At 59.9% G+C, this 114,214-nt stretch carries 101 protein-coding genes and 1 pseudogene (2 of these 102 only partly in view); 55 read left to right on the top strand and 47 right to left on the bottom strand.

Features of this window, described 5'->3' with window-relative positions; genetic code table 11:
• The 7 genes in view from F8N44_RS02135 to F8N44_RS02105 are tightly spaced (at most 3 nt apart) and all read right to left on the bottom strand, a layout consistent with a single transcriptional unit that may run on beyond the window.
• A protein-coding gene (locus tag F8N44_RS02135) for a glycosyltransferase family 4 protein (RefSeq protein WP_150649121.1) crosses the window boundary here: on the bottom strand, window positions 1-902 show its 5' portion. The gene continues 229 nt to the left of window position 1, outside the view; only the first 902 of its 1,131 coding nucleotides appear in the window; it begins with the start codon at window positions 900-902; its stop codon lies beyond the left edge, outside the window.
• Complete coding sequence (locus tag F8N44_RS02130) at window positions 886-2,253, bottom strand: glycosyltransferase family 4 protein (protein ID WP_150649120.1); 1,368 nt, start codon at window positions 2,251-2,253, stop codon at window positions 886-888. Before F8N44_RS02130 ends, F8N44_RS02135 begins: the two co-directional genes overlap by 17 nt.
• Window positions 2,250-3,503, bottom strand: coding sequence for an ABC transporter ATP-binding protein (locus tag F8N44_RS02125; RefSeq protein WP_150649119.1), 1,254 nt, complete (start codon window positions 3,501-3,503; stop codon window positions 2,250-2,252). Before F8N44_RS02125 ends, F8N44_RS02130 begins: the two co-directional genes overlap by 4 nt.
• Window positions 3,503-4,300: an ABC transporter permease gene (locus tag F8N44_RS02120; RefSeq protein WP_093429564.1), complete on the bottom strand. Its 798-nt coding sequence runs from the start codon at window positions 4,298-4,300 to the stop codon at window positions 3,503-3,505. Before F8N44_RS02120 ends, F8N44_RS02125 begins: the two co-directional genes overlap by 1 nt.
• Window positions 4,301-5,743, bottom strand: a complete 1,443-nt coding sequence (locus F8N44_RS02115) for a mannose-1-phosphate guanylyltransferase/mannose-6-phosphate isomerase (RefSeq protein WP_150649118.1) — start codon at window positions 5,741-5,743, stop codon at window positions 4,301-4,303.
• 3 nt (window positions 5,744-5,746) lie between these two features.
• Complete coding sequence (gene gmd / locus F8N44_RS02110) at window positions 5,747-6,718, bottom strand: GDP-mannose 4,6-dehydratase (protein WP_007954189.1); 972 nt, start codon at window positions 6,716-6,718, stop codon at window positions 5,747-5,749.
• The gene (locus F8N44_RS02105; RefSeq protein WP_150649117.1) at window positions 6,715-7,629 is read right to left on the bottom strand and encodes a GDP-mannose 4,6-dehydratase; all 915 of its coding nucleotides are present in this window, start codon (window positions 7,627-7,629) and stop codon (window positions 6,715-6,717) included. Before F8N44_RS02105 ends, gmd begins: the two co-directional genes overlap by 4 nt.
• Window positions 7,630-8,055: 426 nt before the next feature.
• Here F8N44_RS02105 and F8N44_RS02100 point away from each other — a divergent pair, with 426 nt between their 5' ends.
• The 5 genes from F8N44_RS02100 to F8N44_RS02080 all read left to right on the top strand — a co-directional run bounded on the left by F8N44_RS02100 (window position 8,056) and on the right by F8N44_RS02080 (window position 15,266).
• A complete protein-coding gene (locus F8N44_RS02100; protein WP_224794716.1) occupies window positions 8,056-9,633 on the top strand; it encodes a glycosyltransferase in 1,578 nt (525 codons plus the stop codon).
• Window positions 9,627-10,928 carry a glycosyltransferase gene (locus F8N44_RS02095; protein WP_150649115.1) on the top strand — a complete coding sequence of 434 codons (1,302 nt, stop codon included), beginning with the start codon at window positions 9,627-9,629 and terminating at the stop codon, window positions 10,926-10,928. Before F8N44_RS02100 ends, F8N44_RS02095 begins: the two co-directional genes overlap by 7 nt.
• A gap of 55 nt (window positions 10,929-10,983) precedes the next feature.
• Window positions 10,984-11,808 (top strand): class I SAM-dependent methyltransferase, encoded by an 825-nt coding sequence (locus F8N44_RS02090; protein ID WP_150649114.1) that lies wholly within the window; start codon window positions 10,984-10,986, stop codon window positions 11,806-11,808.
• A 148-nt stretch (window positions 11,809-11,956) separates the two neighbouring features.
• Window positions 11,957-13,141: a DUF3142 domain-containing protein gene (locus F8N44_RS02085; RefSeq protein WP_150649113.1), complete on the top strand. Its 1,185-nt coding sequence runs from the start codon at window positions 11,957-11,959 to the stop codon at window positions 13,139-13,141.
• Window positions 13,128-15,266, top strand: coding sequence for a hypothetical protein (locus F8N44_RS02080; RefSeq protein WP_150649112.1), 2,139 nt, complete (start codon window positions 13,128-13,130; stop codon window positions 15,264-15,266). Before F8N44_RS02085 ends, F8N44_RS02080 begins: the two co-directional genes overlap by 14 nt.
• Here the strand turns inward: F8N44_RS02080 and F8N44_RS02075 are convergent.
• Window positions 15,263-15,892: a LysE family translocator gene (locus F8N44_RS02075; RefSeq protein WP_150649111.1), complete on the bottom strand. Its 630-nt coding sequence runs from the start codon at window positions 15,890-15,892 to the stop codon at window positions 15,263-15,265. The genes F8N44_RS02080 and F8N44_RS02075 overlap by 4 nt on opposite strands.
• Window positions 15,893-16,037: 145 nt before the next feature.
• Here F8N44_RS02075 and F8N44_RS02070 point away from each other — a divergent pair, with 145 nt between their 5' ends.
• Complete coding sequence (locus tag F8N44_RS02070) at window positions 16,038-16,511, top strand: Lrp/AsnC family transcriptional regulator (protein ID WP_007912013.1); 474 nt, start codon at window positions 16,038-16,040, stop codon at window positions 16,509-16,511.
• Between the two features lie 132 nt (window positions 16,512-16,643).
• Here F8N44_RS02070 and lpdA read toward each other — a convergent pair whose 3' ends face one another.
• On the bottom strand, window positions 16,644-18,044 hold the full coding sequence (gene lpdA / locus F8N44_RS02065) for a dihydrolipoyl dehydrogenase (protein ID WP_150649110.1): 1,401 nt from the start codon (window positions 18,042-18,044) through the stop codon (window positions 16,644-16,646).
• Window positions 18,045-18,255: 211 nt separating this feature from the next.
• Here lpdA and hflK (F8N44_RS02060) point away from each other — a divergent pair, with 211 nt between their 5' ends.
• From hflK (F8N44_RS02060) to cfaB, 8 genes are all read left to right on the top strand, one after another.
• Window positions 18,256-20,217, top strand: coding sequence for a protease modulator HflK (gene hflK / locus F8N44_RS02060; protein WP_150649109.1), 1,962 nt, complete (start codon window positions 18,256-18,258; stop codon window positions 20,215-20,217).
• Window positions 20,214-21,254 (top strand): protease modulator HflC, encoded by a 1,041-nt coding sequence (gene hflC, locus F8N44_RS02055; protein WP_150649108.1) that lies wholly within the window; start codon window positions 20,214-20,216, stop codon window positions 21,252-21,254. The genes hflK (F8N44_RS02060) and hflC overlap by 4 nt, the downstream gene beginning before the upstream one ends.
• On the top strand, window positions 21,251-22,300 hold the full coding sequence (gene hflK, locus F8N44_RS02050) for a protease modulator HflK (protein ID WP_150649107.1): 1,050 nt from the start codon (window positions 21,251-21,253) through the stop codon (window positions 22,298-22,300). The genes hflC and hflK (F8N44_RS02050) overlap by 4 nt, the downstream gene beginning before the upstream one ends.
• Entirely contained in the window at window positions 22,297-24,204 is a 1,908-nt protein-coding gene (locus F8N44_RS02045) for a heavy metal translocating P-type ATPase (protein WP_150649106.1), read from the top strand. Before hflK (F8N44_RS02050) ends, F8N44_RS02045 begins: the two co-directional genes overlap by 4 nt.
• Before the next feature lie 150 nt (window positions 24,205-24,354).
• Window positions 24,355-24,567 carry a hypothetical protein gene (locus F8N44_RS02040; RefSeq protein ID WP_150649105.1) on the top strand — a complete coding sequence of 71 codons (213 nt, stop codon included), beginning with the start codon at window positions 24,355-24,357 and terminating at the stop codon, window positions 24,565-24,567.
• A gap of 64 nt (window positions 24,568-24,631) precedes the next feature.
• Window positions 24,632-25,477, top strand: a complete 846-nt coding sequence (locus F8N44_RS02035; RefSeq protein WP_150649104.1) for a DUF692 domain-containing protein — start codon at window positions 24,632-24,634, stop codon at window positions 25,475-25,477.
• A complete protein-coding gene (locus F8N44_RS02030) occupies window positions 25,468-26,256 on the top strand; it encodes a DNA-binding domain-containing protein (RefSeq protein WP_150649103.1) in 789 nt (262 codons plus the stop codon). Before F8N44_RS02035 ends, F8N44_RS02030 begins: the two co-directional genes overlap by 10 nt.
• Before the next feature lie 85 nt (window positions 26,257-26,341).
• On the top strand, window positions 26,342-27,529 hold the full coding sequence (gene cfaB, locus F8N44_RS02025) for a C17 cyclopropane fatty acid synthase CfaB (protein ID WP_150649102.1): 1,188 nt from the start codon (window positions 26,342-26,344) through the stop codon (window positions 27,527-27,529).
• Between the two features lie 28 nt (window positions 27,530-27,557).
• On the opposite strand, the gene cls is transcribed toward cfaB, so the two are convergent.
• Window positions 27,558-28,997: a cardiolipin synthase gene (gene cls, locus F8N44_RS02020; RefSeq protein WP_127930306.1), complete on the bottom strand. Its 1,440-nt coding sequence runs from the start codon at window positions 28,995-28,997 to the stop codon at window positions 27,558-27,560.
• A gap of 131 nt (window positions 28,998-29,128) precedes the next feature.
• Here cls and F8N44_RS02015 point away from each other — a divergent pair, with 131 nt between their 5' ends.
• Window positions 29,129-29,647 carry a DUF3617 domain-containing protein gene (locus tag F8N44_RS02015; protein WP_122596797.1) on the top strand — a complete coding sequence of 173 codons (519 nt, stop codon included), beginning with the start codon at window positions 29,129-29,131 and terminating at the stop codon, window positions 29,645-29,647.
• An 82-nt stretch (window positions 29,648-29,729) separates the two neighbouring features.
• Here the strand turns inward: F8N44_RS02015 and F8N44_RS02010 are convergent, their stop codons facing one another.
• Genes F8N44_RS02010 through folE2 form a run of 6 tightly spaced genes read right to left on the bottom strand, consistent with a single transcriptional unit; the run spans window position 29,730 to window position 34,936 of the window.
• The gene (locus tag F8N44_RS02010) at window positions 29,730-31,061 is read right to left on the bottom strand and encodes a dihydroorotase (RefSeq protein ID WP_150649101.1); all 1,332 of its coding nucleotides are present in this window, start codon (window positions 31,059-31,061) and stop codon (window positions 29,730-29,732) included.
• A 3-nt stretch (window positions 31,062-31,064) separates the two neighbouring features.
• A complete protein-coding gene (locus F8N44_RS02005) occupies window positions 31,065-31,625 on the bottom strand; it encodes a carbonate dehydratase (protein WP_150649100.1) in 561 nt (186 codons plus the stop codon).
• The gene (locus F8N44_RS02000) at window positions 31,622-32,497 is read right to left on the bottom strand and encodes a metal ABC transporter substrate-binding protein (RefSeq protein ID WP_150649099.1); all 876 of its coding nucleotides are present in this window, start codon (window positions 32,495-32,497) and stop codon (window positions 31,622-31,624) included. The genes F8N44_RS02005 and F8N44_RS02000 overlap by 4 nt, the downstream gene beginning before the upstream one ends.
• Window positions 32,498-32,508: 11 nt before the next feature.
• Window positions 32,509-33,375: a metal ABC transporter permease gene (locus F8N44_RS01995; protein WP_150649098.1), complete on the bottom strand. Its 867-nt coding sequence runs from the start codon at window positions 33,373-33,375 to the stop codon at window positions 32,509-32,511.
• On the bottom strand, window positions 33,375-34,043 hold the full coding sequence (locus F8N44_RS01990; protein WP_150649097.1) for a metal ABC transporter ATP-binding protein: 669 nt from the start codon (window positions 34,041-34,043) through the stop codon (window positions 33,375-33,377). The genes F8N44_RS01995 and F8N44_RS01990 overlap by 1 nt, the downstream gene beginning before the upstream one ends.
• Window positions 34,040-34,936, bottom strand: a complete 897-nt coding sequence (folE2, locus tag F8N44_RS01985; protein ID WP_150649096.1) for a GTP cyclohydrolase FolE2 — start codon at window positions 34,934-34,936, stop codon at window positions 34,040-34,042. The genes F8N44_RS01990 and folE2 overlap by 4 nt, the downstream gene beginning before the upstream one ends.
• Window positions 34,937-35,020: 84 nt before the next feature.
• On the opposite strand from folE2, the gene F8N44_RS01980 reads away from it, so the two are divergent.
• Window positions 35,021-36,223, top strand: coding sequence for an N-acetylmuramoyl-L-alanine amidase (locus F8N44_RS01980; protein WP_150649095.1), 1,203 nt, complete (start codon window positions 35,021-35,023; stop codon window positions 36,221-36,223).
• Here F8N44_RS01980 and F8N44_RS01975 read toward each other — a convergent pair.
• On the bottom strand, window positions 36,220-36,597 hold the full coding sequence (locus F8N44_RS01975; protein WP_150649094.1) for a glutamine synthetase: 378 nt from the start codon (window positions 36,595-36,597) through the stop codon (window positions 36,220-36,222). The genes F8N44_RS01980 and F8N44_RS01975 overlap by 4 nt on opposite strands.
• A gap of 222 nt (window positions 36,598-36,819) precedes the next feature.
• Here F8N44_RS01975 and zigA point away from each other — a divergent pair, with 222 nt between their 5' ends.
• Entirely contained in the window at window positions 36,820-38,025 is a 1,206-nt protein-coding gene (gene zigA / locus F8N44_RS01970) for a zinc metallochaperone GTPase ZigA (protein ID WP_150649093.1), read from the top strand.
• Window positions 38,025-38,669, top strand: a complete 645-nt coding sequence (locus F8N44_RS01965) for a DUF1826 domain-containing protein (RefSeq protein WP_150649092.1) — start codon at window positions 38,025-38,027, stop codon at window positions 38,667-38,669. The genes zigA and F8N44_RS01965 overlap by 1 nt, the downstream gene beginning before the upstream one ends.
• Before the next feature lie 14 nt (window positions 38,670-38,683).
• On the opposite strand, the gene F8N44_RS01960 is transcribed toward F8N44_RS01965, so the two are convergent.
• Complete coding sequence (locus F8N44_RS01960; protein WP_150649091.1) at window positions 38,684-39,040, bottom strand: NADH:ubiquinone oxidoreductase; 357 nt, start codon at window positions 39,038-39,040, stop codon at window positions 38,684-38,686.
• A gap of 28 nt (window positions 39,041-39,068) precedes the next feature.
• On the opposite strand from F8N44_RS01960, the gene F8N44_RS01955 reads away from it, so the two are divergent.
• Window positions 39,069-40,034, top strand: coding sequence for a CobW family GTP-binding protein (locus F8N44_RS01955; protein WP_150649090.1), 966 nt, complete (start codon window positions 39,069-39,071; stop codon window positions 40,032-40,034).
• A 6-nt stretch (window positions 40,035-40,040) separates the two neighbouring features.
• Here the strand turns inward: F8N44_RS01955 and F8N44_RS01950 are convergent, their stop codons facing one another.
• Entirely contained in the window at window positions 40,041-40,454 is a 414-nt protein-coding gene (locus tag F8N44_RS01950; protein WP_122593228.1) for a DUF3301 domain-containing protein, read from the bottom strand.
• Window positions 40,455-40,571: 117 nt separating this feature from the next.
• On the opposite strand from F8N44_RS01950, the gene pdxY reads away from it, so the two are divergent.
• Window positions 40,572-41,444 (top strand): pyridoxal kinase PdxY, encoded by an 873-nt coding sequence (gene pdxY, locus F8N44_RS01945; protein ID WP_007912061.1) that lies wholly within the window; start codon window positions 40,572-40,574, stop codon window positions 41,442-41,444.
• Window positions 41,445-41,559: 115 nt separating this feature from the next.
• Here the strand turns inward: pdxY and F8N44_RS01940 are convergent, their stop codons facing one another.
• Window positions 41,560-42,042, bottom strand: coding sequence for an acyl-CoA thioesterase (locus tag F8N44_RS01940; RefSeq protein ID WP_003229693.1), 483 nt, complete (start codon window positions 42,040-42,042; stop codon window positions 41,560-41,562).
• A gap of 278 nt (window positions 42,043-42,320) precedes the next feature.
• On the opposite strand from F8N44_RS01940, the gene F8N44_RS01935 reads away from it, so the two are divergent.
• Entirely contained in the window at window positions 42,321-44,084 is a 1,764-nt protein-coding gene (locus tag F8N44_RS01935; RefSeq protein WP_150649089.1) for a cation:proton antiporter, read from the top strand.
• A gap of 21 nt (window positions 44,085-44,105) precedes the next feature.
• On the opposite strand, the gene F8N44_RS01930 is transcribed toward F8N44_RS01935, so the two are convergent.
• The 4 genes from F8N44_RS01930 to uvrD all read right to left on the bottom strand — a co-directional run bounded on the left by F8N44_RS01930 (window position 44,106) and on the right by uvrD (window position 48,470).
• Window positions 44,106-44,513, bottom strand: a complete 408-nt coding sequence (locus F8N44_RS01930; protein WP_150649088.1) for an SMI1/KNR4 family protein — start codon at window positions 44,511-44,513, stop codon at window positions 44,106-44,108.
• Window positions 44,514-44,651: 138 nt separating this feature from the next.
• Window positions 44,652-45,527 (bottom strand): Tim44 domain-containing protein, encoded by an 876-nt coding sequence (locus tag F8N44_RS01925; RefSeq protein WP_150649087.1) that lies wholly within the window; start codon window positions 45,525-45,527, stop codon window positions 44,652-44,654.
• 177 nt (window positions 45,528-45,704) lie between these two features.
• Window positions 45,705-46,145 (bottom strand): EamA family transporter, encoded by a 441-nt coding sequence (locus tag F8N44_RS01920; protein WP_150649086.1) that lies wholly within the window; start codon window positions 46,143-46,145, stop codon window positions 45,705-45,707.
• A gap of 141 nt (window positions 46,146-46,286) precedes the next feature.
• Window positions 46,287-48,470, bottom strand: coding sequence for a DNA helicase II (gene uvrD / locus F8N44_RS01915; protein WP_150649085.1), 2,184 nt, complete (start codon window positions 48,468-48,470; stop codon window positions 46,287-46,289).
• Between the two features lie 257 nt (window positions 48,471-48,727).
• On the opposite strand from uvrD, the gene F8N44_RS01910 reads away from it, so the two are divergent.
• The 3 genes from F8N44_RS01910 (at window position 48,728) to F8N44_RS01900 (ending at window position 52,957) form a co-directional block, all read left to right on the top strand.
• Window positions 48,728-51,598: a GGDEF domain-containing phosphodiesterase gene (locus F8N44_RS01910; RefSeq protein ID WP_150649084.1), complete on the top strand. Its 2,871-nt coding sequence runs from the start codon at window positions 48,728-48,730 to the stop codon at window positions 51,596-51,598.
• A 127-nt stretch (window positions 51,599-51,725) separates the two neighbouring features.
• Window positions 51,726-52,592 (top strand): transcriptional regulator HexR, encoded by an 867-nt coding sequence (gene hexR / locus F8N44_RS01905; RefSeq protein ID WP_008078846.1) that lies wholly within the window; start codon window positions 51,726-51,728, stop codon window positions 52,590-52,592.
• 161 nt (window positions 52,593-52,753) lie between these two features.
• Window positions 52,754-52,957: a PA3496 family putative envelope integrity protein gene (locus tag F8N44_RS01900; protein ID WP_077575111.1), complete on the top strand. Its 204-nt coding sequence runs from the start codon at window positions 52,754-52,756 to the stop codon at window positions 52,955-52,957.
• On the opposite strand, the gene F8N44_RS01895 is transcribed toward F8N44_RS01900, so the two are convergent.
• On the bottom strand, window positions 52,899-53,861 hold the full coding sequence (locus F8N44_RS01895) for a LysR family transcriptional regulator (protein WP_095119741.1): 963 nt from the start codon (window positions 53,859-53,861) through the stop codon (window positions 52,899-52,901). The two genes, F8N44_RS01900 and F8N44_RS01895, sit on opposite strands and share 59 nt — an antisense overlap.
• Window positions 53,862-54,051: 190 nt before the next feature.
• Between F8N44_RS01895 and F8N44_RS01890 the strand changes: the two genes are divergently transcribed.
• The gene (locus F8N44_RS01890) at window positions 54,052-55,467 is read left to right on the top strand and encodes an acetyl-CoA carboxylase biotin carboxylase subunit (RefSeq protein WP_025112637.1); all 1,416 of its coding nucleotides are present in this window, start codon (window positions 54,052-54,054) and stop codon (window positions 55,465-55,467) included.
• An 11-nt stretch (window positions 55,468-55,478) separates the two neighbouring features.
• Entirely contained in the window at window positions 55,479-57,287 is a 1,809-nt protein-coding gene (gene oadA / locus F8N44_RS01885; RefSeq protein ID WP_150649083.1) for a sodium-extruding oxaloacetate decarboxylase subunit alpha, read from the top strand.
• Between the two features lie 196 nt (window positions 57,288-57,483).
• Here oadA and F8N44_RS01880 read toward each other — a convergent pair whose 3' ends face one another.
• Together F8N44_RS01880 and F8N44_RS01875 are read right to left on the bottom strand one after the other, a co-directional pair.
• The gene (locus F8N44_RS01880) at window positions 57,484-59,697 is read right to left on the bottom strand and encodes an autotransporter domain-containing protein (protein ID WP_150649082.1); all 2,214 of its coding nucleotides are present in this window, start codon (window positions 59,695-59,697) and stop codon (window positions 57,484-57,486) included.
• Window positions 59,698-59,896: 199 nt separating this feature from the next.
• Entirely contained in the window at window positions 59,897-62,854 is a 2,958-nt protein-coding gene (locus F8N44_RS01875) for an autotransporter domain-containing protein (RefSeq protein ID WP_150649081.1), read from the bottom strand.
• Window positions 62,855-63,117: 263 nt separating this feature from the next.
• On the opposite strand from F8N44_RS01875, the gene F8N44_RS01870 reads away from it, so the two are divergent.
• A complete protein-coding gene (locus F8N44_RS01870) occupies window positions 63,118-63,396 on the top strand; it encodes a helix-turn-helix domain-containing protein (protein ID WP_127930287.1) in 279 nt (92 codons plus the stop codon).
• A gap of 32 nt (window positions 63,397-63,428) precedes the next feature.
• Here the strand turns inward: F8N44_RS01870 and F8N44_RS01865 are convergent, their stop codons facing one another.
• Together F8N44_RS01865 and F8N44_RS01860 are read right to left on the bottom strand one after the other, a co-directional pair.
• Window positions 63,429-64,265 (bottom strand): amino acid ABC transporter permease, encoded by an 837-nt coding sequence (locus F8N44_RS01865; protein WP_150649080.1) that lies wholly within the window; start codon window positions 64,263-64,265, stop codon window positions 63,429-63,431.
• The gene (locus F8N44_RS01860; protein ID WP_150649079.1) at window positions 64,262-65,083 is read right to left on the bottom strand and encodes an ABC transporter substrate-binding protein; all 822 of its coding nucleotides are present in this window, start codon (window positions 65,081-65,083) and stop codon (window positions 64,262-64,264) included. The genes F8N44_RS01865 and F8N44_RS01860 overlap by 4 nt, the downstream gene beginning before the upstream one ends.
• Before the next feature lie 113 nt (window positions 65,084-65,196).
• Between F8N44_RS01860 and F8N44_RS01855 the strand changes: the two genes are divergently transcribed.
• Window positions 65,197-66,096, top strand: a complete 900-nt coding sequence (locus tag F8N44_RS01855; protein ID WP_150649078.1) for a homocysteine S-methyltransferase family protein — start codon at window positions 65,197-65,199, stop codon at window positions 66,094-66,096.
• A 100-nt stretch (window positions 66,097-66,196) separates the two neighbouring features.
• Here F8N44_RS01855 and F8N44_RS01850 read toward each other — a convergent pair whose 3' ends face one another.
• The 3 genes from F8N44_RS01850 to F8N44_RS01840 are packed head-to-tail and all read right to left on the bottom strand — an operon-like array spanning window position 66,197 to window position 67,961.
• Entirely contained in the window at window positions 66,197-66,868 is a 672-nt protein-coding gene (locus F8N44_RS01850) for a GNAT family N-acetyltransferase (RefSeq protein ID WP_150649077.1), read from the bottom strand.
• 12 nt (window positions 66,869-66,880) lie between these two features.
• Entirely contained in the window at window positions 66,881-67,327 is a 447-nt protein-coding gene (locus tag F8N44_RS01845) for a GNAT family N-acetyltransferase (protein ID WP_150649076.1), read from the bottom strand.
• Between the two features lie 10 nt (window positions 67,328-67,337).
• Window positions 67,338-67,961, bottom strand: coding sequence for an FMN-binding negative transcriptional regulator (locus F8N44_RS01840; protein WP_150649075.1), 624 nt, complete (start codon window positions 67,959-67,961; stop codon window positions 67,338-67,340).
• 92 nt (window positions 67,962-68,053) lie between these two features.
• Here F8N44_RS01840 and F8N44_RS01835 point away from each other — a divergent pair, with 92 nt between their 5' ends.
• Window positions 68,054-69,607: a PLP-dependent aminotransferase family protein gene (locus F8N44_RS01835; RefSeq protein ID WP_150649074.1), complete on the top strand. Its 1,554-nt coding sequence runs from the start codon at window positions 68,054-68,056 to the stop codon at window positions 69,605-69,607.
• On the opposite strand, the gene F8N44_RS01830 is transcribed toward F8N44_RS01835, so the two are convergent.
• The 6 genes from F8N44_RS01830 to aspA form a co-directional block, all read right to left on the bottom strand.
• A complete protein-coding gene (locus F8N44_RS01830) occupies window positions 69,564-74,168 on the bottom strand; it encodes a dermonecrotic toxin domain-containing protein (RefSeq protein WP_150649073.1) in 4,605 nt (1,534 codons plus the stop codon). The two genes, F8N44_RS01835 and F8N44_RS01830, sit on opposite strands and share 44 nt — an antisense overlap.
• Window positions 74,169-74,321: 153 nt before the next feature.
• Window positions 74,322-75,347 (bottom strand): histone deacetylase family protein, encoded by a 1,026-nt coding sequence (locus tag F8N44_RS01825; RefSeq protein WP_150649072.1) that lies wholly within the window; start codon window positions 75,345-75,347, stop codon window positions 74,322-74,324.
• 127 nt (window positions 75,348-75,474) lie between these two features.
• Window positions 75,475-76,467 carry an AraC family transcriptional regulator gene (locus F8N44_RS01820; protein WP_150649071.1) on the bottom strand — a complete coding sequence of 331 codons (993 nt, stop codon included), beginning with the start codon at window positions 76,465-76,467 and terminating at the stop codon, window positions 75,475-75,477.
• Window positions 76,468-76,715: 248 nt separating this feature from the next.
• Entirely contained in the window at window positions 76,716-77,720 is a 1,005-nt protein-coding gene (locus tag F8N44_RS01815) for an asparaginase (RefSeq protein WP_150649070.1), read from the bottom strand.
• A gap of 171 nt (window positions 77,721-77,891) precedes the next feature.
• Complete coding sequence (locus F8N44_RS01810) at window positions 77,892-79,340, bottom strand: alanine/glycine:cation symporter family protein (RefSeq protein WP_150649069.1); 1,449 nt, start codon at window positions 79,338-79,340, stop codon at window positions 77,892-77,894.
• A gap of 531 nt (window positions 79,341-79,871) precedes the next feature.
• A complete protein-coding gene (gene aspA / locus F8N44_RS01805; protein ID WP_064116482.1) occupies window positions 79,872-81,296 on the bottom strand; it encodes an aspartate ammonia-lyase in 1,425 nt (474 codons plus the stop codon).
• A 180-nt stretch (window positions 81,297-81,476) separates the two neighbouring features.
• Between aspA and F8N44_RS01800 the strand changes: the two genes are divergently transcribed.
• The 5 genes from F8N44_RS01800 (at window position 81,477) to F8N44_RS01775 (ending at window position 85,448) form a co-directional block, all read left to right on the top strand.
• Entirely contained in the window at window positions 81,477-82,385 is a 909-nt protein-coding gene (locus F8N44_RS01800; protein ID WP_064589862.1) for a LysR substrate-binding domain-containing protein, read from the top strand.
• 332 nt (window positions 82,386-82,717) lie between these two features.
• A complete protein-coding gene (gene purE / locus F8N44_RS01795) occupies window positions 82,718-83,209 on the top strand; it encodes a 5-(carboxyamino)imidazole ribonucleotide mutase (protein ID WP_007920220.1) in 492 nt (163 codons plus the stop codon).
• A gap of 10 nt (window positions 83,210-83,219) precedes the next feature.
• Window positions 83,220-84,302 carry a 5-(carboxyamino)imidazole ribonucleotide synthase gene (locus tag F8N44_RS01790; protein ID WP_150649068.1) on the top strand — a complete coding sequence of 361 codons (1,083 nt, stop codon included), beginning with the start codon at window positions 83,220-83,222 and terminating at the stop codon, window positions 84,300-84,302.
• A gap of 270 nt (window positions 84,303-84,572) precedes the next feature.
• Window positions 84,573-84,818: a GlsB/YeaQ/YmgE family stress response membrane protein gene (locus tag F8N44_RS01780; RefSeq protein WP_007920223.1), complete on the top strand. Its 246-nt coding sequence runs from the start codon at window positions 84,573-84,575 to the stop codon at window positions 84,816-84,818.
• A gap of 93 nt (window positions 84,819-84,911) precedes the next feature.
• Window positions 84,912-85,448, top strand: coding sequence for a DUF3299 domain-containing protein (locus F8N44_RS01775; RefSeq protein WP_007920225.1), 537 nt, complete (start codon window positions 84,912-84,914; stop codon window positions 85,446-85,448).
• A gap of 125 nt (window positions 85,449-85,573) precedes the next feature.
• Here F8N44_RS01775 and F8N44_RS01770 read toward each other — a convergent pair whose 3' ends face one another.
• Window positions 85,574-86,473: a D-hexose-6-phosphate mutarotase gene (locus tag F8N44_RS01770; protein ID WP_150649067.1), complete on the bottom strand. Its 900-nt coding sequence runs from the start codon at window positions 86,471-86,473 to the stop codon at window positions 85,574-85,576.
• A 57-nt stretch (window positions 86,474-86,530) separates the two neighbouring features.
• Window positions 86,531-86,935: an acyl-CoA thioesterase gene (locus F8N44_RS01765; protein ID WP_003229628.1), complete on the bottom strand. Its 405-nt coding sequence runs from the start codon at window positions 86,933-86,935 to the stop codon at window positions 86,531-86,533.
• Window positions 86,936-87,311: 376 nt separating this feature from the next.
• Between F8N44_RS01765 and F8N44_RS01760 the strand changes: the two genes are divergently transcribed.
• On the top strand, window positions 87,312-88,610 hold the full coding sequence (locus F8N44_RS01760) for an MFS transporter (protein WP_150649066.1): 1,299 nt from the start codon (window positions 87,312-87,314) through the stop codon (window positions 88,608-88,610).
• 9 nt (window positions 88,611-88,619) lie between these two features.
• On the opposite strand, the gene F8N44_RS01755 is transcribed toward F8N44_RS01760, so the two are convergent.
• Window positions 88,620-89,120 carry a type II toxin-antitoxin system VapC family toxin gene (locus F8N44_RS01755; protein ID WP_150649065.1) on the bottom strand — a complete coding sequence of 167 codons (501 nt, stop codon included), beginning with the start codon at window positions 89,118-89,120 and terminating at the stop codon, window positions 88,620-88,622.
• Window positions 89,117-90,175, bottom strand: coding sequence for a helix-turn-helix domain-containing protein (locus F8N44_RS01750; RefSeq protein WP_150649064.1), 1,059 nt, complete (start codon window positions 90,173-90,175; stop codon window positions 89,117-89,119). Before F8N44_RS01750 ends, F8N44_RS01755 begins: the two co-directional genes overlap by 4 nt.
• Before the next feature lie 188 nt (window positions 90,176-90,363).
• Between F8N44_RS01750 and F8N44_RS01745 the strand changes: the two genes are divergently transcribed.
• The 7 genes from F8N44_RS01745 (at window position 90,364) to F8N44_RS01715 (ending at window position 99,579) form a co-directional block, all read left to right on the top strand.
• The gene (locus F8N44_RS01745) at window positions 90,364-91,362 is read left to right on the top strand and encodes a phosphate ABC transporter substrate-binding protein PstS (protein ID WP_150649063.1); all 999 of its coding nucleotides are present in this window, start codon (window positions 90,364-90,366) and stop codon (window positions 91,360-91,362) included.
• Between the two features lie 422 nt (window positions 91,363-91,784).
• Window positions 91,785-93,818: an ABC transporter permease subunit gene (locus F8N44_RS01740; RefSeq protein WP_180988182.1), complete on the top strand. Its 2,034-nt coding sequence runs from the start codon at window positions 91,785-91,787 to the stop codon at window positions 93,816-93,818.
• 16 nt (window positions 93,819-93,834) lie between these two features.
• Complete coding sequence (gene pstA / locus F8N44_RS01735) at window positions 93,835-95,505, top strand: phosphate ABC transporter permease PstA (protein ID WP_108224949.1); 1,671 nt, start codon at window positions 93,835-93,837, stop codon at window positions 95,503-95,505.
• Window positions 95,506-95,673: 168 nt separating this feature from the next.
• Complete coding sequence (gene pstB, locus F8N44_RS01730; RefSeq protein WP_007920249.1) at window positions 95,674-96,507, top strand: phosphate ABC transporter ATP-binding protein PstB; 834 nt, start codon at window positions 95,674-95,676, stop codon at window positions 96,505-96,507.
• Between the two features lie 71 nt (window positions 96,508-96,578).
• Window positions 96,579-97,340 (top strand): phosphate signaling complex protein PhoU, encoded by a 762-nt coding sequence (gene phoU / locus F8N44_RS01725; protein WP_007954334.1) that lies wholly within the window; start codon window positions 96,579-96,581, stop codon window positions 97,338-97,340.
• Window positions 97,341-97,516: 176 nt separating this feature from the next.
• Entirely contained in the window at window positions 97,517-98,473 is a 957-nt protein-coding gene (locus F8N44_RS01720; RefSeq protein ID WP_150649061.1) for a response regulator, read from the top strand.
• Between the two features lie 209 nt (window positions 98,474-98,682).
• A complete protein-coding gene (locus F8N44_RS01715; RefSeq protein WP_150649060.1) occupies window positions 98,683-99,579 on the top strand; it encodes a peptidoglycan DD-metalloendopeptidase family protein in 897 nt (298 codons plus the stop codon).
• A 116-nt stretch (window positions 99,580-99,695) separates the two neighbouring features.
• On the opposite strand, the gene F8N44_RS01710 is transcribed toward F8N44_RS01715, so the two are convergent.
• The 3 genes from F8N44_RS01710 to phoB all read right to left on the bottom strand — a co-directional run bounded on the left by F8N44_RS01710 (window position 99,696) and on the right by phoB (window position 103,197).
• Window positions 99,696-101,036: a hemolysin family protein gene (locus tag F8N44_RS01710; protein ID WP_007920256.1), complete on the bottom strand. Its 1,341-nt coding sequence runs from the start codon at window positions 101,034-101,036 to the stop codon at window positions 99,696-99,698.
• A 110-nt stretch (window positions 101,037-101,146) separates the two neighbouring features.
• On the bottom strand, window positions 101,147-102,433 hold the full coding sequence (gene phoR, locus F8N44_RS01705; RefSeq protein ID WP_263597090.1) for a phosphate regulon sensor histidine kinase PhoR: 1,287 nt from the start codon (window positions 102,431-102,433) through the stop codon (window positions 101,147-101,149).
• Between the two features lie 74 nt (window positions 102,434-102,507).
• Window positions 102,508-103,197, bottom strand: a complete 690-nt coding sequence (phoB, locus tag F8N44_RS01700; RefSeq protein ID WP_007896474.1) for a phosphate regulon transcriptional regulator PhoB — start codon at window positions 103,195-103,197, stop codon at window positions 102,508-102,510.
• A gap of 151 nt (window positions 103,198-103,348) precedes the next feature.
• Between phoB and F8N44_RS01695 the strand changes: the two genes are divergently transcribed.
• Window positions 103,349-103,732, top strand: coding sequence for a hypothetical protein (locus F8N44_RS01695; protein ID WP_150649058.1), 384 nt, complete (start codon window positions 103,349-103,351; stop codon window positions 103,730-103,732).
• Window positions 103,733-103,846: 114 nt separating this feature from the next.
• Here the strand turns inward: F8N44_RS01695 and ubiA are convergent, their stop codons facing one another.
• A complete protein-coding gene (gene ubiA, locus F8N44_RS01690; protein WP_150649057.1) occupies window positions 103,847-104,737 on the bottom strand; it encodes a 4-hydroxybenzoate octaprenyltransferase in 891 nt (296 codons plus the stop codon).
• Window positions 104,737-105,297, bottom strand: a complete 561-nt coding sequence (locus tag F8N44_RS01685) for a chorismate--pyruvate lyase family protein (RefSeq protein ID WP_150649056.1) — start codon at window positions 105,295-105,297, stop codon at window positions 104,737-104,739. Before F8N44_RS01685 ends, ubiA begins: the two co-directional genes overlap by 1 nt.
• A 200-nt stretch (window positions 105,298-105,497) precedes the next feature.
• On the opposite strand from F8N44_RS01685, the gene F8N44_RS01680 reads away from it, so the two are divergent.
• The 12 genes and pseudogenes from F8N44_RS01680 to tssF all read left to right on the top strand — a co-directional run.
• Window positions 105,498-105,665 (top strand): rubredoxin, encoded by a 168-nt coding sequence (locus tag F8N44_RS01680; RefSeq protein ID WP_003437744.1) that lies wholly within the window; start codon window positions 105,498-105,500, stop codon window positions 105,663-105,665.
• Window positions 105,666-105,685: 20 nt separating this feature from the next.
• A complete protein-coding gene (locus tag F8N44_RS01675) occupies window positions 105,686-106,834 on the top strand; it encodes an NAD(P)/FAD-dependent oxidoreductase (RefSeq protein ID WP_150649055.1) in 1,149 nt (382 codons plus the stop codon).
• Window positions 106,835-107,024: 190 nt separating this feature from the next.
• A complete protein-coding gene (locus F8N44_RS01670) occupies window positions 107,025-107,300 on the top strand; it encodes an HU family DNA-binding protein (protein WP_003213368.1) in 276 nt (91 codons plus the stop codon).
• A 639-nt stretch (window positions 107,301-107,939) separates the two neighbouring features.
• Window positions 107,940-109,502: a type VI secretion system protein TssA gene (tssA, locus tag F8N44_RS01665; protein ID WP_150649054.1), complete on the top strand. Its 1,563-nt coding sequence runs from the start codon at window positions 107,940-107,942 to the stop codon at window positions 109,500-109,502.
• 32 nt (window positions 109,503-109,534) lie between these two features.
• Window positions 109,535-110,038 carry a type VI secretion system contractile sheath small subunit gene (gene tssB, locus F8N44_RS01660; protein ID WP_064365136.1) on the top strand — a complete coding sequence of 168 codons (504 nt, stop codon included), beginning with the start codon at window positions 109,535-109,537 and terminating at the stop codon, window positions 110,036-110,038.
• 25 nt (window positions 110,039-110,063) lie between these two features.
• Window positions 110,064-111,539 carry a type VI secretion system contractile sheath large subunit gene (gene tssC, locus F8N44_RS01655; protein WP_016772499.1) on the top strand — a complete coding sequence of 492 codons (1,476 nt, stop codon included), beginning with the start codon at window positions 110,064-110,066 and terminating at the stop codon, window positions 111,537-111,539.
• Window positions 111,540-111,548: 9 nt separating this feature from the next.
• Window positions 111,549-111,956, top strand: a complete 408-nt coding sequence (tssE, locus tag F8N44_RS01650; RefSeq protein WP_007920274.1) for a type VI secretion system baseplate subunit TssE — start codon at window positions 111,549-111,551, stop codon at window positions 111,954-111,956.
• Window positions 111,957-111,967: 11 nt separating this feature from the next.
• Window positions 111,968-112,243: pseudogene (locus F8N44_RS01645) on the top strand (PAAR domain-containing protein); the annotation flags it as partial.
• A gap of 33 nt (window positions 112,244-112,276) precedes the next feature.
• Window positions 112,277-112,726 (top strand): hypothetical protein, encoded by a 450-nt coding sequence (locus F8N44_RS01640; protein ID WP_224794715.1) that lies wholly within the window; start codon window positions 112,277-112,279, stop codon window positions 112,724-112,726.
• Window positions 112,723-113,139 carry a hypothetical protein gene (locus F8N44_RS01635; RefSeq protein WP_150649053.1) on the top strand — a complete coding sequence of 139 codons (417 nt, stop codon included), beginning with the start codon at window positions 112,723-112,725 and terminating at the stop codon, window positions 113,137-113,139. Before F8N44_RS01640 ends, F8N44_RS01635 begins: the two co-directional genes overlap by 4 nt.
• Window positions 113,132-113,557, top strand: coding sequence for a hypothetical protein (locus F8N44_RS01630; protein ID WP_034152088.1), 426 nt, complete (start codon window positions 113,132-113,134; stop codon window positions 113,555-113,557). Before F8N44_RS01635 ends, F8N44_RS01630 begins: the two co-directional genes overlap by 8 nt.
• Before the next feature lie 27 nt (window positions 113,558-113,584).
• Window positions 113,585-114,214 carry the beginning of a type VI secretion system baseplate subunit TssF gene (tssF, locus tag F8N44_RS01625; protein WP_122596749.1) on the top strand. Its footprint extends 1,158 nt past the window's final position, so 630 of the gene's 1,788 nt are visible here — the first part of the coding sequence; it begins with the start codon at window positions 113,585-113,587; its stop codon lies beyond the right edge, outside the window.

The raw sequence follows: 114,214 nt of genomic DNA, 5'->3' as shown, positions 1-114,214 counted from the left end.
GGTGTGCCACTGGCCATGGCCTCCAGTACTGGCAGGCCAAAACCTTCATACAGCGACGGAAAAATCAGTACGCGGGCACCGGCCAGCAATTGCGCGACCTGTTCATCGGGCAGATAACCGAGCAGGCACACATGCCCGCTGGCCAGTGCCTGACGCAACGGTTCACTGAATTGCTCGCGCTGCCACCCGGCCATGCCGACAATCAGCAATGGAAAGCGCTGGCGCACCGCCTCCGGTAACAGGGCATGGGCGCGCAGGGCCAGGCCAAGGTTCTTGCGCGGCTCCAGCGTGCCGACACAAAGGAAATATTCCCGCGACTCCACCGCATGCGCCTTGAGTACCGCGTCAATGGCGCTGGCCTCGCGCGGATGAAAGCGCTCGGCAACCCCCAGCGGCGCCACCACAAATCGCTCGGCTGGCAGGCCGAAATAATCCTGGGCTTCGTCGGCAATCGCCTGTGAGTCGGTGAGAATCACCTGCGCCTGTTGTACTCCGGCGGCCAGTCGGCGCTCGATCTCCTTGAGCCGTGCCGGTGGCTGGGTCTCAGGGAAATGCAGGTGAGTCAGGTCGTGCAGGGTGATCACCGTCGGGCCATCGAATGCCAGTGGCCACAGGCTCGGTTCGTGATAGAGATCGATACCTTGCGCGCGGCCCTGATCGAAGCGTTTCTGCTCCAGCCAGCGGCGCGCCTGATAGGCACCGGGGATCTGCCGCAGCAGTGGCGTCAATCGCGAATAGCCGGGCATGGCCGCTTCCGGCAGTGCCGAACTCCAGCCCCAGCCGTGGAACAACGTCACGTCCACGTCGGGTTCATTGCGCAAGGCGTTGACCAGTTCGGCGACGTATTGACCGATGCCGGTGCGCGGCGCCTGCAGAATGCGCGCGTTAAGAGCAATGCGCATGCTGACTCGCTGGCGCCGTTGGCGCTCCCAGAACATTGCGCGCACTGCGTTCGACCAGTTGCAGGCTCGCTTCCCGCCAGCCGATCCACTGCCAATCGGCAACATCGCGAGCTGCGGGGAACTGGCCGCTGCGCTGAAATCCGATAATCAACCGGGCGAGGCTTTGCGGATCCTGCAGATCGAAATAGGCCATGAACTCGCCGCCAATTTCGCGGAACACCGCAATATCACTGCCCATCGCCGGCAAGCCACGCTGCATGGCCTCCACCAGCGGCAAGCCAAACCCTTCGACGAACGAAGGGAACACCAACGCACTGGCGTGGGCGTAAGCGTGTTCCAGGCTGGTGTCGCTGAGGTCGTTGAACATGAACAGGCGCCGGTTCAAATCGGGATGATTGCGCACCCGGGCGAGCAGGGCGTCGCATTTCCAGCCGACCCGTCCGGCGATGCACAGCCGCGCGGTTGAGCCCGCGGCCCAGGCGTGCTCGAAGGCATCAAGCAGATAGGCGTGGTTTTTGCGCGGCTCGATGGTGCTGACCATCAGGTAGACGGGCTCAGAGGTGGTGAACAGTTGCTTCAAGCGCGGTTCGACCATTGCCTCGTCGTTGTGCAGATCCAGTTCGGAACCCAAGTGAAAGAAATCGAACCAGCGTTGACTGGTTTGCCCGACACCGATTCGCTGGCGCAATTCTTCTCGCACCTGATCGCGCACCGTGGCGGAAATCGCCATGTAGCCATCCGCCGTGCGGGTGATCCAGTCGAACCACTCGCTGAAAACCTCGACCAGACGCGTGTCGTAAAACTGCGGATGAGTCAGCGGGATCAGGTCGTAGATCACCGCAATCATACCGACGCCGTCACGTTTGAGCCGTTCGACGTGGGCGAAAAGATCCGAGTGCCATGACGAGTCCAGCAACACCAGCTGATCGCCCGGCTGGTGTTGCAGCGGTGAGCAACGTTTGAGCAGTTGCCGGCGATTGATCCGCCGGATCAGGCGGATCGGCAGGCCGAACGCAGCGAAGATCGTCAGTCGGTAGCCGACATATAAAATCCGTCGCGCCAGTTTTGAGTTGAGTTGCGCATCACGTCGCTGATGCCACTGCCAGAAGCGATGAGCGAGGCGCTCCAGTCGTCCGCCGAAGGTTTCAAGCCTGTTGAAAAAAGGCGTATCGAACGGTGCCAGTTGCAACACGCGATAGAGCTCGCCATTGAGTATCACCACCGGCATGCACTCCACACCTGCGGCGCTGGCGGGCAGTTGCTTGATGACGTTGCGCACCACTCGCTGAATACCCGAATTGATGGCCGGGTGTTTGAACACATGGGTGCATTCGACCAGCAAGCGGGTCATGGCGCACGCTCCACGTGCCGGGCCTCGGTGTCGCGAGTGATGGTGGTCTTGGCACCGAGCCATGAGCAGCCGACGAAATCTTCCTGACGGTTGTTGATCACGTGGAATACCAACCCGTAGTCGCGCCATTCGAAATTGCGATCGAGGTGCGAGTCCAGACGCGACAGGCTCAGCGACACGGAATAATTGCCTTTGCCCAAACCCATGATGAACGAGAAGCGGTAGGTGAAACGCTCGCCGGCGTGCAGGTCGGTCAATGCCTTGTCGAGGCGATGGGTGTTGATGCCGTACATCATCTGACCCAGGCGATCCTTGAGGATGAAGCCCAGCACCAACCGTTCGATGTCCTTGCGCACCTCGACCTGAACTTCGAGCACCACCGGTTGGCCGACTTCGGCGGCGTCGATGCTGCGATCGTTTTCGTCGAGCAGGCGCACACCAAGAATCGCCGCTTCGCCCGTGCCTGATATCGTTTGCACTTCGCCGCCGGCGAGCATTTCCTGTCGCACGATCTGACCTTCGCGTTCGGCCATCAGCGCGTTGTAGTAGTCGAGCACCGGTTCCGGTTTACCGTACATGGCCATGCGGCCGTCCTTGAGCAGGATGGCCGAGTCGCAGATCGACTGAATCGCCGAGCGGTCGTGGGACACGATCAGCAGCGTGGTGCCGGATTTGCGGAAGCTGCGGATGCGTTCGAAGCTTTTGTGCTGGAAGTAGGCGTCACCCACCGACAGTGCTTCATCGACAATGAGAATGTCCGGGCGCCGGGCTGTGGCGACGCTGAATGCCAGGCGCATCTGCATGCCGCTGGAATAGGTACGCACCGGATGGTCGATAGCGTCGCCGATCTCGGCGAAATGCTCGATGTCGGGCATCAGTGCTTCGATTTCTTCGAGCTGCATGCCCAGCAATTGACCGGCCATGATTGCGTTCTGGCGCCCGGTGAAATCCGGGTGGAAACCCATGCCCAGCTCCAGCAGCGCGGCCACGCGGCCTTGCAGTTCGATCTTGCCGGTGGTGGGTTGGGTGGTGCCGGTGATCATCTTCAGCAGGGTGCTTTTGCCCGCGCCGTTGGCGCCGACGATGCCTACGGCTTCACCGGGGGCTATTTCGAATTCGACGTCTTGCAGCACCCAGTGCTGGTGGTGGCGGATCGGCGAAAAAGGGATCAGCCACTCGGCCAGTCGGCTCCAGCGGTTGGGATATTGTTTGTAGGCCTTGCTCAGGCCGGTAACGCGAATATGCCCCATCAGAGTTCATCCACCATTTCGCCGACGCGCTGGCGAAACAGCCGCAGACCGATCAGACAAAACAGCACGCCCGTGACGAAGATCGGCAGCAGTGAGCTCCAGACCGGCCACTGTCCGTAGAGAAACAGGTTCTGATAACTGCTGAACAGGTTGGTCAGCGGATTGAGTTGCAACAGGCGCTGCACCCATTCCGGCAGGATCGTGATCGGGTAAACGATCGGCGTCAGCCAGAACCAGAATTGCAGGCAGATGCCGAAGAGCTGGCCGACATCGCGGAAGAACACGTTCAACACGCCGAGCACCATGCCCAACCCGGCGCAGAACATCATTTGCAGGGCGATCAATGGAATCAGCGCCAGCAGCGCCATGCCCGGCCAGCGCCCGGTGATCAGCAGAAAGCCGAGAAACAGACTGATGATGATCGCGAAGTTGATCCCGGCATTGCACAGCACGATGACCGGCAGGCAGATGCGCGGGAAACTGATTTTCTTCAGCAGGTTGGCGTTCTCCAGAAACATGTTCTGGCTGCGCAAGGTAATTTCGGAAAACAGTCCCCACGCCAGCAACCCGGCGCAGAGATAAACACTGTAGGCCATGCTGTCATCCACACCCGGCAATCGGGCGCGCATGATGTGGGAAAAGATCACGGTGTAAACAATGATCATCGACAGCGGATTGAAAATCGGCCACAAGGCGCCGAACAGCGAATTGCGGTATCGCGCTTGAAACTCTCGCTGCACGCTGCCGAGGATGAAACCCCGGTAGCCATGCAACGAGCGGTACAGGGAAAGCAGCATTTAAACCGTCCTGCCGTATTGGTCTTCGAAGCGGACGATGTCGTCCTCTCCCAGGTATTCGCCGCTTTGCACTTCGATGATCACCAGATCGATCACCCCGGGGTTTTCCAGACGATGCTTGTGGCCCGCGGCGATGAAGGTCGATTCGTTCTTGGCCACCAGCGTCGTGCCGGAGCCGTTGTTGGTGACCTTGGCCATGCCTTCGACCACCACCCAGTGCTCATTGCGGTGATGGTGCATTTGCAGCGAGAGCTTGCCACCGGGTTTGACCACGATGCGCTTGATCTTGAAGCGCGGGCCTTCCTCCAGAACGGTGTAGGTGCCCCACGGTCGACTGACGGTACGATGCAGCCGATAGGCTTCGTGGGATTTGTCTTTTAGCTGCTTGGCCACGCGCCGCACGTCCTGCGCACGGTCGGCGTGGGCCACCAGCACCGCGTCGGCGGTGTCGACCACGATCAGGTTATCCACACCCACCGTCGCTATCAGTCGGCCTTCGCTCTGCACGAAGTTGTTGTGGCTGTCGATGAAGATGGCTTCGCCGCTGGCGCGGTTGTTGTCGGCATCGGCCGGGACCAGTGCCGCGACGGCACCCCACGAGCCAATGTCGCTCCAGTCGAATCCGGCGGGAACCACGACGACTTTTTCCGAGCGCTCCATCAGCGCGTAGTCGATCGAGATGTCAGTGATTTCCGCGAACAGTGCCGGCGACAGTTCCTGTTGCAGGCAGCCGGCGGTTTCGATCGGCGCGCTGACGTCCATGCAGGCGCGGGTCTGCTCCAGCAACTCGGGCGCGTGCAAATGCAGTTCAGCAATCAAGGTCGCGGTGGTGAAGCAGAACATCCCCGAATTCCACAGGAAGTTGCCGCTTTCCAGATAATGCGTGGCGGTTTGCAGATCGGGTTTTTCGACGAAGCGCTGCACTTTCGCCGCGCCTTTGGCGTCCAGCGGTGCACCGGTTTCGATGTAACCGAAGCCGGTTTCCGCTGCGGTCGGGATCACGCCGAAGGTCACCAGATAGCCGTCTTTGGCCAGATTGACCGCGTGCTCGACCGCCGTTTTCAGCGCGTCCTGATTGACGATCAAATGGTCGGCGGGCATCACCACCATGATCGCGTCGTCACCGTGCAACGCTTGCAGCGACAACGCCGCTGCAGCGATGGCCGGCGCGGTGTTGCGCCCGGTCGGCTCGAGCAGGAAGTGCCCGCGATGGCGCGACACGTGGGCGGCGCAATAGTGATCCTTGCTCTGGAAGTAGTACTCGCGATTGGTCACCGTGACGATGTCGCCCCAGCCGTCGAGCAAAGCCGCCGCGCGCTGATAGGTCTTGCCGAGCAGCGACTGGCCGTCGGGCAGGGTCATGAACGGCTTGGGATGGCCCTCGCGGGACACCGGCCACAAACGGGTGCCGGCACCGCCGGACAGAATCACGGGGATCAGCATGGCCTACTCCTTGGCGACGCGTTTCATGTCCGCATCCATCATCATGCGGATCAAGGTATCCAGGTCGGTTTTCGGCTTCCAGCCCAGTACGCGCTGAGCCTTGGCCGGATTGCCGAGCAGCACTTCGACTTCGGCCGGGCGGAAGAAGGCCGGGTCGATCTTCACGTAATCGCGGTAGTTGAGGCCGACGTGATCGAAGGCGATGCGGCACATTTCGCGTACCGTGGTGGTGACGCCAGTGGCGACCACGAAATCGTCAGGCTTGTCCTGTTGCAGCATCAGCCACATGGCTTCGACGTAATCGCCGGCAAAACCCCAATCACGCTTGGCGTCAATGTTGCCCAGGGCCAGTTCCTGCTGTTTGCCCTGCTTGATGCGTGCAGCGGCGTCGGTGACTTTGCGGGTCACGAACTCGATGCCGCGCAGTGGCGATTCATGGTTGAAAAGAATGCCGCTGCTGGCGTGCAGGTTGAAGCTTTCGCGGTAGTTGACGGTGATCCAGTGGCCGTACAACTTGGCCACACCGTAAGGGCTGCGTGGGTAGAACGGTGTGTTTTCGTCTTGCTGTTCGGCCTGGATCAGACCGAACATTTCGCTGGTCGAAGCCTGATAGAAGCGGGTGTGCGGGCTGAATTGACGGATCGCTTCGAGCAGATGGGTAACGCCCAGGCCGTCGACGATGCCGGTGGTCACCGGTTGATCCCACGAGGCGGCGACAAAGCTTTGCGCGGCGAGGTTATACACCTCGTCCGGCGCCGACTTGATGACCGCACGCTGCACCGAGCAGGCATCGGCCATGTCGCCATCGAGATAAACAATGTCGGCTTCGACACCCATCTCGCGCAGGCGCCAGCGCGAATCGCTGCTGCGTCGTGCCACCAGGCCATGGACCTTGTAGCCCTTGTCGAGCAACAGTCTGGCCAGATATGCGCCGTCCTGGCCAGTAATCCCTGTGATCAGTGCACTTTTAGTCATTCTTGTTTTACTCGCTTCTCCCAGTCGGACAGGATCGCCCGCAGGGATTGTTGTGTTGTGATTTCAGGCGTCCATCCGGTGGTCCGGGTCAGCTTGGTGTGACTGCCGCAAACGCGGCGCTGGTCGGCGCGGCGCATGCGTGCCGGATCTTGAACCAGTTGCACTGGCACTTCGGCCAGATCGGCCAGTTGTTCAATCAGACTGCGGATGCTCTGCTCGCGCCCTGAGCAGATGTTGTAAACCTGTCCCGGTAGACCGTTCTCCAGCAGCGCGAAATAGGCCGAAATCACATCACCGACATCGAGGAAATCCCGCGTGACGTCGATATCGCCGACTTCCAGTTGCGGGGCTTGCAGGCCCTGTTTGATGCGATTGATCTGGCGGGCGGCACTGGCGATGACGAAACTTTCTTTCTGTCCTGTGCCGATGTGGTTGAACGGCCGCGCAACGAGCACCGGCCAGTCCTCACTCAAACCCCATTGCAGGCTGAGAAACTCGGCCGAGAGTTTGCTCACCGCATACGGATTGCGCGGGCAGGGCGCTTGTTGTTCGGTGATCGGCAGATCGCTTTCGCTGACCTGGCCGTAAACGTCGCCGGAGCTGACGTACAGGAAGGTGCCCTGAAAACCACGGGCCTTGAGAGCCTGCAACAGATTGAGGGTGCCGAGCAGATTGATGTCGAAGGTCCGTGCCGGGTCGCGGAAGGCTTCGGGGACGAACGTCTGGCCGGCCAGATGAATGACCGCGTCAGGCATTTGCGGCCACAGGTCGACAAGGTTGTCTGGAGCCGTCAGGTCGTAGCGTGAAGCTGCAGGCAGCAGTTCCCACGCAGAGTCAGGCGAGGCCAAACGTGACTGAATATGTTGTCCAACGAATCCACTGAGACCCGTGACGAACAGACGCTTTTTCAAACAGCGACCCCTTGGTCTTGGTTTTCGCGGCACTTCCTACAGGCTCTAGAGAAGGGTCTGTCAGACCGGTCGGAAAAACCGCTAAGACGACAGGCGAAAACGTTGTTGTAGTTATTTGCTGCCAATCTGTGCCAATTGCCGAGCAATTTCAACTGGCCATACCGTGACTGGTCAGTTCTCGTCAGCGTAGCGGATTTATTCTCGCCGGGCGGTTCACGAATCCTCGACGGATGTGTTTAGAATGCCCCTCGTCGCCAAATCCCGGGCTTTGATTCGGGAACCGCGACGCAGGGTGAAACCGACCACTAAAACAAGAACGAAGACGCACCCGATGACGAAGGACGAGGGCCGGCCATGCCGACTCGATCCAACGCACGGCCGTCATAGCATGAAGGTGCCGGGATGGCACTTTCATCGTGGGATGCCATGAATTTCATTCTTTACTCGGACGTCAACGACAGTTCCATCAGCCAGAGTCTCGGGCGTCCCGAATACAGCTATTACTTTGTGCTCAAGGCTTATCGCCCGATGCTGGAAAGCCTTGGGCGCGTGCACGTGGTGGCGTCCCCCGCCGATGTCGATACGCTCTATCGACAGCTGCGCGACGCCGGCGAAGACAGCCTGTTCCTGTCGTTCACCCCGCCGCAGAAAACCCCGGTCGACCTGGAATGCCCGACGATGTGCGTGGTGGCCTGGGAGTTCGATTCGATTCCTGATGAGCAGTGGGACAACGACCCGCGCCAGGACTGGACGCAGATGCTTGCCCGTCAGGGTCGCGTTATCACGCTGTCGAGCCACACCGCCCGGGCAATTCGTTGCGCCATGGGTGAAGACTTTCCGGTGTTGGTATTGCCAACACCGCTGTGGGAAAACTTCGCAACGATTCGTCAGCAGACGCTGAGTACACCCGTGAATCCGGGCACTTCGCTGGCGATCAGGGGCTGCATTTTCGACACGCGCACCCTTGGCCTCTCAGCCGATGCGCTGATTCCGGTGCCGATCACGCCTGAAGAAGAGGCCGCGCTGGCCGCCGCAATCGAAGCCGCGCGCCCGCCACCGCTGACCCTCAAACGCCGCTTCGTCATTGCCCGACATTACCTGCGGCTGTGGGCGCTGAATCTCGGGCACGAGCAGATCGAGCCGGTGCCACGGGTGAAATTTCTCTACAACTGGTATTGGGAAGGCATTCGCGACCTGGTGCCGGACACGCTGCACGGCTGGCTCGAACAACGCCTGCCGGCGGTGTGTGGCGCGCTGCCGGTGCCTGTTGTGGAACCCGTGCCACTGGATTTGCCGGACACCACCGCGGTGGTCGAGACCACGGTCGACGGCGTGGTTTACGTCACCGTGTTCAACCCCAAGGATGGCCGCAAGAACTGGCACCAACTGATTACCGCGTTCTGTTGGGCATTTCGTGAAACGTCCGACGCGACGCTGGTGTTGAAAATTACCCAGAACGATCTGGCCTCCTATTACAGCGAGTTGATGACTTTGCTCGCGCAGCTCACGCCGTTCGCTTGTCGAGTGGTGGTGATGCACGGTTACCTCGACGACGCGCAGTACGCCAGGCTCTATCAGGCGGCGAGTTTCTATGTGAATGCCTCGCGCTGCGAAGGGTTGTGCCTGCCGCTGATGGAGTTCATGTCCAGCGGCAAACCGGTGATCGCTCCCGATCACACGGCGATGGAAGATTACATCGATGACGCAGTAGCGTTCGTGGTCAAGTCCAGTGAAGAGCTGACGATCTGGCCGCAGGACACGCGGATCATCTACCGCACGTTGCGTTACCGCCCGGACTGGGGCTCGCTGAAGAGCGCCTACGAAAACAGCTATCGGATGGCCAAGGCCCGGCCACAGGACTATCAGCGGATGTCGGTGGCTGCCATCGAACGCATGCACGATTACTGCGCGTTCGCGCCGGTGCAAAAACGCATGGCGGACTTTCTCGCGCTGACGCCCAATTCTGCCGATGCCACGCCCGTGACGGATAACGCCTCATGCTGATCATCATTCATTCGGAAACCAACCAGCACACGATTGCGCAGAATCTCGGGCGTTCGGAGTACAGCTATTACTTCGTGCTCAAGGAATATCGCCCGGTGCTCGAACGGCTGGGACGGGTGGTGGAAGTGCTCGATCCCCAAACTGAAGTCGATACGCTGTACCGGGAATGCCTGAGCCGTGGCGAGCCCTGTGTGTTTCTGTCGTTCTCGCCGCCGCACCGTACCCCGGTGCACCTGGCGTGCCCGACGTTGCCGGTATTTGCGTGGGAATTCAGCACCATTCCCAACGAGCCGTTTGCCGGTGAACCGCGCAACGACTGGCGCACCGTGCTGGCAGCTTGTGGCGCGGCGATCACCCATTCCAGTTACACGGTCAACGCCGTGCGCGAGGCGATGACCGAGGATTACCCGATCGTCGCGGTACCGGCACCGGTGTGGGATCGCTTTGCGGCACGTGGCGCGCAGTTGCAGGGTAAAAACTCGACTGAACCGCTGTGTCTGACCATTAAAGGCCTGGTGGCGGACAGTCGAACCCTCGATCTGAATGCGTTCGGCCCGGCGCATTTGCGCAGTGGCGAAGGGATTGATTTTGCCGCGCCGATTACCGAGCAGGCGTTGTTGCTTGACGGCGTGGTGTACACCTCAGTGTTCAATCCCGGTGACGGGCGCAAGAACTGGGAAGACATGCTCAGCGCTTTTTGCGTGAGTTTTCGCGACGTCGAAGATGCCACGCTGGTGCTCAAACTGACTCATCACGACGCCGAAGAAGCGCTCGGCGATATCCTGCATCACTTGTACAAAAACCAGTCCTATCGCTGCCGCATCGTGCTGATCTACGGCTACCTCGCCGACCCGGATTACGAGCGGCTGGTACAGGCCACCCGTTACGTGGTCAACACCTCATATGGTGAAGGTCAGTGCTTGCCGCTGATGGAGTTCATGTCCTGCGGCAAACCGGCGGTGGCGCCGCGCACCACGGCGATGATCGATTACCTGAGCGCCGACAACGCCTTCCTGATCGAGTCCACCGATGAACTTACCGCCTGGCCGCACGACCCGCGCCGGGCCTTTCGCACGCTGCGTTACGTGACCAGCTGGGCGTCGTTGTGCGAGGCCTATCAAGCCAGTTACGAGGTGGCGAAAAACCAGCCGGCGCGTTATGCACAGATGTCGGCGCAAGCGGTCAACAGCCTGCAAGGCTTCTGCAGTCAGGCCGTGGCTGAACAGCGTCTGCAGGTGTTCCTCGCGCAGTTGTTCGAGCAACGCCTGGCCGCCATGGAAGTCCGTGAAGCATGAACAGCAAACACCTCGGCACGTCCCGAACCGTCGTCCCATCTTTTGGAGCCACCTCATGCTGAGCCTTTTGAAGAAACTCACGGCGGGCACGCCTGCACCGGTCACCGAGCAGCCAGTCGCAGCTGCCGGGAAGACCGATCCGTACATGCTCGGCCTGCACGATGCGATGCTCAGTGGCTGGTTCAATCAGGCAACCGGCGAGTTGTTCAAAGGCTTCCCGGTGACTGCCGATGACACGCTGCTCGACGTCGGCTGCGGCGATGGCGGCAACGTGCATTTTTGCGGCATGCGCGGAGCGAAGATCATCATTGCCGACATCGACGCAGGCAAAGTCGAAGCGACCCGCCAGCGCCTGAGTGACACGCCAGCACGGGACGTCGAATGCCACGTCACCGACTGCAACCCATTGCCGATCGCCGACGCCACGGCGACGCGCGTGGTTTCCACCGAAGTCATCGAGCATGTTGACGACCCGGCGCAGTTTCTCGCTGAACTGGTACGTGTCGGCAAGCCGGGCGCGCTGTACCTGTTGAGCGTGCCGCACCCAAGTTCCGAAGACCTGCAAAAAGACATCGCCGCCGCCGAGTATTTCCAGAAGCCCAACCACATTCGCATCATCAGCGAAGAGCAATTCAAGGCGATGGTCAGCGAGGCAGGGCTGGAGATCATCAGCCACAGCCAGTACGGATTTTACTGGTCGATGTGGATGCTGCTGTTCTGGGAGGCCAAGGTCGAATTCAGCAACCCGGATCATCCGCTGCTCAATCACTGGGCCGACACCTGGCAAGCCGTGCTCGACTCGCCGCGTGGGGCGCAGATCAAGCAGGCGCTGGATGCCGTTGTCGCGAAGAGCCAGGTAATCATTGCCCGTAAACCCTGAGCACTTTCCTTTGTGGGAGCGAGCCTGCTCGCGAAGAGGCCGTGTCAGTCGACATCGTGGTTGAATGACACAATGCCTTCGCGAGCAGGCTCGCTCCCACAAGGTTTTGTGTAACCTTGCAGCCTTGTGTTGTCTGGGGTTGGAAGGTATGCGGTTTATTGTCGGTGTGTTTTTGGGCGTGTTGCTGTCGGGTTGCGAGCAGCGCGATGCGCCAGCCCTCGACCAACAACTCTACATCTGGCAACGCCAATGGACGCCGGCCCATGAGACGGCGTTGCGTGACAGCCACGATGACTTCTCGACCCTGCGCGTCCTCGCCCTGCAAGCCTTTCCCAATGCCGGATGTAGTCGCGCACGAATCGATGCGCCGTTATTGAAAGCCGATGGCCGCCCGTTGATCGCGGTGATTCGTCTCGACGGCCAGCTCAAGTCGCTGGATCAGGATCAGGTCACCGCGCAGATTCTGCAGGTGCTTGCCGATTGGCAGGCGCAAGGTCTGACGCCGAGCGGTGTCGAGATCGATCACGACGCGGGTAATGCGCGTCTGCCGGCGTACGCGCAATTCCTCCAGCATCTGCGTGCGACATTGCCGAGTTCACTAGCGCTGAGTATCACCGCACTGCCAGCCTGGCTCGACAGCGCAGAATTGCCAACACTCCTGCAAACCGTCGACAGCAGCGTGCTGCAAGTCCACGCCGTCAGCGATCCGCGTCGGGGGTTGTTCGATTCTGATCAGGCGTTGAAGTGGGCCAAGGCTTGGGCGCGGATTACCGACAAACCTTTTTATCTCGCGCTGCCGGCTTACGGTGTCGCGCTGTTGCCGGATGACGGCGGGGCGCCGGTGGTGGAGAGCGAAGTGCAAATAGAGCGGGGCGGTGAGCGCCGCGAGCTGCTCGCCGATCCGCAGCAGCTGAGCCAACTCGGCAAGGCCTTGCGCGAGAGCCCGCCGGCGCATCTGGCCGGGTTGATCTGGTTCCGATTGCCGCTGGCCAATGATCGCCGCGCCTGGAGCCTGACCACCCTGCGCGCGGTCGGCCGTGGCGATCAACTCGTCAGTCGGCTCGGCGTGACGTTCAGCGAACACAACGGTCTCTACGACATCAAACTCGACAACCCGGGCAATCTCGACAGTGCCTGGCCGGCGCAAATCACGCTGAAGGCGCAAAGCTGTGAAGGTGCCGATGCGCTCGCCGGTTACTCGTTGCAACAGAGCCCGGATCTGCTTACCTTCACCCGCCTGCGCGACGGTCGCTTGCCGGCGGGTGGACAACGCGTCATCGGTTGGGCGCGTTGCGCAAATATTGATCAAGGAGGTTCGCATGTTGACCCGTAACTGGCCCCGCCATCTGCTCTGCCTGAGCCTCAGCCTGCCGCTGGGTTCGGCGCTGGCTTGCGGGCCAGACTTTCCAATGCGCCTGCTCGACAATCGCGGACAGACCCTGGCGGATCTGCCTGAGGGCAACTTCAATTTCGAACTCAGCCGCCTCGGCAAATCCATCGCCGGGCTGAAGAACGTCACCGCGGCGACGCACAATCCCAACGATATGTACGGCGAGGAAAATGCGGCGGCCGAGGCTCGGGAAAAGGCTGAACAGGCCGGACTGAGCGTTGAGCAGCACGCGTTGATCAAACAACTGCGCGGCCTGACCGATGCGCGTCAGGTCGAGGTGCAGGGCGCCAGCCTGCCGGCGGAAATCCGTTTGTACGTGGCCGGTGCGGTGGCGTTTGCCACCGGCGAGCATCAACTCGCCGTCGAGTATTTCAACAAGCTGCTGGTGTTGCCGGCGGAGCAGCGTCCGTTGCGCAGTACGTGGGCGGCGTATTCTCTCGGGCGTACATTGTTCGCCATGAGCAGTGAGGCCGGGGATTCAGTCGTGGCGCTGGAACGATCGCGTGATGCGTTCCGGCAGGCCCGGCAACTGAGCATCGACGGTTTCAGCGATCCGCTGGAACTGGGTGTCGCCAGTCTTGGCGAAGAGGCGCGTGTTGTGCGCGCCGCCGGCGACTGGAACGGCGCCATCGAATTGTATGAAGCGCAGAACCTGCACGGTTCCGCCGTGGGTTACACCTCGCTCAAGCAATTGATGAATGAACTGGCGGAGTTGCCCGAGGCCGAACTGGCCGAGCTGCTGCAACACAAAGCCGTGCAGCAATTGGTCACGGCATCGCTGGTCAGCCGCCAAGGCTGGTCGTTTGGCGATGAGCCGCCGAACGAGAAGAAACTGGTCAAGCTGCTGCAAAACAGCACCCGTGGCAGTCTGGAAAACGCCGATCGTCTGGCGGCGATGAGTTATCAACAAGGCGATTACGCCGGCGCCAAGGCTTTCCTCGAGAACGCCGGTGACGGCGGGCTGGCGTGGTGGCTGCGGGCGAAACTGGCGGTGCGTGACGGTGATAAAAATGCCGCCGCCGCAGCCTATTCGAAAGCCGCACAGGCTTTCCCGCAGAAAGAAGACTGGGGTTATCGCCGCACGCCGGACTGGGCTTACGAGAGCCTGCAGCCGAAGTGCCGGGTCGAGGGCGAAAGCGCGATTCTCGCCTTGCAGCGCGGCGAGTATCTGCAAGCGTTCGTGCAGTTGTACCGCAGCAACAGCACCTATTGGTTCGACGCTGCGACCGTGGCCGAACGCGTGCTGACGCTCGAAGAGCTGAAAAAATATGTCGACGACAACGTCCCGGCACCGCCGGCGTTGACCCAGCAAGAGCGCGACAACTACGTGCCGCTGCCGGTTGCCGCCAGCCTGCGTAATCTGCTCGGTCGGCGCTTGCTGCGTGAAGGGCATTACGCAGACGCGGTCGCATACTTTGATAATCCCGATCTGCAAAACAAGGCCCGACTCTACGGCGAGCAACGACTGAAGGCCGATGCCGCGTGGTGGCCGACCAAACGCGCCAGTGCCTTGTACAACGCCGCGTGGACGGCGCGTGAATGGGGCATGGATATTCTCGGTTACGAGATGGCACCGGACTACGCCACGTTCGGTGGCAACTACAGCCTGGAAAGCGTTGAGCTGAAAGTCGGCCCGCTGGTCAGCGAAGCCGAAGTGCAGCGTCAGGCGGCTAGCGAAGCGAAACCGGATCAGCGCTATCACTACCGTTTTGTCGCCACCGAGCTGGCCGGGCGTGCTGCTGACAACCTGCCGCACACCAGTCAGGCGTTTGCCGCTGTGCTGTGCAACGCCGCTGGCTGGAACAGCAGCCTGGAAGATCAGAGCGCGCTGTATCAGCGTTATATCAAGGAAGGCCCGTTCGTCCCATGGGCGGTGGATTTCGGCAATCAGTGCCCGTACCCGGATTTCGAAAACGCCGACAAGCGTTACGTCACTCAGGTGACCGATGCCGTGCGTTCATCACTGCGACCGTATAAGTGGCCGGTGCAGATCGGCGCGGTTGTGCTGGTCAGCGCTGTGGCGTTGCTGTTGATCAGCCGTCGTCAGCGCAAGGCACGCAAAGGCTAAGCCTGCTGGACAAAAGTCAGGCGCACGGCGAAACCGATCAACAGGCTGCCGAACAGCCATTGTTGTACGCGTTGGGCCGTTGGACTGTGTTGCAGCCAACGGCCCAGCGCGGCGCCGGTGAGGGCGTAGGCGCTGTCGAACAATAGACCGATGCCCACCAGCAACATGCCGAGGACGGCGAACTGGCTCAGCACCGGAGCACCGTCAGTGATGATGAACTGCGGTAACAGCACTGAGCAGAACAGCAATGCTTTCGGGTTGAGCAGATTGGTCAGCAAACCGCGACGGATTGCTTCGCGCCATTGCCCGTGGGTGTTGGTCACCTCGCCAGTCGTCAGGTTCGGCAGCAGTGTGCTGCGCAGGCATTGAATGCCGATCCACAACAGATACGCTGCGCCGGCCAGGCGCACCACGTCGAACGTCCACGGCGCCGCTTTGAACAGTGCCGCCAGCCCCAGCGCGGCCAATGCCACGTGACAGCCACGGGCAATCCCCAGACCGATGGCCGTGGCCAGTGCCGCCCCGCGACCCTGCCGTGCGCCGGTTTGCAGGAGCAGGATCATGTCCGGCCCGGGCAATAGATAAACCACCGCCAATGCCAGGAAAAACAGCCAGAGATTCGCCACGTTGCACCCCCTTCGTTGTCGATTCGGTGACCGACAGTCTAGGGCTGAGGGGCAGGGCAGGTGCTTGCGAAGTCAGCTTCAAAAACCTTCTTGATTGGCATAATCTGCTGGTTTTCCATCGCGTGACTATCGGGATCTGCCAAACATGAAACTCGACGCCTTCGATCGCAAGATTCTCGCGGCCCTGCAACGTAACGGGCGCCTGAGCAATGTCGAGCTGGCGGATGAAATCGGCCTGTCGGCCTCACCGTGTCTGCGGCGGGTGCGGATGCTGGAGGAGGCCGGGGTGATTCGCGGTTATCAGGCCAATCTCGATCGCGATGAAGTCGGATTGGGGCTGACGGTGTTTGTCGGGGTCAAGGTCGAGCGCCACAACGATGAACAGGCCGAGGCGTTTTACCGCGCGGTGACGGCGTTGCCGGAAGTGATTTCTGCGTTTCTGGTGTCGGGGGAATCGGACTTTTTGCTGCAAGTGGTGGTGCCGGATTTGCGTGCATATGACCGCTTTCTCAGTGGTTGTCTGTTGAAGTTGCCGGGTGTGAGCGACATTCGCAGCAACTTTGCGATTCATACGGTGAAGACGCCGGGGGCGTTGCCGCTGGGGCATCTTCCGGCTTGAGACCGGACCGCCCCCATTCGCGAGCAGGCTCGCTCCCACATTCGACCGCAGTCCTTCAGAAGGAACACGGTCAACGGTGGGAGCGAGCCTGCTCGCGAAAACGGTATTTCAGCCACCATAGATTTCAGACTCCTACATCTGCGTCGCCATCCCCTCGACATTCATCGCCGCCTGGCGCAACGCCTCGGAACGGGTCGGGTGCGGATGGCAAGTCAGGGCTATGTCCTCAGCCGAAGCACTGAACTCCATCGCCACACAAAACTCGCCAATCATTTCACTCACACTCGGGCCGACCAAGTGCACGCCAAGGACTTCATCGGTGCGCTCATCAGCGAGGACTTTGGCAAAACCCTCGGTCTCATGGTTGATTTTCGCCCGGCTATTGGCGGTGAACGGAAACTTGCCGACCTTGTAGGCGCGCCCTTCAGCCTTCAGTTGCTCTTCGGTCTTGCCGACGCTGGCCAGCTCCGGTCGGGTGTAGATCACGTTGGGGATCAGGTCGTAATTGACTTCGCCGGCCTTGCCGTGGATCTGCTCGACGCAGGCCATCGCCTCGTCTTCAGCCTTGTGCGCCAGCATCGGGCCTGAGGTCACGTCGCCGATCACCCAAATGCCAGCGGCTTCGGTGCGATGCTGTTTGTTGGCAAGCATGCCGCGCTTGTCGGTGCTCAGGCCGACGTTTTCCAGACCCAGGCCTTGGGTGTACGGACGACGACCGATCGCCACCAGCACGTAATCGGCTTCGAGCAGTTCAGCGCTGCCACCCGCCGCAGGCTCGACGCTAAGCTGTACACCGGTGGCGGACGACGTGGCGCTGGTGACTTTCGAGCTCAACTTGAAGGCGAGGCCCTGTTTGCCCAGCGAGCGTTGCAGGGTTTTGCCGGCCTCGCCATCGACGCCGGGGCAAATGCGATCGAGGTATTCGACCACGGTGACCTGCGCACCCAGCCGTCGCCACACCGAGCCCAATTCCAGACCAATGACGCCGGCACCGATCACCACCAGATGCTTGGGCACTTCACTCAGCGACAGCGCGCCCGTCGAGTCGAGGATGCGTTTGTTATCGATTTCGACGCCTGGCAGGGGAGTGGGCTCGGAACCGGTGGCGATGATGATGTCCTTGGCGGTCAGTTCGATTTTTTTGCCCTGATCGCCAGTCACCGTGACCTTGCCGGGACCGTCGATGTGGCCCCAGCCTTTGATCCAGTCGACCTTGTTTTTGCGAAACAGAAATTCGATGCCTTTGGTCAGGCCAGCCACGCTTTCGTCTTTCTGTTTCATCATTTGCGCGAGGTTCAGCGTCGGTTTGACCTCGATGCCAAGGTTGGCGAATTCCGCACCCATCGCCGCGTCATACAGCTCCGAGGCATGCAACAGGGCTTTGGAGGGCATGCAACCGACGTTCAGACAGGTGCCGCCGAGGGTCGCGCGACCTTCCACGCAAGCGGCCTTGAGGCCCAGTTGGCCGGCGCGGATCGCCGCGTTATAACCACCGGGGCCGCCGCCCAGAATCACTACGTCATAGTTGCTCATGCGCTTGCTCCTGATTGATGGATGCGGATCGCTAAAAGTAGTTCCGGATAAAAATTACGAACGTAATATGTGCGTTCCGAGCCTTTTCGGTCAAGGCTTCAGGCAAGCGACAGGTTGGGCATCTTTGAATAAGGGTAATTGTGTACGAATATTTCACGCTTTTCGTTATATCGTAACGATATGAACAGCGGACCATTGAATTTGGGGTGATATGCAAGTCGATCTGGAGGTGGATGGCACGCAAGTGACCGGACTACCGCGCTTTCAGCAGGCGGCCGTGCAGAGCCGGCACTTGCGACGTTGGGCGATCGGCCTCGGCGGATTGGCCGGGGAGGGGTGGATACTGGCGTTTTTTGTCGGGCTGTTTGCTCCGCAGTCGTTATGGTTGCCGTTGCTGATCAATCAGAGTGCGGCGTTGCTGGTGTTGGTTGCCGGGATGCAATCGGCTTGGTGGGTTGCGCAATGGCGCGCAAAGGCGATCTATCCTGTCGCGGTGACAGCGGTAGCCGTGGACGAAGAATCCGCGCCGCAAGGCTGGTACGAGCGATTATTGGAGCGCCTGAGCCAGCGCAGTTTGCATCTGCTCGGCCAGATCGGTGCGGCAACCCTGTGGTTGGGCGGTCTGGCGCTGCTGGTGGTGTTAAGCATCGACCAGGTGTGGAACCTCGCTTTGCCCGCCGCAACCGTCGGTTTATCCGCCACCGTGGGCGCGGCGCTGGCGTTGTTACTGGCGTTCGGCTTGCTGGTGCTGGAGCGACAACTCGCACAGGAAAACCCTGCGCAGTGGCCGGAAGCGGGCGCACTGGCACAACTGACGCGTGTGGCAATCATCACGCTGGTGCTCGGGGCGCTGTGCTTACTGTTTGCTGGCGAGAACGCCATTTGGCCGGTTCGCGTCGCCGTTCTGCTGGGGATATTGCCGGGATTGGTCGCGATTGAGCTGTTATTGCGCGCTGTTCTTTCGATTTTCAGTCCGCGCCGAGAACAGCTCGAACCGACGCTAATGGCGCGCAGTTTCGTCGCCGACATGCTGCGCTGGCCGCCACAGCCATTGCTCGCGTTGCAGCATGAATTGCACAACCGTTTTGGCATCGATCTGCGGCAGATCTGGGCGTTCAGTTACATGCGCCGGGCGTTTCTGCCGGTGCTGGCGTTGGTTGCTGCCGTGGGTTGGTTGCTCACCGGCATCCATGAAATCCCCCTGCAAGGCCGAGGCATTTATGAGCGTTTCGGCAAACCGGTGCAGGTGTTCGGCCCGGGATTGCACACAGGTTTGCCGTGGCCGCTGGGGCGCGTGTTGATCGTTGAAAACGGCGTGGTGCACGAACTGGCAACCAGCGTCGGCGAGAACCCGGTGCCGCTGCAAGCCGATCCCGTTGAAGGTCCGGCGCCGTTCACAGCCAATCGTTTGTGGGACGCCAGTCACGTTAATGACAAATCGCAAGTTATTGCCAGCAGCCGTGGCGATCAGCAGAGCTTTCAGATCGTCAACATGGACGTGCGCTTCGTCTATCGCATTGGCCTGACTGATCAGGCAGCAGTGGCGGCGACCTACAACAGCGCCGACGTGCCGACACTGATCCGCAGCACCGCCAGCCGGATTCTGGTGCACGATTTTGCCTCGCGCACGTTAGACGGTTTGCTCGGTGAAGATCGGGTAGGGCTGGGCGAAGAGATCGGTCGTGCGGTGCAAAGCGATTTGCAACAACTCAACAGTGGCGTGGAGATTCTCGCCACGGTCGTCGAAGCCATTCACCCGCCGGCCGGTGCCGCCAATGCCTATCACAGCGTGCAAGCCGCACAGATCGGCGCGCAAGCGTTGATCTCCCGCGAACGTGGTGCAGCGGCTGAAGCGAGCAATCAGGCGCAGTTGCAGGCCAGCCTTGCTCGCGATCAGGCCAGCGCCAATGCGCGGGAAACCAGTGCCACGGCGCAAGCGGCGGATCTGAAATTCACTGCCGAGCAAAAAGCCTACGCCAGTGCCGGTCAGGCCTTCGTGCTCGAGCAATACCTCGGCCAGCTCAGTCAGGGCCTGAGCAAAGCCAAATTGCTGGTACTCGATCATCGCCTCGGTGGCAGCAGCAACGCGCCGACCATCGACCTGCGTACCTTCACGTTGCCGGCTGACCCGACGCCCGCGCGCACCACCGCTCAACCAGGAGTCACCCATTGAGCCAGTCGCACACGCACCAACCGCATGATCACAGCGGCCACGATCACGGCCACGGCGGACATCATCATGGGCATCATCACCATCACCACGGTGCGCCGGAAGAGGCGGGGCCGTTTCCGTGGCGGCGCATGGGCTGGGCCGTGTTGCTGGTGGCGTTCGCCATCGCCGCGGCGAGCCTGGTGCAAGTACGCTCCGGTGAAGCCACGGTCATCACCCGTTTCGGTAATCCATCGCGGGTGTTGCTCGATCCGGGTTTGAGCTGGCGCTGGCCGGCGCCGTTCGAAGCGGCGATCCCGGTGGATCTGCGGCTACGGACGACGTCCAGCGGCTTGCAGGATGTCGGCACCCGCGACGGTCTGCGCATCATCGTCCAGGCTTATGTGGCGTGGCAGGTGCAGGGCGATCCGGACAACGTGCAGCGATTCATGCGCGCAGTGCAGAACCAGCCGGATGAGGCTGCGCGGCAGATTCGTACCTTTGTCGGCTCGGCACTGGAAACTACCGCCAGCAGTTTCGATCTGGCGAATCTGGTCAACACCGATGCCAGTCAGGTGCGCATCGCCGACTTCGAAGCGCAGTTGCGTCAGCAGATCGATCAGCAATTGCTCGCGACCTATGGCGTACATGTCGTGCAGGTCGGCATTGAACGTTTGACCTTGCCGTCGGTGACGCTCACTGCCACGGTCGATCGCATGCGCGCCGAGCGTGAAACAATTGCCACCGAGCGTACGGCGATCGGCAAGCGCGAAGCCGCGCAAATTCGTTCCGCTGCCGAGCGCGATGCGCGAATTGTGCAAGCTGACGCCACGGTGAAAGCGGCAGAAATCGAAGCACAATCTCGCGTCGAAGCCGCACAGATCTATGGCCGTGCGTACGCCAGTTCACCGCAGCTGTATAACTTGCTTCGTTCGCTGGACACCCTTGGCACCATCGTCACGCCGGACACCAAACTGATTCTTCGCACCGATGCTGCGCCATTCCGCGTGCTGGTCGACGGCCCGCCGACACTCGACAGCAAATCCGGATTGCAGCCATGAATGAACAAGTTCCACGTGGAACACATGCGCTGAACAGTCCGTGGATTCAGGCTGGACGTTTGGCATTCTTTGCTTTGTATGCGGTGACGGTACTGGCCGCGTTGGCTTGGGCGTTTTCCAATGTGCGGCAAATCGATCCGCAGAACCGTGCGGTGGTTCTACACTTCGGCGCGCTGGATCGCATCCACAACGCCGGTCTGTTGTTGGCTTGGCCACAGCCTTTCGAACAGGTGATTCTGTTGCCGGCAGCCGATCGGGTTATTGAACGTCGCGTCGAGAATCTGCTGCGCAGTGATGAGGCGCTCAAGGCCGATCGGGTCGCATCTTTCGCTGCACCCATCAGCGATGCCCAGGCCGGGTCTGGTTATTTATTGACCGGTGATGCTGGCGTGGTGCAACTGGATGTGCGGGTGTTCTACAAGGTCACCGACCCTTATGATTTCGTCTTGCAGGCTGATCATGTGCTGCCGGCGTTGGATCGATTGGTCACCCGCAGTGCTGTGGCACTGACTGCCGCGCGGGATCTGGACACCATACTGGTCGCTCGCCCAGAGTTGATCGGCGCCGACAATCAGGCTGCCGAACGTCGGGAAAGGCTGCGCGGTGATCTGGTGCAAGGCATCAACAAACGCTTGGCCGAGTTGAAGGCGAGCGGGCAGGGCATCGGTATCGAGGTGGCGCGGGTCGATGTGCAATCGAGTCTGCCCGATCCGGCGGTCAGTGCTTTCAATGCGGTGTTGACCGCCAGTCAGCAAGCCGACAAAGCCGTGGCCAACGCACGCACCGACGCCGAGAAACTCACGCAGACCGCCAACGAACAAGCCGACCGCACGCTGCAAGTTGCTCACGCGCAGGCCGGTGAGCGCCTGGCCAAAGCCTCGGCTGACACCGCCACGGTATCGAGCTTGGCCAGCAGCACCGATCCGCAAATGCTCCTGCGCCTTTATCGCGAGCGCCTGCCGAAGATTCTCGGTCAGGCCGGATCGGTAACCACGGTCAACCCGAAAGACGATTCCCGCCTGATCATTCAGGGAGCCAGTAAATGACCGCGACCACTGCCGCACCAAGCCTGTTGTCCTCGGCCGAACAACGCCGTGCTGCCCGACAACTGACCTTGGCCATGCTTGCACTGGGTTTGCTGGGGCTGGGCTTGATCTGGCGCTGGCTGGTGCCGGAGCAAACCGGTGTCAGCCAGTTGCTGTTGGGTTTCGCTTCCTTATTGGTCGCCGTGCCGGTCATGCGTTCGGCGTGGTACAGCCTGCGTTATCCGAGTCTGCATGGCATCACTGATCAACTGATTGCTCTGGCCATGCTCGGCGCGTGGGCAACCGGTGATCTGCTGACGGCGGCGTTGCTGCCGATCATCATGATCTTCGGCCATGTGCTGGAGGAACGCAGCGTCATCGGTTCGCAGGAAGCGATTCATGCCCTCGGTCAACTGACCCGCAGCCATGCGCGTAAGGTACTGACGGATGGCTCGATCATCGAAGTGGACAACGGCACGTTGAGGGCAGGCGACACCGTTGAGGTGCGAGCCGGCGATCGGGTGCCGGCAGATGGGCGAATCTTGTCTGGCCAGGCCAGCCTCGACACCGCTTCGATTACCGGGGAATCAGTGCCGGTCGAGGCGGGCGTCGGAATGAGCGTATTTGGTGGTGCGATCAATCTCGACGGCCTGTTGCGCATCGAAGTGACGCGAACCGGCGATGAGTCGACCCTCGGCAAGGTCATCGCGCTGATGCAGAACGCCGAGCGCTCGAAACCGCCGATCACGCGTTTGCTCGAACGCTACGCTGGCAGCTACATGGTGCTGGTATTGCTGCTGGCCGCGGTGACCTGGTTCATCACCAATGATGCGCAGGCAATGCTCGCCGTGTTGGTAGCGGCGTGTCCCTGCGCGTTGGTGTTGTCTGCCCCGGCGACAGCAATTGCCGGTGTGGCAGTGGCGGCACGCCACGGCATTCTGATTCGCAGCTCGGCGTTTCTTGAAGAGCTGGCGGATCTCACTTCGCTGGTGGTCGACAAGACGGGGACGCTGACTTACGGCACCTTGCGCTTGCAGTCGATCGATAACCCGCGCGCAGAGTCGTCCGCGATCATGGCGCTCGCCGCCAGTCTTGGGGCGGCGAGCAGCCACCCGGTCAGTCGTGCGCTCGCAGGGCTGGTCACTCAAGACCAATGCTTACCGTTGAGTGATATCCACGAGCGCCAGGGACTCGGGGTCGTGGCTATGACCGGGCAGGGCGAAGCGGCGCTTGGCCGCCCGGAGTTGTTCGCGCAACTCGGCATTATTACGACAACTATTCCCGATCATGACGGCCCCATCGCCGGGCTGGCACTCAACGGTGAGTTCCTTGCCTGGCTGCTGCTGGCTGACAGCGTCAAACCGGAGGCCCGCTTTGCCCTCAGTGAATTGCGTGAGCTGGGTCTGGGTCGACAGCTGTTGCTCACTGGTGATCGCCAGAGTGTGGCTCAGTCGCTGGCCAAGGATGTCGGGTTGCATGAGGTCGAAGCCCAGGCGTTGCCCGAAGACAAACTCAATCGCGTGCTCAAGGAAATCGACAACGGTTTCCGGCCGATGGTGGTCGGTGACGGCATCAATGATTCGCTCGCGCTCAAGGCGGGCGTGGTCGGTGTGGCGATGGGCGCGGGAGGTGCAGACATTGCGCTCGCCTCGGCAGACATCGTTTTGATCGGCAGCGACCTGCGCCGACTGGGCACCTGCGTGCGCCTCAGCCGCCAGTGTCGCCGGACGTTGCAGGTCAACGTGATCATTGGTCTGGGCTGGACGCTCGCCATCGTTGTGTTCGCCGCATTCGGCTGGCTCGGCGCTGCCGGGGCGATGATTGCCGCGCTGCTGCACAACCTCAGCACGCTGCTGGTACTGGGTAATGCCGGGCGGTTGCTGCGCTTTCAGGAGCCGTTATTGAAGCTCAAGGAAGAGCCTTGAAAATTATTTTTGATCTTCTGTAACGCCCTCGGGGGCGCTCTCTCTAGTGCTATGTCGGGACTGAACAAACCTTCCAGCCGACACCCCTGACGATTACCGAGGATAAGAAAAATGACTATCTAGACCGCTGCTGCTGGTGCCGCTCTCGCTTTGGCCGCCGCGACCCTGTTTGCCGGTGTTGCCACTAACGCGATGGCTGCTGATGCCAACGTTCACTGTTATGGCGTGAATGGCTGCAAGGGCCAGAACGACTGCAAAACCAAAGACCACGCATGCAAAGGCCTGGGGTCGTGCAAAGGTCAGGGCTTCAAGGCGATGACTCAGGCGGCTTGCGAAAAAGCCGGTGGCAAGGTCGGCGAATAACTGACCGGTTAGTGTCGCCGCAGTGGTTTGCGCCACTGCGGCCACTTTTATCAGGAGTCCGCTTATGTCAGCTTCTTTGCCTTTCCTGGGTTACGGCCTGGGACTGCGTAGCGCTTACTACCAGCAGATCCTCGAGCAGTCGCCGGATGTCGACTGGTTCGAAGTGGTCTCGGAAAATTTCATGGTGCAGGGCGGCAAAGCCCTGTATTACCTCGACGCCATTGCCGAGCGCTATCCGCTGGTGATGCACGGTGTATCCCTGTCCATCGGCGGACCGCATGCCCTCGATCCGGACTATCTCAAACAACTCAAGCAACTGGCCGATCGGGTTCGTCCTGCATGGATCTCCGATCATCTGTGCTGGAGCCGCGGCAATGCCCATCAGTTGCATGATCTGCTGCCGCTGCCTTATACCGAAGAAAGTCTGGATTACATTGCCGGCCGGGTAAGGCAGGTGCAGGACATTCTGCAGCGTCCGCTGGTGCTCGAGAACATCTCCAGTTACGTCCGCGGTGCTTCGGATGATTTCAGTGAGTGGGAGTTTCTCGCGGTGCTGAGCCGGATAACTGGCTGCGAATTGCTGCTGGATGTGAACAATGTCTATGTCAGCTCACGCAACCACGGTTTTGATCCGTGGGCGTTCATTCGCAGCCTGCCCGTCGACAAAGTCCGCCAACTGCATTTGGCGGGGCACAGCGACTACGGTGATTACGTGATCGACACCCACGACCATCCGGTGAGCGATCCGGTCTGGGCGCTCTATCAACGCACTCTTGCACACTTCGGCCCGGTGGCCACATTGCTGGAGCGCGACGACCATTTTCCGCCTTTCGAAGAATTGCTCGGTGAATTGCACAAGGCACGTGAGCTGGGTGACAAGGTCCTGGCCGGGAGGCAGCAATGCGCCTGAAAGAATGGCAACTGGCGTTCGAGTCGTTTCTGCTCGACGACGACGCTACGGCGAATCCGGTCTTGAGCAAAGGTCTGATTGGTGGCCCGACACTGGATGTCGGCACGGGACTGGCGATCTATCACAACGCTTACAAGGCGCGTCTGCTGGAAGTCTTGCGCAATGACTTCGGGGCGATCTTGCACTGGATGGGGGACGACGAGTTCGATCGGCTCGCCAGTTCTTATATCCGCCATTACCCGTCAGGGCATTACAGCTTGCGCTGGCTGGGCAAAGGCTTCGAAGGCTTTATCCGTGAGCATCTGGTGCCAGAACAAAGCGCGCCACTGGCCGAACTGGCCTCGCTTGAATGGGCGTTTACACTGGCGTTCGATGCGCCGGCGGGTCAGCCGTTGACGCTGCAATCAATGGCGACGCTGGCCGCAGAGGAATGGCCTGAGCTGCGGGTGAAGCCAACGCCTTCGCTGCAGTGGCTGGAATGCCGCTTCAACAGTCTTTCGCTATGGCGTTCGGTGAAGGAAGAATCCGACTTCCCTGACAGCACGGTGCTCGAAATCCCACAGGCCTGTCTGATCTGGCGCTGCGAACTGATCTGTCGTTATCGCAGCCTTGATCCTGCCGAAGCCACGGCCCTCAATGGCCTGCTCGACGGCGGCTGGAATTTCTCCGAACTGTGCACAGAATTAGCAGTCATTTATGGTGAGGGCGCGCCACTTCAAGCCGTTACCTGGTTGAAACAGTGGGTTCAAGACGGTTTGCTGGAGCGTCTGCAACGATAGATACGGCTAATCAAATCGATAGCCTGCTATTTTTCCGGGATGGTCTACCCTCAGATCTGACGGTCTGAAACAAGGGGGATTTTCCATGCTCGCGCAACTTCCACCGGCCTTACAGAATCTGCAGCTTCCACTTCGCTTGCGACTCTGGGACGGCCATGAGTTCAATCTGGGGCCGGCGCCCAGCGTCACCATCGTGGTCAAGGACCCGCAGATGGTCAGCCAGTTCACCCATCCAAGCCTGGATGCGCTGGGAGCGGCATTCGTCGAAGGCAAGCTTGAACTGGAGGGTTCGATCAGCGAAGTCATCCGGGTCTGCGACGAATTGAGCAACGCTTTGCTCGGTGAAGATGACGACAGTCAGCCAGTGCGTTCGGTGCACGACAAGGAAACCGACGCCAAAGCCATTTCCTACCACTACGACCTGTCCAACGCGTTTTACCAGCTCTGGCTGGACAGCGACATGGCGTATTCCTGCGCGTATTTCGAAACGGGCAGCGAAACCCTGGAGCAGGCGCAACAAGCCAAATTCCGACACCTGTGCCGTAAGCTGCGTTTGCAGCCAGGTGACTATTTGCTTGATGTGGGTTGCGGGTGGGGCGGCCTCGCGCGTTACGCCGCGCGGGAATTCGGCGCCAAGGTGTTTGGTATCACGCTGAGCAAGGAACAACTGGAACTGGCGCGTGAGCGGGTCAAGGCCGAAGGCCTGGAAGAGCAGATCGAACTGCAATTGCTCGACTATCGCGATCTGCCCCAGGACGGTCGTTTCGACAAAGTGGTCAGTGTCGGCATGTTCGAACACGTCGGCCACGCCAATCTCGCCGAGTACTGCAAAACCCTGTTCGGTGCGGTCAAGGAGGGCGGTCTGGTGATGAACCACGGCATCACCGCCAAGCACACCGATGGCCGTCCGGTGGGACGCGGTGCCGGGGATTTTATTGAAAAATACGTGTTCCCCAACGGTGAGTTGCCGCACCTGTCGATGATCTCGGCGGAGATCAGCGAGGCGGGCCTGGAAATTGTCGACGTCGAAAGCTTGCGCCTGCACTACGCGCGCACGCTGGATCACTGGAGCGAGCGGCTGGAGGACAACCTTGAGGCGGCGGGTAAACTGGTGCCGGATCAAGCGTTGCGCATTTGGCGACTATATCTGGCCGGCTGTGCTTACGCGTTTGCCCGTGGCTGGATCAATCTGCACCAGATCCTCGCGGTGAAAGCGCATCCGGATGGCAGCCATGAACTGCCATGGACCCGTGACGATATCTACAACCCCTGAGCCTATTCCCTTCTTTTGGGAGAGGGTTTCAAAGGATCGGTGAAATAAGCCGGGCGATCCGCATGCCGACTTGTTGCAGGCGGTGGAGCTCCCGGCTTTCTTCTTTGGCGACTTCGTCGGCCAGCGCGAAGTCATCGATGAGCATGTGTTCCACGGCGGCGGAGAACTCACTGTCGACCGTCAGCAACATCACTTCGAAATTCAACCGGAACGAGCGGTTATCCAGATTGGCACTGCCGATCGCGCTGATTTCGCTGTCGATCAACACCACTTTCTGATGCAGAAACCCGGGACGGTAGCGGAACACTCGGACACCGGCGCGCACCGCTTCAAAGGCATAAAGGCTGGAAGCGGCGTAGACGATGCGGTGATCGGGGCGCGAGGGCAGCAGCAGACGTACATCAACACCGCGTAATACTGCCAATCGTAACGCTGCGAAGACGGCTTCATCGGGGATGAAATACGGGCTGGTGATCCACACTCTTTCCGTCGCCGCATGTATCGCTTCGACGAAGAACAGCGAGCAGGTTTCGTACGCGTCGGCCGGGCCGCTGGCGAGCAGTTGGCAGAGTACGCCGTCTTCCGGGTATTCATCCGGCAGGATCAGCGGCGGCAGGGTGCGGGCGGCCCAGAACCAGTCTTCGGCAAAGGACTCCTGCATGCATGCGACGACCGGGCCGCGTACCTTCACATGGGTATCGCGCCACGGTGCCAGCGGTGGTTTTTCACCCATGTATTCATCGCCGACGTTATGCCCGCCGACAAAGCCGACCACGCCATCGACCACGACAATCTTGCGGTGGTTACGGAAGTTGACCTGAAAGCGGTTGAGCCAGCCGCTGCGCGTGGCGAAGGCTTTTACCTCGACGCCCGCATCGCGCAGCGTCTGCACATAGCTGTGGGGCAGGGCGTGGCTGCCGATGCGGTCGTAAAGCAGATGAATCGTTACGCCTTCCGCAGCTTTCTTCAGCAGCAGATCACTCAAACGTTGGCCGAGTCGATCATCGTGAATGATGAAAAACTGGATCAGCACGGCTTCTTTCGCTTGATCGATGGCGTGGAAAATCGCCTCGAACGTCGCGGTACCGTTCACCAGCAATTGCACTTCATTGTTCGCCAGGCATGGCATGCGCCCCAGTTTGGGCATTGCACGTAACGAGGCGTAGGCATTGGACGCGCGCGCGGTGAGGGCTTCTTCCACCCACGGGCGCCAGTTCAGTTCGGAGATGGCCTGACGCATTTGTTCGTTGGCTTGGCGCCGCGCTTTGATGTAACCATCAAAGGTGCTGCGGCCGAACACCAGATACGGAATAAGCGTGAGGTAGGGAATGAAGATCAGCGACAATGCCCAGGCGATCGAGCCTTGAGCTGTGCGCACGGTGAGCACCGCGTGAATCGCGGCGATCAAGCCGAGGGTGTGTATCAGGGCGATCAGATAACCGAAAATGTGCGGTCCAAAATAATCCATGGGGCAGCCTTGCTCCGGAAGATTCAATGCTTAACAGACCATGTTCTGTCGCGATTGTCGCTATTTAATTGGTGCATGAACCGAAGCAATCGGCCGACGTCTAACGGCCACTACTGATCAGGAGTTTTTCGATGAACGTTCGTCTGCTGGGTTTGGCGCTGGGCCTGGGTTTGGCATTGCCGGTGGTTGCGCAGGCGCAGATGCTGCAGCCGGGGCTGTGGGAAATGACATCGAGCAACGTCAAGGTCGATGATCAGCCGATGGATGTGCAATCGATCCTCGGTCAACTGCAAGGGCAGATGACCCCGCAACAACGTGCGGCGCTGGAGAAGAACGGGATCAATATTGGCGGCAAAGGCATCCGCGCCTGCCTGACGCCAGAGCAGGTGGCGACCAACGATATTCCATTGGCCGACCCGCAATCGGGCTGCAAACAGCAGATCACCGAGCGCAGCGGCAACCAATGGAAATTCCGTTTCAGTTGCCCGAAAGCGCAGGGCACCGGTGTGGCAACGTTCCTCAGTGATCGTGAGTTCACCACCGTGGCCAACGGCACGTTCAATGCGATCGGGATCAACCAGAAGGGCAGCCTGGAGACTCGCGCGGTTTGGTTGGGTCAGGATTGCGGCGCTGTGAAGCCAAGAGCCTAAAAGCTTCGCGAGCAAGCTCACTGCCACAGGGAAATGCGTTCCAATTGTGGGAGCGAGCTTGCTCGCGAAAGCGTCCTCAAGCTCAGCGCATAAACCTCAGCGCCAACCCCCGACACGCCTCATTCACCCGCCCATCCCGCCAAGCAATCTGGCCCGACACAATCGTCGTGCTCACCCGATGCCGAAAGCTGCGCCCGGCAAACGGCGTCCATCCACACTGCGACAAGATCGGCTGCCGATCGACCTCCAGCGTCTGCGCTTCAACCAGCACCAGATCCGCCCAATATCCCTCACGCAAATATCCACGATCCGGAATCGCAAACAGATCCGCGACGCGATGGCTGGTCTTCGCCACTAGCGTAGTGATTGGCAAAACCGTGTCCGCGACCAGTTCCATCAATGCCGGCAAGGCATGCTGCACCAGTGGCAACCCCGAAGGCGCCTCAGCGTAAGGCCGCTGCTTTTCCTCCCAGGTATGCGGCGCATGATCGCTGCCAACAACGTCCAGCCGATCGCTGCTCAATGCTTCGCGCAGTGCGTCGCGATCCGCTTGGGTTTTGATCGCCGGGTTGCATTTGATCAGGTTGCCGAGCTTTGGATAGTCGCGATCATCGAACAACAAATGGTGCAGACAGACTTCAGCGCTGATGCGTTTCTGCGCCAATGGTGTGTCCTCGAACAACGCCAGTTCACGCGCCGTGGTCAGGTGCAAAACATGCAGGCGCGTGCCGTGACGTTTGGCCAGTTCCACCGCCAGTGATGAGGATCGATAACACGCCTCGGCATTGCGAATAAGCGGGTGAGCGGCGGGCGGAATACGATCGCCGAACAACTCACGCAGATTGGCCGCGTTGGCATCGATGCTTGGCGTGTGTTCGCAGTGGGCCAACAGGATGGTCGGCACCTCGGCGAACAGTCGCTCGAGAATCTGCGGATCATCGACCAGCATATTGCCGGTGGACGCGCCCATAAACACTTTCACACCGGCCACTTCACAGGGGTTGAGTGCGGCTATCGTGTCGAGGTTGTCCCGGCTCACACCAAAGTGAAAGCCGTAATTGGCCACCGAGTTGATCGACGCCCGGCGCTTTTTATCCGCCAGCGCTTCGAGGGTAAGAGTGGCCGGGTTGGTGTTGGGCATGTCCATGAAGCTGGTGATGCCACCGGCAACCGCCGCACGCGACTCGGTGTGAAGGTTGCCCTTGGTCGGCGCACCGGGTTCACGAAAATGCACCTGGTCATCAATCATTCCGGGAAGCAACCATTGACCGTTCGCGTCTATTTCCACCTTGGCGTTTTCGCCTTCGATGCTGCGCGCAATCTTGACGATGCGTCCATTGCCGACCAACAGATCTGCGTCGAACTCACGCCCTTCGTTGACCAGTCTTGCGTTGCGAATCAGCACGCTGCTCATGGTTCAGAACTCGTTCTGCAAGGCTTTGTAGCCGCGCACCAGATCGACGTTGGTGCGCGCCACATCTTCGGAAAACTCCGAGGCGCTGACACTCACTGGCGGGAATAACGAAAGGTCGGTGTTCGGGCCGATGCGAGTAGTAGAGGGCACATAAAAGGCGTCCGGCAAATCGCGACCATCGACCACCGAGTTGTGCCGCACCACGCAACCGTTACCTACAACACAGTTGAACAGCACGCTGTTGAAACCGATGAACACGCGGTCGCCGACCACGCACGGGCCATGCAGGATTGAGCGGTGGGCGATCGAGCTGAATTCGCCGACGGTCACCGCCGCACCGGATTTTGAGTGGATCACCACGCCGTCCTGAATGTTCGAATTGGCGCCGATGGTGATCGGCTCCATCTCGCCTGAGGCGTCCACTTCGTCGGCGCGGATCACCGCGTAGGGACCGACGAACACGTTCTCGCCGATCAGCACTTTGCCGCAGATGATCGCGGTTTTATCGACGTAGGCCGACTCGGCGATTTGCGGCAAATCGCCTGAAGGATTCTTGCGGATCATGGTCGGCTCAACGCGTCGTAAAGGGTGTTGAGGTTGTATTCGAACAGGCCGGTGAAGGTGCTGGCCGGACCACTCGCGGCGAGGGCGTCGGAGTACAAGGTGCCGCCGATGTGCGCGCCGCTTTCATCAGCGATCTGCTTGAGCAGACGCGCATCTTTGATGTTTTCCATGAACACCGCTTTGACTTTGGCCTGACGAATCTGGGTGATCAGCGCAGCGACTTCGGCGGCCGAGGGTTCACGCTCGGTGGACAAACCTTGCGGCGCCATAAAGTCGATGCCGTAGGCCTGACCGAGATAACCGAAAGCATCGTGGCTGGTGACGATCTTGCGATTGCCCGGCGGCAGCGAACCGAGTTTGCTTTTGGCTTCGGCGAGCAGGGCGTAGATCTGCTTCAGATAGGCTTGGCTGTTGCGCTCGTAGTCGGCCTTGTTCGCCGGGTCGGCAGCGATCAGCGCTTTGGTGATGTTAGCGACGTACAACTCGGCGTTCGCCAGGTTGTGCCACGCATGCGGGTCGGGAACGGTTTCGCCGTCCTCATCCAGAGAGCGCGGAATCACGCCGTGGCTGGCGCTGATGACCGTGGCTTTGGTCTCGGTGCTGGTGACCAGTCGATCCAGCCACGGCTCGAAACCGAGCCCGTTCTTGATGATCAGTTTGGCGCCGAGCAACGCTTTGGCATCGTCCGGCGTCGGCTCGTAAGTGTGCGCGTCGGCGTCCGGGCCGACCATGTTGGTGATCTGGATATGCTCGCCGCCGACTTGATGGACCATGTCAGCGAGAATGCTGAAGCTGGTCACCACCGGTAATTTTTCCGCTGCCGACAATGACATCGACAGCATCAGGCTGAACAACACGAGTAAAACGCGCATCGGGAAACACCTCATTGGGATGTAAGCAAAGGCGGGCGGCGCAGCAGACCGTGAACCGGTCCGAACACCACCGACAGCAGATAACCGACGCCTGCGACCAGCACGATGGCCGGGCCGCTTGGCAGCGAGTAGTAAAAGGAAAGCAACAAGCCAAACCACACCGAGAGGCAACCGATGATGGCGGCGATGCCAATCAGGATCGGCAGTCGACGGCTCCAGAACCGTGAGGCAGCGGCGGGGAGCATCATCAACCCGACCACCATCAGCGCGCCGATGGCCTGGAAGCCGATCACCAGATTGAGCACCACCAGGGTCAGGAATACGCCGTGGGCGAGTGGGCCGAGGCGGCTGACGGTTCTCAGGAACAGCGGGTCGAGGGTGTCGAGCAGCAGCGGTTTGTAGATCAGCGCCATACCGATCAGGCTGAATCCCGAAACCCATAACATGCCGGTGAGGGTCTGACCGTCGACGGCCAGTGCTGAGCCAAACAGCAGGTGAAGCAGGTCGAGACGTTTGCCGGCGATTCCCAGAATCAGCACACCGCTGGCGAGGGATATTGGGTAGATCGCGGCGAGGCTCGCGTCTTCGCGTAGACCCGTTCGGCGGGTGATCCACGCCGCGAGTCCGGCCATGCTCAGACCCGCGCCGAGGCCGCCTAGCGTGAGTGCAGGCAGACTCAGTCCGGCAAACCAGAATCCTAATGCGGCGCCAGGAAGGATGCCGTGGGCGACGGCGTCACCGATCAGGCTCATCCGTCGCAGGATCAAAAACACCCCGAGTGGTGCGGTGCTGCACGCCAACACCAGTCCGCCAAGGAGGGCGCGGCGCATGAACACGAACTCATTGAACGGTTGCCACAAGTGGCTGACGGCGACCATCAGGCCACCTGCGTGTGAGGGGTTTGCCGGATCAGTTCGACGCTGGCGCCGTACACGCATTCGCGGTTTTTGATCAGCAAGGTTTGCGGGATGTGTTGGCGCACCGCGCAGAGGTCATGGCAGACCACGACGATTGTTCGACCTTCGTTATGCCAAGTGTGGATGTGCTGCCAAAGCAATTGTTGGCCGAGTTCATCGAGGGCGGCATGGGGTTCGTCGAGGAGCAGAACCGGAGCGTCGGTCAAACTCAGGCGGGCGAGCAGGGCACGTTGTAATTCGCCGCCGGAGAGGGCCATGAGCGGGCGGTGTTCGAGTCCGCTCAGGTGCCAGTTTTCCAGTGCATCTTTCAGGCGTTGTGCGCGCAGTTGGGTTGAGAGTCGACGTCCCCAGAAACCGGCGGCGATCAGTTCTTCGAGGTTGATGGGAAACTGGCGGTCGAGATGTTGTTGCTGGGGGAGGAATGACAATCCGCTTTGACGTGGAACACTCAGGCTGATTTTGCCTGCCAAAGGTTTTTGCAGGCCGGCGATGACTTTCAGAAGGCTGCTTTTGCCGCAGCCGTTGGCACCGATGATGGCCGTAAGAGTGCCGCTTTCCAACTCGAGATTCAGGGGCGTGGTCAGCGGTTGTCCGGGTGCGCCCCAGCTCAGGGATTGGCAGCGGATCATGCTTGCTCACGCTGCCAGTGGCTTTCGGCGACGGCGTCGTGGGCGTGCAGGCTTTCGGCGTGGATGACTCGCAGGTGGAACTGGTTAACCCCGGGTGTGCGACGAAGTGCGAGATTCAATCGGCGCGCGGCGTCTTCGCAGAACATCAGATTCTGTCCATTCGCCAAGGCGAAGGCTTGCTCGTCCGCGCGTTTTACTGCGGTTTGTACGGCGGTGCCGAGGGCCGCTTCGGCGTCATTGATGATCACGCTAAGCGGTAATTCGTCGATGAACTCGTCGAGGTGCATATGCAATTGTGCAGTGCTGCGTTGGCTATGAGGCGTGGCGACGATGCCTTGAGTCGAGCCAAGCCAAGCGAGAATGTCTGCATGCTGAAGGGCTTTATTGGCGAAGTCGTCGACGAATTGTTGCTGAATTAATTGCCGGGCCAAGGCAGCTGAACACGGGCAAGTCGAGGAGTAGGGCACTTCGATGTTGAGTTCCACGTGGAACAACTTGTTTTTCAGACTGGCTGAAATCGTCGCGGGATAGGATTTCCATCCGGCCAGTGGACTGATTAGCGCGGGTCTTTTCAGCAGTAGATCGGTGCGGATATTCAGGTAGGCGCAGTTGGATAAACCTTCGTGGCTATCCAGAAAACGTTTGAGTACCTGGTGCAGCAGAGCGGGGGAAAGGCCCTTCTGTTCGAGCGATTCCAGGGCCAGATAGAGTCGCGACATGTGAATCCCGCGAGCTTCGCCGTCATCCAGACTCACCCCCGCATCAGCCTTTGCGCTCACGCGTTGGCCTTCCAATAAAACAGGTAACGCGATGCCGTGCATGCCCACCCATTCGAGGGGCAAGGCTTGGCGAGCGGATTGCGCGGCGATATCCGGAAGTGTCAGCGAATTCATGTTCGGAACCATCGTGTTGATTGAATTCAATGTTACATTATAACAATACAAATCACGACGCCTTTTTCATGAACAGGCTTTCACATGCACAGACGCCATTTGCTCAATCTGATTTTCGCCAGCGCGGCCTTCGCCCTTCCTTTCAGTGTTTCGGCCACGCAAATTCGCAACGCGCGGCTTTGGCGTTCTGAGGAGAAGCTGCGATTGGTCTTCGATTTAAGTGGTCCGGTGCGCTACAAAACCTTCACACTCAGCGCTCCGGAACGGCTGATAATCGATGTGTCTAGCGCAGATTTGAGCGGCGACTTCAGTCAGTTGGCTCTGAATGGCACGGTGATCCGCTCGATTCGATCCGGGCCCTTTGGTCATGGAGATACGCGGATTGTTCTCGATCTGAGCAATCCAATGTTGCTGAACAGCTTCCTTTTGGCGCCCCAGGATGGCCAGAGTCATCGGCTGGTTCTGGATTTATTCAGTGCGAAAGTAGCGCCAGAGATCCCAATGGTTCCACGTGAAACACCCAGAATCAGCGCTCACCCCAAGCGCGACATCATCGTAGCCATCGATCCAGGACACGGTGGGAAGGATCCCGGTGCGGTCGGCGCGAAGGGTGAGCGGGAAAAAGATGTGGTGCTTTCCATTGCTCAGCTACTCGCCAAACGCCTGAAAAAAGAGAAAGGATTCGACGTGAAACTGGTGCGCAATGACGACTTCTTTGTGCCCTTGCGTAAACGCGTAGAGATCGCCCGTCAGTACAAGGCCGACATGTTTATCTCGGTGCATGCCGATGCGGCGCCAAGGCTGACAGCTTCTGGAGCATCGGTGTATTGCCTGTCTGAAGGTGGTGCGACGTCGGCGACGGCACGTTTTATGGCGCAGCGTGAGAACGGCGCTGACCTGCTCGGCGCTACCAGTCTGCTCAACCTCAAAGACAAAGATCCAATGCTCGCCGGGGTGATTCTCGACATGTCGATGAATGCGACCATTGCCGCCAGTCTGCAACTGGGCAACACGGTGCTGGGCAGTCTGGCGGGCATCACCACTCTGCATCAGAAGCGTGTGGAACAGGCCGGATTCGCCGTGTTGAAGTCGCCGGATGTGCCGTCAATCCTTGTCGAAACCGGCTTCATTTCCAACGCTCGCGACAGTCAGCGGCTGGTAACCGCGCGGCATCAACAGGCTGTCGCGGAGGGTTTGTTTGAGGGTTTGCAGCGCTATTTTGAGAAAAACCCACCGATCGACAGCTATCTTGCCTGGCGACAGGAGCAGCTAAAGGCGCAGGTCTAGCAGCCCACAATTCGACTGCAAGTGAATTTCGCGCTGCTGCCGCCCGAGCTGGAGAAGCGATTGATAGTCGTCCAGCCGACGCGTCGGGTGTAACCAACCCAGGCCTCACCGTCAGAGGCAATCCCGGTGAAGAACGTCAATTGGCCGAAGCGGCTATTGGTTTGTGCCCAATAACGCTGCCCAGACTTTTCAAACCCGCGCAGATAAAGCGTGCTGCCGACAGTGTTGACGCTATACGCATTGCCCTCGGTATCGACGCAGGCAAGCAGGTTGGCGCTGCGGGTGCAGCTTGCCTGCGCCGGAAACTGCGCCCACGTATTGCCCGCAACCAGCAATCCAAGGCTCAATAACGAGCATTTCAGCGCAGTTTTCATTAGCAATTCCGGGTGTGGGATGTGCTCAGCTTCCTGCTGTTTGTCGCTCAGGACAAGGGCAGGGCTGGTTTATTTATCGTGTTATACTATAACATAAACAGCTACTGAGCCTGAGCGGGCCGATTTCAAGCGTTTACCTTCAGCGAAACCCTCGCATGAAGCGCCAAAACGCCAAGCGCAGGCAAAAGCGCCAATCGGCTGCCTTCATAAGAGGATTATCCAATGTCAGCCGAATTGCCCGTCACCGTAATTTCCGGATTTTTAGGCGCCGGAAAAAGTACACTTTTAAATTACGTACTACGTAATCGAAATGGTCTTCGCGTCGCTGTCATCGTCAATGATATGAGCGAGATCAACATTGATGGCAGCGAAGTCCAGCGTGATGTCAGCCTTAACCGTGCAGAAGAAAAAATCGTCGAAATGAGCAACGGTTGTATCTGCTGTACGTTACGCGAAGACTTGCTCGAAGAAGTCAGCAAGCTCGCCCGTGAAGGTCGCTTCGATTATCTGCTCATCGAATCCACCGGCATCTCCGAGCCGCTGCCGGTCGCAGAAACCTTCACTTTTCGCGACGAACACGGACAAAGCCTCTCCGACATCGCCCGTCTCGACACCATGGTCACTGTCGTCGACGGGGTGAATTTCCTGCTGGACTACCAAGCGGCTGAAAGCCTCGCCTCCCGTGGCGAAATTCTCGGCGAGGAAGACGAGCGCTCCATCACCGACCTGTTGATCGAGCAGATCGAGTTCGCCGATGTGCTGTTGATCAGCAAGATCGACCTGATCAGCCAGCCCGAGCGTGAGGAATTGATCGCCATTCTCAAACGCCTGAATGCGCAAGCCGAAATCATCCCGATGGTCATGGGTGAGGTGCCTCTGGAAAAGATCCTCAACACCGGCCGCTTCGATTTCGACAAAGCCGCGCAGGCACCGGGCTGGCTGCAGGAGTTGCGCGGTGAGCACGTGCCGGAAACCGACGAGTACGGCATCGCCTCCACTGCCTACCGCGCGCGCCGACCCTTTCACCCGCAACGCTTCTTCAGCTTCATCGACCGTCCTTGGCTGAACGGCAAGCTGCTGCGTTCCAAAGGGTTCTTCTGGCTCGCGAGCAAACCCACAGACGCCGGTAGCTGGTCGCAGGCTGGCGGCTTGATGCGCCACGGTTTTGCCGGACGCTGGTGGCGTTTTGTGCCGAAGAACCAATGGCCACAAGATCAGCAAAGCACCGCCGCGATCATGGAAAACTGGACGCCGAGCGTAGGAGACTGCCGCCAGGAACTGGTGTTCATCGGTCAGAACATCGATTTCCTACAGCTTTCAGAGGAACTGGATGAATGCCTGCTCACTGATGAAGAAATGTCGCTCGGCGTAGAGGGCTGGCGATTGCTGGCGGATCCGTTTGGCCCTTGGCATGAAGAGGCTGCCTGATGCTCGCGCTCAAACTGCTGCAAAACCGCACGCGTTATCAGCACCAAGGGCCGACTCCAAAGACGCTGACGCGAATTCTGCATGACGACACCAACCTTGCCGTCTGGCAGCGACAACTGCCGTTGCACATCAGCGATTTCGCTCAATTGCTGCTGTCGCTCAACGAACCGTTGGCGCAATCGTTATGCCTGGAGCTGCCGAACGAGGACATTGAGCCTGACCTGACCGGGTTGGCTTCAGGTTTCCGTGATCTGGAAGGCTATGAAGGCTTCATCGCTGACCTTAAATGGCTGGTCAGCGCCTTCGCCTGTTTGCTGGGAGCCAAGCGCATCGGACTGCGCCTGCGGGTGCTCGATAAAGCCATGTGTCCGCGATTCCACGTTGATCATGTGCCGGTGCGGCTGATCACCACCTACGCCGGCGTCGGCAGCCAATGGCTCAAGGAAGGCGCGATGGATCGCCAGCAAATGGGGCAGGCCAACGCTGAACCTCAAGTGCAAATCCACCAACTGAACAGCGGCGACGTAGCGCTATTGAAAGGCGAGAAATGGCACGGCAATGAAGGTTTCGGTCTCATCCATCGCTCGCCGCAACCGGCCGCCGGCGAGCCCCGACTGATACTGACCCTTGACTGGCTCGGCTAACGCCCCAAGAGGCCTCAAGGCTTGAGCCACGACCCTTGGTTCTGGCCTTCGCAATACGGTTTCAAATACGTCGCATCGGTGGCGACACCGTAATAGTGGATGTCTTGGCGATAGGGCATATTGGCGACTTGCGCGTTGCTGCATACACCAAACGCTCCGCTCGGGCACTGATCGGCATACTGTACCTCGACTTTCTGCCCTGCCAGCGTTGGCTGGCAGAAGCCGTCGTTGAACAGTTTCTGCGGAATATTGCGGTTCTGCTGGCAGACTTTGACGTCGAGTCGCTCACCCTGACTGTGCACTACGCAGGCCTGAGCCCACGCTTCGCTCGACAGCAGCGTCAACAGCAACGACCATCCCATCCAACGCATCTTTGCATCTCCAAGAAAGCTTCCCGCCATGTTGCAGAACATTCCTACCCATGTCATTGCTGGCCCTTTGGGCGCCGGCAAGACCAGCCTGATTCGTCAACTGATGGCTCAGCGGCCGGACGGCGAGCGCTGGGCGGTGCTGATCAACGAGTTCGGCCAGATCGGCCTCGATGCCGCGCTGCTGACCAACGACGCCGATGGTATCGCACTGGGCGAAGTGGCCGGGGGCTGCCTGTGTTGCGTCAATGGCGCGCCGTTTCAGATCGGCCTTGGGCGTTTGCTGCGCAAGGCCAAGCCTGATCGACTGTTTATCGAACCGTCCGGGCTGGGGCATCCGGCGCAGTTGCTCAAGCAATTGAATGAGGCGCCATGGTCAGGCGTGCTCGCGGTGCAGCCGTGTGTGCTGGTGCTGGATGCTCAGGCGCTCGAGGCTGGCAAAGCATTGCCGGCGGCACAGCAGGAAGCGTTGCCCAGTGCGGGCTTGCTGCTGTTGAACAAGGCTGAAAACCTTGATGAAACGGCAAGGCAGAAAATTATCAGTCAGTTGCCTTCAGTCAGACGAATCTGGACACACCAGGCGCAGTTGCCTCTGGGCGAACTGCCGGGCTTGGCTGCGCATGCGTTGAAAGGAGTGGATAACCTGGCGGTGCCCCAAGGATTGGGACGAATGCCCACCGTCTGGAGCGATCCGACGGTGCCGATTTGCCTGAGTCAGGCGCAGGAGGGTGGTTGGAGCATTGGTTGGCGTTGGCATCCGGGCCAGACGTTCGACAAGCAACGCATTGCCGACTGGCTGACTAGCCTGAATTGGAAAAGAGCGAAACTGGTTATCCACAGCACGGATGGCTGGGTGTCTGCGAATGCTCTGGATAACACCAAGCTGATTTGGCAGGCCAGCGAGTGGCGTAAAGATTCGCGAATCGAACTGATCTTCGTCGATCCGCAAAATAACGATCAATTGCAGGCAGGTCTGGCGCGATGCCGAACCCAGTGATTCAGCTCAAGGCTTCCACTTCGTGTGTTCCTGCCGCCACTGACTCAGCTCTATGACTTCTGCCCGTGGCCTCTGTACTTCGACCACCGGCGGCGTATCGTCGAACGGTGCCGGGTAGGGCGCGAGTTCGATCTGCGCACTGTGTGCGCCAAACTGGGTGATGGTGCCGTTATGCCGGGTTTCGCCGGTCACGGTGAACTCGAAGTTGTACACCCGCGCCAGTCGTCGGCGACCGTTGGCGTCCTTGATGAAACCGATCTTCTTTAAAGCAACGTTGCCATCGAGCAATTCGACCCGTACGTTCAGGCAATGTTGTTTGACCCGCTCCAGCGCGCGCTCGCGCAAGCCGTGGTTGTGCCACAGCCATGCGCCGGCAGCGGCAAACAGCATCAGCACAAAGATGTTTTCCAGGGTCAGCATCAACATCGAACTCCAAAAGATAGCGTCAGCTTAACTGCGTCGCCGGTCTGTCGTACAGGCTGCGTTTCGTCGCATACTGCGCGGCTTGAATTTCAATCGTTTTACGGAATGACCCGAATGAAACGTACGCCTCATCTGCTCGCCATTCAGTCCCACGTCGTGTTCGGCCACGCCGGCAACAGCGCGGCGGTTTTTCCGATGCAGCGGGTCGGGGTCAATGTCTGGCCGCTCAACACCGTGCAGTTTTCCAACCACACCCAGTACGGCCAATGGGCCGGCGAAGTGTTGGCGCCGCAGCAGATTCCCGAGCTGGTCGAAGGTATCGCGGCAATTGGCGAGCTGGGCAACTGCGATGCGGTGCTGTCCGGTTACCTCGGCAGCGCGGCGCAGGGACGGGCGATTCTCAGCGGTGTCGAGCGGATCAAGTCGGTCAACCCGAAGGCTCTGTATCTGTGTGATCCGGTGATGGGCCACCCGGAGAAGGGCTGCAGCGTACCGACCGAGGTTAGCGACTTCCTGCTGGAAGAGGCGGCAGCCGTGGCGGACATCATGTGTCCGAACCAGTTGGAGCTGGACAGCTTTTCCGGGCGCAAGCCGCAGTCGCTGTTCGATTGTCTGGCGATGGCGCGCGCCTTGCTGGCGCGTGGGCCGAAAGCGGTGCTGGTCAAGCATCTGGATTACCCGGGCAAACCGGCGGATGGCTTTGAAATGCTACTGGTAACGGCCGAAGGCAGCTGGCATCTGCGTCGTCCGCTGCTGGCGTTTCCGCGTCAGCCGGTGGGCGTGGGTGACCTGACATCCGGCCTGTTTCTGGCGCGGGTGCTGCTGGGTGACAGTCTGGTGGCGGCGTTCGAATTCACAGCGGCGGCGGTGCATGAGGTGCTGCTGGAAACTCAGGCGTGCGCCAGTTACGAGCTGCAGTTGGTGCGGGCGCAGGATCGGATTGCGCATCCGCGGGTGAAGTTCGAGGCGACGGCGATCAGTCTGTAAGCCCGCGTTGCCCCATTCGCGAGCAAGCTCGCTCCCACACTGGATCTGTGGCGTACACAAACCAAATGTGGGAGCGAGCTTGCTCGCGAAAGCGGTCGTCTGAGCGCTACAAATCTCAGGCGTCGCCCTTGATCTCCTGATAGCGCTTTTCCAGCTCCTGACGAATCTGCCGACGCTGCTGCGCCTGCATATAACGACGCTTGTCTTCGCTGTTTTGCGGCTGCAGCGGCGGGACGGCGGCTGGTTTGCGCTGGTCATCCACCGCAACCATGGTGAAGAAGCAGCTGTTGGTGTGGCGCACGGAACGCTCGCGAATGTTTTCCGTGACGACTTTGATGCCGACTTCCATCGACGTGTTGCCGGTGTAGTTGACCGAGGCGAGGAAGGTCACCAGTTCGCCGACATGGATCGGCTCGCGGAAAATCACCTGATCCACCGATAGCGTCACCACATAGCGGCCGGCGTAACGGCTCGCGCAGGCGTAGGCCACTTCGTCGAGGTATTTGAGCAGGGTGCCGCCGTGGACATTGCCAGAGAAGTTGGCCATGTCGGGGGTCATCAGTACCGTCATCGACAGCTGGGCGTTTCCGGGTTCCATAACGTTCTCACGGATCAAGGCTGATTTCTGGAAGCACCTCTACGGGTGCCTGGTCGCTTTTCAAAAGCACCGTTATCGGGACGCCGGGCGACTGGCCGCCGTCACGCCGGAATCGATCTGTTTCCATATATTGCACCGCCTTCCAGGCGGAAGTCGCGGTGTTACCCTGCAAAAGCCCGCCTCAAGGGCAATTCCCACACCAAAAGCGGATTTTTACCTAGCTCGCCCAGACTTTTCTGACGTCTGCCGCGAGTCTCGTCATTCAAGGAGCCCACGCCATGCATGCCATCAGTTTTATTCAGGATCTGGCAGTGATCATGTTGGTCGCAGGTGTGGTGACCGTGTTGTTCCACCGTTTCAAACAGCCGGTGGTACTGGGCTATATCGTCGCCGGCTTCATCATCGGCCCGCACACGCCGCCGTTCGGCCTGATCCACGATGAAGAAACCATCAAGACCCTCGCCGAGCTGGGGGTGATTTTCCTGATGTTCTGCCTGGGGTTGGAGTTCAGCCTGCGCAAGCTGTTCAAGGTGGGTGCCACGGCGTTTATCGCGGCGTTCCTCGAAATTGTCCTGATGATCTGGATCGGCTACGAAATAGGCCGCTGGTTCGACTGGAACACCATGGATTCGCTGTTCCTCGGCGCCATCCTGGCGATCTCTTCGACGACCATCATCGTCAAAGCGCTCAATGATCTGAAGATGAAGAACGAGCGCTTCGCTCAGCTGATTTTCGGTGTGCTGATCGTCGAAGACATCCTCGGCATCGGCATCATCGCGCTGCTATCCAGCATTGCTGTCAGCGGCACGGTCAGCTCCGGTGAGGTGTTCTCCACTGTCGGCAAGCTCTCGTTGTTCATGATCGTCGCGCTGGTCATTGGCATCCTGCTGGTGCCGCGCCTGCTGGCCTACGTGGCCAAATTCGAAAGCAACGAAATGCTCCTGATCACCGTGCTGGGCCTGTGTTTCGGCTTCTGTCTGCTGGTGGTCAAGCTTGAGTACAGCATGGTGCTCGGCGCCTTCCTGATCGGCGCGATCATGGCCGAGTCGCGGCAGTTGCTTAAAATCGAACGCCTGATCGAGCCGGTTCGTGATCTGTTCAGTGCGATCTTCTTCGTTGCCATTGGCCTGATGCTCGACCCGATGATTCTTCTCGAATACGCGTGGCCGATCGCGGTGATTACCGTCGCCGTGGTCCTGGGCAAGATGTTGTCCTGCGGCCTCGGTGCGTTTATCGCCGGTAATGACGGACGTACCTCACTGCGCGTGGGGATGGGGCTGTCACAGATTGGCGAATTTTCCTTCATTATCGCCGCGCTGGGCATGACCTTGCAGGTCACCAGCAACTTCCTTTATCCGGTCGCCGTGGCGGTGTCGGTGATTACCACGCTGCTGACGCCATACCTGATCCGTGCGGCGGATCCGCTGTCGATCAAGCTGTCTGGGGCTGTGCCCAAGCGTCTCGGGCGCGTGCTGGGCATGTACGGCGAGTGGTTACGCAGTATTCAGCCGCAGGGTGAGGGTGCGATGCTGGCATCGATTATCCGCAAGATATTGCTGCAGGTCGGGGTCAATCTGGCGCTGGTAATTGCGATCTTCTTTAGCGGAGCATTCTTCGCCGAGCGCCTCTCGACCTGGCTGCAGGACTGGATTGCCGACCCGAGTTGGCAGAAGGCGTTGATCTGGGGTGGGGCGCTGCTGGTGTCGTTGCCGTTCTTGATCGCGGCCTATCGCAAGCTCAAGGCGTTGTCGATGCTGCTGGCGGAGATGGGTGTGAAGCCCGAGATGGCCGGTCGACACACGCAGCGAGTGCGCCGGGTGATCTCCGAAGTGATCCCGATTCTCTCGCTGCTGGTGATTTTCCTGCTGTTGGCAGCCTTGTCGGCCAGTATTCTGCCGACCAACAAGTTGCTGATGCTGATCGCCGTGGTCGCTGCCGCCGTGGCGGCGCTGCTCTGGCGCTGGTTCATCCGTGTGCACACGCGGATGCAGGTGGCACTGCTGGAAACCCTCGACAACCACAAGGAGTCGTCGGGGCACTGATCATCCGGGGCGTTGGGTCGATCAGCTTTCCAGCCAGACGTCCCGCGCCCAGTGCCACACTGACTCCCAGGATTCTTCGGTGATCAGCTCTTCTTCGCCGGACCACAGCACCACGGTGCCGTCTTCTTCGACGCAGTAGTAGTTCTCACCGTCCTGGCAGATCGGGATCAGGTCACGTGGTACGCCGATGTCCCACGCATTGGCCGCAACGTCCGGCAGATAGGTGTGCGATTGCGGGTCGGTGACGGTCACCGGCTCCAGGCTGCCGTAAACCACGTCGCTGACGGTCAGCAAAAATTCTTTGAAGACGAACGGAATATTGATGAAGAGTTCTTCTTCGACTTCCACCAGTTGGTCTTCGTCAGGCAAGTCCAAAGGAACCGGCACGGGTTCGTTGGCTTCACGCAGTTGTTCGATGATTTCTTCCACGTCCGGGATCCTCTTGCTTGAATGGCGCGGTTTATATGGGCCGGTTTATACAGTAGCTCGCTATAGATGCAACCGCGAAATAGAAAACCCCAGCCGAGGCTGGGGTTTTTATTACCGCAAGTGAAGCATGGGGAGGGATCAGCCGTTCTGGCGGATACCGGCAACCAGCCAAGGCTGGTTCTCGCCCTGCGGACGTTCCATGTTCCAGCTTTCGCTGAACACTTCGCCCTGGTCGAAGCGCGAGGTTTTCGACACACCGCTGAAGGTCAGGGTGGCGATGGTCTTGTCGGCACGGTCATCCACGCCGTCCAGTTGAACCTGGAGGTTGTCGATGTAGGTCGACTGGAACGCATCGCCCAGATCTGCACGCTCACGCTTGAGGAACTCGAGCATTTGCGGGGTCACGAACTCGGCGATCTTGTCCATTTCGTTGGCGTCCCAGTGCTGCTGCAGCGACTGGAAGTGGCTGCGTGCAGCTTCAAGGAAGTTCTGCTCGTTGAACCAGGCCGGTGCGTTGATCACCGGACGGGCGGCAGCAGGTGCAGCCGAACCACCGAAGATCGAACCCATGGCAGCAGGCTTCTGCTCGAACGCTTCACGCTGCATCGGCGCGCCGGCCGGAGCGAATTGCTCCTGCTGCTTGCGTCGACGCGCGGCAATGAAGCGGAAGATCACGAACGCGATCACAGCCATGATCAGGATGTCGAAGATCTGCATGCCCTGGAAGCCGCCGCCCATGAACATCGAAGCGAGCAGGCCACCAGCGGCGATGCCGGCCAGAGGGCCGAGCCATTTCGAAGCACCACCGGCCTTGGCGGCAGCGCCAGCGGCACCGGCAGCACCAGCGGTCGCAGCTGCGCCGCCCACGCCTGGAGAAGAAGGAGCCATCTGGCTGGTCTGGTGCGTCGGCGCAGCGCCGGCGCTTTTGCCACCACCAAAGCGCTTGGCGTTGGCGTCGAGGCTCATCGTCAGGCCGATGCACAACGCCATGGCGATGCTAAGAAAACGTTTCATAAAGGGTATTCCCGTTTGTGGAGACACGCGCGCCATGTTGCACAGCTGAAGTGTTACTGGCTAGCGAGAGAGTGTTTCGGGCTTTTGCCTGACAGGTTGCGTTCAGCTCGGTCGGGGCAATAAGGCCATGTACTTTTGGCTGTAGGAAACCGGGACAGGTTCAGTGAGAAAACGCGCTTAGCGACGAAACGCCAGCATCACCACACCTGCGGTGATCAGGCCGATGCCGCCCCATTGGCGCAGGTCGAGTTTCTCGCCCGGCAGGATCACGCCGATCACCGCCACCAGCACCACGCTGAGTTTGTCCACTGGCGCGACCAGCGAGGCCGGACCGACTTTCAGCGCGCGGAAATAGCACAGCCACGACGCACCGGTTCCCAGGCCGGACAGCAACAGGAACAGATAACTCTTCGCAGAGATCGATCCCAATGACTGATATTGGCCCGTCGCGTACAAAATCAAGGCCAGGCTGACCAGTACCACGATGGTCCGCAGCAGGGTGGCGAAGTCGGAATTGACGTTTTCGATGCCGACTTTGGCGAAGATCGCCGTCAATGCGGCGAAAGTGGCCGACAGCAAGGCCCAGAATGTCCAGGAAGAAAAGAAGCCTGAGCCCATGGAAATGTCCTTTGATCAACCTGCTGACCCAGATCCTGTGGGAGCGATCCTGCTCGCGAACGCCGCACCGCGGTCTATCAGATCAACCGCGGTGATTTCATTCGCCAGCAGGCTCGCTCCCACATAAATGCAAAATCGGCGTCAGATCGCTTCCAGCTTGGCGTAACCGAGCATCAGCCACTTGCTGCCTTCGCTGAAGTTCACCTGCACTCGCGCCTGTGCGCCAGCACCCTCAAAGTTGAGGATCACACCGTCGCCAAAGATCGAATGGCGTACCGCCTGACCGAGGCTGAAGCCTGTTTCCGGAATCTCGCTGCCGCTGAACAGATTGCTGCCGCTCATCGACTGATTACCGCCGAATGGACGGCTGACACTGTTCGACAGGCGCACTTCCTGAATCAGACCCTTCGGCACTTCGCGTACGAAACGCGAGACCTTGTTGTAGGTTTCGCTGCCGTACAAGCGTCGGGTTTCCGCGTAGGTCATCACCAGATTCTGCATCGCCCGGGTAATGCCGACGTAGGCCAGGCGGCGTTCTTCCTCAAGACGTCCTGGTTCTTCCAGGCTCATCTTGTGGGGGAACAGGCCTTCTTCCATGCCCACGAGGAACACGTAAGGGAATTCCAGGCCTTTGGCGCTGTGCAGGGTCATCAGCTGAATGCTGTCTTCGTGTTCGTCGGCCTGAGTGTCACCGGCCTCCAGCGAAGCGTGACCGAGGAACGCCGCCAGTGGCGTCAGCTCTTCGTCCTCTTCGGTGTTCTCGAAGTTGCGCGCGGCGCTGACCAGTTCCTCAAGGTTTTCCACCCGGGCCTGGCCTTTCTCGCCTTTTTCCGCTTCGTGATAAGCGATGAGGCCGGACTGCTCGATGACGGTTTGCGTCATCAGGTGCAACGGCATTTCCATGCACTTGGCGGCGAGGTTCTCGATCAGCTCGATGAACGCGCCCAACGCACCCGCGGCGCGACCGGTCAGGCCTTTGTTGGCGACCAGTTGGCGCATCGCTTCCCACATCGACACATCGCTGTGGCGCGCGTGATCGCGGATGGCCTCGACGGTTTTCTCGCCGATGCCACGGGCCGGCACGTTGATCACCCGTTCCAGCGCCGCATCGTTGCCGCGACCTTCGAGCAACCGCAGGTAAGCCATGGCGTTCTTGATTTCCGCACGTTCGAAGAAGCGCTGGCCGCCGTAGATGCGGTAAGGAATGCGTTCGCGCAGCAAAGCTTCTTCCAGAACGCGTGATTGGGCGTTGGAGCGATACAGAATTGCGATATCGCTGCGAGCCAAGCCGGTTTTCAGCGCGCTTTCAATGGTTTCGACAACGTAGCGTGCTTCGTCGTGTTCGTTGAAGGCGGCGTACAGATTGATCGCTTCGCCATCGCCGCCGTCGGTCCACAGCTCTTTGCCGAGGCGCCCGGTGTTGTTGGCGATCAGGGCGTTGGCAGCTTTGAGGATGCCGGCGGTGGAGCGGTAATTCTGCTCCAGACGAATGGTCTCGGAGTCCGGGAAGTCGGAAGAGTACTGATGAATGTTCTCGATCTTCGCGCCACGCCAGCCGTAAATCGACTGGTCGTCGTCGCCGACCACCATCAGGCTGTCGCCGCCCTTGCCGAGCAGGCGCAACCAGGCGTACTGCACGGCGTTGGTGTCCTGGAACTCGTCCACCAGGATATGGCGGAAGCGCTTCTGGTAATGCGCCAGCAGGCCCGGATGATCGCGCCACAAGTCGAGTGCGCGCAGCAGCAGTTCGGAGAAATCGATGACGCCGGCACGCTGGCACGCCGCCTCGTAGGCTTCGTAAATGCCGCGCATGGTCGCCAGATACAGATCGCCGCTGGCCTGAATGTGTTGCGGACGCAGGCCTTCGTCTTTCTGGCCGTTGATGAACCACTGCGCCTGACGGGCCGGCCAGCGTTGCTCGTCCAGACCCAGCTCGCGGATCACCCGCTTGACCAGCCGTTGCTGGTCGTCGCTGTCGAGAATCTGGAAGGTCTGGCTCAGGCCCGCTTCCTGCCAGTGCGCACGCAGCAAGCGGTGCGCGAGGCCGTGGAAGGTGCCGACCCACATGCCGGCCGGGTTGATCCCCAGCAACTGCTCGATGCGATGACGCATCTCGGCAGCGGCCTTGTTGGTGAAGGTCACCGACAGGATGGAGTGGGGCGAGGCGTTTTCGACCTGGATCAACCAGGCGATACGGTGCACCAGCACTCGGGTTTTACCGGAGCCAGCACCGGCCAGGACCAACTGACGGCCAACGGGGGCTGCTACGGCCTGGCGTTGGGCATCGTTGAGGGAATTCAGCAGAAGGGAGAGATCATCGCGCATCGGGGCATTCTAGGGTGCGCCGCAGGCCCGGGCAAACCGAGCTTTGCATTAGCCGATGAAACTCCTGCCGATGACGACCGGTCAGTCACTGGCTACAAGCATCGGCCCGCCGCGCTCCAAGCGTTTTGCCGGTGCCAAAGAGCGGAATAGTTTCGCTGAAATTATGATCCGGGGCAGTTTGGCAACGGGATCGGCTTGTGTATGCTCCGTCCACGTTTCGGGTGCACGCCCGCCTTATAAGAACAAGAACGTTGCCCATGACCCTCAGCGCCGAACTGTCGGGCCCCTCCGTGGAACCCCGGGTTATCCGCAAGCACTATGCCGTCGAAATGGCGGTGGAGCGCACGCGTCTGCTGTATCAGGGCTCGTTGTTGCCCACCCTGTTCATGTTGATCAATGGTCTGGTCTGCGCCGGTTTGCTCTGGAGCCCGCAACGCTACTTCGTGGTCAGCGTCTGGCTGGTGTGGTTATTGTCACTAGTGGCGTTGCGGGTGATTCAGGTGGCGGCGTTCGATTCGGCGATCCCTGACCGTCAGGCGCAACCGATCTGGCGGCGGATGTTTCTGCTTGGCTCGACCATGACCGGCCTGACGCTGGCCGGCGCCGGTATCGCCCTGGTGCCTGCCGACAATTTCATGCAACAAGCCTGGGTGTTCGGCCTGATCGGTGCCGCGACCCTGTCGGCCAGCGTCGCTTATGCGGTGAGCCTGCCGGCATTTCTGTCGTTTACCTTGCCGTGCCTGTTGCCCGCGATCGGCTACCTGTTCTGGGGCGGCGATGAACAGGCGCGTGGCTGGGGCTGGCTCGGGCTGATCCTGCTTGGTTCGCTGAGCGTGGTGGCGTGGCAGGTCAATCGCCTGATCGATCGCGGCTTGCTGCGACGCTTCCAGAATCAGCACTTGATCGAACACCTGCAACAGACGCAATTGCGCAGCGAGCAGTTGAATCAGGAACTGGCCAAGGAAATCGACCAACGCCGCTGTGCCGAGGGCAAGCTGCGTGAAGCGCAGGTCGAACTCGAAGACCGTGTGGCCCAGCGCAGCCGCGAACTGGACGCGGCCAATCAGGCCTTGAGCAAAAGCGAGGCACGGCTGGCGCTGGCGTTGAAGGCTAGTGAGTTGGGCCTGTGGGACTGGAACCTGCAAACCGACGAAGTCCACCACACGCAGATTCAGGAACTGTTCGGCCTCGCTCCGGAATACGTCACAGCGCTGTTGCGCGACCTCAAGCCACGTCTGCACCCCGACGATGTGCCGACGCTGAAATACGCGTTGATCGAGCATTTGAAGGGGCGCACCGAGGACTATCAGATCGAATACCGCGTGCGTCACAGCGATGGCCACTGGGTGTGGATCGAGGACCGTGGCCGCGCGGTAGAGCGCAGCGAAAGCGGCCGGGTGATTCGCATGGTCGGCACCCGTCGTGACATCAGCGCGAGTAAAAGCCTCGAAGAGCAGCAGCGGCTGGCGGCAACGGTGTTCGAAGCGGCCAGTGAAGGCATCGTGATTCTCGACCCGAGCTACGCGCTGATCGCGATCAATCAGGCGTTCAGCCGGGTTACCGGTTACGACATCGAGGACATGCTCGGGCGCAACGTCGTCGAGTTACCGTGCAGCCGTGATGCCCGCCGCCATTACGTCGCCATCCGTCATGCACTTGAGCAACACGGCAGTTGGCAGGGTGAACTGGTCGAAACCCGCAAGAACGGCGAGCTGTATCCGCAGTGGCTGCAACTGAATGCGGTGCGTGATGGTCGGGGAAATGTCAGCCATATCGTCGGCTTCTTCGCCGATCTGTCAGCACGCCGCGAATCCGAAGAGCGCATGCGTTACCTGACCCATTACGACGAACTGACAGGGTTGGCCAACCGCTCACTGTTCCGCGAACGCCTGCATGAAGCGCATCAGCGCTCCCGTCAGGGCCGGCGCAGTCTGGCGCTGCTGCACATCAATCTTGATCGTTTCAAATTGCTTAACGACAGCCTTGGCCATGAGATTGCTGACCAGTTGCTGCAGAAAATGGCGCGCCGCTTGGTCAACGCCTTGCCGGAAGCGGACACCATTGCGCGGTTGTCCGGCGACGAGTTCGCCGTGCTGTTCGATGCCTACGGTAACCTGTCGAGTCTGGCTCGGGTCGCCACGCGCCTGTCGAGCAAATTGCGCCTGCCTCTGACGGTTGAAGGGCATGAACTGGTGGTCAGCGCTTCCATGGGCATCAGCATGCTGCCGGACAACGCCCGGGAGATTTCTGCGCTGGTCACTCAATCGAACATGGCCATGCAGCATGCCAAACACTTGGGCGGTAACAACTTCCAGTTCTACACCGACAGCCTGCAAGCCAGCACCCTTGAGCGCTTGCAGCTGGAAAATCAGTTGCGTAAAGCCATCGAAGAAAAGCAGCTCAAAGTTTTCTATCAGCCCAAGCTGTGCCTTGAAACCGGGCGGCTGAATGCCGCCGAAGCGCTAGTGCGTTGGGATCATCCGACCATGGGTCGAGTACCGCCGGGGGATTTCATCGGGCTGGCCGAGGAAACCGGGCTGATCGGGCCAATCGGCGAATTCGTTCTGCGCCAGGCGTGCTGGCAGGCCTGCGAATGGCAGCGTCAGGGGCTGGAGCCGATCCGCGTTTCGGTGAATCTGTCGGTGCATCAATTGCGTCAGGGCAAGTTGGTCAGTCTGGTGCGCCAGGTGCTGGAGGAAACCGGGCTGGCGCCGCACTTCCTCGAGCTGGAATTGACTGAAAGCCAGTTGCTCGACAGCGTCGAACACATCATCGCGACCTTCCAGCAACTGCGCGATCTGGGGGTGAAACTGGCTATCGACGACTTCGGCACCGGCTATTCGTCGCTGAGTTACCTCAAGCGCATTCCGGTGGATTACGTGAAGATCGATCAGGCGTTCATTCGCGGGTTGGGTGAGGGCAGTGAAGATGCGGCGATCACCCGCGCAATCATTGCCATGGCGCACGGGCTGTCGCTGCAGGTGGTCGCCGAAGGCGTCGAGCGGCAAGAGCAGCTGGAATTTTTACGCGCCGAGCGTTGTGATGAAGTTCAGGGCTATCTGATCAGCCGGCCCGTGGAGGCTGACAGTCTGGCCGGGCTTTTGCGCGAACAGGACAAACCGCTTTAAGGGCTACATGCACGCCATCGCGCCTGATATGGGGACATCGAGTTACGCATTGAGCAGGCAAAAAGCCAATTCATGTAGTATAACTACAAGCGTGCTACATCCTTGCCCATAAGAAGAGTCCAGCCCCTTGAATCTGCTGCAACACATCGCCCAGTCACGTCACCTGTTACGCAAGTCGGAGCTCAAGGTCGCCGACCACGTGCTGCTTGACCCTGCGGCGGTGATGCACAGTTCCATGGCCGACCTGGCTCACAGCGTCGGCATCAGCGAGCCGACCATCGTGCGCTTCTGTCGCGCCATCGGTTGTTCCGGTTTTCAGGATCTCAAACTCAAACTGGCGCAAAGCCTGGCCGCCGGTGCCAGCTTCGGTCAGTTCGCGATCCATGAAGACGATTCGGTTGCCGATTACAGCCTGAAGATTTTCGACACCACGTTGCACACCTTGATGGAGGTTCGCGAGAAGCTCGACCCTATCGAGTTGCAGCGTGCAGTGACGTTGATGTCGCAGGCGCAGCGCGTCGAGTTCTACGGTTTCGGTGCCTCGGGCGCGGTGGCGGCGGATGCGCAGCACAAGTTCTTTCGTTTGCTGCTGACGGCGGCGGCGTATTCCGATCCGCACATGCAGGCGATGTCGGCGGTGACGTTGAAACCGACCGATGTGGCGATCTGTATTTCGCAGTCCGGGCGCTCCAAGGATTTGCTGATCACCGCCAATCTGGTGCGTGAGAGCGGCGCTTCACTGATTACCCTGTGCCCGAGCCAGACGCCGTTGGCGGAACTGTCGACGGTTAATCTGGCGATCGATGTGCATGAGGACACGGAGATCTATACGCCGTTGACTTCGCGTATTGCGCATCTGGTGGTGATTGATGTGCTGGCGATGGGCGTGGCCATGGCGCGCGGGCCGAGCCTGGTCAATCACCTCAAGAGCGTGAAGCGCAGTTTGCGTAGCTTGCGTTTGTCCCCAAAAGCCGCCAAAGCCTTGGATGATTAAGATCAAAAGATCGCAGCCTTCGGCAGCTCCTACACGTGGAATGCGATCCCTGTAGGAGCTGCCGAAGGCTGCGATCTTTTGCTTTACGACGGTTACTTTCATCAAACCGTCATCCCTCCCGCCTATCTTGAAACTCCCGTACTCGCCTTGGGAGAATCGAAATGGCTCAGCCCTACGAAGAACGCAACAGCGCCGCGAAAACCCGTCGTCAGCAGGAAGACCAGCGCCGCATGGAGTTTCGCCGCGCCATCGAAGATCGCTTCGAACTCCGTCAGCTTCAGGCCGAAATCGGCGACTTTCCCGACATCACTCACTGGCAGGCGGCACCCGCAGCTTCCCGTCGAAGCGCTCAACCAGCGCGCTGATCTGCACACGTTCGCTGCGGATAAACGCCAGGAAGGCGTGTGCCACCGGTGACAAGCGTTTGGCTTTCGCTTGCACCAGGCACCAGCTACGGAACAGCGGCAGTTCCTCGACCGGCAGCTCGACGAGCCCGCCGGTCGCCAGCTCCAGGTTCAGGGCGTGGCGCGTCAACAGCGCCAGGCCCAGACCCGCCTGAACACATTCACGCTGAGCTTCGGCCGAGGCCACTTCCTGAGTCTGAGTGAAGTGCACGCGTTTCTCTTTGAAATATTCCTCGCACGCCAACCGCGTCCCTGAGCCGGGTTCGCGGATCAACAGCGTGTAAGGTTCAAGATCTTGCAGGCGTAGCGGCCCCATGTGCGCCAATGGATGATCCGGGCGCGCCACGGCAACAATCGGGTTGTTGAGGAACGGCAAAAACTCAAGGCCCATGTCCTGCGGCACCATCGACATGATCACCAGATCATCGCGGTTATCCGAAAGCCTGCGGATCACTTGGCCACGGTTGACCACGGTCAGTTGCAGATTCACTTCCGGGTGCTGGCGCTTGAACGCGGCGAAAAGGTGCGGGACGAAGTATTTGGCGCTCGATTCGACGGCCAGTTTCAGCTGACCTTGCAGCGAACCCTGCATGTCCGACAGTTGCATATCGAGGTTTTCCAAGCGCCCGAAGATGTCCCGGCTGGCGCGCTGGAGTGCTTCGGCAGCCTCGGTCATGTAGAGTTTTTTGCCGACATAATCGAATAGTGGCTGCCCGATCAGCTCTTCGAGCTGACGAATCTGTAGGCTGACGGCCGGTTGAGTGAGGGACATTTCCTCGGCTGCGCGACTGTAAGAGCGTAAATCACACACTTCGTTGAAGATCTGCAACTGACGCAATGTCATACGCATCAAGGACTTACGCATTTCTTATAGGCTCTTACGGCGGGCTGATATTTCAACTATAAGTCTTTGCTTATGCCTGACCCAATTTTTATTCATTTTTGTTAATCCCTCATGAGCGCTAGTGTGGACCTGCGACTAAATTGAAACATTTGGTCACGCGTCGACCTGGGTCTAGCAGGTCGTGGTGCCACCGGCTCAAGGGAACCTCCAAGTGATAACAAAGATCCTGATCGCCAACCGTGGTGAGATTGCCGTACGAATCGTGCGAGCCTGCGCCGAAATGGGCATTCGCTCGGTTGCGATTTTTTCCGACGCCGACCGTCATGCGTTGCATGTGAAGCGTGCGGACGAGGCCCATAGCATCGGTGCCGAGCCACTGGCCGGTTATCTCAACCCGCGCAAACTGGTGAACCTGGCGGTTGAAACCGGTTGCGATGCACTGCACCCCGGTTACGGTTTCCTTTCGGAAAATGCCGAGCTGGCGGACATCTGTGCTGAGCGCGGTATCAAATTCATCGGTCCGTCGGCAGAAGTCATCCGCCGCATGGGCGACAAGACCGAAGCGCGCCGCAGCATGATCAAGGCGGGCGTACCGGTGACGCCGGGCACCGAAGGCAACGTCGCCGACATCGAAGAGGCGCTGGCTGAAGGGGACCGCATCGGTTACCCGGTCATGCTCAAAGCTACCTCCGGTGGTGGCGGTCGCGGCATCCGTCGCTGTAACAGCCGCGAAGAACTTGAACAGAATTTCCCCCGGGTGATTTCCGAAGCGACCAAGGCGTTCGGTTCTGCCGAAGTGTTCCTGGAAAAATGCATCGTCAATCCCAAGCACATCGAGGCGCAGATCCTTGGCGACAGCTTTGGCAATGTCGTGCACCTGTTCGAGCGTGATTGCTCGATCCAGCGGCGCAACCAGAAACTCATCGAAATCGCCCCGAGCCCGCAACTGACTCCGGAACAGCGCGCCTATATCGGCGACCTGTCGGTGCGTGCGGCCAAGGCTGTGGGTTACGAGAACGCCGGTACCGTGGAGTTCCTGCTCGCCGAGGGCGAGGTGTACTTCATGGAGATGAACACCCGGGTGCAGGTGGAACACACCATCACCGAAGAGATCACCGGGATCGACATTGTCCGCGAACAGATTCGCATCGCTTCCGGCCTGCCGTTGTCGGTGAAACAGGAAGACATCCAGCACCGTGGTTTCGCCTTGCAGTTCCGCATCAACGCCGAAGACCCGAAGAACAACTTTCTGCCGAGCTTCGGCAAGATCACCCGTTACTACGCCCCCGGCGGTCCGGGCGTGCGCACCGACACAGCGATCTACACCGGCTACACCATTCCGCCGTTCTACGACTCGATGTGCCTGAAACTGGTGGTCTGGGCACTGACTTGGGAAGAGGCAATGGACCGTGGCCTGCGTGCGCTGGACGACATGCGTCTGCAGGGGGTGAAGACCACCGCCGCGTACTACCAGGAAATCCTGCGCAACCCGGAATTCCGTAGCGGCCAGTTCAATACCAGCTTCGTTGAAAGCCATCCTGAACTGACCAACTACTCGATCAAGCGCAAACCCGAAGAGCTGGCCCTGGCCATCGCCGCCGCCATCGCCGCCCACGCAGGCCTGTGAGGAATACAACAATGTCCAAGAAGATCTTTGTCACCGATACCATCCTGCGCGACGCTCACCAATCGCTGCTCGCCACCCGCATGCGCACCGAAGACATGCTGCCGATCTGCGACAAGCTCGACAAAGTCGGCTACTGGTCGCTGGAGTGCTGGGGCGGTGCGACGTTCGACGCCTGCGTACGCTTCCTGAAAGAAGACCCGTGGGAGCGTCTGCGCCAACTGCGTGCGGCGCTGCCTAACACCCGCCTGCAAATGCTTCTGCGCGGGCAGAACCTGCTCGGCTACCGCCACTACAGCGACGACGTGGTCAAAGCCTTCGTCGCCAAGGCTGCGGTGAATGGCATCGACGTTTTCCGCATCTTCGACGCGATGAACGACGTGCGTAACCTGCGCGTGGCCATCGAAGCGGTGAAGGCTGCCGGCAAACATGCCCAGGGCACCATCGCTTACACCACCAGCCCGGTGCACACCATTGATGCGTTCGTCACTCAGGCCAAGCAGATGGAAGCCATGGGTTGCGACTCGGTGGCGATCAAGGACATGGCCGGTCTGCTGACCCCGTACGCTACCGGTGAACTGGTTCGTGCGTTGAAGGCCGAGCAGTCGCTGCCGGTGTTCATCCACTCCCACGACACGGCGGGTCTGGCGACCATGTGCCAGCTCAAGGCGATCGAAAACGGCGCCGACCATATCGACACCGCGATCTCCAGCTTCGCGTCGGGCACCAGCCACCCGGGCACCGAGTCGATGGTTGCTGCGCTCAAAGGCACCGAGTATGACACCGGCCTGAACCTCGAGCTGCTGCAAGAGATCGGCCTGTACTTCTACGCCGTCCGTAAGAAGTACCACCAGTTCGAAAGCGAGTTCACCGCCGTCGACACCCGCGTGCAAGTCAACCAGGTGCCGGGCGGGATGATCTCCAACCTCGCCAACCAGTTGAAAGAGCAGGGCGCGCTGAACCGCATGGGCGAAGTGCTCGCGGAAATCCCGCGTGTACGTGAAGACCTCGGCTTCCCGCCGCTGGTGACCCCGACTTCGCAGATCGTCGGCACTCAGGCGTTCTTCAACGTGCTGGCCGGCGAGCGCTACAAGACCATCACCAACGAAGTGAAGCTCTACCTGCAAGGCGGCTACGGCAAGGCGCCGGGCGTAGTGAACGAGAAACTGCGCCGTCAGGCCATTGGCAGCGAAGAGGTCATCGACGTACGTCCGGCCGATCTGCTCAAGCCGGAAATGACCAAGCTGCGTGCCGACATTGGCGCACTGGCCAAGTCGGAAGAAGACGTGCTGACCTTCGCCATGTTCCCGGACATCGGCCGCAAATTCCTCGAAGAGCGTGCCGCCGGCACCCTGACGCCGGAAGTGCTGTTGCCGATCCCAGAGGCTGGCAGCGTTGCGTCGGCAGGCGGCGAAGGCGTGCCGACCGAGTTCGTCATCGACGTTCACGGCGAAACCTACCGCGTCGACATCACCGGTGTTGGCGTCAAGGCTGAAGGCAAGCGTCACTTCTACCTGTCCATCGACGGCATGCCGGAAGAGGTGGTGTTCGAGCCGCTCAATGAATTTGTCAGCGGTGGCAGCAGCAAGCGCAAGCAAGCCTCGGCGCCGGGCCACGTCAGCACTACCATGCCGGGCAACATCGTCGATGTGCTGGTCAAGGAAGGCGATACCGTCAAGGCCGGCCAGGCGGTGCTGATCACCGAAGCAATGAAGATGGAAACCGAAGTCCAGGCTGCGATTGCCGGCAAGGTCACCGCGATTCATGTGGCCAAGGGTGATCGGGTCAATCCGGGGGAAATCCTGATCGAGATCGAAGGCTGAGATAACGGCCGCGATCCAACGCTTTAAACCTCGGGGGGCATGTGCTCCCCTTTTTTTTATGCGGAATTTGTCTGCATCCCATGAGACCTATGTGGGAGCGAGCCTGCTCGCGAAGAGGAGTGTCAGCCGATATTTATTCAACTGACAGATCGCATTCGCGAGCAGGCTCGCTCCCACAGTGACGATGTTCAATCCGTTAGAACGCCATGCGCCATTGGCCCATCACGCCGTGAGTCCGGCTGTCAGTGGCCATTTCACCGGTGAGACCCACACCGACTGTGTGATTGGCAGACAGTCCGAGATCAAGGCCTGCATCCACGGACAGACTGTTTCGATCCAGCGCGGCACCGGCAATTTCGAAGCGTTTGCCACCCTTGACCAATTGCTGGCGGGTGTCGTTTTCAATCTCGCCAAAGGTGTGTTTCCAGCCGGCACTGAATCGCGGCGTCAGCGTCATGCCGTTATCCAGTCGAGTGATCTTTGCCGCACGCAGACCGAAGGTGCTGCTGAGGTTGTCGCGAGTCTGCCCAAAGACTTTCAGCGCCGCATCCCCACCTTTTTCGCTGTAGCTGTCGCGCTGGTAGCGCTGATAGCCGAGGCTGGCGAACGGTTCGAGCGTCGCGTTGTGCCGGCCAACATTGACCGCCAGTTCGGCAAAGGCTTGCTGAGTGTTGGCGTCGTAGTTGCCCTTGAGACGATCGCTGAAGCCGTTAAAGGCCACGCGACGTTTGCTGTCGCCATCATGACTGGCATAGGTCGCCCCGAGACGCAGTGACAACGGTCCATCCTGACGCACGGCGTAGACCCCGAGATGCCAGCTGTCGAGGTCGCCATCGTACTGGCGGGCGTCGAGTCTGGTCTGCGATTTTCCGCCGACCAGGCCGACGTGCCATTGCTCATCGAGCCGCCAGTCGGCGCCCATGACCAGACCCTGGGTCGCGTGTTTCAGGGTGCTGTCGAAGTCGCGGTCGACCTTTCCGCCATGGCCCAGCGCCTGAATCCACACGCGGCCGGAATCGACGCCACCGGCGGCCTGACGCGGTGAGTTGCCGGAACCATAGGCAGAACCGTAACGGCTATTCAGTTGCTGCATGGCCGAGAGCATGCTCGCGCTCACCGGAGTGATGCTGCTCAGCGTGGCTTTGGCGAGATTGGCATTGCTGCCAGCGGCGAGTTGTTCGAGGGCGACCGGTGCGGTGGTTTTGTCGCTGGTCAGAAGCGCGGCGACTGCTGCGTTTGCGGGTCTTAGTGGCGCAGGTGCGGGCTGTTCGGCGGTCTTGTTAACTTGCGCAATAAGAGGTTCGTCCTGCACTGGCGCTGTGACGGACTCTGCAATGGGAGTCGACGCTGAAGTTGGAACTGGAACTGGAACTGGTGCAGACGCCGTCAATGGCGTTTCGGATGGCGCAGGCACTTGTGGTTCGACAATGCTGTCGGCAACCGAACGACCGTTACCTGTCGTGGCAACGCTCGCAAGCGGCTCACCGTTACGGGCGTAAGTCAGACCGACGGATTTTTTATTGTATTGAGGTGTGGCTGTCATGAAGGCCAGGTCGTTCACAATCGTGCCGAATCTACCTTCTACATTGTCAGCTTCGATGATTTTGTACTGTTTGCTTTGCGGATACTCTCCCGGCGTCGCAACGACTTTCAGGGTGGCGTTTTCCAGGCTGGCGGTGCCATCAACCTTGATCGTTTGACTGCCACCGGGAGTGACCTCATAAGCCAGTTCGGCGTTTGGGAAAAGGCGCAAATCACCTTTAACGCGAGGGCTGCCTAGCGCACCATTGACGGTGAGCAAGCCATCGACGTGCAGACTTCCCACCGTACCCTTACCGGCAAAGCTGCCGCCCTGTTCAACAAAGACATCCCCCTTGATGCTTCCTGTGTTGAACAGCCTGCCTTTGGTAATCGCCATACCGTTGATCGTGCCGAGGTTGCTCAGCTCCCCATCGCTGTTCACCAACACGCCTTCCTTGAAATCTCCCTTGGAACTCAGCGTCCAGTCTCCCCGAGCAAGGTATAGGCCATTGAAATTACGTGTGTTCTTCAGCGTGCCGCCGTCAGCGACATCCAGAAACAGCACGTTATCGCCCTTACCACCATCCAGTTGGCCGGTAAAGCTTGCGCCGTCGCTGAGAATGACCAGATTGTTCTGGGCAGTGCCTTTAAAAGCTTTTTGAGGGGTCTCAAAAGGGACACGAACTGTACTTGGGTCGTTGAGGAAACCCTGAAGCCGTTCAACAGCCTTTTGTTTAGGGTCGGTTTTGGACAGTTCCGGCGCATTCATTACTGCTGGTGAATCGGCGACCTCAGAGGCGTGTTGAGCGTTGGCAAGCTCTACGCAACCCAGCGCCAGCGAAATGGCCAGTGTCAGGTGTTTGGGTTTGAAGATATGTTGAGCGGGCATCGAGTAAGGTCTCTTTTAACAGGAGACCCAACTCTATTGATGCCCCAAAAAATCCGATGTCGGCTGCTTCCCGCAGGCTTGCAGGCGACATCGCATCGTTTTGTAGAAAATGACCGCGAGATCCGCAACCAGGTTTTTTACTCGGCCGCAGCGCCCCCTTTTCCTACAACCAATCAAGACCCCGCCGGCTGTTCAACCCTCAAAAACTCATCTGCCACTGGCCGATCAAGCCATGGTTGCGGCTGTTGCTGCCGATCTCACCGCTGTATCCCACACCCAGCGTATGCCGCGCGGAAATCCCCACGTCCAGCCCTGCCTCCAGCACCAGGCTGTCGCGATCCAGCGAACTGCCATCGACACTGAACGCCGTACCGCCGGTCACGAAAGCCTGACGCGTCGAGCTGCTGACGTCGCCATAGGTGTGTTTCCAGCCGACGGCCATGCGCGGGGTCACGCTCATGCCGTTGTCCAGGCTGCTCAGGTGTGCCAGGCGCAGGCCGAAGGTACTGCTGAAGTTGTCCTGGGTCTGGCTGTCGACTTGCAGTGCGGCGGCGCCACCTTTTTCCTGGTAGCGGTCGCGGTGGTAGCGCTGATAGCCGAGGCTGGCGAACGGCTCGGCACTGAGGCGGCCGCTGCCCATGGCGTAGCCGAGTTCGGCGAAGGCTTGCTGGCTGTCGGCGTCATAGTCGCCTTTCGGACGGTCGCTGAAACCGTTGAAGGCGATAGTGCGTTTGCTTTCGCCCTGATGACCGCTGTACGCCGCGCCCAGACGCAGCGAGATCGGGCCGTTTTGATGCAGCGCGTAGACGCCGGCGTGCCAGCTCTCGACGTTACCGTCGACGCCGGTCGCGTCCAGATCGGTTTTCGAATAACCGCCCAGTACGCCCAGGCGCCATGCTGGATTCAGCGACCAGTCGACGCCCAGCACGCTGCCCTTGGTGCGTTGTTCCAGACCACTGCTGCCGTGTTCGCCATCGAGCTTGCCGTAGCCGCCGATGCCTTGCAGCCAGAGCCGGCCGCGAGCGTTCGGGTCATTCAGATTGCGTGCTTCGGACGGCACGCCATTGGCCGCCAGCACGGGGGTGTCACGCTGATCGAGACCGACCATCAATCCCGGGCTGCCGCCCATTTGCTGCATGGCCGAGAGCATGCTGCTGCCGACCTGACTGCTAGCGCCAAGGGTGGCGCTGGTCAGGTCGGCGTTGCTGGCACCGGCCAACTGCTCGATCGCCGCGCCAGCGCTGCTTTGGCTGGTATTAAGCAAGGCGTTGTACAGCGCGCTGTTTTTACCGATTGAGGCCAGGCTGTTGGCGGCGTTGCTGCCGTTGCCGGTCGTGGCGAACTCATTGAACGCCACGTCATTGCGGGTGTAGGTCAGGTCAACCTGGGTAGGCGTGTAGGCGAGGGTCGGCGTCAAGAATGCGTAGTCGCTGCTGACTGTGCCGAAAGTGCCGTTGACCTGTGCCGCTTGCAGCACGGTGTAATGGCTCTGCCATGGATACGTGCCGCTGCCGGGATTCACCGCGAGTGTTGCGCCATTGAGATTGGCGATGCCGCCGACCTGTACCGGTGCGCTGCTGCCATCGGCGTTGACGCCGTAGGCGAGGGTGGCTGTGCTGGCCATGTTCAAATCGCGCACGATGGTTGCGCGACCGAGGCGGGTGTCGGTGCGCAATGTGCCGTTGACGGTGAGGCTGCCCACCGAACCGCCACCGGCATACACACCGCCGGCATCCACGGTCAGGTTGCCGGCGATGCTGCCCTGGTTGATCAGGGTGGCGCCGTTGCGCACCGCGCCGCCGTCGCTGAAATCATCATGGCCGGTGAGCGTCCAGGCGCCTTGCTTGACCTCCAGCCATTCGAAGTTGCGACTGGCGCCGAAGCTGCCACCGGCCGCGTCATCCATCACCATCCGGTCATAACCGCTGCCGCCGTCGACCACGCCGACAAAGCGACTGCCGTTGCGCAGGGTCAGGCTGTCGTTGCCGCCACCCAGATCCAGCGCCAAGCCATTGCTGCCACTGATCGTGCCGCCGTTGATGACGTTGTCGGCGAACTCGCCGACGAGCTTCACGCCGAAACCGTTGAGGCCTTGAATGGTGCCGAAGTTCTCCAGCGTGGTCGCCGCCAGTCCCGAGCCGCCGCTGCCATCGTCGACCAGAATGGCGCTGTCGGCACCGCTGATCAGCGCGCCGTTGGCGTTGAGAATGTAGCCACCACCTAGGGCAATACCTTCGCTGCCGTTAGCGAAACCACCCTTGTCCACACCGCCGGCACCGACGCCCTGAATGGTCCCGTAGTTTTCGATGTGGGCGATCTTGTCGATGTCCACGCCGTCGCCGTCGCCGTTCGCTTGCAAGCCTGAGTAAGCCCCGGTGATGGTGCTGTGGTTAATCACCGTGCCATCGCCGTCGGAACCGAAGCCGGAACCATTACGGCCGGTGATCTGCCCGTAGTTGATCAGCGTCGCGCCAAGATCGGTGGTGATGCCGTGCCGGCCACCGGAAATCACCCCGTAGTTGGTCACACTGACGCCGCTCGCGGAATCGATATCGATGCCGTCGAATTTCTCGTCGGCATTGTGCGAATCGCCGGTGGAAATCTCGCCGTAGTTGGTAATGGTCGCGTTGGCGCCGGTCTTCATGCCGTCACTGGCGTCGCCGTGAATCAGCCCGCCGGCGCGGTTGATAATGATGGTCTTCACGCCGTCACTGCGCAGCGCATCGAGGTCCAGCCCCTGGCCGGTGGTCGAACGAATGATGCCGCTGTTGTCGATCAACAGGCTGCCGCTGACAAAGTTACTATCGATGCGCAAAGCGTCGTTGGCGCCGAGAATCTGACCGCCACTGCGGTTGTAGATCGTGTAGTTGCGCGCCTGGGTTAGATCGCCACTGCTGTCGATGGCCCGGCCACCGCTGGAAACGATTTTGCCGGCGTTGTCGATCACCACACCGGCACCGCTGGTGCTGTCTTTCAGGCTCACGGCCTTGCCGCTGTTGGTGATGCTGCCCGGCGCCGAAATTGTCAACGTGTCGCTGCCACCGAGCGTTTGTGCTGCCGTGGTGGCGGTGTCGATCTGCACGGTTTTAGCGTTTGCAGATGTAGCAGCGATCAACAGGGCAATGGCGAGAGACAGACGCTGGGGCGGGAACGGCATGGTCGGAAGGCCTTCTTGTTATAAGCGGGCCGTCCTGTATAGCGAAGGGTTTTTACAGAATGATGTCGGTGGCTGATCTGCATTGTTTTGCATCTTCAGCGCTGAAATATATTAATTTCTGCATTTTGTTGCAGTTTTTTTGCCTGCTCCTCTCATTAGGTGCAGTAAGTTTTGATTCAAACGCCGAAGCACTCACATCAATGAATCCCCGCGCCATTAATGTTTATTGAGCCTTATGCGGCGCTCGGAGATTGGAGAGGAAAATGGTAATGACAGTTCTCGAACGCATGGCGCTCATCGAAAGCATTCAAGAGGCGTTGGCCGACGGGACATTGGAAATCAGCGAAGCCGTCCGCCGTTTACGAGTTGAGGTGACAGGGCTGCATCAAATCCAATTCGCTAAGATGTGCAAAATTTCGGTCCGCACGTTGATACACATAGAGCACGCTGAGGGTAATCAAACGTTAAGGTCGTTGGACTCAATATTCCGATTGTTCGGGATGAAAATGGGCGTCGTGCGGCTTCGCCGAGAAATCAATTAAAACCCGACGCAGCCCGCAATGTGCCAATCGCTCTAGCTCCGCCGCACGTAAGCCTTGCCGTAATGCCGCTCCATACGCGCCTGAATCAACTCCAGCCCAATCGACATCAGCCAGTAAATGATCGCCGCCGTCGTCAGCATTTCGATGTAGCGATAGCTTGAGCGCCCGTATGACTGGGCGAGAAACATCACTTCCCAGACGCCCATCACCGAAATCAGTGACGAGTCCTTGAGCATCGAGATGAACTGGTTCGTCGTGGGCGGGATGATCGTGCGCATGGCTTGCGGCAGGGTGATGCGCCAGAAAATCACCGTCTCGCGCATACCCAGTGCCAGCGAAGCTTCGCGTTGGCCGTGGTCGACACCGAGGATACCGGCGCGAAAGATTTCGCTGAGATAGGCGCCGTAGTTCAACGACAGGGCAATGATGCCGGCGACGATGGCGCCGGGCACGATGCCCAGTTGCGGCAAGCCCAAATAGATCAGCAAGATCTGGATAAGCAGTGGCGTGCCACGAAAGAACGAGGTGTAAAAACTGGCGATGCCGAACGCCACGGCGCTTTTCGACAGGCGTGCCAATGCGGTGATGAAGCCCAGCAGGGACGAGGCGACAATCGAGCACACGCAGAGGAAAAGCGTCAGCGCCGCACCCTGTAGAAAACCGTTGGGCGCCAGGTGCAGACCGATCAGGTTGGGCAGTTTGTCGAGGATGATCGAGAATTTCAGGTCGAAGCTCAGGAAGAACCCGGCGAACAGGCAGAACAGCGCTGCCCAGGTCAGGTACAGCCGCGTACGAAAACCGAACATCCGTTGCAGGCGTGATTCAGCCACCGGTTGCGGTGGCTGTGGCGGTGTGGGGAAAGAAGTCATTGGCTGATGTCAGCGCCGATCCATTTTTGCGACAGCTTGCTCAGCGTGCCGTCCTGCTTCAGTTGCGCGAAGACTTCACGCACCTTGGCGTCCCATTGCGCATCACCCTTTTCGATGGCCACCGAGTTCGGCTCCGAGTACAGCGGTGCGCCGGCCAGTTTGAAGCGTTTGTCCTGGTTCAGACGTGGCTGCGCGGTGACGAGGTTGGTGAGGATGGCATCCAGGCGCACGCCGGCGCCCAGGCCCAAATCCTGGAAGGCGACGTTGTCGGTGTCGTACGGCGCGATCTGCACATCGTCGAACGGGTACTGCAACTGGGTGTCTTCGGCGCCTTCAATGACCAGGTTCTTGTTCAGATAGCTTTCGTAACTGGAGGCGCTGGTGAGGCCGACTTTTTTGCCACTCAGATCCTTGGCGTCGTGGATCCGCTCATCCTTGGCGTTGACCACGATCACTGCCGGCGAAGCGTAGTACTCGACCGGGAAATCGAACACCTCGGCGCGGGCCTTGCTCGGTGTCATCGAGCAGATGCAAATATCGTAGCGCCCGCTCCAGCGGCCGGCCGCAATGACGTCCCAGGACGGCGTTTCCAGTCGTAGCTTGACGCCTAACTTGTCAGCCACGGCCTTGGCGACATCAACATCGAAGCCATCAAGCTGGTTCTGGTCATTGAGAAACGAGAACGGTGGATAGCTTTCCATCAGCACACCGACCAGCTCTTTTTTCTGCTCGATACGATCCAGCGTGGCGCCAGCAAAGGCTTGAGTGGAGGCGGCCAGAATGGTCAGGCCCAGGGCCAGTAGCGGATTAAATTTCACAGTCGATCCCTGGATAAAAAAGAGGTTGTTTTTAACGGAATGGTGCGTATTAAATAGTTATAAGAACGACTCTGATAGTGAGTTATTTTCATAAGCATATGAGTGAAAAGCATATGGGCGCAGGCAGCACGATTATTCTCGATGGCGGCATGGGCCGTGAGTTGCAGCGCGCCGGGGCGCCATTTCGCCAGCCGGAGTGGTCGGCGCTGGCGTTGAGCGAGGCACCGCACGCGGTCGAGGGGGTACATGCCGCTTATATCGCCAGTGGCGCCAATGTGATTACCACCAACAGTTATGCCGTGGTGCCGTTCCATATTGGTGAGGAGCGTTTCGCCGCTGAAGGGCAGGCGCTGGCAGCGTTGGCCGGTGAGCTGGCGCGGCGTGCGGTGCAAGTCTCGGGGAAATCCGTGCGGGTAGCTGGCTCATTGCCGCCGCTGTTTGGCTCCTATCGTCCGGATCTGTTCAACGCCGACCGAGTGACTGAGTTGCTGACGCCCTTGGTCAATGGCCTGGCACCGCATGTTGATCTGTGGCTGGCGGAAACCCAGAGTTCGATCGCCGAGGCGCGCGCCATTCATGCGGGGTTGCCGAAGGATGGCAAACCGTTCTGGTTGTCGTTCACCTTGAAGGACGAAGACACCGATGAAGTGCCGCGCTTGCGCTCTGGCGAGCCGGTCGCCGAAGCGGCTGCGGTGGCGGCTGAGTTGGACGTGCAGACGTTGCTGTTCAATTGCAGTCAGCCAGAAGTGATCGGTGCCGCGATTGATGCGGCGCGTGAAACTTTCGAACGTTTGGGGGTGAAGATAAACATTGGTGCTTACGCCAATGCGTTTCCGCCGCAGCCAAAGGAAGCTACGGCCAACGACGGACTCGATCCGTTGCGTGATGATCTGGATCCGCCGGGTTACTTGCATTGGGCGATTGACTGGCAGCAGCGCGGTGCCAGCCATTTGGGCGGTTGCTGCGGGATCGGGCCGGAACACATCGCGGTGCTTGCGCAGAAACTGGTGTAACCGCAGATCAAAAGATCGCAGCCTGCGGCAGCTCCTACACGGGATTGACGTTCACCCTTTAGGAGCTGCCGCAGGCTGCGATTTTTTGCTTTTCAGGTAATCACGATCGGCATTCGACCAGGCCTTTCACCTGCCCGTCGGGCGTCTGATTTTCATCCGACAGCCACTGCTCGAACCCTGCCGCAATCGCCGGCCACTCGCCATCCAGAATCGAGTACCACGCAGTGTCGCGGTTCTGGCCCTTGACGACCATGTGCTGGCGGAACACGCCTTCGAAGCTGAAACCCAGACGTTCGGCGGCGTATTTCGAGCGGGCGTTGCCGTTGTTGCATTTCCATTCGAGGCGGCGGTAGCCGAGGTCGAAGGAATGTTTGGCCAGCAGGTACACCGCTTCGGTGCTCCTCGGCGAGCGCTGCATGGGTGCGCCGAAAGTGACGTGGCCGATTTCGATGCGGCCCTGGGCCGGGACGATCGACATCAGGCTGAGGATGCCTTGCACCTGATTGGTCGCGCGATCAACCACGCTGAAGAAATACGGGTCGCTGGCGGCCGCGTGGTTGTTCAGCCAAGCGTTGAACGCAGTGCGCTCCGGGAACGGGCCATAAGGTAAATAATCCCAGAGTTTCGGATCGGCACCTGGGCCTTCGAGGGCGGCGAACAGCTGGTCGCCGTGGCGCGCCGGGTCGAGTCGTTCCAGGCGAATAAAGCGACCTTCGAGCAGGGTGGCGGTGGGGGCGGGGACACCTTTCCAGTCTGCGAGTGATGCGGTCATGCGTGCGTCTCCTTAAAGGGCTTTGCGAAACTGGATGAAGCCCGGGCGTTCAGCGATGCGCTCGTAGAGCTGGATCGCAGTGGCGTTGGTTTCGTGGGTCAGCCAGTGCACTTTGCCGCAGCCGTCAGCCTTGGCGGTAGCGTAGACGTGTTCGATCAACAGACGGCCGACGCCAGTGCCACGGGTCTCGGGGATCACCAGCAGGTCTTGAAGGTAGCAGGAGTTTTCGATGCTCCAGTTCGAGCGATGGTAGATGTAATGCACCATGCCCACGGCTTTACCGTCGGCCCAGGCGAGTGCGGCGTGGGTAGGTTCGTTCGGGTCGAGAAAGCGCTGCCAGGTGCTGTCGGTCACGGCGTCCGGCAGTTCGGTGTTGTAGAACCGCAGGTACGCCTGCCACAGCGGCAGCCACGCGGCGTGGTCGCCGGCGCTGACCTGGCGAATGTCGATCTGACTCATGGTGATTTCCTTAGCGCATCAATCGGGCGAGGGTTTGATCATTGATTTCCGGGCTGGCCGCCAGGCCTTCGCGCACGCCGGCAATGTCTTCGGCGCTGCGGTTCTGGCTGAGCTTGCGCTTGCCTTCGAGGCGGTCGATGGGAATGGCGAAGCCGACAATCGCTTTGAGCATGCCGTCGATGTAATCGGCAGGCGCATCGGCGACGGACCACGGTTGCGCGCGGCCGGCTTCATGACGGTCGGTGAGGGTGCTGACGATGTCGAGCAAACGCCCACCATCGCTGAAGGTTTCGGCGTGGCCATAGGCGTGCACGGCGATGTAGTTCCAGGTCGGCACGACTTTGCCGTGCTCGGCCTTGCTCGGATAAAAGCCCGGGCTGACGTAGGCGTCGGCACCGGCGAAGATCAGCATGGCTTCGGCGCCGTCGCGCAGGTCTTTCCATTGTGGATTGGCGCGGGCCAGGTGCCCGTAGAGCGTGCCGTACTCACCTTGTTCGCAATGCAGCAGCACCGGCACATGGCTGGCTTGCAGGCCACTTTCGCCGTGAGTCACCAGAATGGCGAGGCGGGTGGCGAGAATCAGTTCGTGCAGTTGGGTCAGGTCTTCGATGGCAAAGGCGCGTGGCGTGTACATGGACAGATTTTCCTTGGCGAATGCCTGCATCGTAGGCAGGCTATTGGTCTGTTGTAAGAGCCATTGATGACCAATTTCATAGGTCCATTGCCATGCCCGATTCGCCGACGTTGTCCATGCCATTCAACCCTGCCGGTATCGAGCTTGATCGCCGGCAGGGTTTGAGTCGCCAGCTTTATCAGGCGTTGCGCCTGCGTGTGCTGGATGGGCGATTGGCGAGTGGTACGCGGTTGCCGGCCAGTCGCGATCTGGCGGCTGCGTTGGGCATTTCCCGCAACAGTGTGGTGCGCGCCTACGATCAACTGTATGCCGAAGGGTTTATCGAGGGGCGGGTCGGCGATGGCACTTATGTTGCGCAATTGATGCCGGTAGCGGTTTCCCCGAAAAAACTATCCACAAAAGTATCCACAGGGTTTTCAACAAGCTTACCCACAGCCTTATCCACAAATTGGCTGGATTCACCTGTGATTCCATCCAGTAAAGTTATCCACAGCGGGACCTTTTCGCGTATCGAAAAGAACCATTTGCCCCGGCCGCCGAGTGGTCCACCGCGAGCCTTTCGGGTCGGTGTTCCGGCGTTTGATCTGTTCCCGTTCGAGGTGTGGGCCAAGCTGAATGCGGCTTTCTGGCGCAAACCGAATCTGGAGCAACTGTGTTACGGCGATCCGGCCGGCGATGCGCGTTTGCGCGCCATGATCGCGGCTTATCTGCGTAGTTCGCGTGGCATGCAGTGTTCACCTGAGCAAATTGTGATCACCAGCGGCGCACAACAGGGCATTAGCCTTTGTGCACAGTTGCTGGTGGAGCCCGGCGACGGTGTGGCGATCGAAAATCCGGGCTACCGCGCGGCCGGTCATGCGTTCGCCGTGGCGGGCGCTCGTTTGCACGGTATCGCCGTGGATGACGAGGGTATGGATTGCTCGGCGCTGTCGGCGACCGCGGATTGTCGCGTGGCTTATGTCACGCCCTCTCATCAGTACCCGACCGGCGTGGTGATGAGCCTGGCGCGACGTCTTGAACTGCTCGCCTGGGCCGAGCGTTGCCAAGGCTGGATCGTCGAGGATGACTACGATGGCGAGTACCGCTACACCGGTGCACCACTGGCACCGTTGGCGGCACTCGATCGACAGGGACGCGTGCTGTATGTCGGCACTTTCGGCAAAGTCGCGTTCCCGGCGCTGCGACTTGGGTATCTGGTACTGCCGCCGGGGCTGGTGGATGCATTTTCACAACGGCGGGCTGTGGATGTCCGGCATTCCGAAGTGAGTACACAAGCCGTGATGGCCGAATTCATGGCCGCCGGGCATTTCCAGCGACATATCCGACGCATGCGACGGGCTGCTCTGAGTCGCCGCAATACACTGCTCAAGGGTTGGCCGAGCGCTATTGCCGGTGTCGGCGAGCTGCCTGCCGTCTCGGCCGGATTGCACTTGACCGTGGCCGTAGACAGCCTCGAGCGCGAGCAGCAGTTGATTGCGCAAGCGGCTCGCGTCGATGTCGAGATCAACGGTTTGAGCAGCTACTGGCTGCCTGATTCCACCACGGCCATGGATCAGCGCGCCGGGTTGGTACTGGGGTTTGCTGCCGTACCTGAAGCGGCGATCAACTCAGCGTTGATTCGGTTACGACAGGCGTGGCAGGTTTGAGAAACAGCGTCTGTGCGGATTTGTCGGAAATTGTGCTGCGATGGATATCAATGAGTGCCTGATTGTTGAGCAAGCGTGGCTCATAAGCCCCTCCCATATGTCGTTGTGCAACGGTTTTCATATGGCCGGTGGGGAATGGAGTGACGGGCGCTTGCGCGCTGCTGTAATGGAAGTGTGCGTAACACAGCACCTTGTGAGTGTGGACGTCGCGTATTTCGTATTCGTCGAGAAAATCGTTGGCGTGACTGCGGAGCCGGCGCCGGGTCACGGTTTGTGACGTCGTCACTTCCCCCTTGTCCTTCAGCCAAAGGATCCCGGCCGCCGTCGGGGGCTGTTGCTTGACCATCCGGATACGGGTGCTGGTGCCTTTTGCTTCAAGGTTGTTAGCGGCTTCGTCAAGCTTGTGGCCAAGCGCTTCGGTCGGTTTTTTAAGGTCGGCAGTCAGATTGCTGGCGGTCAACGCTTCATCGATGTCTGCGTTGGCTTTGCGCAAGATTGCAGCTTGTTTGTGATAGTCCTCTTCGACCTCGACAGGAATCCGTGGCCCTCGTTTGAGTTGGGCTTCGATACGCCGGTGGAAGGTGGCCAGACCGTCGATCAGGGCCTGACCTTCACGAATACTGGTATTCAGGTTTGGACTGGGCTTGGGCGGTTTCGGTTTGGCTGTGCGCTGTTCGACCCAGACACCGGGTGATTCTTCCTGGAAGGTGGCGATGACGCCCGTCAGGGTGGTGCGCACTTCGACCAGGTCGGTATCCGGACTTTCGATGCTCTTTTTTCGTTCGCCGACTAATGTGCCCCTGGATTTGGTTTTGATGATCCGGCGCGTCGATGATGATGCCGATGTCGGCCGGGATGGCCCGGGCAGCGGTTCCAGCAAGTGTTTGTAGCGCAGCAACTCGACCAGTTTTACGTCCGTGCGGGCTTTGAATGCGCTCACTCGGCTGCGCACATGTTCCAGTCGTGCGGTGTTGATCTGCTCGGGATAGTCGATGAGCAGATCGCCAAAGCGTTGATCGATGGCGGTAAATTGTTCGGCAACGTTGCTCAAGGCATCCGTGCGGTCACGCAGGTTGTCGAGGCTTTCGTCGCTGGTCAGGTTCAGCGTGCTCTGGATACTCAGTGCAGCGTCTTCGATGAGGGTGGCCAGTGTCTGCCGCGCGCTGGCGTCAATCGGCGTGTCACCCGGCTTGATGCAGATCTCCTGGCCGAGGCTGATCTGTAGCAGCTTGAGGTCGTTGAGATCATAGTTAGGCAACATCTTGCGATACAGTTGAATAACCTCGACAGCCTCTTTTCCCAACAGCGTCAATTCGTCAAAACGCGTCTGTGCCGACTCCATTTTTTCGATAATGGCTTGCGTCTGATCGGTCATTTTTTCGAAGGTGTCGATAAACGCCTGGAGGGCGAATCGGCTTTCATCGGCAAGCATTGTCTGCATCGTCTTCAGGCTGGTCTGGAGCTCCGTGGAGTGCAGTTCGAGCCACTCCTGTCCGAGAAACAACTGCATCTGCAGTCGCTGAATCATCACGGTGCGGTAATTGGGAATGGGTTCCTTGTGATTCAACGCTTTGATTTGTTCGATGTTCGTAGCGTAAGCCTTGCGCTGTGATTCAAGCGTAGTCAGATATTGCTCACGCAGCTGTGCCCTGGACTGCGCAAGGGCGTTGTCGAGCGCGGCGCGGTGGGCGTCAAGTTGAATCTGTTTGGCCGTCATCGTTACGTCGAAAGCACTGATTTGGGCCGTCAGTTGCTTCGCTGTCTTTTTGCTGAAGTCCTGAGCTTTCTCAAGCGCACTGTCGAGTCCGCCGCCTCGCAGGCGCAAGCGCAGATCGATCACCCATTGGCCATTGGCAGTGCGGGTCAGTAGCGGTCCGGGGCGCGCCGTTGCTTGGCGTGAGTCGATGATCTGGACGTCTGCGTGTTCATTGATGGTGACTTCGAACCAGCGCTTGCCCACCGGGGCGAACCATTGTTTCTGGCGCGGATAGAGGTGTCTGTGGGTGCCCTCGCTGGCGGCATCGCCGATGCCTCTGGGTTTGGCGATCTGAAAACTCTCGAGCAAAGTGGTCAGTGCGACGGGAGATCGCTTCAGTGCGGCAAAAGGGTTTACCGACAATTCATGGGTGCTGGGCAGGGCGCTGCCGGAGATATCTGGCAGCTTTAATGCAGTGCTGATGACGGCGGCGGTGGTGATGGGCTGAACGGTTTCTTCCTGTGTCAGTGGTTCGCTTTGTGGCTTGTCGCCGACCGCTGCGCGATGGGCGAGCACCATGCCCAATGCCAGAAGAATATCGGTGAGAGCGGTCCAGGCGATCTTGCCGGATTGCTCATTGGCGACGTCGCTGACTTCTTGCAGGTCGTCCATGATCTGCCAGATCCAGGCCGCTGTGCCGACGCTGCGTCCCAGGAACGGCAATGCCGCGTTGAACAACATCCAGCCGCCGTGTTTGAGCGTGGCCCAGCGCGCTTCTGCATCGGAGACCGACTGGCGATCAGCCTGGGTAATCACCGCCTGAACGTTACTGTTGTGCAACGTCGCCAGCACATCCTGCTCAATCGCCGCGGTCCCCAGTGCCACCGGACCGGACATGTCGAGAGCGGTAGTAGGGTTGATCAGCAATTGCGGGATCGTCCAGACCGAAGGCAGCCGGGCAGTGAAGACGAACTGGCTGTAGTTGAAGCGTACATCGTCCGGCAACCAGGCCAGAACTGACTCACGCAGTTGGCGAGACTGCTGGATTTCGTACGTCAGGTTGGCGTGAGAGGGGAACTGCATCAGCGCCATTTCGAACAGTGGCCGATAAAGCACGCAAGGCCCTTTTTCCACCGCGCGCGGGCCGATGATGAACATGTTATCGACGGTGTCGGCCTCTGAGCGGGTGCGATGGGCCACAAATGCCAGCGGGCGAATGACCACTTCCTCGTGATCGACATGCCGCTCCTCGTCAGTGCTGGCCAGTGCGGCGACGACATAGCGGTAACCCAGATAAGTCATGCCCGCCTTGCCCTGGATTTTGTTTTGCAACGCCAGCAGTGGCAGCTCGATGGGCAACTGGCTGGTGTAGAGCCCTTGCAGCGCGGTCGCTTGCTCGGTGTCGTCGACCAGCAGGTTCTGCAAGTGCGCCGGGTAGGTCTTGCCGATATCGACCGTGCTGACCAGCGTTTCCACGTAACTGACGGTCATCCAGTCGGGCAATTCGCTGCCGTCCTTGTAACGTACGGTCTTGTTGCCGATTGGCTGTCCGGCAAGGTTCTGCAAGGCAAGTTCAATGAGTGACAGTGTCTGGGTCTGCGTGTTGCCCGGCAAGACGAACGTGCCCCAGACCACCAGGCTGGTGATGCTGATTTCAATGTCATCGATCGCTACGTCGCCGGCCTTCGGATGGTCCTTGAGCATCTGCTGTTTCAGGGCATCGCGGGTGAACGCTTGCAGGCTGACGACTTCGCTCTGGAAGGTTTTTCCTTTGTTCGCATGCTGCACCATGGTCAGGTCCAACAGGTGCCGGCTGTAACGGGTTTGATCGGCGGGCGCGGCGCTGTCGAGCCAGGCTGGCAGCATCGGGCGCAGACGCTCGATATGCGGTTTGAGGCGCGGTGTCGGTTCGCGCGGATCGCCAACAGTTCCTGGGTGCGGGTAGGGTGGGCGGGGCCCAGACTCTTGAAAGAAATTGATCGCGCCGAGGGCATCAGCTTCCAGCGCAATCAAGGTGCAGGCCTGATAGTCGAAGAAATTGCCTTGCGGTTCGAACAGTCGCCATGCCAGACCGACACCGGAAGCATCAGTGCCGTACCGCCGCAACAAAGCCTTGCCGAGTTCATCCAGCGATTCGAAGCTTTCGAAACCCTGGATCACCGAGTACGTGATGATCCAGGTGCGCTGGCCATCGGTACCGATCAGCACGGCGGTATCGAGCAGGGACAGATGGTTCTGTTGGTCACCCTCGTTGCGGTCCAGATCGACCAGGCAGGCGCGTACCTGGTATTTGCCGGTTGGCCGGCGCTGGTGGTTGTCCGGGTGCTGGTAAACCGCCTCGACCATGGTGCGCTGGTCGGTATCCCAGTCAGGATTGGCTTCGACGTTCCACAGCTTGCGCAAGGATTGCGACATCTGTTGCCAACGCGGTTGTCCCGGGTAGGTGAATTCGTCCCAGTAATTGACTTGCTGTTCCTTGTAGGCAATGAACAGCAATGGTGCCAGATCATTGAGCAGCTTGCCGATGGCGCTGATTTTCACCGGCAGCTGAATGGCTGCGGGCTGGTCGGGCTGCAAGGTCAGATAATGCTCACCGTCGAGATACGTCACGGCAGTGCCGGAGAGGCCCAGGCGCACCAGTGTGTCGGTCAGCGATTCGATCAGGTGGCGGCCGGGGACGACCCGATCACCCTGAATGACCCAGGTCGGTCTTACGACCACGGCCCGTTGGGGGTCGATCTCCAGATCCGGATATAGCGTCTTGAGCGCCGGACGCAGGGTTTTCGAGGCGACTTCTCGCAGCGATGGGCCGGTCACCAGTTGGGTCAGGATATCGACGGCGCTGGGCGAGGGGATTTCGGGCATGGGCAACTCCTGCTCTGATGGGCGCGCCGAAACGGCGGCGGTTCCGGGCAAGGTAGAGGCAGGCTGCGGGGCGTGTGCGGTAGATAAATATTGCCGACGAAAAAAGACCCGCGTGGGCGGGTCTGGTTTCATGCGTGTCCGACTAGCGCATGGTTACTGCTCGAATCCTTCCAGCACGTTCACCGCATTGATGCCGATCTCTTCCACCGCGTAACCGCCCTCCATGACGAACAGCGTCGGTTTGCCGAGTCTGGCGATGCGTTTGCCCATTGCCAGGTAATCCGGGCTGTCGAGTTTGAACTGCGAGATCGGGTCATCCTTGAAAGTGTCGACGCCTAGCGATACGACAATAACGTCGGCGCCATAGCTTTCGATCTCCTTGCAGGCCTGATCGAGCGCTGCACTCCACACCTCCCAGCCGGAGCCGGCGGGCAGCGGATAGTTGAAGTTGAAACCTTCACCGGCACCTTCACCGCGCTCGTCGTCGTAACCGAGGAAGAACGGAAACTCCGCTTCCGGGTGGCCGTGAATCGAGGTGAACAGCACGTCGCTGCGCTCGTAGAAAATCGACTGCGTGCCATTGCCGTGGTGATAGTCGACGTCGAGGATCGCGACCTTCTTGTGGCCCTGATCGAGGAACGCCTGCGCGGCGATGGCAGCGTTGTTGAGGTAGCAATAACCGCCCATGAGATCGCTGGCGGCGTGGTGTCCCGGTGGCCGGCATAGCGCGAAGGCACTGCGCGCGCCACGCTGGATTTGCGCTTGTGCGGTCAGGGCAACTTGCGCCGCGCTGTACGCCGCTTGCCAGGTGCCGGCGGTGATTGGCGCGCCACCGTCGAAACTGTAGTAACCGAGCTGGCCGTGCAGGCTGGTCGGTTTGATCGCACGCAGGGTCCGCGCCGGCCAGGTGTAGGGCAGCAAGTCGCCGTCGGTATTGAATTCAGTCCAGCGCGCCCATGCGCCTTTGAAGAAGTCGAGGTAGTCGCGGCTGTGGACGCGGGCGATCGGCTCCAGACCGAAATCCTTCGGTTCCTCGACCGCGCCGAGGTTCTGGTTTTTCACGCGTTGCAGCACATGGTCGGCGCGCGACGGCATCTCGAAGCACGGCTTGAGCTGGCCATCGATGAGTTCGCAGCGGCCATGGTGCAGGTGGTGATCGTCTGAGTAGATCGTCAGCATTTGTTGTTCTCCGCAGGGCTGATTCGGTTGCTCTCAGTGTTGCGGGACAAGACGAATCGGAAAACGGCAGGAAAGGCCAAAAGGGGATGGATGTGGCCAAAAACACTGACCGCAATTCGCCCCTGCTTCAGGCCCTGAACTGACTCGGCGCCACGCCGCTCCAGCGCACAAAGGCATGGCGGAAGCTGGCGGTCTCACTGAAGCCGAGGGTTTCGGCGATGCGGTAGATCGGCAGTTGATCTTCACACAACATCTGCTTGGCCCGCTCGAAGCGCAGCTCATCGAGCAGTTCCTGGTAGCTGCTGCCCATATCTTTGAGATGCCGGCGCAAGGTGCGCGGCGAGCACTTCATCTGCTGCGCCAGACCTTCCAGCCCCGGCGCGGCGTTCAATTGCGCGCTGAGCAGCTGCCGAATCCGCCCCAACCACGCCTGACGCCCGGTGAACTCCAGGTTCTGCTTGCGGCAGCGTTCGGCCATGGCTTGATGGGTGATGAGATCGGCCAGCGGCAGCGGTTGATCGAGCCAGTGACGGTCGAAGGCGAAGGCGTTGTCCTTGGCGGTGAAGTGCAGCGGACTGTCGAAGTGCTCGGCATAGCTGTCGCGATAGTCCGGCGCCGCGTGTTCGAACCGCGTGGCAAGCAATGGCAACGGATGCCCGAGCAAGTCATCGCAAATTACTTTCAGCGACACCAGGCAGAATTCGGCATTGAACACCGCCATCGCCGGACTCTCGCGATAATCGGCGGCGACGAACCAGACACGCTCGCCATCGTCTTCCAGGCTCAGTTCGAAAAGTGTTCCCAACAGCGCCGGATAACGGATCGCCAGGCGCAAAGCGTCACCGAAGGTGGCACACGTCAGCAGGGCGTAACCGAGGATGCCGTAGCAGGAAACATGCATGCGCCGACCCAGCTCCAGACCAATGTCATGCTTGAGCGCGACCGCGTTGGCGCAGACCTGCATCTCCTGATTGGTGGTGATGCGGGTGTCGGCACGGCTGAGATCCGCCGCACTGATGCCGCTGCCGGCCAGCAACGCTTCGCTCGACAGGCCTTCGGCTTTGAAGGTGTTGAGGATTAAGGATACGGCGTTGAGAGTGGTGAGGTGGGAGTGGAGCATGGGACCTTCCAGCCTTGAGATGGCTGGAATGCAGCAAGTTGCATGCCGCAGCAGCCCCTCACCCCAGCCCTCTCCCAAAGGGAGAGGGGGCCGATTGGCGGATATTGGCGAGATACGCCGACCTGAAAAAACGCTGCCGAATCCATAATCGACTGTTTTTTTCAGGTCGGCGTATAGCGCAAGACACTAAGGTCAGTTCCCTCTCCCTCCGGGAGAGGGCTAGGGTGAGGGCCGATCCAGAGCCATGCTCAGAGCAGCTCACCACACAAGTCCAGTTCGATCAGCCGACGCACTTCTTGAGTTTCAAGGCCTGCACCGAGCAACCCATGCAACTTGCCGAACGCTGCCTCACGAGTCATGCCACCACCGGACAACACGCCGACACCGCGCAAGCGACTGCCCGCCTCATACACATCCAGCTCAACGCCACCTTCATGGCACTGCGTCACAGCAACTACCACCACGCCGTTATCCCGCGCACGGCCAAGGCTTGCCAGAAACTCAGGGTTGTCGCTCGGCCCGGTGCCGCTGCCGTAGCACTCCAGCACCAGACCTTGAATGCCGCTGTTGAGCAGGCCGTCGAGCACTTCGGCACTAATGCCCGGGAACAGTGGCAGCACGGCAACCTTGGCCAGTTGCTTCGGCTGGTTGTAGTTCAACGACGCTGGAATCGATAGGGCTTTGATACCGCCGCCCTGACGCTCCAGGCGCTTGAACGGATGACGGCCAAAACTGCGCACTTTCGCGCAACGGGTCGGCGCCAGCAGTTCGCCGTGGAAGTACAGGTGCACGCCCGGTGCCAGACCCTGGCCGAGGGCAACCAGTGCGCCGCCGAGGTTTTCCCAGGCATCGCTGTCGGTGACGCCGGCCGGCAGCATGGACCCGGTGAAGCACACGCGGGCGTGCAGGCCGAGCAACTGGAAACTCATCGCCGCCGCGCTGTAAGCCAGCGTGTCGGTGCCGTGCAGGATCAGCACGCTGTCGCAACCTTGCACATCAACAGCATCGACCACCGCTTCTCGCAGTTGCTGCCAATAAGCCGGAGTCATGTTGGCGCTGTCGATCAGCGGCGACATCTCGCGAAAGCGCCACTGCGGCACCACCAACTCAGGCTGGCTGTGCAGGTAATCGCGCATCCGCGCTTCGAAACCGGACGCCGGGGCCAAACCATTGGCGCTGGCCTGCATGCCGATGGTGCCACCGGTGTAGAGCACCATGACGTGTTGGGCGGCGGGGTAGGTCGACGAATTCATGGGGATTCTCCGAAAGGATGAGTTCCTGTAGGAGTGAGCCTGCTCGCGATAACGGTCTTTCAGCCAACATTGATGTTGAATGATGAACCGCTATCGCGAGCAGGCTCGCTCCTACAAGTTATTGCACCACAATAACTGACGGGCGCAGGGGATGCGCCCGTCATTTACCTGTCAGCGTTGCGCTGCAGGCACGCCTTGCGGCTCGGCTTCAGTCTTGCCGGCAGCGGCAGACGGATGGGTCGGCCAGGCCTTCAGGTCGAGGTCCAGATCGGCAAATTTGCTCGAGTCGAACACCGGCTGTTTGACGCCCGCGCGGCGCTGCGCGTCGTAGTCGCGCATCACGCGCATGCCGACCTTGAACAGCATGGCCAGGGCGATCAGGTTGACGAAGGCCAGGCAGGTCATGGTGATGTCGGCGAAGGCGAACACGGTCGACAGGTCCTGCATCGAACCCCATACCACCAGCGCCAGTACCAGACCGCGGAAAATCATCAGCGCGGCGCGGTTGCGGGTGAGGAACTGCAGGCTGTTTTCGCCCAGGTAGTAGTTGTAGAGGATGCAGGTGAAGACGAACAGCGACAGCGCGACGCTGACGAACATGCGACCCCAGTCACCGACCACAGCGGCCAGCGAGTTCTGGGTCAGGACGATGCCGTCACCTTCGAAGCCCGGGGTGTAGAAGCCCGACAGCAGGATCAGCAGCGCGGTGCAGGTACAGATCACGAAGGTGTCGAGGAACACGCTGAAAGCCTGGACCACGCCCTGAGCGCCCGGGTGCTTCACGGCGGCCACGGCAGCGACGTTCGGCGCACTGCCGAGGCCCGCTTCGTTGGCGAACACGCCACGCTTCACGCCCATGACGATGGCGCTGCCAAGCAGGCCGCCAAAGGCCGGGTCGAGGCCGAAGGCGCTCTTGAAGATGGTTTCCAGCATGGCTGGCACGTGTTCGATCTGGGTACCGATCACGTACAGGGTCACGCCGATGTAGGCCAGGGTCTTGATCGGTACCAGCAGGTCGGACACCGAGGCGATGCGCTTGATGCCGCCGATGAAGGTGATCGCCAGCAGCACCGCGAGGACGATACCGGTGTGTTGTGGGTTGAACTCAAAGGCGTTCTGCAGCGAGTGGGTCACGGTGTAGGACTGCAGGCCAATGAAGGCGAAGCCGTAGGTGACCAGCAACAGGACGGAAAACACCACTGCCATGCCTTTGAGCTTAAGGCCGTGCTGGATGTAGTAGGCCGGGCCACCACGGTACAAGCCGTCGCCATCGGCGCGCTTGTAGACTTGGGCCAGGGTGCACTCGAAGAAGCTGCTGGACATGCCGACCAGTGCGGTCACCCACATCCAGAACACCGCACCCGGACCACCGAGGGTCACGGCGATGCCGACACCGGCGATATTGCCTGCACCGACACGGCCGGCAAGGCTGAGCATCAGGGCCTGGAACGAGCTGAGTTGCCCGGCGCTGCCTTTGAGGCTGTCGCGGAACACCGCGAACATGTGGAAGAAGTGACGCAATTGAACGAAACGCGAGCGAATCGTGAAGTAGCTACCGAGCCCGACAATGAGCACGATCAGTACTTTCCCTGAGAGGAAGTCGTTAATGACTTCGAGCATGGATTTTTCCTCGCTGTTTATTGTGTAAGCAAATACTGGATGGAAGAAACATCGTGTTACACCGGTGTGCGCGCGGCACGACGGGTGAGGCGAAGGTTTCGTCCGGTTCCATTTCGCGGGTTTGTTATTAGTTCGGGTTTCGCATGGGTTATGGCCTCGTTACCGACGACCGCTCACGCGAAGAGGGGCGGCACTATACCGATCAGTGACGCGCCCGTCTGCACGGTAGTGGTGCAAGCGACGAAACGAGGCTTTGAAACACCCGGCGTTACCGGCGCCGGGCTTGTGCGGGAACTGCTCTGTGTGGGAGCGGGCTTGCTCGCGAAAGCGGTATTGCAGACGCATCGTTTTTGAATGTGCCGCCGTCTTCGCGAGCAGGCTCGCTCCCACATTGTTCAGTCCCCAGACATACGGGTCTCAGGGTCAGAAAGTTAAAAAAAAGGGCTTGGGGACTAAATCCCCAAGCCCTCAAAAGGTGAGAGGTGTCTAGTCCCTCGACCTGGTGAGCGGTGCTACAAGTAACGCGTCGGTTCAGGCTTTGAGCGGAACCAGACGTGGAGCAATCATGTTTTCCGGGCGCAGGATGTCGGCGAGCATGGCTTCGTCGAGCAGACCTTCTTCGCGCACCAGTTCCAGTACGCCGCGGCCGCTTTCAAGGGCGAGACCGGCGATACGGGTGGCGTTTTTGTAGCCGATGTACGGGTTCAGTGCGGTGACCAGACCGATCGAGTGTTCGACCAGTTCACGGCAGCGCGCTTCGTTGGCGGTGATGCCGACGATGCAGTGCTCGCGCAGCATGTCCATGGCGCGTTGCAGCAGGCGGATCGAGTCGAAGATCTTGAAAGCGATCAGCGGCTCCATCACGTTCAGTTGCAGTTGGCCGCCTTCGGCTGCCATGGTCAGCGCCAGGTCGTTACCGATGACCTGGAACGCAACCTGGTTCACAGCTTCCGGGATCACCGGGTTGACCTTGCCGGGCATGATCGAGCTGCCTGGCTGACGCGCTGGCAGGTTGATTTCGTTGATGCCGGTGCGTGGGCCGCTGGACAGCAGACGCAGGTCGTTGCAGATCTTCGACAGCTTGACCGCCGTGCGCTTGAGCATGCCGGAGAACAGCACGAAGGCGCCCATGTCGGAAGTCGCTTCGATCAGGTCGGCCGCCGGTACCAGCGGTTGACCGCTGATCAGGGCCAGACGCTGTACCGCCAGCGCTTGATAACGCGGGTCGGCGTTGATGCCGGTACCGATCGCGGTGCCGCCCAGGTTCACTTCAGTCAGCAGTTCCGGGGCCAGCGTCTTCAGACGGGCCAGGTCTTCACCCATGGTGGTGGCGAAAGCACGGAATTCCTGGCCGAGGGTCATCGGCACGGCGTCTTGCAGCTGGGTACGGCCCATTTTCAGGACGTGATCGAATTCTTTGCCCTTGGCGGCGAACGCTTGAATCAGGCTGTCGAGGCTGGCCAGCAGGGTGTCGTGACCGAGCAACAGTCCCAAGCGAATCGCGGTTGGGTAGGCGTCGTTGGTCGACTGCGCCATGTTGACGTCGTCGTTCGGGTGCAGGTACTGGTACTCGCCTTTCTGGTGACCCATTGCTTCGAGCGCAATGTTGGCGATCACTTCGTTGGCGTTCATGTTGGTGGAAGTACCGGCGCCACCTTGAATCATGTCGACCACGAACTCTTCGTGGAAATCACCGCGGATCAATCGGGCACAGGCTTCGCTGATGGCTGCGTGCTTGGCTTCGCTCAGGTGACCCAACTCGCGGTTGGCGTCAGCAGCGGCCTGTTTGACCATTGCCAGACCGACAACCAGTTTCGGGTAATGCGAAATCGGAACGCCGGAGAGACGGAAGTTGTTCACCGCTCGCAGGGTCTGGATGCCGTAATACGCTTGAGCCGGTACTTCGAGGGCGCCAAGCAGGTCGTTTTCTGTGCGGAAAGATGCAGCGGAGGACATGATAGAAATCATCTCGATATGGACCCGGTCTGTGCCGGAACGCTGCGAATGCTAGGCTTGTGGGAAATTTTGGGCCAATGCTGTTCAGCACTGCCCTATGCACATTCGGCATAATGCCCATGTGACGCCGCGTGCGCGGCAGACGTGTGACCTGTTTTGGTGCGTGTCCGGGAGGACGTGATGAATCTGGAAAGCAAATGGCTCGAGGACTTCAGTGCTCTGGCCGCCACCCGCAGCTTCTCGCAGGCCGCTGAACGACGCTTCGTGACCCAGCCGGCGTTCAGTCGACGGATCCGCAGTCTGGAGGCTGCGCTGGGGCTGACGCTGGTCAATCGCTCGCGCACGCCGATTGAGCTGACGGCAGCGGGGCAGCTGTTTCTGGTGACCGCACGCACCGTGGTCGAACAGCTCGGCGAGGTGCTGCGCCATCTTCATCATCTGGAAGGCGGGCAGGGCGAAGTGATGCAGGTTGCTGCCGCTCACTCGCTGGCGCTGGGTTTCTTCCCGCGCTGGATCGCACAACTGCGTAATGAAGGTTTGAACATCGCTACGCGATTGGTCGCGACCAACGTTGGCGATGCGGTGCATGCGTTGCGTGAAGGTGGCTGCGATCTGATGCTGGCGTTTTATGACCCGGACGCGGCGATGCAGATGGACCCGGAGATTTTTCCGTCGCTGCATTTGGGCCAGACCGAAATGCTCCCGGTGTGCGCAGCGGATGCTGATGGCAAGCCCCTGTTCGATCTCGAAGGGGACGCCAGCGTGCCCTTGCTGGCGTACAGCGCCGGTGCGTTTCTCGGGCGTTCGGTGAATGGTTTGCTGCGTCAGCGTCAGCTGCGTTTCACCACCATTTATGAAACCGCGATGGCGGACAGCCTGAAAAGCATGGCGCTGGAAGGACTGGGCATTGCCTGGGTGCCGCAACTGAGCGTGCGGGCGGAACTGGCGCGTGGTGAGTTGGTGGTCTGCGGCGGCCCGCAATGGCATGTGCCGCTGGAGATTCGCTTATACCGCTGCGCGCTGGTGCGCAAAGCCAACGTGCGCCTGCTGTGGCGCAAGCTTGAAGGCGGCGCTGCCCAAAACTCTTGAACCCACCCGCAGCCCCTGTGGGAGCGAGCTTGCTCGCGAAAGCGGTGTGCCAGACAACATCAATGTTGCCTGACACTCCCTCTTCGCGAGCAAGCTCGCTCCCACAAGGGATTTGCGGTGTTCTGTCGCTGACCTTCAAGTCAATAAAACCGGGCATTTGCGGCAGATGACAGATGGTCGCGCAGGGGGCTGTTTATTGCTTTCTTTGCGGTATACTGCGCGGCCTTCGGCCGGCACGTCCGGCCATTTTTCGTACAATCAAGCCACGCAACCTGCGTGGCTTGTTGTTTTATGACGCGCCTGCGGGCGCTCCAGAGAGAAGAGGCGCGACGATGAGTGCACTGGTTGGCGTGATCATGGGCTCCAAGTCCGATTGGTCCACCCTTAGCCACACCGCCGATATGCTGGAAAAGCTCGGCATCCCGTACGAGGTCAAGGTGGTCTCTGCTCACCGCACCCCGGATCTGCTGTTCCAGTACGCCGAAGAGGCTGAAAGCCGCGGCATCGAGGTGATTATCGCCGGTGCCGGTGGCGCGGCCCACTTGCCAGGCATGTGTGCGGCCAAGACCCACCTGCCGGTGCTGGGCGTGCCGGTGCAGTCGGCCATGCTCTCGGGCGTCGACTCGCTGCTGTCGATCGTGCAGATGCCAGCGGGCATTCCGGTCGCCACCCTGGCCATCGGCAAGGCCGGCGCAATCAACGCAGCCTTGCTCTCGGCGAGCATCCTCGGTGCCAAGCATCCACAGTTCCACGCGGTGCTGAAAACCTTCCGTGCCGAGCAGACAGACAGCGTCCTGGACAATCCAGACCCACGTATTGCCTGAGGTTGTTGAGATGAAGATCGGTGTAATCGGTGGCGGCCAGTTGGGTCGCATGTTGGCCCTGGCGGGTACCCCGCTGGGCATGAACTTCGCTTTCCTCGACCCTGCGCCGGACGCCTGTGCGGCCGCGCTGGGCGAACACCTGCGGGCCGATTACGGCGATCAGGATCATCTGCGCCAATTGGCCGATGAAGTCGATCTGGTGACCTTCGAATTCGAAAGCGTCCCGGCCGAAACCGTGGCATTCCTCTCGCAATTCGTCCCGGTCTACCCGAGCGCCGAAGCCCTGCGCATCGCTCGAGACCGCTGGTTCGAAAAGAGCATGTTCAAGGACCTGGGCATCCCGACTCCGGCCTTCGCCGACATTCAATCGCAAGCCGATCTGGACGCCGCCGTGGCTTCGATCGGTCTGCCGGCCGTGCTGAAAACCCGAACCTTGGGTTATGACGGCAAGGGCCAGAAAGTCCTGCGCAAGCCGGAAGACGTGGTCGGCACCTTCGCCGAGCTGGGCAGCGTTGCCTGCCTGCTGGAAGGTTTTGTGCCGTTCACCGGGGAAGTCTCACTGATCGCCGTGCGTGCCCGCGATGGTGAAACGAAGTTCTATCCGTTGGTGCACAACACCCACGACAGCGGCATCCTCAAGCTGTCGGTGGCCAGCACCAATCACCCGTTGCAGGCGTTGGCCGAAGACTACTCGAGCCGCGTGCTCAAGCAGTTGAACTACGTCGGCGTGATGGCGTTCGAGTTCTTTGAAGTGGACGGTGGCCTCAAGGCCAACGAAATCGCCCCACGCGTGCACAACTCCGGGCACTGGACCACCGAAGGCGCCGAGTGCAGCCAGTTCGAAAACCACCTGCGCGCCGTTGCCGGCCTGCCGCTGGGCTCGACGGCCAAGGTTGGCGAGAGCGCAATGCTCAACTTCATCGGCGTGGTACCGCCAGTTGAGAAAGTCATCGCTATCGAAGACTGCCATCTGCATCACTACGGCAAGGCCTTCAAGGCCGGGCGCAAGGTCGGTCACGCCAACCTGCGCTGCGCCGACATGGCCACGCTGCAAGCGCAGATCGTCAAGGTCGAAGCGCTGATCGCCGAGTAAAACAGTTTCATGTGGCAGCGGCGGAACCATTCAGGGGCCGCCGTTCTCTCATGGCAGGATGCCAAAGTCTGTCTAGGCTTTGGCTGAGTACCCTGTCTCACCAATGCAGTTCCATTTTGACGGCGCCTGTTGCCGTCACGCTGCGTTGCCGCTCCTCGCCATAGCCAGCTATGACTCGTCGCGGCGCCTCGCTTGAGCGCAACAGTCACTCGTCAAAAGTGGAACGCATTGGTGAGACAGGGCACATCTACCAAATCAGAGGGAAATGCCATGGGAATTATCGGAACCATCTTTATCGGCTTGATCGTCGGCCTGCTGGCGCGGTTCCTGAAACCGGGCGATGACAGCATGGGCTGGATCATGACCATCCTGCTCGGTATCGGCGGTTCGCTGGCAGCCACTTACGGCGGCCAGGCTCTGGGCATCTATCACGCGGGCGAGGGCGCAGGTTTCATCGGCGCACTGGTCGGCGCCATCGTGTTGCTGGTGATCTACGGTCTGATCAAAAAGAACTGATCCAAAGCGACAAAGCCCTCTCTGCCAAAGTGGCCGGGAGGGCTAGAATGCTCGGCGATTCATTGTTCCTTCCTTTCTATACCGAGCACTTTCATGCGCCGTCTTCTGTTGACTCTTCTCTTTCTGGGCAGCGGTTTGGCCCACGCCGGCGAACTGCCGGAAACCGACTGGCTCGAACTGATGCCCAAGTCGGACCAAAAGGCCCTCGAGGCCATGCCTGAAATCGACCACAACTCCCCGGAAGCCACCGGCACCTTCACCGAGAAGGGCGGGATGAAACAGGCCAAAGGTCTGCCGGCGGTGATGTATTCGACCAAAACCGTGGCGTCGATGAACGACAAGCACATTCGCATCGGTGGTTATCCGGTGCCGTTGGAGTCCGACGCCAAGGGCCGCAGCACGTTGTTCTTCCTCGTGCCGTATCCGGGCGCGTGCATCCACGTGCCACCACCGCCGCCGAATCAACTGGTGCTGGTGCGTTATCCGAAAGGTTTGAAACTGGACGATATCTACACACCGTTGTGGGTGACCGGCACGCTGAAAGTCGAGAAGGTCAGCAATGATCTGGCCGATGCGGCGTATGCGCTGGAAGCGGACAAGGTGCGGGTGGTGCAGGAGTCTGATCTCTAACAGTCACCACGAAACAACTGTGGGAGCGAGCCTGCTCGCGAAAGCGGTGTGTCAGACATATGAATGTTGACTGATACAACGCCTTCGCGAGCAGGCTCGTTCCCACATTTTGTATTGCGGTGCTGTTAGAGCGGCTTGCTGGCGACACTCACGCCCATGGTATGGCTCGCGCCCGGCGCCAGGCTGACGATGTCATCCATCACATTCGCCGTCTCGATGCACAGCATGCGCTGCCAGCCATCATTATCCATATCCGCCAACGCCGCAGCGCGGTCAATCCACGGATTCCAGATCACTGCCGTGCGTGAGCCGGTAGCCGTCAGCACAATGCGTCTTTCCCAGGCTGGATCGACAATGCTCAGCTGTGGCGGCGCATCGAGGTAGATGCGGTCGGTCTCACCGGCAAAATGCAGGTCGCCTTGCTGACTGTTGATCTTCCAGTCATCCAGCGTCTCGATGTAGTTCAAGCCATCCACGCCATCGACGTGCACATTGCGCACGTCACTCACTGCGAAATAAGTGTGCAGCGCCTGACTCAGGCTGACGGTGTCACTGCCACGGTTGTGGCTGGTCAGGCTGAAACTCAGTTGCTCGGACAAATGCAGGGTCAGGGTCAGATCGACTTCGTGCGGCCAGCCCGGCAGGCCACCGTCAGGGTAGGGCAGCTTGAACTCGACCTTGATGCCGTCAGCCTCCGATTCGATGCCGCCCAGCTCCCAATCCATCGCCCGTACCAGACCGTGCGCGGGTGCCGGTTGCTCACCGGTGTACATGGCCTGCACGTTCTGCGGGTTGCGTTCGAACTTGCCGAACCACGGCCAGCACACCGGCACACCGGCACGAATGCTTTTGCCCGTCTTGAAGTCGGCCTTGTCGTTGAGCCAAATGATCGGCGGCTGCCCATCGATCTGATAACTGAGGATGTGCGCGCCTTGCTGGGCTACCAGCACTTCGGCCTGACCGTGGCGGATGCGCCAGCAGTTCAGTTCATCCAGTTTCACCGCTTCAACGTTGGGCGTGTTCATGGGACAGCTCTCGATCAGTAACAAGGACCACTATCGACCGTCAAACGGCCACGAGGTTTAACGCGCGCGTGGTGGAACCGAGCGAGTGCGACCGCTGCCGTCGATGGCGACGAAGACGAAAACCGCTTCGGTCACTTTACGCCACTCGCTGGACAGCGGATCGTCGCTCCACACTTCGACCATCATCTGGATCGAGCTGCGGCCGATTTCCAGGGTCTGGGTATAGAAGGACAATTGCGCGCCGACAGCGACCGGCACCAGAAACGCCATGCGGTCAATGGCTACGGTCGCTACACGACCACCTGCCACGCGGCTGGCCATTGCGGTGCCGGCCAAATCCATCTGCGCTACCAGCCAGCCGCCGAAAATATCGCCAAAGCCGTTGGTTTCGCGCGGGAGTGCAGTGATTTGCAGGGCCAGGTCGCCTTGCGGGATCGGATCTTCTTGTTCGAGCTCTATCATGCCGGGGGTGCCTCTGACCCGTGACTCTTGTTGGTATTGCTGGTGGTAGCCGTCTTCGGGAAAAACGATTCAGCACCGAACATACTACGTTCGTCACGTTTTCCATAAGGCGCCTAAAGGAGAAACTCTGCGAAACCGGCTAATCCCGAGCAAAGGCCGGGCCAACGACGTTTTCGCACAGCAACCCCCTACAAACCGGAGCAGGTTGCGAGTATATCGGTCGGTAGACTCCGCGACGACCATCCGGTTCTGATTTCGACCGTCAAATACGCACCTCTATGTGCTTTTTCGAACAATTTGCTATGGTGCCGAACCTGCCCAAGCCACCGCCAGCGTTGTTGTGGCGGCAGATCCGACTATAAGAGAAGCCCTTGCCATGACCACAGCGCCTTCGAGCCTCGCGCAGCCCGAGCAACCCGCACGACCGTTGACCCGCAATGACTACAAGACTCTGTCGCTGTCCGCCCTCGGTGGTGCGCTGGAATTCTACGACTTCATCATCTTCGTGTTCTTCGCCACTGTGGTCGGCAAGCTGTTCTTCCCGGCCGACATGCCCGAGTGGCTGCGCCTGATGCAGACCTTCGGCATCTTCGCCGCCGGTTACCTCGCACGGCCGCTGGGCGGCATTGTCATGGCGCACTTCGGCGATCTGCTGGGGCGCAAGAAGATGTTCACCCTGAGCATTTTCATGATGGCCGTGCCGACCCTGATCATGGGTCTGCTGCCAACGTATGCGCAGATCGGCATGTGGGCGCCGATTCTTCTGCTATTGATGCGGGTAATTCAGGGCGCGGCGATTGGCGGGGAAGTGCCGGGCGCGTGGGTCTTCGTTTCCGAACACGTGCCGCAAAAGCATATGGGCTACGCCTGCGGCACCCTCACCAGCGGCCTGACCGCCGGTATTCTGCTCGGCTCGCTGGTCGCCACGGCGATCAACAGCATTTATACGCCGGCTGAGGTGTCCGATTACGCCTGGCGGATTCCATTCCTGCTGGGCGGTGTGTTCGGCCTGTTCTCGGTCTACCTGCGCCGTTGGCTGCACGAGACCCCGGTATTTGCCGAACTGCAACTGCGCAAAGCCTTGGCCGAAGAAGTGCCGCTGCGTGCGGTGCTGCGTGATCATCGCGGCGCGATTGCGATCTCGATGCTGCTGACCTGGCTGCTCTCCGCTGGCATCGTCGTGGTCATTCTGATGACCCCGACTGTGTTGCAAACGGTCTATCACTTCACGCCGACCGAGTCGCTGCAGTCGAACAGTCTGGCGATCGTGTTCCTGAGCATTGGCTGCGTTATCTCCGGCGCGTTGGCAGATCGCTTTGGCGCCGGCCGCGTGTTTGTGTTTGGTTGCCTGGGCTTGCTGGCCAGCTCCTGGACCTTCTATCACAGCCTCGCCGATCACCCGAACTGGCTGTTCCCGCTGTATGCGTTGACCGGTTTTCTGGTCGGCACCATTGGTGCGGTGCCGTATGTGATGGTTAAAGCGTTCCCGCCGGTGGTGCGTTTCAGCGGCTTGTCGTTCTCGTACAACGTGGCTTACGCGATCTTCGGCGGGTTGACGCCGATGGTGGTCAGCCTGTTGCTGAAAGAAAGCGCGATGGGGCCTGCCTACTATGTGGCGGTCCTGTGTGCGATGGGGATTCTGGTCGGGGCGTGGCTCTGGAAGAAGGGGCGCTGATCCTAAGATTCAGCCTATCAAAGGCTCTCGCCACCGTGAGAGCCTTGTTTCACACTCGCCAGTGGGGAGTCGAGCGCCATGCTCAAGCATGTGGGCCAAGGCATCGGCGGCGTGCGGCTTTCCAATAACCTGATGTTCAACCATCAGATCGAGTAGCCAAAGAGCGCCGTGGACCTCCAGTCCATCTCGTTGTGCCTGTCGCCGTAACTTGCCATCTCCTGTCAGCAACGGACGTCCTGTTTCTTGTGCCAGCAGATAACAAGACACGTCAGCCAGCGAGCTGTTGTTGTGCTCGACTTTCAGCTCGAAGAGTCTGATCACGCCAGATTCATCGAACGACTCGACACTCAACCCTCGATCAAGCAGTTCCTGATGGGAAAAATCTGCAAGCTCGTGCATGACAAAATCGGTGCAACAAAGGGTGAAGGGCAATCGAAACATCTGCTCCAGTAATCCGGCGTTTCTGAAGTCAATCCAGATATTCGTATCACTGATGAAGATCAGACTCATGCATTCTCCAGTGAGCCCAGGAAATTAGGATCTAATGCGCTCACTGGTTTACGCAACAGTTCGGCAGCCCGAGATTTGGTAATCAGTCCTTCTGCCAGAGCCCAGAAAGCCAGCGATTCAAATCGCAGTGGCGGCTTGCAAGGCAGCGGTTCAGGTTCTGATTTGCGCCAGCCATTGGCGCTGAACTGGAAGGTGAGGGATTTGTAGCCACTTTCGCTGAGTAGCTTCAGATCTTTCAGGCGTCTTAACGCAGCATGCATCGATATCCCGTATTGGCGCTTTGCAATCAGCAATTCTCGTGGATGAACTCTGGAGCGAGGATGGCTGCCGAAGTCACCGGTGACACTTTTCGCCGGGTAGAGAAAAGCGCCAGCGAATCGATGGCAGCAATTTTCCTTGTCCCTCTCCGGCATATCCTCGGGTAATGCCATGACCCAGTGGCCGAGTTCATGCGCGGCAGTGAACCTGATTCGTTCGCCTGGGCGATCGGCATTCAGTGCAATCAACACGTGCTCGCCGTTACCGGTGGCGGCGCAGGCCCCGTCGAAATCGTCCGGGCCGTTTAGCATGGCGACCTTTATGCTGTGCTCCTCCAACTGTTCGGTGAGATTGGCAATGGGATCGCTGCCAATTCCCCAGAACTGACGAAGTTGCTCTGCAGCGCGTTCGGCGTCCTCAAGGCAGGAAACGGGGATCATTTGTGCCGGAGTAGCTGGAGTGTGTATGTCGGCAGGATCGAAACACTCCTCAAGCGCGATGTAACGCTCAAGGTGCTCCCGAATTTTCTCTTCCACCTGTGCCTGGCGATATTTAGGCATTCGGGCCAGTTTTCGAAACTCCAGAGGCGCCAGCGCAATTGCTTCCACGCGGAAGAAATACTCAGGGCTGACCTGAAGCGCTCTGGCCAGTTGCAGCAGACGAGTTGAGTTAGGGGTACTCAACCCTTTCTCATATTTGCTCAAGGCTTGCTTGGTTATGTCGCCAAGCTCCATCGCCAAAGCCTCAAGGCTGAGGCCTTTTTGCAGACGTGCGCAGCGAATTCGATCGTTTATCATGGGGCCCTCTCGTGGTTGACAAGGCTATATTTATAAGATGATTTGTCAACCTGCAAAGCGTTTCCTTTTTTAAAGGTGATGCCCATGCTGGCCTTTCATCCAATTGTCATATTTCAGCCATAGAGTGTTCACACGGCCTGCTGATACTTGGCCCCGACTTAACACACCCTATCTGCTAGGAGTAAGGCATGAAACTGAAGCGTTTGATGGCGGCAATGACTTTTGTCGCTGCTGGCGTTGCGACTGCCAACGCGGTTGCCGCTGTTGACCCTGCTATCCCGAGCTACACCAAGACCACTGGTGTGTCGGGCAACCTGTCCAGCGTCGGCTCCGATACTCTGGCCAACCTCATGACCCTCTGGGCTGAGAACTACAAAAAAGAATACCCGAACGTCAACATCCAGATTCAGGCCGCTGGCTCCGCCACTGCGCCACCTGCACTGACTGAAGGCACCTCCAACCTGGGCCCGATGAGCCGCAAGATGAAGGACACCGAACTGGCGGCCTTCGAGCAGAAGTACGGCTACAAGCCAACCGCTATCCCGGTTGCCGTGGACGCCTTGGCGGTATTCGTACACAAGGACAACCCGATCCAGCACCTGACCATGGAACAGGTTGATGCGATCTTCTCGTCGACCCGTCTGTGCGGCGCCAAAGCCGACGTGAAAACCTGGGGCGACCTGGGCGTGACCGGCGACCTGGCCAACAAGCCAGTACAACTGTTCGGTCGTAACTCGGTATCCGGCACCTACGGCTACTTCAAGGAAGAAGCCCTGTGCAAAGGCGACTACAAACCAAACGTCAACGAACAACCAGGTTCGGCGTCGGTTGTGCAGTCGATCAGCTCCTCGCTGAACGGCATCGGTTACTCGGGCATCGGCTACAAAACCGCTAGCGTGAAAACCGTTGCGCTGTCGAAGAAGGGCAGCACTGACTTCATCGAAGACACCGAAGAAAACGCCCTGAACGGCAAATACCCGCTGTCGCGTTTCCTCTACGTGTACGTCAACAAAGCCCCGAACAAGCCTCTGGCTCCGCTGGAAGCTGAGTTCGTGAAACTGGTGCTGTCGAAGCAGGGCCAGGAAGTGGTAGTGAAAGACGGCTACATCCCACTGCCAGCCAAGGTTGCTGCAAAAGCACTGGCTGACCTGGGTCTGCAGGAAGGCGGCGCTGTCGCAAAGAAGTAACAAATTGAGTCCAGGGTGAACCCCACCGGACTCAGGTAAAAGGCCGGATCTGCTCGCAGGCCGGCCTTTTCCACACCTCAAATTTTTGATCCTCTGCCAGTCCCGCTGGCGGTGGATTTGCTGCGTCACTGCATTGTCATCTTTCTGTCATACAGGATCGCTAGGGTGAGCGCATGAATGATCTGGCCAATTCCCACATGACTACTAATCCTCCCAAGCGCATTGATTTCAATACGCCTGAGCTGCAACGCAAGCGCCGCATTCGCGCGCTCAAGGATCGCTTCACCCGCTGGTACGTCCTCGTTGGCGGTCTCGCGGTGCTGGCAGCCATCACCCTGATCTTCTTCTTCCTCGCCTACGTGGTTGCGCCGCTGTTTCAGGGTGCCGACCTGACCGCGAAAGACTCGATCACCCCGGCCTGGATGCAGGACGCCGGCAAGCCGCTGATGATTTCGCTCGAGGAGCAGAATCAGGTGGCCATGCGCGTTTCCGACAAGGGCCAAGCATTGTTCTTCGATATCGACAGTGGCGCTGAACTAAAGCGCGTCGATCTTCCGGTGCCTGCCGGTGCCACCGTGACCTCGATTGGTGAAGATCAGCCGGGCCATCCGCTGGTGGCCGTGGGCCTGTCCAACGGTCAGGCACTGGTGTTCCGTCACACCTATAAAGTCAGCTACCCCGATGGCAAGAAAACCATCAGCCCGGCCATCGAGTATCCATATGGTGAGGCACCGATCGCGCTGAACGAAGCCGGCGGTGCGCTGGAGCATGTCAGCCTCAACGCCACCGACACCACCCTGATGCTGGTCGGTTCAACCGGTTCGCAACTCAACGTGTTGTCGCTGACCAGCGAAGAAAACATGATGACCGGTGAAGTCACCAACGAGCAGAAGCGTATCGATCTGCCGCAGATGACTGAGCCGGTGAAAAACATCTTCGTCGACCCGCGCCAGCAGTGGCTGTACGTGGTCAACGGTCGCGCTCAGGCCGATGTGTTCAGCCTGCGCGACAAGAGCCTCAACGGTCGCTACAAACTGCTGGAAAACGCTGATGCTGAAGTCACCGCGACCACGCAACTGGTCGGTGGCATCTCGCTGATCGTCGGCGACTCGAAGGGTGGTCTGGCCCAATGGTTCATGGCCCGTGACACCGATGGTGAGTTGCGCCTGAAGCAGATCCGCACGTTCCAGATGGGCACCACGCCGATCGTTGAAATCTCCGCCGAAGAGCGTCGCAAAGGCTTCCTCGCGCTAGATGCCAGCGGCAAGCTCGGCGTGTTCCACAGCACCGCGCACCGCACTTTGCTGGTCGATCAAGTGGTGGAAGGCCAAGGCCTGTTCGGTCTGTCGCCGCGTGCCAACCGTGTGATCGTGGAAGCCGGCGGCAAGCTGCAACCGCTGCTGCTCGACAACCCGCACCCGGAAGTGTCGTGGAGCGCGCTGTGGAGCAAGGTCTGGTACGAGAACTACGACGAGCCTAAATACGTCTGGCAATCGACTGCGGCCAACACCGATTTCGAACCGAAACTAAGCCTGTCGCCACTGACCTTCGGCACCCTGAAAGCCGCGTTTTACGCGATGTTGCTGGCCGCTCCACTGGCCGTGGCTGCGGCGATCTACACCGCCTACTTCATGGCCCCGGGCATGCGCCGTAAGGTCAAACCGGTGATCGAGCTGATGGAAGCGATGCCGACGGTGATCCTCGGTTTCTTCGCTGGCCTGTTCCTCGCACCGTATGTTGAAGGGCATCTGCCGGGCATTTTCAGCCTGTTGATGCTGTTGCCGATCGGCATTCTGGTGGCCGGTTTCACCTTTAGCCGCTTGCCTGAATCGATCCGCCTGAAAGTCCCGGACGGTTGGGAAAGTGCGTTGCTGATTCCGGTGATTCTGTTTGTGGGCTGGCTGTCGCTGTACATGAGCCCGTTCATGGAGAACTGGTTCTTCGGCGGTGACATGCGCATGTGGATCTCCCACGACCTCGGCATCACTTACGATCAGCGCAACGCACTGGTGGTTGGTCTGGCCATGGGTTTTGCGGTGATCCCGAACATCTACTCGATCGCTGAAGACGCCGTGTTCAGCGTGCCGCGCGGCCTGACCCTCGGTTCGCTGGCGCTGGGTGCCACGCCGTGGCAGACCATGACCCGCGTGGTGATCCTGACTGCTAGTCCGGGGATCTTCTCGGCGCTGATGATCGGCATGGGTCGTGCGGTCGGCGAAACCATGATCGTGCTGATGGCCACCGGTAACACCCCGGTCATGGAAATGAACCTGTTCGAAGGCCTGCGCACCCTGGCCGCCAACGTCGCGGTGGAAATGCCCGAGTCGGAAGTCGGCGGCAGCCACTACCGCGTGCTGTTCCTCTCGGCGCTGGTGCTGCTGTTGTTCACCTTCGTCATGAACACCCTGGCAGAACTGATTCGTCAGCGTCTGCGCAAGAAATACTCGTCGCTTTAAGCAAAGGTAGAAGTCTGTGAAACAGAACTCCCTGAAAGGATGGTTCAAGAGCGGCGCCCCGGGCGTCTGGATCAGCGGTGGCGCGGTGTCCATCGCGGTCATCATGACCATTGGCCTGCTGGCGGTGATTGCCGTACGCGGTCTGGGTCACTTCTGGCCGGCGGACTTGGTCCACGCCAACTACGACGTACCGGGTCAGGCCAATCACCTGGTCGTCGGTGAAGTGGTACAGAAAGAAGAAGTGCCCCGTGCCCGTCTGAAGAGCGCCGGTTTGCCGGTGCCCGATGAAGGCCCGGAATTCATGACCCGCGAGCTGATCAAGGTCGGCAACCGTGACCTGAACGGCAACGACTTCACCTGGATCGTCGGCGAGTGGCTGACCAACCAGACCACGCCGCCAGAACTGATGGCGATCGAGCGTCGCGAGTGGGGCAACTTCTACGGCTACCTGGTCAACGTCAAACAGGACGGCAAGGTCATCGCCGAAGGCGAGGCTGCATGGCCTGAGCTGCAAGCGCGGATCAACCGGGTAAACGGTCTGGCGGCACAACTGAAGTCGCTGGAAAAAACCGACATCGGTGCAATCAACGCCGGACTGGAACGCATCCGTCTGCACGGTCGCAAACTGGAACTGGAAGGCAAGCTCGACGCCACCGCGCAAGCGGACATGGAGTCCGAGCGTGCCGAGCTGAATGCGCGTTATCAGGACATCGAAGCGCGTCTGGCCGATCTGCATGCGCAGTTCAACCGCGATGCCTTGACCGCTCGCGATGCCAACGGCAAAGAGATCGAAATCGGTCTGGGCAAAGTGGTTCACGCCTACCAGCCGAACGCGATGAACACCTTCACCAAGGTCGGCTTCTACTTCAGCAAGATCTGGGAGTTCCTTTCGGATGACCCGCGTGAAGCGAACACCGAAGGCGGGATTTTCCCGGCGATCTTCGGCACCGTGATGATGACGTTGATCATGGCGATGATCGTCACCCCGTTCGGCGTGCTGGCGGCGGTGTACCTGCGTGAATACGCCAAGCAGAACACTCTGACGCGGATTATCCGTATCGCGGTAAACAACCTTGCCGGTGTTCCGGCCATCGTTTACGGCGTGTTCGGTCTGGGCTTCTTTGTGTACGTGTTGGGTGGTTCGGTCGACCGCTTGTTCTTCCCCGAAGCACTGCCGGCACCGACCTTCGGTACGCCGGGGCTGCTCTGGGCTTCGTTGACCCTGGCGCTGCTGGCGGTGCCGGTGGTGATTGTGGCGACCGAGGAAGGTCTGGCGCGTATCCCGCGTACCGTGCGTGAAGGTTCGTTGGCCCTCGGCGCGACCAAGGCTGAAACCCTGTGGAAGATTGTCATTCCGATGGCCAGCCCGGCGATGATGACCGGCATGATTCTCGCCGTGGCTCGCGCCGCCGGTGAAGTGGCGCCGCTGATGCTGGTGGGTGTGGTGAAACTGGCGCCGTCGCTGCCGGTGGACGGCAACTACCCGTACCTGCACCTGGACCAGAAGATCATGCACTTGGGCTTCCACATCTATGACGTCGGCTTCCAGAGCCCGAACGTCGAAGCGGCGCGTCCGCTGGTGTACGCCACGGCGCTGTTGCTGGTGCTGGTGATCGCCACGTTGAACCTGTCGGCGGTGTATATCCGCAACCACCTGCGCGAAAAATACAAAGCACTGGATAGCTAAGGACGAGCGAACCCTGTGGGAGCGAGCTTGCTCGCGAAGCTTTTGGCGGCCTCAAGGGCCCCTTCGCGAACAAGCTCGCTCCCACATTGAACCGCGTCCACTGGAATATTGATGGAAGCTGCAACAAGCAGTGTTCCGAACCGAATTTGTTAGCACAGGGAGCCTCCCATGCAGCACGAAACACATAGCCACGGCATCAACATGTCCGCCCTGGGGCGCGACAAGCAGAGCCTGAATCTGGCGCAGGAAACCGTTGCCATCGAAGTGCCGGGCCTGAGCCTGTACTACGGTGAGAAACAAGCGCTGTTCGACGTCAGCATGAACATCCCGAAGCAGCGCGTGACCGCGTTCATCGGCCCGTCCGGCTGCGGTAAATCCACGCTGTTGCGCACCTTCAACCGCATGAACGACCTGGTTGACGGCTGCCGCGTAGAAGGCGCGATCAACCTCTACGGCAACAACATCTATCGCAAGGGCGAAGACGTTGCGGAGCTGCGTCGTCGCGTCGGCATGGTGTTCCAGAAACCCAACCCGTTCCCGAAAACAATCTACGAAAACGTGGTTTACGGCCTGCGCATTCAGGGCATCAACAAGAAGCGCGTCCTCGACGAAGCGGTCGAGTGGGCATTGAAAGGCGCGGCACTGTGGGACGAAGTCAAAGACCGTCTGCACGAGTCAGCCCTCGGTCTGTCCGGTGGTCAGCAGCAGCGTCTGGTCATCGCCCGTACCATCGCGGTTGAGCCGGAAGTGCTGCTGCTCGACGAACCGTGCTCGGCCCTCGACCCGATCTCGACGCTGAAAGTCGAAGAGCTGATCTACGAGCTGAAGTCCAAGTTCACCATCGTCATCGTGACCCACAACATGCAACAGGCCGCGCGGGTGTCCGACTACACGGCGTTCATGTACATGGGCAAACTGGTGGAATTCGGCGACACCGACACCCTGTTCACCAATCCGGCGAAAAAGCAGACCGAAGACTACATCACCGGTCGTTATGGCTGACAGTTGCGGGTTATTCACTGTATTGACGCTGCGGCCCACCGCACCTTACCGGACGCTCCAAGGACGCCAACATGATTAGTAAAGAAGGCCTTACCCATCACATCTCCGCGCAGTTCAACGCTGAGCTTGAGGAAGTGCGCAGCCACCTCCTGGCCATGGGCGGGCTGGTGGAGAAGCAGGTCAACGACGCGGTGACCGCGCTGATCGAGGCTGACTCCGGCCTGGCTCAGCAGGTGCGCGAGATCGACGACCAGATCAACCAAATGGAACGCAACATCGACGAAGAATGCCTGCGCATTCTTGCCCGTCGTCAACCGGCAGCGTCTGACCTGCGTTTGATCATCAGCATTTCCAAGTCGGTGATCGACCTGGAGCGCATTGGTGATGAAGCGACCAAGATCGCCCGCCGCGCTATTCAGCTGTGCGAAGAAGGCGAAGCGCCGCGCGGTTACGTCGAGGTTCGCCACATCGGCGACCAGGTGCGCAACATGGTTCGCGATGCACTGGACGCGTTCGCCCGTTTCGACGCCGATCTGGCGTTGTCGGTGGCGCAGTACGACAAGATCATCGACCGCGAATACAAGACCGCCCTGCGTGAGCTGGCCACCTACATGATGGAAGACCCGCGCTCTATCTCGCGGGTCTTGAGCATTATCTGGGTGCTGCGTTCGCTGGAGCGCATCGGCGACCACGCGCGCAATATCTCCGAATTGGTCATTTACCTGGTGCGCGGCACCGACGTGCGCCACATGGGCCTCAAGCGCATGAAGGAAGAAGTTGAAGGGACAAGCGGCGAAACCGCTAATGTTCCGGGCGATGCTGACGATAAGTAAGATTGCCTGAGAAAAGCGCCCGGCCCTTTGGCCGGGCGTTTTTGTTTGTGCTTTTCATGGGCAGATTCGATTAAAAAGCAGCACCCGCGAACGAAAAGTCCCGGCGTGACTGAAGAGTTTTGGCAATGTGCCATCAGCCAGCGTTATGCTTGCCGGGATTTTAATAGGGGTGTTGGATGAGCAAGATCAGTGTGTTGGTCGTGGACGATGCTTCGTTCATTCGTGACCTGGTGAAAAAGTGCCTGCGTAATTACTTCCCGGGGATCCGCACCGAGGACGCCGTCAACGGTAAAAAGGCTCAGGCCATGCTGGCCAGAGAGGCGTTCGATCTGGTCCTGTGCGACTGGGAAATGCCGGAAATGTCCGGTCTCGAGCTGCTGACCTGGTGCCGTGAGCAAGACAACCTCAAGACCATGCCGTTCGTCATGGTTACCAGCCGTGGCGACAAGGAAAACGTCGTGCAGGCGATTCAGGCCGGTGTTTCCGGTTACGTCAGCAAGCCGTTCACCAACGAGCAACTGCTCACCAAGGTCAAACAGGCGCTGAACAAGGTCGGCAAGCTCGACACCCTGATGAACAGCGCGCCGACCAAGATGAACTCGGCGTTTGGCAACGATTCCCTGAGCGCCTTGACCGGCGGCAAGCCTGCCGTGGTCGGCGGCGCGCCGGCAGCTGCTGCGGTCAATCCGTTCGCCAAACCGGTTGCTGCCGCGCCAGCGCCCGCTGCTGCGCCATCCCGTGGCTTGCTCAACAGCCCTCCGGTCAAGGCACCCGCCGCCGCGTCGGCACCGGCCAGCGGTCGCGGCCAGGGCCAATTGCGTCTGCCAAGCGGTACTCAGCAATGCGTGATCAAGGCTCTGAGCATCAAGGAAGCATTGTTGGTGGTGAAGCGCACCGACACCCTGCCGCAGATCCTCGACAGCGCCGTGCTCGATCTGGAGCAGGGCGACAACGCCGAAATCGCCCGCCTGAACGGCTATCTGCACGCCGTCGTCGCGTTTGAGCAGAAACCGGACAGCGAATGGCTGCAACTGACCTTCCGCTTTGTCGACCAGGATGCGCAGAAACTCGACTACATCTCCCGCCTGATCGCCCGTGGCACGGCGCAGAAGCACTTCGTTCCGGGCGCGTGATCTTCGTTGCCTGACAGTCCGCCTTCGCGAGCAGGCTCGCTCCCACCCTGGAATGCATTCCAAATGTGGGAGCGAGCCTGCTCGCGAAGGGGCCATCAAAAGCACCACCCATCTCCCGCTCCTGCCAATTTGAAACATCTGTCGACTAGCCTGGTCTGCTTCACCTGCTAGGCTCTTTTCCAGGCCTTCCTTTCGACAGACTTTTGCCCATGCTCGCGCGCCTGCTGTTTTTCTTTGGTCTATTGGTGGCCTCCACCTCGGCTGCGGCCATGACCATTTACAAATCCACCGATGCCAACGGCGTGGTCTCCTACAGCGACCGCCCGAGCAAAGGCGCGCAGGTGTTCGTCTTTCAGGACCGAATGGTCGAGCGCCTGGAGCGGCAGGTCTACCTCGACATCAAAAAGCAGAAGGGTGCCGACGTGGTCTTCGTGCGCAACGATCTGTATGCGCCGGTCGAGGTGGCGCTGGCGTTCACCGGGATGAGCAATGTGCGCGGCGCGCCGGCGCAAACCATCCGCCGGGTGCTGCCAGCGCGCAGCAATACGCGGCTGGCGTTGCTGACGGCGGTGTCCGGCAAGCAGCCGCTGGTGTATACGCCGCAATTTCACTATTCCCTCGGCGACCCTGGCGGAACCGCTCAGGGCTATCGCTATCCACTGCCATGGCGCGGCGGGCCGTTCCGCCTGAGTCAGGGCGCCAACGGCCAATACAGCCACTACGGGCCGAAGAACAAGTACGCGATGGATATCGCCATGCCGGTCGGCACGCCGATCATTGCTGCGCGGGCCGGGGTCGTGGTGAAAACCGAAAACGCACAGAGCGGACGCGGCAACGATGCTTCCGGCAACTTTGTGCGGGTGCTGCACGATGACGGCACGATGGGCGTGTACCTGCACCTCAAACAAGGTTCGGTGAGCGTGCGCGAAGGCCAGCGAGTGACGGTGGGCAGTCCGCTGGCGCTGTCAGGCAACACTGGCAACAGCAGTGGCCCGCATTTGCACTTTGTGGTGCAGCGCAATACCGGGGAAGGGTTGGTGTCGATTCCGTATCAGTTCAACCAGCCGCTGGGGGCGTTGCCCAACTTTGCGTTGGGCAAGCAGTAAGCTTCTAAAAGCAAAAGATCGCAGCCTGCGGCAGCTCCTACATGGGAATGCAATCCCTGTAGGAGCTGCCGCAGGCTGCGATCTTTTAGCAGGCAACGCGGTTTCCCGCATTGCACTCAATCCAGCATCAACACCTTCGCCAGCACAATCTTCGGCCCTTTCATCTTCTTGATGATGATCCGCAGGCCTTCGACTTCCAGCACTTCTTCCTCTTCCGGCACCCGTTTCAGGGTTTCGTAGACCAGCCCGGCGAGGGTTTCCGCTTCGATGTGATCAAGGTCGATGCCCAGCAGGCGTTCCACCTTGAACAGCGGCGTGTCACCACGCACCAAGAGCTTGCCCGGCTGATAGGCGAGGATCCCGCGCTCAGCTTTGCGGTGTTCGTCCTGAATGTCGCCAACCAGCACTTCCAGCACGTCTTCCATGGTCAGGTAGCCGATGATGTTGCCATCAGCCTCTTCGACCACGGCGAAGTGCGAGCCGCCCTTGCGGAACTGCTCCAGCAACTGCGACAGCGGCATATGGCGCGACACACGCTCCAGCGGGCGGGTCAGCTCAGCCAGGTTGAACGACTCGGGAATGTGGTCCAGCGCCGCCAGCTCCAGCAGCAGATCCTTGATGTGCAGCAGGCCGACGAACTCCTGGCGCTCGCTGTCGTACACCGGATAACGGCTGAACTTGTGGCGACGGAACATCGCCAGGATTTCTTTCAGCGGTGCGTTGAATTCCAGGGTGATCAGGTCTTCGCGGGAGTTGGCCCAGTCGACCACTTCCAGCTCGCCCATTTCCACCGCGGAAGCCAAAACACGCATGCCCTGATCGCTAGGATCCTGACCACGGCTGGAGTGCAGGATCAGCTTCAGTTCTTCGCGGCTGTAGTGGTGTTCGTGGTGCGGGCCGGGTTCGCCCTGGCCGGCGATGCGCAGAATCGCGTTGGCGCTGGCGTTGAGCAGGTAGATCGCCGGGTACATCGCCCAGTAGAACAGGTACAGCGGCACCGCCGTCCACAGCGACAGCAACTCCGGTTTGCGAATCGCCCACGACTTCGGGGCCAGCTCGCCGACGACGATGTGCAGGTAGGAAATGATGAAGAACGCGGTGAAGAACGACACGCCTTTGACGATCTCCGGCGACTGCACGCCGACCGCGCTCAGCAGCGGCTCGAGAATGTGTGCGAACGCCGGCTCACCGACCCAGCCGAGGCCGAGGGAGGCGAGGGTGATACCGAGCTGACAGGCCGAGAGGTACGCATCGAGCTGACTGTGTACGGTGCGCAGGATGTGCCCGCGCCAGCCGTTCTGATCGGCGATGGCCTCGACTCGGGTCGAGCGCAGTTTGACCATGGCGAATTCCGCCGCAACGAAAAAGCCGTTGAGCAAAACCAGGATCAGAGCGAAAAGGATCATGCCGAAGTCGGCGAAAATTGTAGCGAGGGACAAGCCAGGGGAAGGGTCCATGATGGAGTTTTGCGGGTTCCGTGTGATTCAAGAGAGAGAAAAATCGCGCCTGAAAGGCAGGCACAAGTCAGCCAATGTAGCGGCTGACCTGGCGATTGCCTAGTGCGACATTACTCAGCGGCGCTGATCGCCCGCGCCTGGGCAACCTGAGCCGGGGCAAAATGGCAGGTGAATGTGCTGCCGTGACCGGGCACGCTGCTGATCTCCATGCGCGCGCGATGGCGCAGCAACACGTGCTTGACGATGGCCAGACCCAGGCCGGTGCCGCCTGTGTTGGAGTTGCGGCTGGAGTCGACGCGGTAGAAGCGTTCGGTCAGGCGCGGCAAGTGTTTGCTGTCGATGCCGATCCCGGAATCCTGCACGCTCAGGTGCGCGCCCTGATCGTCGCCCCACCAGCGAATGCGGATGTTGCCCTCGGCCGGGGTGTACTTCACTGCGTTGAACACCAGATTGGAAAACGCGCTGCGCAACTCCGCCTCGCTGCCCTTGAGCAACAGGCTGGCATCGGCTTCCAGCGTTATGCGCTGGTTTTTTGATCCGGACAATTGCTGCGCATCGCTCTTGATCGATTGCAGCAGCGAGTCGACCTGCACCGGCTGGTTGTCCGACGGGTAATCGGTGGCCTCGAGTTTCGCCAGCAGCAACAAATCGTTGAGCAGCGTCTGCATACGCCCGCCCTGTTGCTGCATCTGCTGCAGGGCGCGGCTCCAGCGTGGGTTCACTTCCTCGACGTTGTCGAGCAGGGTTTCCAGATAGCCGCAGATCACTGTCAGTGGTGTGCGCAATTCGTGGGAGACGTTGGCGATGAAGTCTTTGCGCATCTGTTCCAGCTGATGGATACGCGTGACGTCGCGCACCAGCATCAAGTGCTCATTGTTGCCGTAGCGGGTCAGGTACAGCTGAATGCGCACGCGATCATTGGTCGGCGAAGGAATTTCCAGCGGCTCGGCGTAGCTGTCCTGCTCGAAGTATTCCTTGAAGCGCGGATGCCGGACCAGGTTGGTCACCGGTTGACCGCTGTCTTGTGGGGTCTTGAGGCCGAGCAACGTTTCGGCAGCGCGGTTCCACCATTCCAGGTTGCCGTCGCTGTCGAGCATGATTACCGCGTCTTTCAGCGCGGCGGTGGATTCCTGAACCCGGTCGATCACCGCTTGCAGGCGCCCGCGTACGCGTTGGTCGCGGCGTTGCAGGTGGTAGATGCTGTCGAACACCTCACCCCACAGGCCATAGCCGTCGGGCGGTGCTTCATCGGGTTGGTGCTGGCGCAGCCATTCGTGCAGCCGCAGCAATTGCTTGAGCGTCCAGCCCAGATAAATCCCCAGACCCGCCGCGAGGCTCCAGCCGTAATAGCCGGTGATCAGGCCGATCACCAGGCAGGCGGTGACCAGCAGCAGCATGTGGCGAATCAGGGTGCCATGCCAGTTTTGATTCACGGGAAATACGGTCCTTGTCAGCGAGTCTGGCGGTCGGCTCAGGCCTTGGTGGAAAACCGGTAGCCGGTGCCGCGCACGGTTTGTACCAGATTTTCGTAAGCGTCGCCGAGGGCCTTGCGCAGGCGGCGGATGTGCACGTCGACGGTACGTTCTTCAACGTAGACGTTGCCGCCCCAGACCTGATCCAGCAACTGGCCACGGGTGTAGGCGCGTTCCTGGTGGGTCATGAAGAATTGCAGCAGACGGTATTCGGTCGGGCCCATCTCGGCGGGTTTGCCGTCGATGGTCACGCGGTGGCTGATCGGGTCGAGCAGCAGGCCACCGACTTCGATCGGCGCCTCGCCGTCGGTCGGGCCGGCGCGGCGCAGCACGGCTTTGAGGCGTGCGACCAGTTCGCGTGGGGAAAACGGTTTGGTGATGTAGTCGTCGGCGCCGACTTCCAAGCCCTGGATCTTGTTGTCCTCTTCGCCCTTGGCGGTGAGCATGATGATCGGGATGTCCCCGGTCAGCTCGTCACGCTTGAGGCGGCGGGCCAGCTCGATGCCGGAGGTGCCGGGCAGCATCCAGTCGAGCAGGATCAGGTCCGGCTTGCGGTCGACAATGATGGCGTGCGCCTGCTGCGAGTTCTCCGCCTCGAGGCAGTCATAGCCGGCCATTTCCAACGCAACGGCGATCATTTCGCGAATGGGCGCTTCGTCGTCGACGATCAGAATGCTCCTGCCAACCATGCCTTAATCCTCTTGTCATTTAACTGTCTTGCGCCGCATTAGATAACGGAATTATTGCAGTCGTGTGACAGTATTTTAGTCCGGCGGCGATTGTGCAAATCCTCAACTAAGCTCTAAGTCCGAATCCTGACAACCACAAAAGAAGGTTTCCATGACTCAAATGACTGTTTCTTTCAAAGCCCTGCTGATGGCTGCCGCCCTGGCATTGCCGGGACTGGCCATGGCTGCCGATCCGGCGATGGAGAAGGACGGTATGTACACCGATAACAAGGGAATGACCCTGTATACCTTCGCCAAAGACTCCGCCGGCAAATCCGCGTGTAACGACAAATGCGCTGCGAATTGGCCACCGTTGAAGGCTGAGACCGGCGATAAGTCGATGGGCGACTGGACCGTGATTAAGCGTGACGACGGCTCGATGCAGTGGGCTTACCAAGGCATGCCGCTATACACCTTCGTGATGGACAAGAAGGCCGGTGACATGACCGGTGACGGCAAAATGGACGGCGCCTGGAAAGTCGCCAAAGCCAAATAAACGCAAATCCCCCTGTGGGAGCGAGCCTGCTCGCGAAGGCGGTGTGTCAGTTAACGCAATGGCTGACTGACACGACGCATTCGCGAGCAGGCTCGCTCCCACAGTTGTGAATCCTCAGCGCAGTGCGTAATCCAGCACGATCCCGACGAAAATCGCCAAACCGGCCCAGTGGTTGTGCAAAAACGCCTTGAAACAACGCATGCGGTCACGATCGCGGGTGTACCAGAACTCCCACGCATAACAGCCAGCAGCCACCAGCAAGCCGAGATGGAACCAGACGCCCAGCTCGAACTTCGAACCGGCCAGCAACAGGCAACCCAATGACAACGCCTGCAAGCTCAGGATGATCACCCGATCCGCCTCGCCAAACAGAATCGCCGTGGATTTCACGCCAATCTTCAAATCGTCATCGCGATCGGTCATCGCGTAATAGGTGTCGTAACCGACCGTCCACAGCAGATTGGCGATCCACAGCAGCCACGCCGCCGCTGGCAGCTCTCCCGTCTCGGCAGTGAACGCCATCGGCATGCCCCAAGAGAACGCTGCGCCCAGCACCACTTGCGGGTAATAGGTGTAGCGCTTCATGAACGGATAAGTGAACGCCAGCGCCAAACCGCCCAGCGACAACCAAATGGTCAGTGCGTTGGTGCACAGCACCAGCAGAAAGCTCACACCCATCAACAGCGCAAAGAACACCAGCGCTTCTTTCGAACTGATTCTGCCCGCAGCCAAAGGCCGTTGCGCGGTGCGTTTGACGTGGCCGTCGACCTTGCGATCGGCCCAGTCGTTGATCACGCAGCCACCCGCGCGGGTCAGGATCACGCCGAGGACAAAAATCACCACGTTGGCCAGCGACGGCGAGCCTTTGCCGGCAATCCACAACGCCCACAGGGTCGGCCATAGCAGCAGGTAAATGCCGATCGGCTTGTCCATCCGGGTCAACTGAATGAAATCCCAGGCGCGCGGGTTCAAGCGGTTCAGGGACTTGAGCAGGCTCTGATACATCAGCAGTTCTCCGGATGGGCGCGGGCGGCATTCCACAGGTTCGGCAGGAAGATTTCCGCAACCAGGACGCTGAGCGCGCCACGATCAAAGCGCGAACGACGGCCCCACAGCTCAGGCGCTTTTGCGTCTTGTGGCAGCCATTGTTCAGGGTAGTGGCAAACTTCGATGGCGCGGCGCTGGAACGCATGATCGCAAAACAGCAACTCGCCCAGCGAACGGCTGCCGAGTTCGTCCATGTGCAAACCGTCGCCCTGCAAAGCGGCGCGTGAGGCGACGCTGCGGGCAAACACCCAAGCCTCGCCGTGACCGCGCAAATACACCTCGCGTACCCAGCCTTCGCTGCCCTCGGCCAGATCCAGCGCGGCGCATTCGTCAGCGCGCAGGGTGTCCCAGCCTTCGAACAGCGGCGTGACGCTGAAGCCATCGCTGGACAGCCGGGTCAGGCGGCGGGTGAGCGAGCCTTCGTCGAACAGCCAGTCGAGGGTCAACGAATCGGGGAGGGGCGTCAGTCGGCTTTGGGTCAGCCAGAGCGGGGTCGGGCAGGCATTTGTATGTTGCACAATGAGTCATTATTGGCCGCAAATGAGGCGGCGAGCTTACCATGGCGAGCTGCGCTATTGATTGATCCGGGGCGCCATTGCGCCGAACAGGCTTGCATCTGCCCGGCACCATCAGTACAAAACGCCCTGAGCCGGATGGCAGCGCAACTCCATCGACCGTCCGCGCCGGCACCAAGCCTGAACCCTGAGGAAGTACCTGAATGAAAAAGTGGCAATGCATCGTCTGTGGCCTGATCTACAACGAAGCCGACGGTTGGCCGGATGACGGCATTGCGCCGGGCACCCTGTGGCAGGACGTACCGGAAGACTGGCTGTGCCCGGACTGCGGCGTCGGCAAGATGGACTTCGAAATGATCGAAATCAACTAAGCACAATCAAGGAGTAAGGCATGAGCGCACCTGTCGTCATCATTGGCACTGGCCTTGCGGGCTACAACCTGGCCCGGGAGTTTCGCAAGCTCGACAGCGAAACCCCGCTGCTGCTGATCACCGCCGATGACGGGCGCTCTTACTCCAAACCGATGCTCTCCACCGGTTTCGGCAAGAACAAAGACGCCGATGGCCTGAGCATGGCCGAACCGGGCGCCATGGCCGAGCAATTGAAAGCCGAAGTACGCACGCACACGCGTATCAGCGGCATCGACGCCGGCCACAAGCGCCTGTGGATCGGTGAAGAGGCGGTGTACTACCGCGACCTGATCCTCGCCTGGGGCGCAGAAACCGTGCGTGTGCCCATCGAAGGCGATGGCGCGGATCTGGTGTTCCCGATCAACGATCTCGAAGACTACGCGCGTTTCCGTACTGCGGCGGCTGGTAAACGCCGCGTGCTATTGCTGGGCGCAGGCCTGATCGGCTGCGAATTCGCCAATGACTTGATCCTTGGCGGCTACGAAGTGCAACTGGTGGCGCCGTGCGAACAAGTCATGCCGATGCTGCTGCACCCGGCCGCTGCGGCAGCGGTGCAGGCCGGGCTGGAAAGCCTGGGGGCGAAATTCCACCTCGGCCCGGTGCTGACCCGCCTGCAAAAAGTCACCGACGGCCTGGAAGCGCACTTGTCCGACGGCCAGGTCATTCCTTGCGACGTGGTGGTTTCGGCCATCGGCCTGCGTCCACGCATTGATCTGGCGGCTGCGGCTGGCGTTCAAGTCAATCGCGGCGTCGTGGTCGACCGGCACCTGAAAACCTCCCACGCCAATATCTACGCCTTGGGCGACTGCGCCGAGGTCGACGGGCTGAATCTGCTGTACGTGATGCCCCTCATGAGCTGTGCGCGAGCGCTGGCACAAACCCTCGCTGGAAACCCGACCGCCGTGAGCTACGGCCCGATGCCGATCACCGTGAAAACCCCGGTGTGCCCGCTGGTCGTATCGCCACCGCCAAGAGGCAGCGAAGGCGTCTGGACGGTTGAAGGGCAGGGCGCCGACATCAAGGCGCTGTGCCACAGCGCCGACGGTCAATTGCTCGGTTACGCGCTGACCGGCGCCGCGGTGATGGAAAAACTCGCCCTGAACAAACAGCTTCCGGCCCTGCTGGCGTAAATACCGGTCGTTCTGTCGGAATCACCCCGCTTTTGCCCCTACAAAGGTCGCGGGGAGACTGGCGCCGCCGGTATCCGCGTGCCATTCTCACTCCCGTCTGCCGCAGAGTAGAGCCTGCGGCGCCTTGGGCGCTGTTCCAACGAGAACAGCACGGACATAACAACAAAAAACCGTCAAAGGGGCTTCACTAATGCGTAAACCAGAACTCGCCGCTGCAATCGCTGAAAAAGCAGATCTGACCAAAGAACAGGCCAACCGCGTACTCAACGCCGTTCTCGAAGAAATCACCGGCGCTCTGCACCGCAAGGACAGCGTCACGCTGGTCGGCTTCGGCACCTTCCTGCAACGCCATCGCGGCGCCCGCACCGGCAAAAACCCGCAAACCGGCGAACCGGTCAAAATCAAGGCCAGCAACACCGTTGCGTTCAAGCCAGGCAAATCGTTGAAAGACAGCGTCAATCCTTAATTGCGGCGAACTCCTCGAATAACGGGGAGAACCGCAGAAAAAATGGGCACACCGATTGCGGTCGGGTGTCCATTTTTTATGCCTGCCGATTTATTCTGACGTGCAGCCTTAATAAAGGCCGAGTAACTGTTGCATTTGTTGGCTATCGATCAGTCTCACAGTTAAATCAGTCCTCTATATATAAAAGCCATCATATTGATGGCACTTTCTGAGTTGTTGGTTGTCTCGCGGTGATTTGTTGAAACAACACCGAAGTCTTTCGGAATCATCCTACATCCGAATTTTTCAAAACCCGTCATGCTCCGCGCAACTCTCGCCAGCCCCGGCTTCCGGTGATGGAGGGCAGCTGGAACGATCGCTCTAAATCAAGCTTTCCCGGCGGTTTGTAAGGGTATGTGAATATAAACAGAGCATCGGGGATTCCCTGACTGAATATAGGGAAACCTCCTACAACAAACAAAGAACACTTCGTCTTGTTGTTTAATCAGATGCTTGCTAGTGGCCATCATAGTGATTACGATGCGCCCACTTGAAAGAGCACATCTCAATTGGATGAGTCGCATCACCGCTCTTCGATACTGTCCCGCGCCGCGGTAACTCCAATAGGCGCCTGACTGTAATCCTTAATAAAGGCCATGGATGTCCTACTCAAGCAAACTTTCCGCCCATTACCTCGAACTCGCTAAAGTCTCTGTTTCCAAAGAGAATTTCGCGGGCGAAGACGTTCGTTTTTCGAGCGAATTCGAGGCGCTGGAAAGCGAGCTGGCCAAAGCCTCGTCGATGCATGAAAGCGGTCAGATCGACTGGCTGAAAATCCGCGAAAACAGCGAAAATCTGCTGCGCACCCAATCCAAGGATTTGCGTGTCGGCGCCTGGCTGACCTGGTCTCTGTATCAGCGCGAATCCTTCCCCGGGCTGCTGGCCGGCCTCGGTCTGCTGCACCATTTGTCGGAAAACAACTGGGCCGACGTTCACCCGCTCAAACCCCGCACCCGTGCCGCCGCCATCGGCTGGCTGGTGCCGCGTCTCGAGCAGGTCATCACCGAAAACATTGCGATCAAAGAGCAGTTGCCGATGTTCCGGCAGCTCTCCGAGCACCTGTCCGGTCTCGAAGCGGCGTGTGCTGAGCATCTGGGCGATGACTCGCCGCTGCTGCTGCCGATCTCCCGTCGCCTGAAAACCATGATCCAGCGTGCGGCCGACAACCAGCCGGCCCCCGGCGTGGTCGGTGCGGCGGTGGCGCAGGTCAAGCAGGCCGCGAGCCAGTTGCTCACCCCCGGCGCACCGATCGACAACGAGCGCGAGGCGCACAAAGCCCTGCGCGCCCAACAGGAAAGCGCGCGTCCGCTGTGCGCCTGGTGGCTCAAGCAGAAAGCCACCGACCTGCGCGCCCTGCGCCTGAACCGCACGCTGCTGTGGATGACCATCGACGCGGTGCCTGAGCGCAACGCCGAGCAGATCACCGTATTGCGCGGCCTGCCACTGGAAAAACTCAAGCTCTACCAAGACCGTTTCGATCAAGGCAAATACGCCGACCTGCTGGTGGAACTGGAGGCGAGCCTGGCGAAGGCGCCGTTCTGGTTCGATGGCCAGAGGATGGTCTGGGAGTGTCTCCAGAACCTCAACGCCGAGTTGGCAATGCGCGAAGTGGAAATCCACTTCGCGCTTTTGGTTCAACGGCTGCCCGGCATTGTCGAGTTGCGTTTCCATGACGGCGCGCCGTTTGCCGATCCGTCCACCCGGGCGTGGATCGCCGCCAACGTCATGCCGCACCTGCAAAGCGCCAGTGCGCCGCGCAAGGTCGAGAGCGAAAACGTCGAAACCCAGCCGGCCTGGGAAAAGGCCCTCGAGGAAGTCCTGCCGCTGCTGCGCAAGGAAGGCCTGAAGCCGGCCGTGCAAATCCTCAAGCAGGGTTTGCAATCCGCTCACGGTGGCCGCGAACGCTTCTTCTGGCAGTTCGCCCTCGCGCGCCTGTGCTTCATGGCCAAGAAATACGAACTGGCCAAGAACCAGCTGGAAACCCTCGATCAGACATTACAGGACTCAGGCCTGCACGCCTGGGAGCCCGACCTTGCATTGGAAGTGCTGCACCTGCTGCACAGTTGCTGCGAGTTGTTGCCGCAGAACCATGCCGTACGTGAACGCAAGGAAGAGATTTATCGCAGGCTGTGCCACCTCGACCTCGAAGTGGTACTCGAATAGGCCCCAGGGCCACAACCGCAAGGAGAAAAGCCATGGCCAAAGAAGGCTCGGTAGCCCCCAAGGAACGCATCAACGTCACCTTCAAACCCGCCACCGGCGGTGCTCAGGAAGAGATTGAACTGCCGCTGAAGCTGCTGGCAATTGGTGACTACACCCACCGCAAGGACGAGCGCAAGATCGAAGATCGCAAGCCGATCAGCATCGACAAGATGACCTTCGACGAAGTGCTGGCCAAGCAAGAGCTTAGCCTGACGATGAACGTGCCGAACCGTCTGCAGGAAGAAGGCAGCACTGAAGAGTTGGGCGTGCAACTGCGCGTCAATTCGATGAAGGACTTCAACCCGGCCAGCCTGGTCGAGCAAGTGCCTGAGCTGAAAAAACTGATGGAACTGCGCGATGCGCTGGTGGCCCTCAAAGGCCCGCTGGGTAACGCACCTGCGTTCCGTAAAGCGATCGAAGGCGTGCTCGCCGACGACGAATCCCGCGGTCGCGTACTCGGTGAGCTGGGCCTGAACGCCGCAGCCCCGGACGCCTGAGACTCCAGCCAAGGAAGCCAACACAATGAGCACTAGCGCAGCACAAGAGAAGAGCGCCGCCAGCGGCGAATACAGCATTCTCGACAGCATCATCGCCGAAACCCGTCTGACTCCGGACGACGAAGCCTACGACATCGCCAAGCGCGGTGTGTCGGCGTTCATCGAAGAACTGCTCAAGCCGCAGAACAACGGTGAGCCGGTCAAGAAGGCCATGGTTGACCGCATGATCGCCGAGATCGATGCCAAGCTCAGCCGTCAGATGGACGAAATCCTGCACCACCCGGACTTCCAGGCTCTGGAATCGTCGTGGCGTGGTCTGCAGTTGCTGGTCGACCGCACCAACTTCCGCGAAAACATCAAGATCGAAATCCTCAACGTCTCCAAAGAAGACCTGCTGGACGATTTCGAAGACTCGCCGGAAGTCATGCAGTCGGGCCTGTACAAGCACATCTACACCGCTGAATACGGCCAGTTCGGTGGTCAGCCTGTGGGCGCGATCATCGCTAACTACTACATGTCGCCAAGCTCGCCAGACGTCAAGCTGATGCAGTACGTCGCCAGCGTTTCGTGCATGTCCCACGCGCCGTTCATCGCTGCTGCCGGCCCGAAATTCTTCGGTCTGGAAAGCTTCACCGGCCTGCCGGATCTGAAAGATCTGAAAGACCACTTCGAAGGCCCGCAATTCGCCAAATGGCAGAGCTTCCGTACCTCGGAAGACTCCCGCTACGTTGGCCTGACCGTGCCGCGTTTCCTGCTGCGTAACCCGTACGATCCGGAAGAAAACCCGGTCAAATCGTTCGTGTACAAGGAAACCGTTGCCAACAGCCACGAGCACTACCTGTGGGGCAACACCGCTTACGCGTTCGGCACCAAGCTGACCGACAGCTTCGCCAAATTCCGCTGGTGCCCGAACATCATCGGCCCGCAGAGCGGTGGCGCGGTTGAAGATCTGCCTCTGCACCACTTCGAAAGCATGGGCGAAATCGAAACCAAGATTCCTACTGAAGTTCTGGTTTCCGACCGTCGTGAATACGAACTGGCCGAGGAAGGCTTCATCTCCCTGACCATGCGTAAAGGCTCCGACAACGCGGCGTTCTTCTCCGCAAGCTCGGTGCAGAAGCCGAAGTTCTTCGGCATCAGCGCAGAAGGCAAGGCGGCAGAGCTGAACTACAAGCTCGGCACCCAACTGCCGTACATGATGATCGTCAACCGCCTGGCTCACTACTTGAAAGTGCTGCAGCGCGAGCAACTCGGTTCGTGGAAAGAGCGTACCGACCTCGAGCTGGAACTGAACAAGTGGATCCGTCAGTACGTCGCCGACCAGGAAAACCCGAGCGCCGAAGTCCGTGGCCGTCGTCCGCTGCGCGCTGCGCAAGTGATCGTCAGCGACGTTGAAGGCGAGCCGGGCTGGTACCGCGTGAGCTTGAACGTGCGTCCGCACTTCAAGTACATGGGTGCCGATTTCACCCTGTCGCTGGTTGGCAAGCTGGACAAAGAGTAAGAGCAACTCATGGACGGATACGGCAGCCTGTTCGAACGCCTCAACGGCGACGCGCAACTACGCAAGGGCAACAGCCTTGAGGCTTGTGCCATGGCGTCAGTGGCTGCCCATCTGGCCAAAATGCTCAGCACCCGGGCCGGCAGCGTGCAAACGCTGGCCGACTACGGGTTGCCCGATCTCAATGACATGCGTCTGAGCCTGCACGACTCCCTGAGTCAGGCCCGTCTGGCCATCGAAAACTTCATCGAAGCCTACGAGCCGCGCCTGAGCAACGTGCGTGTCATTTCCCTGCCGCGTGACCACGATCAACTTCGCCTGGCCTTCAGCATCGAAGGTCTGCTGGAAGTTGAAGGGTTCAAGCGTCAGGTCAGTTTTTCCGCGCGCCTGGATGGCAGCGGTCAAGTGAAGGTCACCTAAGGAGATCCCCGATGTCTGGCAAACCCGCAGCACGCGTATCCGACCCCACCGCTTGCCCACTTCCAGGCCACGGTACCAACCCGATCGCCGCCGGTTCCGGCGACGTGTTCTTCGACGGCCTCGCGGCCGCCCGCCAAGGCGATGCCTCTGCGTGTGGTGGTGCGATGGTCGGCGATCTGGCGACCACGGTGTTGATTAACGGCAAAGCGGCCGCGACCGTGGGTTCGGTTGGTATTCACGGCAACAAGGTCACGGCAGGTTCCGGGACGGTGATTATCGGCAATTCGCCAGGGTCGAGCTGATGACTAAGAAACACCTGAGTGGCGTTGTTCGTTCATGGACAGTCGATAGCGGGGCGTTCTGTCCATGACGCACATGTTCGGGTCGGCTCGATGAAACTCAGAGCCTGGCAATGTCTCATCGCTTTTCTCAGCTCGGTCGGTTTGCTGGCGATTCTGGTCGGCTTCGCGCTGCTGTTGCGGATGGAAAGCTCGACCGAACCAAAGCTGTTCGCTCATCCCCACGCGTTGTGGATTGGCGCCGAGGATGGTGGGGTATTCGTCGAAGTGACCAGGAACGAGGCGCCGGACTATTACGTCGAGATTCGCCACGAGAATGGCGGAATGTGGACTGAGGGTTGGGTTCGATACGGCACACGGGACAGCTACCCATTGAGCGCTGCAGCCATTGGCGGCTATGACGGCGTCGAACTCTATGTGTATTCGGCGATGGCGATCACGTCGAAAAAACAGGGAGTGGCGCAGCGATGAATATCTACGCGCGTCTTGCACTCTGTCTGGCGATCCACGCGGCGGGATGCGTGGCCTACGTGTTTCTGAATAACGCAGTGGTTGTGGCCTACAAGGCTTTCAACGGCGGATTCACCACCCGTGGCGTGGCGATTGGCATCGCCCACTACATGTTCATCTACATATTTTTTGGCATAAACGCGCTGGCCGCGATCATCCCGAACCTGTGGGCCAAGCTCGGTCTGCTCGCTCTGATGGTTGCCTGGATTCTGTTCATGATGGTGCCGGACAACCCGCTACGTGCGCTGTTCTACACCGTGGCCCAGGGGGGCGTTACGTTGTTGGCAATTCTGCTCACGCAGGTGATTGAACTGCGTTGGGAAAGACTTGCGTTGATGCGGCAGACGTCGCCTGCGGGCCCTGCTCATGCTTAGTCGTGCGCAACTGAGCTTCTTCATGGGCGCCTTGTGGTGGCCATTGCTGGCGGTGTTGGCGATCAGTTCCTATGACCTGTGGAATGGCGAGTATTCAACACCCGAGTCGTCCGGGATTTATTGGCAGTACCTGTTGTGGTGGGGAATTCCCGGGCTTCTGGGCTTTTCGCTGTGGATGTCCCGATCGGCGCAGAGCCGCAATGAGCAACAGGCGCTGCGGATGGTTTGGTGGGCGCCGGTGAAGTTCATCCCGTTCTACGCCGTGCCATGGATGCTGTATGGCTTGTTCAGTCTGGTCGTCGGGCCGTCCAGTGACGCTTACATGGCGTACGGCTGGATCTCGATTGTGCCGTTTCTCCTGATTGGCGGTTACGTCTGTGCCGGCGTGACGGTCGCGCTCTACAGGATATTTTTTTGATGCGTTCCACTACCAGGCAGGTAACCCGTGTCCTTTAACCACTACTACCAAAGCGAACTCACCGCACTGCGCCAACTCGGTCGCCGTTTCGCCGAGCGTAGTCCGGCGTTGGCGCCGTATCTGGGCCAGGCCGGGCGGGATCCGGACGTGGAGCGGTTGCTCGAAGGCTTTGCGTTTCTCACCGGGCGCCTGCGCCAGAAGCTAGATGACGAGCTGCCGGAACTCAGCCATTCGCTGATGCAACTGTTGTGGCCGAACTACATGCGCCCGCTGCCGGCGTTCAGCATTTTGCAGTTCGATCCGCTCAAGCGATCCGGGCCGGCGTTGCGCGTCGAGCGCGATACGCCGATTGAAAGCAAGCCGATCGAAGACGTGCGTTGCCGCTTCCGTACTTGCTACCCGACCGAAGTGTTGCCACTGGATCTGGCTGCGCTGAATTACTCGGTGAAGGGCGACGGCTCGCTGCTCAGCCTGCGTCTGGAAATGAGTGCCGACGGCCACCTCGGTGAGCTGGAACTGAGCAAACTGCGTCTGCACTTTGCCGGCGAGCGCTACATCAGCCAGATGCTCTACCTGAGCCTGCTGCGCAACCTCGAGGGCATCGAACTGATCCCGCTCGACGGCGCCGGCAAACCGATTGATGGCGTCAGCGGCAAA

Origin of the sequence: Pseudomonas fluorescens (genome assembly GCF_902497745.1) — a bacterium.
GTDB lineage: Bacteria > Pseudomonadota > Gammaproteobacteria > Pseudomonadales > Pseudomonadaceae > Aquipseudomonas > Aquipseudomonas fluorescens_BM.
This window is presented reverse-complemented; position numbering and strand designations above follow the sequence as displayed.

What these genes read in the sequence shown, in the direction of transcription:
- F8N44_RS01800 (WP_064589862.1), top strand. Translation starts at nt 81,477, where the DNA reads ATGAATCTGGAAAGCAAATGGCTCGAGGACTTCAGTGCTCTGGCCGCC.
- F8N44_RS01810 (WP_150649069.1), bottom strand. Translation starts at nt 79,340, where the DNA reads ATGCTCGAAGTCATTAACGACTTCCTCTCAGGGAAAGTACTGATCGTG.
- F8N44_RS02095 (WP_150649115.1), top strand. Translation starts at nt 9,627, where the DNA reads ATGCTGATCATCATTCATTCGGAAACCAACCAGCACACGATTGCGCAG.
- F8N44_RS01675 (WP_150649055.1), top strand. Translation starts at nt 105,686, where the DNA reads ATGAGCGCACCTGTCGTCATCATTGGCACTGGCCTTGCGGGCTACAAC.
- F8N44_RS02045 (WP_150649106.1), top strand. Translation starts at nt 22,297, where the DNA reads ATGACCGCGACCACTGCCGCACCAAGCCTGTTGTCCTCGGCCGAACAA.
- F8N44_RS02085 (WP_150649113.1), top strand. Translation starts at nt 11,957, where the DNA reads ATGCGGTTTATTGTCGGTGTGTTTTTGGGCGTGTTGCTGTCGGGTTGC.
- phoR (WP_263597090.1), bottom strand. Translation starts at nt 102,433, where the DNA reads ATGCTGCTGCTGGTCACCGCCTGCCTGGTGATCGGCCTGATCACCGGC.
- F8N44_RS01950 (WP_122593228.1), bottom strand. Translation starts at nt 40,454, where the DNA reads ATGCTGACCCTGGAAAACATCTTTGTGCTGATGCTGTTTGCCGCTGCC.
- F8N44_RS01825 (WP_150649072.1), bottom strand. Translation starts at nt 75,347, where the DNA reads ATGCTGACGATCTACTCAGACGATCACCACCTGCACCATGGCCGCTGC.
- F8N44_RS01865 (WP_150649080.1), bottom strand. Translation starts at nt 64,265, where the DNA reads ATGACTTCTTTCCCCACACCGCCACAGCCACCGCAACCGGTGGCTGAA.
- tssA (WP_150649054.1), top strand. Translation starts at nt 107,940, where the DNA reads ATGTCCTACTCAAGCAAACTTTCCGCCCATTACCTCGAACTCGCTAAA.
- F8N44_RS01760 (WP_150649066.1), top strand. Translation starts at nt 87,312, where the DNA reads ATGACCACAGCGCCTTCGAGCCTCGCGCAGCCCGAGCAACCCGCACGA.
- purE (WP_007920220.1), top strand. Translation starts at nt 82,718, where the DNA reads ATGAGTGCACTGGTTGGCGTGATCATGGGCTCCAAGTCCGATTGGTCC.
- F8N44_RS02000 (WP_150649099.1), bottom strand. Translation starts at nt 32,497, where the DNA reads ATGCGCGTTTTACTCGTGTTGTTCAGCCTGATGCTGTCGATGTCATTG.
- F8N44_RS01820 (WP_150649071.1), bottom strand. Translation starts at nt 76,467, where the DNA reads ATGCTCCACTCCCACCTCACCACTCTCAACGCCGTATCCTTAATCCTC.
- F8N44_RS01855 (WP_150649078.1), top strand. Translation starts at nt 65,197, where the DNA reads ATGGGCGCAGGCAGCACGATTATTCTCGATGGCGGCATGGGCCGTGAG.
- F8N44_RS01815 (WP_150649070.1), bottom strand. Translation starts at nt 77,720, where the DNA reads ATGAATTCGTCGACCTACCCCGCCGCCCAACACGTCATGGTGCTCTAC.
- phoB (WP_007896474.1), bottom strand. Translation starts at nt 103,197, where the DNA reads ATGGTTGGCAGGAGCATTCTGATCGTCGACGACGAAGCGCCCATTCGC.
- aspA (WP_064116482.1), bottom strand. Translation starts at nt 81,296, where the DNA reads ATGTCCTCCGCTGCATCTTTCCGCACAGAAAACGACCTGCTTGGCGCC.
- F8N44_RS01775 (WP_007920225.1), top strand. Translation starts at nt 84,912, where the DNA reads ATGCGCCGTCTTCTGTTGACTCTTCTCTTTCTGGGCAGCGGTTTGGCC.
- F8N44_RS02015 (WP_122596797.1), top strand. Translation starts at nt 29,129, where the DNA reads ATGAACGTTCGTCTGCTGGGTTTGGCGCTGGGCCTGGGTTTGGCATTG.
- F8N44_RS01990 (WP_150649097.1), bottom strand. Translation starts at nt 34,043, where the DNA reads ATGATCCGCTGCCAATCCCTGAGCTGGGGCGCACCCGGACAACCGCTG.
- F8N44_RS01745 (WP_150649063.1), top strand. Translation starts at nt 90,364, where the DNA reads ATGAAACTGAAGCGTTTGATGGCGGCAATGACTTTTGTCGCTGCTGGC.
- F8N44_RS02090 (WP_150649114.1), top strand. Translation starts at nt 10,984, where the DNA reads ATGCTGAGCCTTTTGAAGAAACTCACGGCGGGCACGCCTGCACCGGTC.
- F8N44_RS01900 (WP_077575111.1), top strand. Translation starts at nt 52,754, where the DNA reads ATGGCTCAGCCCTACGAAGAACGCAACAGCGCCGCGAAAACCCGTCGT.
- zigA (WP_150649093.1), top strand. Translation starts at nt 36,820, where the DNA reads ATGTCAGCCGAATTGCCCGTCACCGTAATTTCCGGATTTTTAGGCGCC.
- F8N44_RS01770 (WP_150649067.1), bottom strand. Translation starts at nt 86,473, where the DNA reads ATGAACACGCCCAACGTTGAAGCGGTGAAACTGGATGAACTGAACTGC.
- F8N44_RS01765 (WP_003229628.1), bottom strand. Translation starts at nt 86,935, where the DNA reads ATGATAGAGCTCGAACAAGAAGATCCGATCCCGCAAGGCGACCTGGCC.
- F8N44_RS02130 (WP_150649120.1), bottom strand. Translation starts at nt 2,253, where the DNA reads ATGACCCGCTTGCTGGTCGAATGCACCCATGTGTTCAAACACCCGGCC.
- ubiA (WP_150649057.1), bottom strand. Translation starts at nt 104,737, where the DNA reads ATGTATCAGAGCCTGCTCAAGTCCCTGAACCGCTTGAACCCGCGCGCC.
- F8N44_RS01960 (WP_150649091.1), bottom strand. Translation starts at nt 39,040, where the DNA reads ATGCGTTGGATGGGATGGTCGTTGCTGTTGACGCTGCTGTCGAGCGAA.
- F8N44_RS01995 (WP_150649098.1), bottom strand. Translation starts at nt 33,375, where the DNA reads ATGGTCGCCGTCAGCCACTTGTGGCAACCGTTCAATGAGTTCGTGTTC.
- gmd (WP_007954189.1), bottom strand. Translation starts at nt 6,718, where the DNA reads ATGACTAAAAGTGCACTGATCACAGGGATTACTGGCCAGGACGGCGCA.
- F8N44_RS01965 (WP_150649092.1), top strand. Translation starts at nt 38,025, where the DNA reads ATGCTCGCGCTCAAACTGCTGCAAAACCGCACGCGTTATCAGCACCAA.
- F8N44_RS01750 (WP_150649064.1), bottom strand. Translation starts at nt 90,175, where the DNA reads ATGATAAACGATCGAATTCGCTGCGCACGTCTGCAAAAAGGCCTCAGC.
- F8N44_RS01935 (WP_150649089.1), top strand. Translation starts at nt 42,321, where the DNA reads ATGCATGCCATCAGTTTTATTCAGGATCTGGCAGTGATCATGTTGGTC.
- uvrD (WP_150649085.1), bottom strand. Translation starts at nt 48,470, where the DNA reads ATGCGCGATGATCTCTCCCTTCTGCTGAATTCCCTCAACGATGCCCAA.
- F8N44_RS01830 (WP_150649073.1), bottom strand. Translation starts at nt 74,168, where the DNA reads ATGCCCGAAATCCCCTCGCCCAGCGCCGTCGATATCCTGACCCAACTG.
- F8N44_RS01710 (WP_007920256.1), bottom strand. Translation starts at nt 101,036, where the DNA reads ATGGACCCTTCCCCTGGCTTGTCCCTCGCTACAATTTTCGCCGACTTC.
- F8N44_RS02120 (WP_093429564.1), bottom strand. Translation starts at nt 4,300, where the DNA reads ATGCTGCTTTCCCTGTACCGCTCGTTGCATGGCTACCGGGGTTTCATC.
- F8N44_RS02100 (WP_224794716.1), top strand. Translation starts at nt 8,056, where the DNA reads ATGAATTTCATTCTTTACTCGGACGTCAACGACAGTTCCATCAGCCAG.
- tssB (WP_064365136.1), top strand. Translation starts at nt 109,535, where the DNA reads ATGGCCAAAGAAGGCTCGGTAGCCCCCAAGGAACGCATCAACGTCACC.
- F8N44_RS01895 (WP_095119741.1), bottom strand. Translation starts at nt 53,861, where the DNA reads ATGCGTAAGTCCTTGATGCGTATGACATTGCGTCAGTTGCAGATCTTC.
- F8N44_RS01870 (WP_127930287.1), top strand. Translation starts at nt 63,118, where the DNA reads ATGGTAATGACAGTTCTCGAACGCATGGCGCTCATCGAAAGCATTCAA.
- F8N44_RS01755 (WP_150649065.1), bottom strand. Translation starts at nt 89,120, where the DNA reads ATGAGTCTGATCTTCATCAGTGATACGAATATCTGGATTGACTTCAGA.
- F8N44_RS01670 (WP_003213368.1), top strand. Translation starts at nt 107,025, where the DNA reads ATGCGTAAACCAGAACTCGCCGCTGCAATCGCTGAAAAAGCAGATCTG.
- F8N44_RS01715 (WP_150649060.1), top strand. Translation starts at nt 98,683, where the DNA reads ATGCTCGCGCGCCTGCTGTTTTTCTTTGGTCTATTGGTGGCCTCCACC.
- F8N44_RS01910 (WP_150649084.1), top strand. Translation starts at nt 48,728, where the DNA reads ATGACCCTCAGCGCCGAACTGTCGGGCCCCTCCGTGGAACCCCGGGTT.
- F8N44_RS01840 (WP_150649075.1), bottom strand. Translation starts at nt 67,961, where the DNA reads ATGTACACGCCACGCGCCTTTGCCATCGAAGACCTGACCCAACTGCAC.
- folE2 (WP_150649096.1), bottom strand. Translation starts at nt 34,936, where the DNA reads ATGAATTCGCTGACACTTCCGGATATCGCCGCGCAATCCGCTCGCCAA.
- F8N44_RS01790 (WP_150649068.1), top strand. Translation starts at nt 83,220, where the DNA reads ATGAAGATCGGTGTAATCGGTGGCGGCCAGTTGGGTCGCATGTTGGCC.
- pstB (WP_007920249.1), top strand. Translation starts at nt 95,674, where the DNA reads ATGCAGCACGAAACACATAGCCACGGCATCAACATGTCCGCCCTGGGG.
- F8N44_RS01845 (WP_150649076.1), bottom strand. Translation starts at nt 67,327, where the DNA reads ATGAGTCAGATCGACATTCGCCAGGTCAGCGCCGGCGACCACGCCGCG.
- F8N44_RS01695 (WP_150649058.1), top strand. Translation starts at nt 103,349, where the DNA reads ATGACTCAAATGACTGTTTCTTTCAAAGCCCTGCTGATGGCTGCCGCC.
- F8N44_RS01975 (WP_150649094.1), bottom strand. Translation starts at nt 36,597, where the DNA reads ATGAAAACTGCGCTGAAATGCTCGTTATTGAGCCTTGGATTGCTGGTT.
- tssC (WP_016772499.1), top strand. Translation starts at nt 110,064, where the DNA reads ATGAGCACTAGCGCAGCACAAGAGAAGAGCGCCGCCAGCGGCGAATAC.
- F8N44_RS02030 (WP_150649103.1), top strand. Translation starts at nt 25,468, where the DNA reads ATGCGCCTGAAAGAATGGCAACTGGCGTTCGAGTCGTTTCTGCTCGAC.
- cfaB (WP_150649102.1), top strand. Translation starts at nt 26,342, where the DNA reads ATGCTCGCGCAACTTCCACCGGCCTTACAGAATCTGCAGCTTCCACTT.
- F8N44_RS01850 (WP_150649077.1), bottom strand. Translation starts at nt 66,868, where the DNA reads ATGACCGCATCACTCGCAGACTGGAAAGGTGTCCCCGCCCCCACCGCC.
- F8N44_RS01940 (WP_003229693.1), bottom strand. Translation starts at nt 42,042, where the DNA reads ATGGAACCCGGAAACGCCCAGCTGTCGATGACGGTACTGATGACCCCC.
- F8N44_RS01920 (WP_150649086.1), bottom strand. Translation starts at nt 46,145, where the DNA reads ATGGGCTCAGGCTTCTTTTCTTCCTGGACATTCTGGGCCTTGCTGTCG.
- F8N44_RS01835 (WP_150649074.1), top strand. Translation starts at nt 68,054, where the DNA reads ATGCCCGATTCGCCGACGTTGTCCATGCCATTCAACCCTGCCGGTATC.
- pdxY (WP_007912061.1), top strand. Translation starts at nt 40,572, where the DNA reads ATGAAACGTACGCCTCATCTGCTCGCCATTCAGTCCCACGTCGTGTTC.
- phoU (WP_007954334.1), top strand. Translation starts at nt 96,579, where the DNA reads ATGATTAGTAAAGAAGGCCTTACCCATCACATCTCCGCGCAGTTCAAC.
- F8N44_RS02125 (WP_150649119.1), bottom strand. Translation starts at nt 3,503, where the DNA reads ATGGGGCATATTCGCGTTACCGGCCTGAGCAAGGCCTACAAACAATAT.
- F8N44_RS02080 (WP_150649112.1), top strand. Translation starts at nt 13,128, where the DNA reads ATGTTGACCCGTAACTGGCCCCGCCATCTGCTCTGCCTGAGCCTCAGC.
- oadA (WP_150649083.1), top strand. Translation starts at nt 55,479, where the DNA reads ATGTCCAAGAAGATCTTTGTCACCGATACCATCCTGCGCGACGCTCAC.
- F8N44_RS01955 (WP_150649090.1), top strand. Translation starts at nt 39,069, where the DNA reads ATGTTGCAGAACATTCCTACCCATGTCATTGCTGGCCCTTTGGGCGCC.
- F8N44_RS01720 (WP_150649061.1), top strand. Translation starts at nt 97,517, where the DNA reads ATGAGCAAGATCAGTGTGTTGGTCGTGGACGATGCTTCGTTCATTCGT.
- hflK (WP_150649109.1), top strand. Translation starts at nt 18,256, where the DNA reads ATGCAAGTCGATCTGGAGGTGGATGGCACGCAAGTGACCGGACTACCG.
- F8N44_RS02115 (WP_150649118.1), bottom strand. Translation starts at nt 5,743, where the DNA reads ATGCTGATCCCCGTGATTCTGTCCGGCGGTGCCGGCACCCGTTTGTGG.
- lpdA (WP_150649110.1), bottom strand. Translation starts at nt 18,044, where the DNA reads ATGAGCAACTATGACGTAGTGATTCTGGGCGGCGGCCCCGGTGGTTAT.
- F8N44_RS01875 (WP_150649081.1), bottom strand. Translation starts at nt 62,854, where the DNA reads ATGCCGTTCCCGCCCCAGCGTCTGTCTCTCGCCATTGCCCTGTTGATC.
- F8N44_RS02005 (WP_150649100.1), bottom strand. Translation starts at nt 31,625, where the DNA reads ATGATCCGCAAGAATCCTTCAGGCGATTTGCCGCAAATCGCCGAGTCG.
- F8N44_RS01925 (WP_150649087.1), bottom strand. Translation starts at nt 45,527, where the DNA reads ATGAAACGTTTTCTTAGCATCGCCATGGCGTTGTGCATCGGCCTGACG.
- F8N44_RS01630 (WP_034152088.1), top strand. Translation starts at nt 113,132, where the DNA reads ATGCTTAGTCGTGCGCAACTGAGCTTCTTCATGGGCGCCTTGTGGTGG.
- F8N44_RS01680 (WP_003437744.1), top strand. Translation starts at nt 105,498, where the DNA reads ATGAAAAAGTGGCAATGCATCGTCTGTGGCCTGATCTACAACGAAGCC.
- F8N44_RS01635 (WP_150649053.1), top strand. Translation starts at nt 112,723, where the DNA reads ATGAATATCTACGCGCGTCTTGCACTCTGTCTGGCGATCCACGCGGCG.
- tssE (WP_007920274.1), top strand. Translation starts at nt 111,549, where the DNA reads ATGGACGGATACGGCAGCCTGTTCGAACGCCTCAACGGCGACGCGCAA.
- F8N44_RS01780 (WP_007920223.1), top strand. Translation starts at nt 84,573, where the DNA reads ATGGGAATTATCGGAACCATCTTTATCGGCTTGATCGTCGGCCTGCTG.
- hflK (WP_150649107.1), top strand. Translation starts at nt 21,251, where the DNA reads ATGAATGAACAAGTTCCACGTGGAACACATGCGCTGAACAGTCCGTGG.
- F8N44_RS02035 (WP_150649104.1), top strand. Translation starts at nt 24,632, where the DNA reads ATGTCAGCTTCTTTGCCTTTCCTGGGTTACGGCCTGGGACTGCGTAGC.
- F8N44_RS01880 (WP_150649082.1), bottom strand. Translation starts at nt 59,697, where the DNA reads ATGCCCGCTCAACATATCTTCAAACCCAAACACCTGACACTGGCCATT.
- F8N44_RS01740 (WP_180988182.1), top strand. Translation starts at nt 91,785, where the DNA reads ATGCAGGACGCCGGCAAGCCGCTGATGATTTCGCTCGAGGAGCAGAAT.
- F8N44_RS02070 (WP_007912013.1), top strand. Translation starts at nt 16,038, where the DNA reads ATGAAACTCGACGCCTTCGATCGCAAGATTCTCGCGGCCCTGCAACGT.
- F8N44_RS02010 (WP_150649101.1), bottom strand. Translation starts at nt 31,061, where the DNA reads ATGAGCAGCGTGCTGATTCGCAACGCAAGACTGGTCAACGAAGGGCGT.
- F8N44_RS01980 (WP_150649095.1), top strand. Translation starts at nt 35,021, where the DNA reads ATGCACAGACGCCATTTGCTCAATCTGATTTTCGCCAGCGCGGCCTTC.
- cls (WP_127930306.1), bottom strand. Translation starts at nt 28,997, where the DNA reads ATGGATTATTTTGGACCGCACATTTTCGGTTATCTGATCGCCCTGATA.